General features: G+C 43.6%; 120 protein-coding genes, 1 other RNA gene and 2 pseudogenes (1 of these 123 running past the window's edge). 48 read left to right on the forward strand and 75 right to left on the reverse strand.

Going from position 1 to position 115343, the window contains the following annotated elements; translation table 11 throughout:
- The 4 genes from L0B18_RS18665 to L0B18_RS18680 all read left to right on the forward strand — a co-directional run.
- A partial coding sequence (locus L0B18_RS18665) for a hypothetical protein (protein ID WP_234573464.1) occupies positions 1–394 on the forward strand: 394 nt, incomplete at its 5' end.
- 303 nt (positions 395–697) lie between these two features.
- Positions 698–1357, forward strand: a complete 660-nt coding sequence (locus L0B18_RS18670) for a nucleotide-binding protein (RefSeq protein ID WP_234573465.1) — start codon at positions 698–700, stop codon at positions 1355–1357.
- A complete protein-coding gene (locus L0B18_RS18675; RefSeq protein ID WP_234573466.1) occupies positions 1354–1671 on the forward strand; it encodes a hypothetical protein in 318 nt (105 codons plus the stop codon). The genes L0B18_RS18670 and L0B18_RS18675 overlap by 4 nt, the downstream gene beginning before the upstream one ends.
- Positions 1672–1682: 11 nt before the next feature.
- Complete coding sequence (locus L0B18_RS18680; protein ID WP_234573467.1) at positions 1683–1868, forward strand: hypothetical protein; 186 nt, start codon at positions 1683–1685, stop codon at positions 1866–1868.
- A gap of 112 nt (positions 1869–1980) precedes the next feature.
- Here the strand turns inward: L0B18_RS18680 and L0B18_RS18685 are convergent, their stop codons facing one another.
- The 7 genes from L0B18_RS18685 to L0B18_RS18715 form a co-directional block, all read right to left on the reverse strand.
- The gene (locus L0B18_RS18685; RefSeq protein WP_234573468.1) at positions 1981–2157 is read right to left on the reverse strand and encodes a helix-turn-helix domain-containing protein; all 177 of its coding nucleotides are present in this window, start codon (positions 2155–2157) and stop codon (positions 1981–1983) included.
- A gap of 22 nt (positions 2158–2179) precedes the next feature.
- Entirely contained in the window at positions 2180–2371 is a 192-nt protein-coding gene (locus L0B18_RS18690) for a hypothetical protein (RefSeq protein WP_234573469.1), read from the reverse strand.
- An 85-nt stretch (positions 2372–2456) separates the two neighbouring features.
- Positions 2457–3086 carry a JAB domain-containing protein gene (locus L0B18_RS18695; RefSeq protein WP_234573470.1) on the reverse strand — a complete coding sequence of 210 codons (630 nt, stop codon included), beginning with the start codon at positions 3084–3086 and terminating at the stop codon, positions 2457–2459.
- A 94-nt stretch (positions 3087–3180) separates the two neighbouring features.
- Positions 3181–3513: a single-stranded DNA-binding protein gene (locus L0B18_RS18700; RefSeq protein ID WP_234573471.1), complete on the reverse strand. Its 333-nt coding sequence runs from the start codon at positions 3511–3513 to the stop codon at positions 3181–3183.
- A 25-nt stretch (positions 3514–3538) separates the two neighbouring features.
- Positions 3539–3605: hammerhead ribozyme type II (locus L0B18_RS18705), an RNA gene on the reverse strand.
- Positions 3606–4451: 846 nt separating this feature from the next.
- The gene (locus L0B18_RS18710; RefSeq protein ID WP_234573472.1) at positions 4452–5567 is read right to left on the reverse strand and encodes a S8 family serine peptidase; all 1116 of its coding nucleotides are present in this window, start codon (positions 5565–5567) and stop codon (positions 4452–4454) included.
- A gap of 141 nt (positions 5568–5708) precedes the next feature.
- A complete protein-coding gene (locus tag L0B18_RS18715) occupies positions 5709–5933 on the reverse strand; it encodes a protease inhibitor I9 family protein (RefSeq protein WP_234573473.1) in 225 nt (74 codons plus the stop codon).
- 410 nt (positions 5934–6343) lie between these two features.
- On the opposite strand from L0B18_RS18715, the gene L0B18_RS18720 reads away from it, so the two are divergent.
- Positions 6344–7402 (forward strand): WD40/YVTN/BNR-like repeat-containing protein, encoded by a 1059-nt coding sequence (locus tag L0B18_RS18720; RefSeq protein ID WP_234573474.1) that lies wholly within the window; start codon positions 6344–6346, stop codon positions 7400–7402.
- A 133-nt stretch (positions 7403–7535) separates the two neighbouring features.
- Here L0B18_RS18720 and L0B18_RS18725 read toward each other — a convergent pair whose 3' ends face one another.
- The 26 genes from L0B18_RS18725 to L0B18_RS18840 all read right to left on the reverse strand — a co-directional run bounded on the left by L0B18_RS18725 (position 7536) and on the right by L0B18_RS18840 (position 31715).
- Positions 7536–7748, reverse strand: coding sequence for a hypothetical protein (locus tag L0B18_RS18725; RefSeq protein ID WP_234573475.1), 213 nt, complete (start codon positions 7746–7748; stop codon positions 7536–7538).
- Positions 7749–8119: 371 nt separating this feature from the next.
- Positions 8120–9637 carry a replicative DNA helicase gene (gene dnaB / locus L0B18_RS18730; protein ID WP_234573476.1) on the reverse strand — a complete coding sequence of 506 codons (1518 nt, stop codon included), beginning with the start codon at positions 9635–9637 and terminating at the stop codon, positions 8120–8122.
- Positions 9638–10219: 582 nt separating this feature from the next.
- On the reverse strand, positions 10220–11569 hold the full coding sequence (locus L0B18_RS18735) for a dihydrolipoyl dehydrogenase family protein (RefSeq protein WP_234573477.1): 1350 nt from the start codon (positions 11567–11569) through the stop codon (positions 10220–10222).
- Between the two features lies 1 nt (position 11570).
- On the reverse strand, positions 11571–11780 hold the full coding sequence (locus L0B18_RS19935) for a GDCCVxC domain-containing (seleno)protein (RefSeq protein ID WP_370647616.1): 210 nt from the start codon (positions 11778–11780) through the stop codon (positions 11571–11573).
- A gap of 16 nt (positions 11781–11796) precedes the next feature.
- Positions 11797–12399, reverse strand: a complete 603-nt coding sequence (gene merTP, locus L0B18_RS18740) for a mercuric transport protein MerTP (protein ID WP_234573478.1) — start codon at positions 12397–12399, stop codon at positions 11797–11799.
- Positions 12396–12776: an ArsR/SmtB family transcription factor gene (locus L0B18_RS18745; protein WP_234573479.1), complete on the reverse strand. Its 381-nt coding sequence runs from the start codon at positions 12774–12776 to the stop codon at positions 12396–12398. The genes merTP and L0B18_RS18745 overlap by 4 nt, the downstream gene beginning before the upstream one ends.
- A gap of 111 nt (positions 12777–12887) precedes the next feature.
- Positions 12888–13337 carry a MerR family transcriptional regulator gene (locus L0B18_RS18750; protein ID WP_234573480.1) on the reverse strand — a complete coding sequence of 150 codons (450 nt, stop codon included), beginning with the start codon at positions 13335–13337 and terminating at the stop codon, positions 12888–12890.
- Between the two features lie 397 nt (positions 13338–13734).
- Positions 13735–14043 (reverse strand): c-type cytochrome, encoded by a 309-nt coding sequence (locus L0B18_RS18755; RefSeq protein WP_234573586.1) that lies wholly within the window; start codon positions 14041–14043, stop codon positions 13735–13737.
- Between the two features lie 8 nt (positions 14044–14051).
- Complete coding sequence (locus L0B18_RS18760; RefSeq protein WP_234573481.1) at positions 14052–14231, reverse strand: P-II family nitrogen regulator; 180 nt, start codon at positions 14229–14231, stop codon at positions 14052–14054.
- A gap of 60 nt (positions 14232–14291) precedes the next feature.
- Positions 14292–17438, reverse strand: coding sequence for an efflux RND transporter permease subunit (locus L0B18_RS18765; RefSeq protein WP_234573482.1), 3147 nt, complete (start codon positions 17436–17438; stop codon positions 14292–14294).
- A 62-nt stretch (positions 17439–17500) separates the two neighbouring features.
- Positions 17501–18928: an efflux RND transporter periplasmic adaptor subunit gene (locus L0B18_RS18770; protein ID WP_234573483.1), complete on the reverse strand. Its 1428-nt coding sequence runs from the start codon at positions 18926–18928 to the stop codon at positions 17501–17503.
- A gap of 39 nt (positions 18929–18967) precedes the next feature.
- The gene (locus L0B18_RS18775) at positions 18968–20248 is read right to left on the reverse strand and encodes a TolC family protein (protein ID WP_234573484.1); all 1281 of its coding nucleotides are present in this window, start codon (positions 20246–20248) and stop codon (positions 18968–18970) included.
- A gap of 165 nt (positions 20249–20413) precedes the next feature.
- Positions 20414–20866 (reverse strand): nuclear transport factor 2 family protein, encoded by a 453-nt coding sequence (locus tag L0B18_RS18780; protein WP_234573485.1) that lies wholly within the window; start codon positions 20864–20866, stop codon positions 20414–20416.
- A gap of 12 nt (positions 20867–20878) precedes the next feature.
- A complete protein-coding gene (locus tag L0B18_RS18785) occupies positions 20879–21952 on the reverse strand; it encodes a DUF2231 domain-containing protein (RefSeq protein WP_234573486.1) in 1074 nt (357 codons plus the stop codon).
- A gap of 315 nt (positions 21953–22267) precedes the next feature.
- Entirely contained in the window at positions 22268–22435 is a 168-nt protein-coding gene (locus L0B18_RS18790; protein ID WP_234573487.1) for a hypothetical protein, read from the reverse strand.
- Between the two features lie 86 nt (positions 22436–22521).
- The gene (locus L0B18_RS19940; protein ID WP_370647618.1) at positions 22522–22716 is read right to left on the reverse strand and encodes a hypothetical protein; all 195 of its coding nucleotides are present in this window, start codon (positions 22714–22716) and stop codon (positions 22522–22524) included.
- 39 nt (positions 22717–22755) lie between these two features.
- Positions 22756–23784 carry an ion channel gene (locus tag L0B18_RS18795; RefSeq protein WP_234573488.1) on the reverse strand — a complete coding sequence of 343 codons (1029 nt, stop codon included), beginning with the start codon at positions 23782–23784 and terminating at the stop codon, positions 22756–22758.
- Positions 23785–23789: 5 nt separating this feature from the next.
- Positions 23790–24329, reverse strand: coding sequence for a DUF305 domain-containing protein (locus L0B18_RS18800; RefSeq protein ID WP_234573489.1), 540 nt, complete (start codon positions 24327–24329; stop codon positions 23790–23792).
- 19 nt (positions 24330–24348) lie between these two features.
- Positions 24349–25557, reverse strand: coding sequence for a permease (locus tag L0B18_RS18805; RefSeq protein WP_234573490.1), 1209 nt, complete (start codon positions 25555–25557; stop codon positions 24349–24351).
- An 8-nt stretch (positions 25558–25565) separates the two neighbouring features.
- A complete protein-coding gene (locus L0B18_RS18810; RefSeq protein WP_234573491.1) occupies positions 25566–26015 on the reverse strand; it encodes a hypothetical protein in 450 nt (149 codons plus the stop codon).
- Complete coding sequence (locus L0B18_RS18815; RefSeq protein ID WP_234573492.1) at positions 26015–27481, reverse strand: multicopper oxidase family protein; 1467 nt, start codon at positions 27479–27481, stop codon at positions 26015–26017. The genes L0B18_RS18810 and L0B18_RS18815 overlap by 1 nt, the downstream gene beginning before the upstream one ends.
- 6 nt (positions 27482–27487) lie before the next feature.
- Entirely contained in the window at positions 27488–27703 is a 216-nt protein-coding gene (locus tag L0B18_RS18820) for an SHOCT domain-containing protein (protein WP_234573493.1), read from the reverse strand.
- 52 nt (positions 27704–27755) lie between these two features.
- The gene (locus L0B18_RS18825; protein ID WP_370647619.1) at positions 27756–28520 is read right to left on the reverse strand and encodes a copper resistance protein B; all 765 of its coding nucleotides are present in this window, start codon (positions 28518–28520) and stop codon (positions 27756–27758) included.
- A 58-nt stretch (positions 28521–28578) separates the two neighbouring features.
- Complete coding sequence (locus L0B18_RS18830; protein ID WP_234573494.1) at positions 28579–30402, reverse strand: copper resistance system multicopper oxidase; 1824 nt, start codon at positions 30400–30402, stop codon at positions 28579–28581.
- A 126-nt stretch (positions 30403–30528) separates the two neighbouring features.
- Positions 30529–31092, reverse strand: a complete 564-nt coding sequence (locus tag L0B18_RS18835; protein WP_234573495.1) for a hypothetical protein — start codon at positions 31090–31092, stop codon at positions 30529–30531.
- Positions 31093–31142: 50 nt separating this feature from the next.
- On the reverse strand, positions 31143–31715 hold the full coding sequence (locus L0B18_RS18840; protein WP_234573496.1) for a hypothetical protein: 573 nt from the start codon (positions 31713–31715) through the stop codon (positions 31143–31145).
- 177 nt (positions 31716–31892) lie between these two features.
- Here L0B18_RS18840 and L0B18_RS18845 point away from each other — a divergent pair, with 177 nt between their 5' ends.
- Both L0B18_RS18845 and L0B18_RS18850 read left to right on the forward strand, forming a co-directional pair.
- The gene (locus L0B18_RS18845) at positions 31893–32615 is read left to right on the forward strand and encodes a response regulator transcription factor (RefSeq protein WP_234573497.1); all 723 of its coding nucleotides are present in this window, start codon (positions 31893–31895) and stop codon (positions 32613–32615) included.
- The gene (locus L0B18_RS18850) at positions 32605–34053 is read left to right on the forward strand and encodes a sensor histidine kinase (protein WP_234573498.1); all 1449 of its coding nucleotides are present in this window, start codon (positions 32605–32607) and stop codon (positions 34051–34053) included. The genes L0B18_RS18845 and L0B18_RS18850 overlap by 11 nt, the downstream gene beginning before the upstream one ends.
- On the opposite strand, the gene L0B18_RS18855 is transcribed toward L0B18_RS18850, so the two are convergent.
- The 9 genes from L0B18_RS18855 to L0B18_RS18895 all read right to left on the reverse strand — a co-directional run bounded on the left by L0B18_RS18855 (position 34054) and on the right by L0B18_RS18895 (position 42152).
- Positions 34054–34692 carry a class I SAM-dependent methyltransferase gene (locus tag L0B18_RS18855; RefSeq protein WP_234573499.1) on the reverse strand — a complete coding sequence of 213 codons (639 nt, stop codon included), beginning with the start codon at positions 34690–34692 and terminating at the stop codon, positions 34054–34056. It lies immediately after the preceding gene.
- A 257-nt stretch (positions 34693–34949) separates the two neighbouring features.
- Positions 34950–36239 (reverse strand): hypothetical protein, encoded by a 1290-nt coding sequence (locus tag L0B18_RS18860; RefSeq protein WP_234573500.1) that lies wholly within the window; start codon positions 36237–36239, stop codon positions 34950–34952.
- Between the two features lie 269 nt (positions 36240–36508).
- Positions 36509–37249 carry a hypothetical protein gene (locus tag L0B18_RS18865; protein WP_234573501.1) on the reverse strand — a complete coding sequence of 247 codons (741 nt, stop codon included), beginning with the start codon at positions 37247–37249 and terminating at the stop codon, positions 36509–36511.
- The gene (locus tag L0B18_RS18870; RefSeq protein WP_370647621.1) at positions 37246–38469 is read right to left on the reverse strand and encodes an MFS transporter; all 1224 of its coding nucleotides are present in this window, start codon (positions 38467–38469) and stop codon (positions 37246–37248) included. The genes L0B18_RS18865 and L0B18_RS18870 overlap by 4 nt, the downstream gene beginning before the upstream one ends.
- Positions 38470–38855: 386 nt before the next feature.
- Positions 38856–39611 carry a PPK2 family polyphosphate kinase gene (locus L0B18_RS18875; RefSeq protein ID WP_234573502.1) on the reverse strand — a complete coding sequence of 252 codons (756 nt, stop codon included), beginning with the start codon at positions 39609–39611 and terminating at the stop codon, positions 38856–38858.
- A 2-nt stretch (positions 39612–39613) separates the two neighbouring features.
- The gene (locus L0B18_RS18880; protein WP_234573503.1) at positions 39614–39949 is read right to left on the reverse strand and encodes a glutaredoxin family protein; all 336 of its coding nucleotides are present in this window, start codon (positions 39947–39949) and stop codon (positions 39614–39616) included.
- A 201-nt stretch (positions 39950–40150) separates the two neighbouring features.
- Positions 40151–40825, reverse strand: coding sequence for a methyltransferase family protein (locus L0B18_RS18885; protein ID WP_234573504.1), 675 nt, complete (start codon positions 40823–40825; stop codon positions 40151–40153).
- Positions 40826–40887: 62 nt separating this feature from the next.
- Positions 40888–41919 (reverse strand): type II glyceraldehyde-3-phosphate dehydrogenase, encoded by a 1032-nt coding sequence (locus tag L0B18_RS18890; protein ID WP_234573505.1) that lies wholly within the window; start codon positions 41917–41919, stop codon positions 40888–40890.
- Positions 41920–41936: 17 nt separating this feature from the next.
- Complete coding sequence (locus L0B18_RS18895; protein ID WP_234573506.1) at positions 41937–42152, reverse strand: SHOCT domain-containing protein; 216 nt, start codon at positions 42150–42152, stop codon at positions 41937–41939.
- A gap of 206 nt (positions 42153–42358) precedes the next feature.
- Between L0B18_RS18895 and L0B18_RS18900 the strand changes: the two genes are divergently transcribed.
- Positions 42359–42889: a hypothetical protein gene (locus L0B18_RS18900; RefSeq protein WP_234573507.1), complete on the forward strand. Its 531-nt coding sequence runs from the start codon at positions 42359–42361 to the stop codon at positions 42887–42889.
- A gap of 53 nt (positions 42890–42942) precedes the next feature.
- Here the strand turns inward: L0B18_RS18900 and L0B18_RS18905 are convergent, their stop codons facing one another.
- From L0B18_RS18905 to L0B18_RS18985, 17 genes are all read right to left on the reverse strand, one after another.
- Entirely contained in the window at positions 42943–43278 is a 336-nt protein-coding gene (locus L0B18_RS18905) for a glutaredoxin family protein (RefSeq protein ID WP_234573508.1), read from the reverse strand.
- Positions 43275–44132 carry a restriction endonuclease gene (locus L0B18_RS18910; RefSeq protein WP_234573509.1) on the reverse strand — a complete coding sequence of 286 codons (858 nt, stop codon included), beginning with the start codon at positions 44130–44132 and terminating at the stop codon, positions 43275–43277. The genes L0B18_RS18905 and L0B18_RS18910 overlap by 4 nt, the downstream gene beginning before the upstream one ends.
- Before the next feature lie 21 nt (positions 44133–44153).
- Positions 44154–44369, reverse strand: coding sequence for an SHOCT domain-containing protein (locus L0B18_RS18915; RefSeq protein ID WP_234573510.1), 216 nt, complete (start codon positions 44367–44369; stop codon positions 44154–44156).
- A gap of 107 nt (positions 44370–44476) precedes the next feature.
- Positions 44477–45556, reverse strand: a complete 1080-nt coding sequence (locus L0B18_RS18920; protein WP_234573511.1) for a site-2 protease family protein — start codon at positions 45554–45556, stop codon at positions 44477–44479.
- Positions 45557–46023: 467 nt separating this feature from the next.
- Positions 46024–47973: a heavy metal translocating P-type ATPase gene (locus tag L0B18_RS18925; RefSeq protein WP_234573512.1), complete on the reverse strand. Its 1950-nt coding sequence runs from the start codon at positions 47971–47973 to the stop codon at positions 46024–46026.
- A 12-nt stretch (positions 47974–47985) separates the two neighbouring features.
- A complete protein-coding gene (locus tag L0B18_RS18930) occupies positions 47986–48210 on the reverse strand; it encodes a heavy-metal-associated domain-containing protein (protein ID WP_234573513.1) in 225 nt (74 codons plus the stop codon).
- Between the two features lie 90 nt (positions 48211–48300).
- Positions 48301–48903, reverse strand: a complete 603-nt coding sequence (locus L0B18_RS18935; protein ID WP_234573514.1) for a DUF6448 family protein — start codon at positions 48901–48903, stop codon at positions 48301–48303.
- A gap of 166 nt (positions 48904–49069) precedes the next feature.
- Positions 49070–49819: a Crp/Fnr family transcriptional regulator gene (locus tag L0B18_RS18940; protein WP_234573515.1), complete on the reverse strand. Its 750-nt coding sequence runs from the start codon at positions 49817–49819 to the stop codon at positions 49070–49072.
- A gap of 27 nt (positions 49820–49846) precedes the next feature.
- Positions 49847–50368 (reverse strand): helix-turn-helix transcriptional regulator, encoded by a 522-nt coding sequence (locus L0B18_RS18945; protein ID WP_234573516.1) that lies wholly within the window; start codon positions 50366–50368, stop codon positions 49847–49849.
- A gap of 10 nt (positions 50369–50378) precedes the next feature.
- A complete protein-coding gene (locus tag L0B18_RS18950) occupies positions 50379–51113 on the reverse strand; it encodes a cytochrome b/b6 domain-containing protein (RefSeq protein WP_234573517.1) in 735 nt (244 codons plus the stop codon).
- Positions 51114–51295: 182 nt separating this feature from the next.
- A complete protein-coding gene (locus L0B18_RS18955) occupies positions 51296–51586 on the reverse strand; it encodes a DUF5676 family membrane protein (protein ID WP_234573518.1) in 291 nt (96 codons plus the stop codon).
- Between the two features lie 14 nt (positions 51587–51600).
- Positions 51601–51789, reverse strand: a complete 189-nt coding sequence (locus L0B18_RS18960; RefSeq protein WP_234573519.1) for a hypothetical protein — start codon at positions 51787–51789, stop codon at positions 51601–51603.
- Positions 51790–51804: 15 nt separating this feature from the next.
- The gene (locus L0B18_RS18965) at positions 51805–52020 is read right to left on the reverse strand and encodes a hypothetical protein (protein WP_234573520.1); all 216 of its coding nucleotides are present in this window, start codon (positions 52018–52020) and stop codon (positions 51805–51807) included.
- Between the two features lie 2 nt (positions 52021–52022).
- Positions 52023–52502, reverse strand: coding sequence for a hypothetical protein (locus L0B18_RS18970; RefSeq protein ID WP_234573521.1), 480 nt, complete (start codon positions 52500–52502; stop codon positions 52023–52025).
- 45 nt (positions 52503–52547) lie between these two features.
- The gene (locus tag L0B18_RS18975) at positions 52548–52934 is read right to left on the reverse strand and encodes a DUF302 domain-containing protein (protein WP_234573522.1); all 387 of its coding nucleotides are present in this window, start codon (positions 52932–52934) and stop codon (positions 52548–52550) included.
- A 91-nt stretch (positions 52935–53025) separates the two neighbouring features.
- Positions 53026–53370 (reverse strand): P-II family nitrogen regulator, encoded by a 345-nt coding sequence (locus L0B18_RS18980; RefSeq protein WP_234573523.1) that lies wholly within the window; start codon positions 53368–53370, stop codon positions 53026–53028.
- A 14-nt stretch (positions 53371–53384) separates the two neighbouring features.
- Positions 53385–55436, reverse strand: coding sequence for a heavy metal translocating P-type ATPase (locus L0B18_RS18985; protein WP_234573524.1), 2052 nt, complete (start codon positions 55434–55436; stop codon positions 53385–53387).
- 870 nt (positions 55437–56306) lie between these two features.
- Here L0B18_RS18985 and L0B18_RS18990 point away from each other — a divergent pair.
- Entirely contained in the window at positions 56307–56909 is a 603-nt protein-coding gene (locus L0B18_RS18990) for a recombinase family protein (protein WP_234573525.1), read from the forward strand.
- Between the two features lie 112 nt (positions 56910–57021).
- Here L0B18_RS18990 and L0B18_RS18995 read toward each other — a convergent pair whose 3' ends face one another.
- The 3 genes from L0B18_RS18995 to L0B18_RS19005 form a co-directional block, all read right to left on the reverse strand.
- Entirely contained in the window at positions 57022–57615 is a 594-nt protein-coding gene (locus tag L0B18_RS18995) for a P63C domain-containing protein (RefSeq protein WP_234573526.1), read from the reverse strand.
- Positions 57616–57620: 5 nt separating this feature from the next.
- The gene (locus L0B18_RS19000; protein ID WP_234573527.1) at positions 57621–58847 is read right to left on the reverse strand and encodes an ImmA/IrrE family metallo-endopeptidase; all 1227 of its coding nucleotides are present in this window, start codon (positions 58845–58847) and stop codon (positions 57621–57623) included.
- 225 nt (positions 58848–59072) lie between these two features.
- Positions 59073–59642, reverse strand: coding sequence for a hypothetical protein (locus tag L0B18_RS19005; RefSeq protein WP_234573528.1), 570 nt, complete (start codon positions 59640–59642; stop codon positions 59073–59075).
- 1373 nt (positions 59643–61015) lie between these two features.
- On the opposite strand from L0B18_RS19005, the gene L0B18_RS19010 reads away from it, so the two are divergent.
- The 3 genes from L0B18_RS19010 to L0B18_RS19020 all read left to right on the forward strand — a co-directional run bounded on the left by L0B18_RS19010 (position 61016) and on the right by L0B18_RS19020 (position 62493).
- Complete coding sequence (locus L0B18_RS19010) at positions 61016–61444, forward strand: META domain-containing protein (RefSeq protein ID WP_234573529.1); 429 nt, start codon at positions 61016–61018, stop codon at positions 61442–61444.
- A gap of 378 nt (positions 61445–61822) precedes the next feature.
- On the forward strand, positions 61823–62146 hold the full coding sequence (locus tag L0B18_RS19015; protein WP_234573530.1) for a DUF2281 domain-containing protein: 324 nt from the start codon (positions 61823–61825) through the stop codon (positions 62144–62146).
- Positions 62143–62493, forward strand: a complete 351-nt coding sequence (locus tag L0B18_RS19020) for a type II toxin-antitoxin system PemK/MazF family toxin (RefSeq protein WP_234573531.1) — start codon at positions 62143–62145, stop codon at positions 62491–62493. Before L0B18_RS19015 ends, L0B18_RS19020 begins: the two co-directional genes overlap by 4 nt.
- Positions 62494–62847: 354 nt before the next feature.
- On the opposite strand, the gene L0B18_RS19025 is transcribed toward L0B18_RS19020, so the two are convergent.
- A complete protein-coding gene (locus tag L0B18_RS19025) occupies positions 62848–63411 on the reverse strand; it encodes a helix-turn-helix transcriptional regulator (RefSeq protein WP_234573532.1) in 564 nt (187 codons plus the stop codon).
- A gap of 506 nt (positions 63412–63917) precedes the next feature.
- On the opposite strand from L0B18_RS19025, the gene L0B18_RS19030 reads away from it, so the two are divergent.
- The 14 genes and pseudogenes from L0B18_RS19030 (at position 63918) to L0B18_RS19090 (ending at position 83283) form a co-directional block, all read left to right on the forward strand.
- The gene (locus L0B18_RS19030; RefSeq protein ID WP_234573533.1) at positions 63918–64355 is read left to right on the forward strand and encodes a hypothetical protein; all 438 of its coding nucleotides are present in this window, start codon (positions 63918–63920) and stop codon (positions 64353–64355) included.
- 120 nt (positions 64356–64475) lie between these two features.
- Positions 64476–65846 (forward strand): TolC family protein, encoded by a 1371-nt coding sequence (locus tag L0B18_RS19035; RefSeq protein ID WP_234573534.1) that lies wholly within the window; start codon positions 64476–64478, stop codon positions 65844–65846.
- 34 nt (positions 65847–65880) lie between these two features.
- Positions 65881–67140 carry an efflux RND transporter periplasmic adaptor subunit gene (locus L0B18_RS19040; protein WP_234573535.1) on the forward strand — a complete coding sequence of 420 codons (1260 nt, stop codon included), beginning with the start codon at positions 65881–65883 and terminating at the stop codon, positions 67138–67140.
- Between the two features lie 42 nt (positions 67141–67182).
- Positions 67183–70287 (forward strand): efflux RND transporter permease subunit, encoded by a 3105-nt coding sequence (locus L0B18_RS19045; RefSeq protein WP_234573536.1) that lies wholly within the window; start codon positions 67183–67185, stop codon positions 70285–70287.
- Positions 70288–70354: 67 nt separating this feature from the next.
- Positions 70355–70675 carry a P-II family nitrogen regulator gene (locus L0B18_RS19050; protein ID WP_234573537.1) on the forward strand — a complete coding sequence of 107 codons (321 nt, stop codon included), beginning with the start codon at positions 70355–70357 and terminating at the stop codon, positions 70673–70675.
- Between the two features lie 22 nt (positions 70676–70697).
- Positions 70698–70907, forward strand: a complete 210-nt coding sequence (locus tag L0B18_RS19055; RefSeq protein WP_234573538.1) for a hypothetical protein — start codon at positions 70698–70700, stop codon at positions 70905–70907.
- Between the two features lie 15 nt (positions 70908–70922).
- Positions 70923–71366, forward strand: a pseudogene (locus L0B18_RS19060) (class I SAM-dependent methyltransferase); the annotation flags it as partial.
- A gap of 18 nt (positions 71367–71384) precedes the next feature.
- A complete protein-coding gene (locus tag L0B18_RS19065; RefSeq protein ID WP_234573540.1) occupies positions 71385–73880 on the forward strand; it encodes a heavy metal translocating P-type ATPase in 2496 nt (831 codons plus the stop codon).
- A gap of 30 nt (positions 73881–73910) precedes the next feature.
- Positions 73911–75125: a lipoprotein N-acyltransferase Lnb domain-containing protein gene (locus L0B18_RS19070; RefSeq protein WP_103664468.1), complete on the forward strand. Its 1215-nt coding sequence runs from the start codon at positions 73911–73913 to the stop codon at positions 75123–75125.
- 255 nt (positions 75126–75380) lie between these two features.
- Positions 75381–75638 (forward strand): annotated as a pseudogene (locus L0B18_RS19945) (Fur family transcriptional regulator); the annotation flags it as partial.
- Between the two features lie 764 nt (positions 75639–76402).
- Entirely contained in the window at positions 76403–80803 is a 4401-nt protein-coding gene (locus L0B18_RS19075; protein ID WP_234573541.1) for a CusA/CzcA family heavy metal efflux RND transporter, read from the forward strand.
- A 22-nt stretch (positions 80804–80825) separates the two neighbouring features.
- Positions 80826–82025 (forward strand): efflux RND transporter periplasmic adaptor subunit, encoded by a 1200-nt coding sequence (locus L0B18_RS19080; protein WP_103664465.1) that lies wholly within the window; start codon positions 80826–80828, stop codon positions 82023–82025.
- A 72-nt stretch (positions 82026–82097) separates the two neighbouring features.
- The gene (locus tag L0B18_RS19085) at positions 82098–82427 is read left to right on the forward strand and encodes a P-II family nitrogen regulator (protein WP_234573542.1); all 330 of its coding nucleotides are present in this window, start codon (positions 82098–82100) and stop codon (positions 82425–82427) included.
- 61 nt (positions 82428–82488) lie between these two features.
- Positions 82489–83283 (forward strand): cation diffusion facilitator family transporter, encoded by a 795-nt coding sequence (locus L0B18_RS19090; protein ID WP_234573543.1) that lies wholly within the window; start codon positions 82489–82491, stop codon positions 83281–83283.
- A gap of 19 nt (positions 83284–83302) precedes the next feature.
- Here the strand turns inward: L0B18_RS19090 and L0B18_RS19095 are convergent, their stop codons facing one another.
- Positions 83303–83677, reverse strand: a complete 375-nt coding sequence (locus L0B18_RS19095) for a thioredoxin domain-containing protein (protein WP_255695707.1) — start codon at positions 83675–83677, stop codon at positions 83303–83305.
- Between the two features lie 76 nt (positions 83678–83753).
- On the opposite strand from L0B18_RS19095, the gene L0B18_RS19100 reads away from it, so the two are divergent.
- From L0B18_RS19100 to L0B18_RS19120, 5 genes are all read left to right on the forward strand, one after another.
- A complete protein-coding gene (locus L0B18_RS19100) occupies positions 83754–83996 on the forward strand; it encodes a cation transporter dimerization domain-containing protein (protein WP_234573544.1) in 243 nt (80 codons plus the stop codon).
- Between the two features lie 248 nt (positions 83997–84244).
- Complete coding sequence (locus L0B18_RS19105) at positions 84245–85420, forward strand: di-heme oxidoredictase family protein (RefSeq protein WP_234573545.1); 1176 nt, start codon at positions 84245–84247, stop codon at positions 85418–85420.
- A gap of 42 nt (positions 85421–85462) precedes the next feature.
- A complete protein-coding gene (locus L0B18_RS19110) occupies positions 85463–85867 on the forward strand; it encodes a ubiquinol-cytochrome c reductase iron-sulfur subunit (protein WP_234573546.1) in 405 nt (134 codons plus the stop codon).
- Positions 85839–86738 (forward strand): hypothetical protein, encoded by a 900-nt coding sequence (locus L0B18_RS19115; protein ID WP_234573547.1) that lies wholly within the window; start codon positions 85839–85841, stop codon positions 86736–86738. Before L0B18_RS19110 ends, L0B18_RS19115 begins: the two co-directional genes overlap by 29 nt.
- 63 nt (positions 86739–86801) lie before the next feature.
- A complete protein-coding gene (locus tag L0B18_RS19120) occupies positions 86802–87089 on the forward strand; it encodes a hypothetical protein (RefSeq protein WP_234573548.1) in 288 nt (95 codons plus the stop codon).
- Between the two features lie 163 nt (positions 87090–87252).
- On the opposite strand, the gene L0B18_RS19125 is transcribed toward L0B18_RS19120, so the two are convergent.
- Positions 87253–88317, reverse strand: a complete 1065-nt coding sequence (locus L0B18_RS19125; protein WP_234573549.1) for a nucleotidyl transferase AbiEii/AbiGii toxin family protein — start codon at positions 88315–88317, stop codon at positions 87253–87255.
- 9 nt (positions 88318–88326) lie between these two features.
- The gene (locus tag L0B18_RS19130; protein WP_234573550.1) at positions 88327–89082 is read right to left on the reverse strand and encodes a DUF6577 family protein; all 756 of its coding nucleotides are present in this window, start codon (positions 89080–89082) and stop codon (positions 88327–88329) included.
- Between the two features lie 215 nt (positions 89083–89297).
- On the opposite strand from L0B18_RS19130, the gene L0B18_RS19135 reads away from it, so the two are divergent.
- The 17 genes from L0B18_RS19135 (at position 89298) to L0B18_RS19215 (ending at position 105012) form a co-directional block, all read left to right on the forward strand.
- Positions 89298–89900 carry a Crp/Fnr family transcriptional regulator gene (locus L0B18_RS19135; RefSeq protein WP_234573551.1) on the forward strand — a complete coding sequence of 201 codons (603 nt, stop codon included), beginning with the start codon at positions 89298–89300 and terminating at the stop codon, positions 89898–89900.
- Between the two features lie 104 nt (positions 89901–90004).
- A complete protein-coding gene (locus tag L0B18_RS19140) occupies positions 90005–90661 on the forward strand; it encodes an NADPH-dependent F420 reductase (RefSeq protein ID WP_441347330.1) in 657 nt (218 codons plus the stop codon).
- Positions 90662–90703: 42 nt separating this feature from the next.
- On the forward strand, positions 90704–91456 hold the full coding sequence (locus tag L0B18_RS19145; protein ID WP_234573553.1) for a hypothetical protein: 753 nt from the start codon (positions 90704–90706) through the stop codon (positions 91454–91456).
- 52 nt (positions 91457–91508) lie between these two features.
- Complete coding sequence (locus L0B18_RS19150) at positions 91509–92495, forward strand: NADPH:quinone reductase (protein WP_234573554.1); 987 nt, start codon at positions 91509–91511, stop codon at positions 92493–92495.
- A 140-nt stretch (positions 92496–92635) separates the two neighbouring features.
- Complete coding sequence (locus tag L0B18_RS19155; RefSeq protein ID WP_234573555.1) at positions 92636–93391, forward strand: hypothetical protein; 756 nt, start codon at positions 92636–92638, stop codon at positions 93389–93391.
- Positions 93392–93452: 61 nt separating this feature from the next.
- On the forward strand, positions 93453–94352 hold the full coding sequence (locus tag L0B18_RS19160) for a helix-turn-helix domain-containing protein (protein WP_234573556.1): 900 nt from the start codon (positions 93453–93455) through the stop codon (positions 94350–94352).
- Positions 94353–94461: 109 nt separating this feature from the next.
- Positions 94462–95445, forward strand: a complete 984-nt coding sequence (locus tag L0B18_RS19165) for an aldo/keto reductase (RefSeq protein WP_234573557.1) — start codon at positions 94462–94464, stop codon at positions 95443–95445.
- A 48-nt stretch (positions 95446–95493) separates the two neighbouring features.
- Positions 95494–96090, forward strand: coding sequence for a flavodoxin (locus L0B18_RS19170; RefSeq protein WP_234573558.1), 597 nt, complete (start codon positions 95494–95496; stop codon positions 96088–96090).
- A 57-nt stretch (positions 96091–96147) separates the two neighbouring features.
- Positions 96148–96612, forward strand: coding sequence for a nuclear transport factor 2 family protein (locus L0B18_RS19175; protein ID WP_234573559.1), 465 nt, complete (start codon positions 96148–96150; stop codon positions 96610–96612).
- A gap of 145 nt (positions 96613–96757) precedes the next feature.
- Positions 96758–97807, forward strand: a complete 1050-nt coding sequence (locus L0B18_RS19180; RefSeq protein ID WP_234573560.1) for an SMP-30/gluconolactonase/LRE family protein — start codon at positions 96758–96760, stop codon at positions 97805–97807.
- 167 nt (positions 97808–97974) lie between these two features.
- Positions 97975–99363, forward strand: coding sequence for a PQQ-dependent sugar dehydrogenase (locus L0B18_RS19185; protein WP_234573561.1), 1389 nt, complete (start codon positions 97975–97977; stop codon positions 99361–99363).
- An 18-nt stretch (positions 99364–99381) separates the two neighbouring features.
- Complete coding sequence (locus tag L0B18_RS19190; RefSeq protein WP_234573562.1) at positions 99382–100236, forward strand: aldo/keto reductase; 855 nt, start codon at positions 99382–99384, stop codon at positions 100234–100236.
- A gap of 72 nt (positions 100237–100308) precedes the next feature.
- Positions 100309–101475, forward strand: coding sequence for an aldo/keto reductase (locus L0B18_RS19195; protein ID WP_234573563.1), 1167 nt, complete (start codon positions 100309–100311; stop codon positions 101473–101475).
- Positions 101476–101525: 50 nt separating this feature from the next.
- The gene (locus L0B18_RS19200) at positions 101526–101981 is read left to right on the forward strand and encodes a nuclear transport factor 2 family protein (RefSeq protein ID WP_234573564.1); all 456 of its coding nucleotides are present in this window, start codon (positions 101526–101528) and stop codon (positions 101979–101981) included.
- Between the two features lie 60 nt (positions 101982–102041).
- Positions 102042–103697, forward strand: a complete 1656-nt coding sequence (locus L0B18_RS19205) for a carboxylesterase/lipase family protein (RefSeq protein ID WP_234573565.1) — start codon at positions 102042–102044, stop codon at positions 103695–103697.
- A gap of 20 nt (positions 103698–103717) precedes the next feature.
- Complete coding sequence (locus L0B18_RS19210) at positions 103718–104455, forward strand: carboxymuconolactone decarboxylase family protein (protein WP_234573566.1); 738 nt, start codon at positions 103718–103720, stop codon at positions 104453–104455.
- Positions 104456–104514: 59 nt separating this feature from the next.
- On the forward strand, positions 104515–105012 hold the full coding sequence (locus tag L0B18_RS19215; RefSeq protein ID WP_234573567.1) for a cupin domain-containing protein: 498 nt from the start codon (positions 104515–104517) through the stop codon (positions 105010–105012).
- Between the two features lie 354 nt (positions 105013–105366).
- On the opposite strand, the gene L0B18_RS19220 is transcribed toward L0B18_RS19215, so the two are convergent.
- The 9 genes in view from L0B18_RS19220 to L0B18_RS19260 are tightly spaced (at most 56 nt apart) and all read right to left on the reverse strand, a layout consistent with a single transcriptional unit that may run on beyond the window.
- A complete protein-coding gene (locus L0B18_RS19220; protein ID WP_234573568.1) occupies positions 105367–107454 on the reverse strand; it encodes a type IV secretory system conjugative DNA transfer family protein in 2088 nt (695 codons plus the stop codon).
- 36 nt (positions 107455–107490) lie between these two features.
- Positions 107491–108414: a hypothetical protein gene (locus L0B18_RS19225; RefSeq protein ID WP_234573569.1), complete on the reverse strand. Its 924-nt coding sequence runs from the start codon at positions 108412–108414 to the stop codon at positions 107491–107493.
- A gap of 56 nt (positions 108415–108470) precedes the next feature.
- On the reverse strand, positions 108471–109625 hold the full coding sequence (locus tag L0B18_RS19230) for a TrbI/VirB10 family protein (protein ID WP_234573570.1): 1155 nt from the start codon (positions 109623–109625) through the stop codon (positions 108471–108473).
- A 4-nt stretch (positions 109626–109629) separates the two neighbouring features.
- Positions 109630–110553, reverse strand: a complete 924-nt coding sequence (locus L0B18_RS19235) for a TrbG/VirB9 family P-type conjugative transfer protein (RefSeq protein ID WP_234573571.1) — start codon at positions 110551–110553, stop codon at positions 109630–109632.
- Positions 110550–111254, reverse strand: coding sequence for a type IV secretion system protein (locus tag L0B18_RS19240; protein WP_234573572.1), 705 nt, complete (start codon positions 111252–111254; stop codon positions 110550–110552). The genes L0B18_RS19235 and L0B18_RS19240 overlap by 4 nt, the downstream gene beginning before the upstream one ends.
- Positions 111251–112162 (reverse strand): type IV secretion system protein, encoded by a 912-nt coding sequence (locus L0B18_RS19245; protein ID WP_234573573.1) that lies wholly within the window; start codon positions 112160–112162, stop codon positions 111251–111253. The genes L0B18_RS19240 and L0B18_RS19245 overlap by 4 nt, the downstream gene beginning before the upstream one ends.
- The gene (locus tag L0B18_RS19250; RefSeq protein ID WP_234573574.1) at positions 112162–113220 is read right to left on the reverse strand and encodes a hypothetical protein; all 1059 of its coding nucleotides are present in this window, start codon (positions 113218–113220) and stop codon (positions 112162–112164) included. The genes L0B18_RS19245 and L0B18_RS19250 overlap by 1 nt, the downstream gene beginning before the upstream one ends.
- A 29-nt stretch (positions 113221–113249) precedes the next feature.
- Complete coding sequence (locus L0B18_RS19255) at positions 113250–113684, reverse strand: hypothetical protein (protein WP_234573575.1); 435 nt, start codon at positions 113682–113684, stop codon at positions 113250–113252.
- A gap of 8 nt (positions 113685–113692) precedes the next feature.
- Positions 113693–115343: the 3' portion of a TraG/VirB4 family ATPase gene (locus tag L0B18_RS19260; protein WP_234573576.1), read on the reverse strand. 893 nt of this gene lie beyond the right edge of the window; 1651 of the gene's 2544 nt are visible here — the last part of the coding sequence; its start codon lies beyond the right edge, outside the window; its stop codon occupies positions 113693–113695.

Here is a 115343-nt window from a genome sequence, read left to right on the forward strand (position 1 = left end):
TAAAATAACTCACATTCATTTCACTTTTAAAATCATTAATGATCAGATCGATTTTGATTTTGAAAGCGACTCAGGTGAAAAACCTTCCGATTGGCAGCCACGATTTAAACTATTGGAGAGATTAAAAAAAGCACAACTGAACCAATCGCAGACTCAAGCCATCATTGATTTTCTGATTAGTAATCCTGACCTGGAAAAGGCATTCTCAAGCTTTTTTAATCAAGAAATTGAGAATGTGATTGATACAGGCGCAACAGATCACCGGGGGAAGAAAATAGAGAATATCCAGGCGTGGGCATGGGTGAAAATTAAAAATGCAATTGAAAGCGAATCCTTAACTTCAAACGAAGAGCAGGCAAAAAAAGTTTTTACCCCCGTGATTGAAGAAAAGTAACCCTCTTAAATTTTGCTTCTAACGGCTTAAAAAATTTAGATGGCCCATACCATTAGTTTTTTCCGATCCTCTGCATTACCCTTAATTCTGACCGCACAATTAAACTTCAAGACCCTCAATCCATCCGCGACCAAAGACCCAACTACAAATATACTAAATACATTTTGTACAAATGATACAGGTTGTACAACGTGTATAACTTATAACAATACCATCAATGATATTGCTTATATCTATTATAAAAGTTATAATAGCATTATAAGATGTATTGATTGTATCAGATAAATAAATTATATAACAAAAATGATAGTGCTCATTGGCGGTGAAAAAGGCGGGACTGGCAAGACGACCATTGTGACAAACCTTGCTGCGTATCGATACTCCGTAAATTCAAAATCTCCCATTCTTATTGTTGATTCGGATCCGCAAGGATCCGCTTCAGATTGGGTTTATTATAGAAAAGAAACCGGTGTGAAAGGAATTGACTGTATTCAACTATTTGATAAGCGGATAGCATCAGAAGTGCCGGACCAGCATGAACGGTATGGGGATATTATCATCGATGCTGGTGGCAGAGATTCAAAAGAACTGCGATATGCGATGGGGATTGCAGACATTATGGTGGTACCAGTCGGTGCATCTCAATATGATCTGAATACGATGGAACAGATCGAACAGTTATTGATACAGATCCAAACCATGAATCCAAACCTGAAATGCTATGTTGTAATCAACAAGCTTCGAAATATTCCAAATCTTAAGGAAAAAGACGAGGCCATCGAATTCTTACAAGATTTTGAAGGAATAGAAATTTGCGATTTTCAAATCCATGAACGCATTGCATTTACTCGCAGCTCAAGTTCAGGGCTGGGCGTATCAGAAATGAAAGGAGATAAGGGTCAGGTTATTGACCCGAAAGCAATGCAGGAAATAGAAAAACTGCACGAGGTAATTTGGTCATGAGAAAAAGAAGTGAAAATCCCAGGAAAAATATCGATATCGATAAACTGGACGAGTTTGCATCCGGAGCCAGGGGGGGAGGGGCAAATGTAGAAAAATCGGCCGGGAAGAAACCCAAAAAGAAAAAGAAGAAAAAAGAACTCGACCGGTTTCATATGGCCATTGATCCGGCGATCAAAGAAGCGATACAGGCACTTGCCTGGTATGATCGCGTCTCACAACGTGAAATCGTAGAAGAAGCATTTCTAAAAGTATTTCCGCTAAAAAGCGACCAGGTAACCGAGGCTCTGGAAAAATACCGAAATCAAAATTCATAAATGATAACGCCATGGAACGTTCATACAAATCATTGGGCCATGAAAAAGAACTCGAGCCGCTAAAAAATTTAACAGCCGAAGAAGCTGCGCTAAAAGCAATAATCGATGCAGGAATTCCAGTGGAAGGGGAGACCCCGCAAGCGGTGTATAAACTGGTACTTGATCGGCTGAAAAAAAGTGAATCAATTATGGATTAAGCGTGGTTTAAGTTGATGCAACGTAAGGATAGTTGTAAATAAAATTTCACCACCAATTTAAAAGCTTGAATAATTATAACCGTGAATAAAATATTTGCTGATTAAATATCAATCAGCCATCAGCATCAAGGAGAAGTTTTAACGTTTGTTCATCCCGGGGAGTAATGGATCGTTTGCCATTTTCTTTTTCGCTAATCCGTGTTTTTGCAGAATATCCCATCTTTTCTGCCAGTTCGGTTTGAGTAAGATCCAGTTGTATTCTAATGGATCGAAATTCTTCTTTTGACATGGTCATAAATTTTCTCCAAAATTTAGATTAAGGGTTTTAAGTATCCCCGGCCAAAAGCCGGGGTCGACGTATTAATTTTATGGCTGCCCGGGTCGTTCGGGCGGCCATAAAATTTAGTGAATTCTGGTTCAGCTTTGATATAGGGTTTAAACTCAACATTCCGGAAGCTGTCCGGCCCGGAATATTCATTTACATCATCGAAAGTAAAGCTCATAAAAAGTACCGAATTTTGATTGCGGAAAATATTTCCAGCTCTTGACTGCATGAAAAAGTTCCCCGGAAGGGGAGGAGCTTCCTTTTTAAAGAAGCTCCTTGTTCCGAAAACTGATATACTGATCACCAGCAATAATGATGTGATCATCCACAGCAATTTGTACCAAATCAAGCGCATCTTTAATTTGACGGGTTATATTGATATCTGCTGCGGATTCTTTCATATATCCGGAGGGGTGATTATGGGAAAGAATCACGGATCTGGCTTCTCTTACGATTGCTTCTTTCACAACCTGTTTGATCTCAACCACGGTAGCGCTTGATGAGCCGGTTGATACGGTTAACTGGCTTTCAAGTATCTTGGCATTGTTTAAGAAAAGCACGATAAATTTTTCTTGTTTTAAGTCTCTAAAACGCGGAGACAAATAAGCTGCTGCTGATTCAGGAGATGTAATTTTAATCTCCTCCGATAAATTTTCAGTGTTGTATCTTCGGCCAACTTCAAAACAAAGATTCAGCCGTTCGGCCTCTTTCTTTTCAATTCCTGATTGAAAGGCAATGCTTTGAAAATGTTCTTTTCCGATTGCTCGTAAACTTCCAAAGTGATCTAAGACCTTTTTAGCAGATTCTTTATTGCTTGTAATCAGGCTTAAAAGCTCATGATTGGACAAGGATTCTGCTCCATAGGTTTTAAACTTTTCATAAATGGTTTCCATAACATCCGAATTTTTAATGATGGCTGTTGTCGCCAGCCGTTTTAAATGAAAGTGAAACCCAGGGAACGGGGGAACCCGTGCCCCGGGGTTATTGTTAATTAGCCGCTTTTTCAAGCAAGCGAATATTCAGGGCTTTGATCTCAGCAGAAACCTGCTCGTTGCCTTCTTTATCTTCCCATTTCCGATACTCAATCGGTCCCTCAAACATGGCCAAAGAACCTTTTTTCAGGTACTCCCCGGCGATTTCTGCGGTGCGTCCCCAGGCAACTACCCGGTGCCATTGGGTTTTTTGTTGGATTTCTCCGTTTTCGTCTTTCCATCGCTCCGATGTAGCAACAGAAAGAGTCGTAACAGGGGTGTCGTTTTGGGTATGTCGAACTTCGGGATCGGCCCCCAAATGGCCGATAATTTGCGCTTTATTATACATAACTTTGTAGGTTTCGTTAATGTTTGGCGGCCTGTCATCATCAGTGCCGGCAGGCCAGTTCCGGCAGACTCCGAAACCTCGGAGTTTCGACTTGTGCCCGGAGCCTTGCGGTCTGTCTTTCAGGCAAATACACGCTGGGGGTGAGGTGTTGTTACCTCCGGGACTTTCAATAAATCAAAGAACCCAATCAAGAATAACCCTCATCCTTAATCCACTAATAAGTTACGCAATGCGTAACATTTAAGCAAGGTTAATTTCCTGTAAATCCAAAAAACATAATGATTTAGGAATATTATAGTATTTCCTAAAAATTTTAAGAGAAGCTCATTATTTGAAAGAATACCCTCCTCTAAGAAAATGAGGGGGGATAAAAGGGGGGAGTTTGCCATCAAGAGAGACGCTATTGAGTTGCAATTGCCAAAACATTCAGGATTCCACCAAGGGCATACATTCCAATTATCGATTTGATAGCGTTCCACCACCTCCACAATCAACCCGTAAAAGCCAAAGTGTCCATCGGGGCGGGACAATGCAGTCCAAAGGCAACGGACAGGGAAAGTTTAACCAAAGCTACTGAACGTTATGCCCCGATAAGAGGGCCGGTCTAAGTGTGTACAAAGGACCCGGAACCCAACCCGGCCCGTGCAGAATACAACTGACCCAACCAAAGGAGAGTTCGAAACAAAAAATCAGGAGCAGATTAAGAAAGCGAACAAGCTTATTGATACTGTCGATGCCGCAATGGTATGTCAGGACTTACTTGACGAGTTGAATGATTTGTTTGAACATGAACATTACAAATTGCCAGAGTAACGGATTGGTAATCAAATGTTTGGTAAAAATAAAAACCTATCAGATTGTATGAATTGCTTCCCGATTTGACAGATTACAACCCCCAAACCTGATAGGTTTACGAAACAGATAGAAGAATAACTATTTTAAATACCCGCCAATAGCTCTTCCCCCTCTTCGAGACTTGTAGGAATAGTATCTCCTGAATCGTATTTAAAATATTTTGCTTGGGCCCAAGAACCCGCACCACATTCATTTACAGCCCGAATCCGATACGCGACCCAGTAGCTTGAGGGTTGCCAGGTTGTAGCTTGCAAATTCTGTGACATGGTCATGATATCCGTATACGAGGTGGATGAAGGCGCGGCCCACAAAGTCCAGCTCCCCTGCCAGTGTCTGCGCTGGATTTCATATCCCGTTGCCCCGCTGACAGAGTTCCAATTAAGCCTGGGGCTTTCTTTACTGGGATCAATTGGGCTTTGTACGACGCTGTGGTTGACGTTTGAGGGAATGCCTACTATTTCTGCTTTTGCAATAGGATCAGCAGGAGACTCAGGATCGCCTGAAGCTGTTCCATTCGAACCCAAACCAGATGGTCCACACCCCAGTAGGATACCAGCAACATGAGGAGTTGCTTGGGAAGTACCATCTGCCGTATATGTTCCACCATTTCTCCATAGTGACAAAACACTGACCCCTGGAGCTGCAAAATCGATTGGTGGACTTCCATAGTTAGAAAAAGATGCAAATTGATTGCTGGAATTAATGGCCGACATTGTCCAAACATTGTTGTGATTCATCCGACTGGGGGACCATAAATCTACATCTTCATCATAGTTATGGGCTAAAATAGTGAACATCAACCCGTCATCTGCAGCATCCTCTATTGCGTTCTCCAAAACAGAAAGAGCAATATCTATGTATGGATAGTTTGGATCACTTGCAAGATAAGTAGGCCAGCCTATACTCATGTTTACAACATCTCCTGAATTATAGTTATTACTGGCGTAGTTAACCCCGGCCGTAGCATCGCTTACAAAACAATATCCATCATCATCACACACTTTTAAGGCGATTACCTGAAGACCAGGTGCAACCCCTACAACATCTGAATTGTTATCTCTCGCAGCAATAATGCCTGCTACATGGGTACCGTGACCGTGATCGTCATCTGGACTTGATGTATATTGTACGAACGAGTCACTGTGGCTTGAATTCACATTGAGGTCGGAATGGTTGAGATCGATACCGGTGTCAAGCACCCAAGCACGATGATTTTGCGCTAATCCTTCAAATGACCCCCGTAAAGGCCCGCCAACTCTTGAGATCCCCCATGGTGTTACCTGACCTCCTTGTAGAGAAATGGTTGAATCCGGTTCAAAACCAGACCCAATGGCCTGATATTAGAAATCCGGTACTACGGTTTTTACCCTCGGGTCGCTTTCCAGCGCTTTCACCTGTTCGTCCGAAAGATATGCAGCAAAACCTTTGGATACATACAGGTATTCATGGATGAGTGAGTCACTATTTATCTTCAGGTCAGAAAAAACAGACTGTATCCTTTGCCGGGCTTCATTAGCTGCCTGCTGTGAAATACTTCTCTCTGCCTGATCTTTAAAAAGGACCATATAGCGACCTTCAGCTTTCTGAATTGATTGATTTGCCGCTTTAACTTGTTTCCCTGTAACTGATGGTCGACTGTTCAGGGTTTCGGTGTCATTTTGTATTAAACTTTCGTCCTCACATGCGAGAAGCGATGTGAGTGCAATTATTATTATGAAAAAAATTCGCAACGTTGAAATAAAGTATGAATTCATCGTTATCTTATTGTATTGTTGATTAGAGTAGATCTGACTCACATCTTTATTATTTGATGTAAGCACACACTACAGAATAGTTTGTTTGTAGCGTTGGTTACATACTCTTATTACACATAACCGACAAGGTAAACCTACTCAAGATGGTATATTTTTGAATTTTAAAGTAGGTATACCACTTATCTGATGTGTATATCGAACACACAACCAAAGGAATTTGTATGCATCGATTCATACTGACAATTAGCATAATCTGCTCCATTTTTCTACTTTCTTGTTCCACATCGCCAGAATTGGGTGATTTATCACCCGGATGGGATGCTCATGGGTTGGAAGAAGTGGCCGTTCACTCTATTCACGAACGTAACGGTAAACTTTATGCAGGTACGGATAGTGGAGTGTTTATTTCCAACGATGACGAGTACACCTCCTGGAGAGGGCCTGAACTGGATCTGCAGAATGTTAAGTATGCGTCGCTTGCGTTAGATGGTGATCAAAATATAATCGCTGCATTACGGTATCGGGACTATGACAAATTTGGTGCAGAGGATAACATGCTCTTCAGAAGTAGAGATGATGGAAGTACCTGGCGGCCTATTAATACACAAGCAGAGAATTGGACTGATGGTTTTTATATTTTTGATATTGTCCCACAAACTAGTGATAGTGAAGTATTATTTGGATATGTTGGTGCAATTTATTGCTCAAAAGATAGTGGGAAGAACTGGAGAGCGGTGTACACCGAAGGTGGATTCCCTTACTTTATTACGGTAAGTGAGAATTATCCAAACCACATTTGGACAGGAGGGACGTTACCGATCTTTTGGCCATATTTATCAAAATCAGATGATGGAGGTAAAACCTGGACTAAGCTTAATGATCAGGTTAGTTTTAAAGCTGAGGCTACGGCTCGGGCTGCTTCTGTCTCTCCTAGTGATCCTGATGTTGTTTTGGTGGGTTTCACCTCTAATGGTCCGGCCATTAGAAAAACGACAACCGGAGGCCAAACCTGGAAAACAGTATTGGAGGATTATCATGTGTATGCCCTGCAAAACGGACAAATGGGGGCTGGCCGGGTGTATGCTTCGGGTAAACATCCTTCTATGCAGCTTTCCGTGGTTGTATCCGACAATTACGGGGATGACTGGACTACATTTGTGAATGAGGATGGCCCAAACGAGATTAGGGTAAACGATATGGCCGTAGCAAACATTGATGGAGAAGAAATGGTTTTTTTAGGTACCAATCAGGGATTGTATAGCTTTCATTTGAATAAGTAAAATCCATCAAATTTTTTTGAAGCCTTAAGAAGACTTATCGCCTAATTTTATTTGTTAGTATCAATCAGTTTGCCTCTGAGAAGCGTTATAAAGTGCCTAATACTGTCAATAATGGCGATTCTTCTAGGGGAAATTAGGGAACGATCACAAAATCCTCATTAAGTCCATCGACAATGGCAAGATCTTTTATATCGAGCAGGGCTGTTAATTGTGCATCGGAACATTTCAACTCATCTTTTAGAATATCCGCATAGGAGTAATTCATGAAAATTCGGCTGTAGGACCCGGATTCGATAAAGTATTCCCGGATCGCAGATTGAAAACGGCTGAATTCTTTTTTGCTCATATTGTAAACCATTGGTTGCTTACCTGTATGAACCAAAAAATCGATATCCCTTACACTTTTTTTGAATTTTCTGACAAAGGAAAAAAGGCCGAAGCGATCAAGCAACGGCCGTTCTTTTTTTAGGGGTACAATGCACTTAAAATAAAAGCCAGGCACTAAGCAGGCAAGCGGGACAGTGACGATGCCACTGCGTTAGTAACTATCAGCAAGTGGTACAAACATTTGTATATTGCATTCTCTCTTGATGAATAGTAGGCTCTGCATGGTGAAAAGTGCAGGGCCTTTACTCTAAAGACCAGCGGTTTTATTGATGAGACACCCAGGATGACATCGATCCAGGTAAACAGTGCAAAATTAAAAAACTGTTCTTCTTAAAACGGTGCTTTGTCATCATCACCGCCAGGATCGTGAGTAGGAGGGGGGAGGGCAGATCCATCCTCAGACTCTTCGAGATAGCCGTCTACTCGGGGGGTTTTGTTAGTATCGATTCGTGAAAGGCGTTCGAACCGGGCATACTCTTTCACAAAATACATTCGCGTAGTACCCACTGGTCCGTTTCGCTGCTTGCCGATAATCAATTCCGCTAGCCCGTTTGTGGATTCGCCCTCTGCGGTGGTGGTGATTCCATAATACTCCGGCCGGTAGAGGAAACAGACAACGTCGGCATCCTGCTCAATGGAACCGGATTCCCGAAGGTCACTCAACTGGGGACGTTTATCACCGCCCCGCTGTTCCACTGCACGGCTCAACTGAGCAAGAGCAATAACCGGTACACTCAATTCTTTTGCAAGTGATTTTAAACCACGGGAGATCGTTGCAATTTCCTGCTCTCGGTTTCCGTAATCCTTGGAGCTGGCAGTCATAAGCTGGAGGTAATCAACCACAATCAAACCGATATCGTGCTCGCTTTTCAGTCGCCGGCATTTGGTTCGGAGTTCCATCAGGCTCAGGCTGGGAGTGTCGTCCACAAAAATATTGGCGGTAAACAACCGGCTGGCCGCGTCAATCAACCGTTTAAAATCTTCATCTTTCACACGGCCCGTCCGGGCATCCTGGGCGTTAATGCGTGCTTCCATTGTCAGGAATCGTTGAACCAACTGCTGGGATGACATCTCCAAACTAAAAATAGCTACGTTGGTTTGCATCTCCTCGTTTGAATGAAGAGCCGCATTCCGAGCGGCCGTCAATACAAACGCCGTTTTACCCATCGAGGGACGGGCTGCTATTATAATCAAATCGCCGTTTTGCCAACCAGAGGTGTATTTATCCACATCCAGTCCAGATGGAACACCAGTTACACCTTCCGGTTTCCCGCGAAGATCTTCAAGGTATCCAAGTGTGTCTTTTAAAATATCACCAATGGCCGTAGCATTGGCTCTGGTTTTATTATTGGAGAGATCAAAAATTCGTTGCTCGGCTTCATCCAGAACATCAAAGGCGTCAGAAGTGGTATCGTACGCTGTTTTGATAATTTCATTACAGTGCAGAATCAAATTTCGCTTAATCGATTTTTCCGTAATGATCTGCGCATGATAATCGATATTGGCCGCTGAGCTTACCGAACGGGTGAGGTCAGCTAGGTAACCAGTTCCGCCCACAACATCCAGGAGACTTTTGTCCCGCAGTTCATTTTCAACGGTTAGAAGATCGAGGGGATTATCCCGTTCGTAGAGTTCAAAAAGCGTTTCAAAAATGTGTTTATTGGCGGGTTTGTAAAAATCCTCGGGCCTCAACAGCTGAAGTGCGATCGTGGCTGCTTCCCGCTCAATCAGCATCGCCCCTAAAACGGCTTCTTCCACTTCCACAGCCTGGGGAGGAACACGTCCGCCATCTTCACGAAAGGACCGCGGATTGTTTTGGGAGGAACTGGAACCACTCTGGTTTGCCATAAGCAGATGGTTTTAAAAGGAAATAAAGAATACTCCAACGATAAATCACTGTTTTTGAAAGTAATAAAAGTGAAAGGAAATGTTTATTGAAATTTTAAACGAACACTTCGGCCAAGGGGTGGCGAATCGTAGACCAAAGTTGTTTTATTTCTGTTCATGATCGAAACGAGATGCATTAATGGCAATAGATTCTAAAAAATACTTCTCAATTTTAGCAGCAAAATAATTGTTGCACTTATCGCACACTATACCGGGAGGGAAAATGTATTCAATCTTGCTCAACCGGTAAAGGTTTATAACTACTCACGCACCGCTATTGAGACAGTTATAGCAAATGCGTGTATCATAAAATTTATGAGCAAAGCAGCCCGATTGAGGTGAACTCCTTGCGGGCCAGATTGAAGTACTCAGATTTTCTGTTCCCATCGATAGAAAATAAAATGCATCAGAAAAAAGGATTGTTTCAAGAGTTTACCGGACCCGCCGAATTGGAGGTTTTTGAAAGAGCTATTTTAGAACCTATAGAAAAAGAGCCATGCATGGTTGAAGAACTGGCCAATGAATTTCACAAGAGACAGGATATTAAATCATATACGGAATATCAGAAGTGTGGGAAGGGTAGGCATAGATCATTTTTTTAAGTACTGCTGCTTTCAGGTTCTGGTTCATGGCCATGGTAAACAGGTTGATGATTTCCTCAGACTTGTTACCTAACACGTGTGCACCTAAAATCTGTCCGTTTTCTTTGTTGATAATGGTTTTAAAAGCGACGTGCGACTCATTGGTTCGCTTGTAGGAATACCAACCATCGATCTCTTTAAAATTGACCTCAATATCATAATCTTGTTTCTGGGCCTGCTCCTCGGTGAACCCCACTGAAGCCAGTGGTGGCAGGGTAAATACTGTGGTTGGCTGGGCCGGATAATCCGCTTTTCGGTGGTTGCCTTCCAACAGGTTAGAGGAAACAATATGTGATTCAAATCCGGCAACCGGGGTTAAGGGCAGGCCATTGGTGTCTGCGGCATCTCCGGCCGCATACACTCTTGGATTACTGGAGCTCTGCAGATATTCATTCACGCTAACTCCGTTATTAGTTCGTTCTATATTTCCTTCTTTCAATTGCATATCGTCAATGTCTGGAACGCGACCCGCTCCGTGAACGACCAGATCCCCGGTAAATATTTTGGTAGTACCCTTTTGTGAAGCTTCTACTCTAAAAGAACCCCCATCCTTAATTATGGACTGCACGTCGGTATTCAGGTGGACCTTGATATTTAATGTACGGGCTTTTTTCAGAAGTATGTTAACCATGTCTTTATCAAAACCTTCCAATGGGCGCTTCCCACGGTGTACGATTTCCACTTCGGACCCGGCCATCGAAGCGATGAAGGCAAATTCAAATGAGATGTATCCACCACCCACAAAAACCAGCTTTTGGGGTAGATCATCGAGGTTAAGAAACTCAGTGCTCGTAGTAAGGTGTTCGAAGCCGTCAATAGGGAGGGGAGCAGGTTTGGCTCCGGCAGCTATTAAAAAGTTTTTGGCTGTCAGCCTTTCACCGTTTACTTCGATGGTTTCTTCATCAACAAAGGACGCTCGGCCGTGAAAAGGAGTAACACCTATCTTCTCCATGCCTTTTTCCCGACTTTCCGGGACTGGCTCGGTAAAGGTGCGCTTGAAGTCCATCAATTCCTGCCAATCGATAAGCGTGTTGCCCGAAATGCCATGATCCTTCATCCGGCGGTTCCAGTCGATCAGTTCGGCTGCCCCGACGATCACTTTTTTGGGATCGCAGCCGCGGCGCGCGCAAGTTCCGCCAAATGGACGGGAGTCAATCTGGGCGACACTCCATCCGGCTTTGGCGCATTTCCCGGCAGCCGTTGAGCCGCCTGATCCGGTTCCGATGACGATAAGATCAAAGTGTTTAGCCATATCAACAACAGGATTTATTCTTTTGGATGGGTGGACAGGGTGAGTCACCATATGAACAGAACACACAGCAGTCTCCTTTTTTGGGTTTCAATACTTCTCCGCATTTTGGACATTCCCAGAAAAACTGACAAGAATCTGTTAGCATAATTTCGGTCGTTTTATATCCACAATTTGAACAGGTGATGGTTGATTCTAAGGTTACGGTACTCATGGAGTGGTTAATTATTTCATTTTTCATTAACAGTAAACCCGGTTTTGTTGATAGCGGCTGTAATCGTTTCCCGGTTGGTTTTGCTCTTATCATATTTAACTGTGGCTTTGCGGGTGTCATATGAAGCATCCGCTTCGAGAACACCATCTACACTGCTTGCGGCATTTTTTACGGTAGCTTCACATCCCGTACAAGTCATCCCTTCAATATCCAGGGTAATGGTTTGCACTTGACTTTTCTGTACATAAACTACCTGTTGGTTTTGCTTCGGGAAGAACGCCTCCGAATAATATGGGAAAGCCAGTAGCAGGGCGGTCAGAACGGTTATGATGCTCAGAAAACCTTTGGTCTGCCAGAAAGAGGGGTTTTCCTCACAGGCACATTCCGGATCCCATCTCGGCTTGAGTTTTTGATACCAGGCGAAGCCTACCAAAAGCACTGTAATCCCAATCAGGAAGGGACGGAAGGGTTCAATCCACGAAAATGTAGAGGCTACACCACTTATTCCGGCAAGAAATGCAGCTACCGGTGTTACACAGCACAAAGATGCTAAAAAAGCCGCAAACAGGCCTGCGCCCATCCACTTCGTGTCAGAGTTGTTCTTTTGTTGATCGTTCACGCAGCTAACACCTCCAAGAGATTATTGTCTTTAATTTGATTGAAGTTTGGAGAAAGAATCTCGCTAAATTGAGGGTTCAACGAATAAAAAATGGTTTGCCCGTCCCTTTCAGTTTCTACCAGTCCGCCATCCTTGAGCTTGCGAAGGTGCTGGGAGACAGCAGGGACGCTCATGTCCAGGATATCACTTAGATCGCAGGGACAAAGCTTTTTTTCCTGGCTAAGCAGGTAAAGGATCTTCAGGCGTACGTCATTGGCAGTCAGCTTTAAAATATTGACCAGCCGATCAATCGATCCTTCCACTTTGTTTAAAGAATTTATACACCGATTTATTTGAGTAAGGTCGGCTACCTCTCGAATACATTCTTGTTTGCTCATCGTCGTACTTTAATTCCTTGTTAGGTCATTAAATTGCTATAACACTAATATAATTTATTTATTATTTAATTAAATGCTTAAATATAAGCTAAAATGAATTGTTAGATTCTATCATCTGATGTTTTTACCGGTGTTACTTTCTCCCTCAAGAGCTTCAAGAATCGGGCAGTCACCTTTCGGTCCGCTTCCTGCACAGGAATCAATCAGATCGGTCAGCGTTGATTTAATCCGCCGAAGATCGCTTATTTTTTCAACTACATCTCTGTATTTTTTTTGCGCTTCACTTCGGATTTCAGAACAGGTGGTTCCTTCATCCATTCTTAGCTCAAGCAGTTCTTTTATCTCTTTTAGTGTAAAACCTAACTCCTGGGCTCGCTTAATAAATTTGATTTGATCGATATGCCGTTGGGTAAAAATTCGATAACCAGATCGGCGTCGGTCTGGTTTGAGAATGAGGCTTCTTTTTTCATAATAACGTACCGTTTCCTTGTTAACATTAGCTCTTCGTGCAACTTCGCCAATCTTATAAGTGGCTCTGTCTTTACTTTTTTCTTCAGTCATAATCACACCTTCATTTCAGTAAAATGAAATTTCAATAAGAATATCCGGGAAACAAACCCGGATATGATTTCAATTCTTCTTTATCATTGTTTTGCCACAGCAGCACGTCGGGTTTTGAGTTCCCGAGCAATCGCTGGGCGCTCCTTGAGATACGGTGATTTCGCAACCGCAATTTTCATCTGGACATTGATAAATTTCTCCTTTTTTTAATGGCATAAAACTACCTCAATTTTATTATGATTATTAATTCACTATAAATATAAGCCCTGTACCATGGTCGAGAGTCAAGTATTTTAATAATTTTATTAGGATGTTTGAAAGTAACCGGGCTTGATCATTGCCTTGTTTCAGAAAATTAAATTACTTGAAAAAACTATTAGGCTAACATGCTGATATGCTACTGGGAGGCATTCATCTGTACCCAACGTTGATATGTTTGCTCATCCCAGAAGCTTTGAAAATAAGCGACTGCCGCAATAGCCTCCTCATCCGTTAACGTATCTTTAAATGCAGGCATGGTGCCACCCAATTTGATACCACCCTCTTCGATCTGTTGAATGAGAACGGAAAGAGGGTGATGCCATGCATGGGCCAATCCGTCTAACGGTGGGGCAGGGAAAGACCCGTCGGGATTTCGCTGTCTCCAATCCTCAACAATTCCTTGTGCCCTGGTACCATGACAACTTGCACAATGAGTCGAAAATATTTGTTTGCCTACCTCGAACTGTTTTTCTGAAAACCAACGTCCTTCTGTAACAGGTTCTTTTTGAGATCAGACATGCGACCGAGTCCCATTACTTCAAGAACTGTCATACAACAGTAGCCCTCAGCTTCAAGCCCGTCTACAACCTCTTCTGCTTTTCGTTTTCGGATAAATGCTTTTACTTCATTCATAATGGTTTTTGGTTAATAGACTGTCGGGTTTTTAAAACCTGACAGGTCTGGTTCAGATTTCTATTGAGTTTCAATTTGTTTCTCTTCTTCAGATGCTGAAGCGAGTTTTTTAACTTCTCGGCTTTTCCACAGGTAGTAGATCACCGGCAGTACAACCAAACTGAGGATGGTGGTCGATACCATTCCTCCGACCATAGGAGCAGCGATCCGTTTCATGACGGTGGCTCCTGTTCCAGCACCCCACATGATGGGAAGCAGGCCGCCGGTAATGGCACAGACGGTCATGAATATCGGACGAATACGCTGGGCCGATCCCTCAAAAATGGCTTGTTTCAGATCATCGAGGTTTTTCATCTTGTCATTATATTTTCGATGGTTATACGCATTATCAAGGTATGTGAGCATAATCACCCCGATTTCGGCGGCCACACCTGCAAGGGCGATGGCACCAACACCTACAGCCACACTCAAATTATAACCCAGGATATACAACAGCCAGAATGAACCCACCAGTGAGAAAGGCAGAGTTAACAGAACGATCATACTCTCCTGCAGATTTTTAAAGTTGAAGTAGAGCAGCAGAAAGATGATCAGCAGGGTGATTGGTACAACCACCTGCAGCCGTTTTTTGGCACGCTCCATATACTCATACTGTCCGCTCCAAGCCAAGCTGTAGCCGGATGGAAGGTCGAGGCGTTCCTCAACCGTTTGCCGGGCGTCATTCACATAGCTTCCGATATCGGAGGTTGTCAGGTCCACATAGATCCAGCTCGAATATCGAGCATTTTCCGTTTTAATAACCGGAGCTCCTTTTTGAACTTGCAAATCAGCAACATACTCAATCGGAATTTGAGCACCGGAAGGAGTGGGAATCAACACTCGGTCCAGATCCATCATGTTTTCACGAAGTTCCCGAGCGTATCGTACGTTTACAGGGTACCGCTCAAGCCCTTCCACCGTTTGCGTTACATTCATACCGCCAATGGCTGACTGGATGACATCCTGCACATCACCGGTTGTCAATCCATAACGTGCTGCTTCTTTCCTGTTGATGGTAAAGTCCAGGTAATTGCCGCCTGTCGTCTTATCAGCAAAGACGCTCAGGGTACCGGGAACGTCCCGCACCACCGAGGCAATGTCTTGGCTGAGATCGGAAAGTACCTGCAAATCCGGACCGGTTACTTTAATTCCAATAGGTGTCTTGATACCTGTCGAGAGCATATCAATCCGGGTTTTAATCGGCATCGTCCATGCATTTGTGAGCCCCGGTATCTTAATGGCAGCATCCATCTCCTGTTTCAACTTGTCCATGGTCATCCCTTCTCGCCACTCCTCTTCGGGTTTCAACTGGATGATGGTTTCGAACATCGAAAGTGGAGCGGGATCGGTAGAGGTTTGAGCCCGTCCGGATTTTCCAAATACGGTTTCAACTTCTGGGAAACTGGCTATAATTTTATCCGTCTGTTGCAAGAGTTCCTTGGCCTTGGTGATACTGATACCGGGATCGGTCGTTGGCATATAGAGCAGGTCTCCCTCTTCGATGGGAGGCATAAACTCGGATCCGAGCCTGTTCAGTGGAATAAAACTTAAGCCGAGGATGACGACAGCGGTAACAACCGTCGTCCATTTAAACCGGAGCACAAAATTAATCACCGGACGATAAATCCAAATTAAGAACCGGTTGACCGGATTTTTGTGCTCAGGTTGAATTTTGCCGCGAATGAGATAACCCATCAGAACCGGCACCAGTGTTACAGACAGTAAGGCTGCCGCTGCCATCGCATACGTCTTGGTAAATGCCAGCGGTTTAAACAACCGGCCTTCCTGTCCCTGCAGGGCAAAGATTGGCAGGAATGACACTGTAATGATAAGCAGTGAGAAAAACAGAGCCGGCCCGACTTCTTTTGAGGCGTCTACAATAATTCGCCAGTGATCTTTCTTCCCCCGATCTTTTTCCAGATGTTTATGGGCGTTCTCCACCATAACGATTGCAGCGTCCACCATGGCTCCAATGGCAATGGCAATCCCGCTCAGCGACATAATATTGGCATTGATACCCTGGAAGTACATCACCAGGAAGGCAGCCAGAATACCGATTGGCAAACTGATAATAGCGACCAGGGAACTACGGAAATGCAAAAGGAATATCATCACAATGATTGCAACGACAATACTTTCCTCCAGGAGTTTATGCTCCAGGAATTCAATGGCTCGCTTGATCAGACTGGAACGGTCGTAGGCTGTTTTGATGGTGACTCCCTCCGGGAGACCACTTTCAAGCTCTTTCAGTTTAGCCTTTACATTGTCGATGGTCTGCAGCGCATTTTCACCAAAACGCATAATGACCACGCCGCCAACCGTTTCTCCCTCTCCATTCCACTCGGCTACACCGCGTCGCAGATCCGGACCGAGATGTACATTGGCAACGTTTCTAACGAGAATAGGTGTGCCATTACCGTCGGTTCCAATGGGCACATTTTCAACATCGGCAACGTTTTGAATATAGCCCTTGCCGCGTACCATAAATTCGGTTTCGCTCATCTCGACAAGCCTGCCGCCAACATCGTTATTGCTGCGCTTTATGGCCATCTTCACTTTAGAAAGAGGAACATTGTACGCCAACAGTTTATCAGGATCCACTTCTACCTGGTATTGTTTTACGTGTCCGCCGACACTGGCAACTTCAGCTACTCCTTCCACGCTCAGCAGTTCATATTTCAGGAACCAGTCCTGGATGGAGCGCAATTCCTGGAGATTGTGTTGATCGCCTCCGTCCAGAACATATTCATAAACCCAGCCGACACCCGTTGCATCCGGCCCAAGTGTAGGGGTGACTCCCTCGGGCAGGTTGCTTGTGGCCGTGTTGAGATATTCCAGCACGCGGCTTCGTGCCCAATACATATCAGTATTATCCTCAAAAATGATATAGATAAACGAAAGCCCGAAGAAGGAGTACCCTCTTACAACTTTCGATTTGGGCACTGACATCATCGTTGTTGTCAGGGGATAGGTGACTTGGTCTTCTACGACCTGTGGTGCCTGACCGGGATATTTTGTAAATACAATCACTTGAACATCACTCAAATCTGGGATAGCGTCCACCGGGGTTTGATACATCACATACGTTCCGCCTGCCAGTACCAGGATACTGGCAATAATCACCATAAAGCGGTTGTTAACGGACAGTTCAATTATTTTTTGCAGCATTTTCTAATTCTCCAAAATCGGTTTATGGTTTTTTTCTCTTTGATTATTCTGTCTGATATTTATTACATGTCCATTTCTGAGTGATCCATCGTTTCCGGTTCAGCTTCAGTTTCATGATTCATTTCCTCTGTGGGCATATCCATCTCTTCCATTTCCGGATCTGTTTCGCTGCCATCTTTCTGTTGCAGCATCTTTTGAATGGCTTCCTGGAGCCTGCTCTCGCTGTCGAACAGGAATTGCGCAGAGGTAACGATCTGTTCACCAGGCATTAATCCGGATAGAACTTCAACTTCATTATTGCGCTCTCCTCCTTCCATACCTAAGTTGACTTCCCGCGGCTCAAAGGACCCTTCTCCCTTTGCTACAAAAACGATATCCCGTTCACCGGTTCGAATGATCGCTTCATTAGGAATCACAATAACATTCTGCTTTGGCCTTGTTTGAATTTGAACATTGGCAAACATACCCGGTTTCAGTTCCAGATTCGGATTTTCAAATTCCAGCCGTACCTGAACGGTTCTCGTTTTTTGGTCTAGGTCGGGATAGATATAAGCAACGGTTCCTTCGTAGGTTTTTCCAGGCTGGTACGAAAGCTCCATTATTGAGGGTTGTCCTTCGCGAATCCACGGCACTTCGTAGTCGTACACACTGGTCTGTACCCAGACTGTAGAGAGATCTGCGATCTTATAGGCTGGTGTACCGGCCTTGATAAATTCTCCATCCACCGCATTCTTATGAATCACAACACCTGTTGCCGGGGCTTTCAATGTAATTGCTTTTTTCACTTCCCCGGTCTGTTCCAGCCGCTCTATTTCCGATTCGGGGATATCCCAGTATTCCAGTCGTTTGCGAGTAGCATCAAGCAGGCTGTTTCCACCATCGCGAATGGTTTGAAAGTTGCTTGCCCCGACCTTGTCTCGTGTCTTTAATGCCAATAAATATTCACGCTGAGTTGTGACCAATTCCGGCGAATAGATGCTAAAAAGCGGCTGACCCCGCTCCACCATTTTACCTGTATAATCAACGAACAACTCTTCAATCCATCCGGAAATTTTAGTGTTTACGGTATATAGTTTCTGTTCGTCATACTCCACCTTACCCACAGCGCTTACTGTTGTTGAAAGTGATTTTTGAACAACCGGTTGGGTACGCACATTCATATTTTGCATCACAACTGGATTGATTTTTACCATGCCTTCGGAGCTGGCTGCCTCATCGGCATAAACCGGCACCAGGTCCATGCCCATCCTGGATTGACCAGGTTGATCATAAATCTCACTGGGATTCATAGGCGCCTGCCAGTACAATACTTCTCTTTCCCCCTGCTTTTGAACCCCGTCAGCAGAACCTGTGGTTTGGTTCATCTCCATCGAATCGGAGCTTTGATCCATCTCGGTTGAAGAAGAGCCGGATTGTGTACCAAGCCAATACCCACCCAGGGTAAAAATGGTGATACCGGCCAGGATTAGAATTATATTTTTCGCGTTCATTTTTATTGTCCTCATTTATCTTTTTTGATTTAAAAATGGTTAGAGTTCACTACCGGTTAGTGCTTCGAGATCAGCTACAGATTTGTGGTAGTCGGCCACGATGCGGTAATAATCCAGCCGCAGGTTAAAGAGAGTCAGTTCGCTGTCGAGCAGGGAAAGAAAATCTACTTTGTCAGTTTGATATCCGGCTAATGATGATTCAAGAGACTCCTCGGCCTGTGGAAGTATGCCTGTTTCATACAGGTCGATCAGTCTCCTGTTTTTTTCAAGGTCCGTCAGCGACTGTTGGAGCATCTGTTCAATTGAGTTTTCCACATCCTGATACCGGTATTCCATGGAGGTCCGGGTAATTTGCATCTCCTGTACTTTTTTATCCTGTTTTTTATTGAAGTAGAGAGGAATGCGGACATTGAACATCCCCGAAACAAAATCATAGCCTTTCATTCCGTTTTGGAGTTCATCCCGTTGGGTATAAGCCAAACCAATGGAAAAGTCAGGATACCGGCCCTTCAAAGCCAGGTCCACTTTTTGGTCACTTCTTTGGACGACCGTTCTCCATGCTTCCAATAACGGACTGCTGGTATCTGCTAACTCAACCAGGGAATTCAGGTCCGTTGTCAAATTATTTATTCCCGGGTCAACAGGCCGTCCAAGCGGTGCATCTGCCGGTTCATTGATGAGTGCGTTAATACGTGCCTGGAGGGATTCTCTCTGCTGGCGGAGTTTCAGTTCCTTGTCAATCATTTTGGAGAGAGCTACCTGGGCTCGCATCACATCCTGCTGCAATCCGTTGCCCACGCTGTAGCGAGTTTCGGCAATCTCCACAAATTCACTTAACAGGTCCTGGTTATTTTCAACCGTAGCAATTGCCTGATATACATAAAAGAGGTCGAAATAACTTTGCTTGGTTTTTTTGACCAGTTGATTTTGAAGTTCCTGGTATTGCTGTAAGCTGATATCTGAATCACTTTGGGCGATCTTGCCTTTAAGACCAAGCTTGCCCGGAAACGGAAACATCTGCATCAATGTGATCTGTTTTCCCGTCATCGGTTCCTGGTCGAGGGCAAAACTGTTCACAGGCAGGTTCATCATATTGAGTCCCAAAGTTGGATCGGGCAGTGCCTCTTGTTGGGATATTCGGGTTTTGCTGGCTTCCCAGCTTTCATAGGAAGAATGGAGTTCCGGGTTTTGCGTCAACACTTTTTGGATGAGTTGATCAAGTATCAAAACCGATTCCTGATTTTGAGCCTGAATAGTAATGGGGAGAAGCAAAAGCAGGTACAGGCCTGCTAACATTCGTCGGGTAATCATCTTTTTCATCTTTCGATCCGAACCTGTTATTAAGTTAAAAGGAAGTTATTATCTTATTTATAGGCAAGCTAACACCTGAACCCTTAAATGAACCTTAAAACGTCAGATTACTTTCAAAAAAGTGCCATGCTATTCAGCAGGGCTTGAAAAGATGGATGAAAGAGACTTTGTAAATTAACCCCCTGGGCTTGAAGACCAGTGCAGTGCGGTGATTTTCCAATTCTCATCAACCTTTTGGAGAACAACCAATTCCAGACCGTTCAAATCGATATCGCGGTCATTGAAATTTCCCCAAAAGTGTGATTGGGTTGATATCCAGGCAACATTCCCCTCCATTGAGATGGTTTGAGAATCAATTTTACGATCGATAGCGCTTAAGAACCTGCCATCAGAATGGAAATGGTGGGAGAGGTATTCATGTTTTGTTTCGATGTTTCCTCCTTCCAGGATTTGTACTGAATCCGACAAAAGCTTTTTTGCTGCTTCGCTGTCATTTGCAATAATCGCCAAATGAAAGGCCTCAAGGGTTTCGATCACTGCTTCTTCCGGAGATGATTGTTGCCCATAAGAAATGTAAACACCAGTTAGCAACATGAGGGTTGTAAGAATGAAAATTTTACCATTCATAGATATTTGTATTTAGTGATCGGTAAGTTGAGTTAACGAAATCTGATCGATAAGTACAGATCCGTTTCCATTTAACTGGAGTCCGATGCTCCCGGCTTCTGGTGCATCACCGTGCCCGTGGACGGCCATTTCCCTGTTGATATAGGCCCGAAAGTGAGTACCGTTACCCACGGTACGAATAAACAGCATGCCCGTGGCTGAGTAGGATTCTTCGGCAAATACTTCGCGATTGCCACCACTGACTCGGCCCTGGGAAATGGTTCCATCGGAAGAAAGCGTAACAAAATCGTAGTTATTAACATCCTGAACATGATTTACAAGGGAAATCTCGCCATTGAAATCGGACAGGTCGAGGTAATAATCCACCTGTATGTTTTGATACGAGTTTTTTTGCACAAAGAAATTGGAAGAGGAGGCTGCAGAGATGCGAAGTAAGTGGTTTTCACCGTTGGTTGCAATGGTTGGTTGAAGGTCAGAAGCAGTTCCTTCTAACCATTGAAATCGGGTAAGAAGTGTACTTAGACCATTAGGACCTATTTCCCATGACCAGCCATTTTCATTGACCATGAATGTTGATCCGGCTTCATCCAGACTATCCGTGGGGATTGAAGTCGTCTCCTGTTGATTCATCAATTGTCCGGTACCGGCTCCGTATCCAAAGACCATTTTAGCGCCATGGTCGCCGGTTTCATAAAGAAAAAATACACCTGGCAATACAAGCACAAATAGGCCAATCCTAATAAGTTTTTGATCCATCTTTTTGTACCAATGGACAAAAATGCGAAGCAAGGAATAAATTCCAAAGAACCAAACTGTCCACCACGCCCAATCGGCGTGTTCATTCAAGACGGATTGTGCTCCGGATGGCAAGAAAACGCTATCGGCTGCCAGTGTCCCCGTGTAGTAAGCAATGATGGCTGAAATAGCACCGACTCCATAAAGAATGGTTGTTTTTAAGTCATCCCACCATTTATCCGGCAGAAAGAAGTTCAAAAAGTCCATCAATACGGCCAGTAAAATGATGGCTATTGGAAAGTGAACAAGCATCGGATGTATGTTGGGTGCCCATTGGGGGATGAGTTCCATAATCAAAGCTTTGATTTTTTAATTTAAGAGAAAAATTTGCGCCGAAAATAACTTAGGCAACCACCTAATCGAAAGAATTTAATGATATAACCTTAAATTAAGCTTAAACCAAGTGGCTGATAACATATCACGCTATAGTTTATAGTATGGGCTTTGACATAAGCGGGTGGTGCGATGAAATAGGAAGGAGTTACATATCAAGTTCAAGCACTGAAGCTTTTATTAAATAGCTGCCTCCATTTCCGGTTTGTGGATTCCCGCCAGAGGTGTCCTTTCCTATGTCTGTTGGACTGTCATCTGTTTAGCGATCTACCATTAGTTGTTCCGCTCAGGGCCTACAAACAGGAGATCAAGTCTTTTCTTGAGCCTCAACCAGTCCTCTTTGCGGTAGTCAATATGGCACTCCTGCAATTTTTCTCGGAAAAGTTCTTCAAGGGCATTATCGGCTTCATTATCATGTTCAAACATGTCAACCACCTTCATGGTCTATGTTTAGTAACTATTCCGTTTTAAAAAAGTATATCCCAGATCTATTCAGAATTATACACGCTTAATATAAAAATGGTATCTTAAATTAAGCTTAAACCGCAAGACATTCGATTGCACATATCTGGTACAAACGATGATGGCCGATTCGGATTCGACCCCACGTAAAAAGGCAGTGGCCTCTTCAGTCCACCATTTTTTTCTTTTGGCAGGAAGAACGAGATAAAGTCAAAAAAGATAGCCGTAGCTAAAAGTGCAATGGGAAAATGCACAACCATTGGGTGTATATTCGGGGATGAGTTCCATAATGTTGTGATTTAGTTTTTATTGGTTTGTTTTTTATTCTGGCCTTGTTTGTAAATATCTTTCCAACTCCAGCCACTGCTTTGTAGTAATCCAGACAGGAGTATTCGTCTTTTGTTGGTTCTGTTTTCCTTAAACAGCTCGTTATCTATAGATATCCCCGATTGTTTTAAATGCTGAAAATCAGGTTTACATTCTATCTCAAGGTCTGGTGTTTTGATGAAATGATTTTGAATGGTATGTAGAAATTTGTCAATGGCATTGCGAAGAGGACGCAAATCCTCATCTATTAATGTTTCGTTTTTAACTCGTGTTTCGAGAAGGGTTATAGCTTCATCAAGATTTGTGAGATTAACTGAAAGTGATTCATCACGCGGGATACTATAAAAGTAATGAACACCGGGGTGGGCATAATGATTTTGACTGTGTTTATTGATCATCTGCTGAAGATCAGGGGCTAATCTGGTTAACCGTTTAAAGTTTGTTCCGTTATAGCTGTTGGAAAGAATCTCTTCTGGTGTTTCACCTAAATTGGAAATAAACAGACTCAGTTCCCGCTTATGAATAACCGCTGAAGTGAGGTTCATCAGGTAAGTCATTGCTGTAGTAATAAAGATGAACCCGGCAAACGAGAAGGCAGCGACTATAACCTGCCAACTTTTGCCATTTGGTATATATTGCCCATTGCCCAACGTAGATAAAACATATCCGCTGAAGTAGAATTTATTGGCAGCACTGGCTGCTGTTTGAGATGGAGCGTGAAGAACTGAGCTTGGGTCGCTCATTAATAATAGAAACAGGCCCAACCAAAGAAGTCCAATCCATGCAATTACCAATGCCAGAATATGGGTCATGCCGGAAAATTTAAATAAGACACGACTATCAGTTTTTCTATTCACCCATAGAAATATAGCTGCGATTGACGTGGATATAGTCCTAGATAATATCCCCGCACCATTAAATGAAACGGTCGTGTAAAAGAAATCACCGGCGATTGCTATAATTAAAAGAACGCCAAGCGCGAGATACATTTCAGATGCCATATATACTATTCCAGAGTTCCCATAAAGTCGGGTACCGGCCGGTCCTCTGCCACCGCTTGAGTGGTGGCGAATCCGTTTTCGCGGATATCATCGATCAGCCACTCCATCTCTTTAATTTCCCTTCTTTGTGCCTTAATAATTTCGTCGGCGAGTTCGCGAACTCTTGGATCAACAATTTTAGCGCGTTCACTGGTGAGAATCGCAATAGAGTGGTGTGGGATCATCCCCTCCATGTAGTCAACGCCGTCAACGGTTGCCTGACTTCGCACCAGCCAAAGTGAACCGAGAAGCATAAGAGCGCCCAGTGAGAAAAGGGCGATATTTGCCTTACTGCTTTTGTACATCTGCAGCATGAAGGCCAGCATGATGATGATCATACTGCCGCCCATAATCAACGTCATATACATCCGGGTTTCACTGAACCACGCATGATCCAGAAGCTGGTACGAATTCAGATACATCAAAAAGAACATGGCAACGATTGCCGTTGCGATCATTGCAATAAATCGTGAATAACTGCCAGATTTTGAGTTGTTATTTTCCATTATGTTTGTTGGTTTTGGTTTAGGATAAGAGTTGTGTGTAAGCGAATGCCGCCAGGCCGAGCACATTGATGATGATGAAGATCGTAACAGCTACTTTTTTGATTTTACCGCCACCCTCCATCTCCATCATCTTCATGCTGTGATTTTTGAGATAGGCTTTGTTCTGCCAGATCAGCCAGCCGGCAATCCAGACGAAGACCAGGTTCATCCAGAAGGTGTAATCGATCTTGAACTGGGTAATATTTGATACGGTGCGGCGGCTTTCAGGTACAATATCAAGCAGAGTGAAAAGGCCGTTAAGAATCAGTGCTGTAAAAACAATGCTCACGAACATTACGCCGGCGATATAGAGAGCCACTCTCCAGCCGTAGTATTTAGCGTTGATGTGAACCAGCGGCGGTACCATCAGGTCGGAGTAGATAAATCCCATGATTCCGGCAAAAAGAACACCGTTGCTGTTTAGGACGGTGGCAAGAGGAATGTTTCCCATCGACCCGATAAACGTCAGCGCGGCCACGAATGGAGCAATCATGGCATTTTCGATGGCGACAAGCCAGCCCGGAACACCTTCTGCGCCAACGAGAAACAGGGTGGTCCAGAACGATTCTGGCACAAGAACAGCCACGAACCCGGCGATGGTGAATCCGATCAAAATATCTTCCCAGGCCATCTTCCAGTCGTTTACGAACTTATGGCCAACCAGCCGCCATCCCTCTTTGCTCTTGATCCGCTTTTTCCAGTCGAAATCTTCTTCCAGATCATCTCCCTCGCTCTCTACCTTATCCCGGGCTGCTTCAAGCCAGCTTTTTGGATAGGTTAATTTGATGAGAACCGAACTGATGGCTATCAGGATCAGGCCGCCTACGATTTCGGCCGCCAGAAACTGCCATCCCAAAAAGATGAGAATCAGGATTCCCAGTTCAATGACCAGGTTCGTGGATGCAAACATGAAAGCCACCCCGGCAATGAAATGAGCTCCTTTTTTGATAAGTGCGCGGGCTGCTGCCAAAGCTGCAAAAGAACAAGAAGAAGAGGCTGCGCCAAAAAAAGTAGACAGTGAAATGCTTTTGATATCAGCCTCGCCCATGTGTTGTGTGAGTTTGCCTTTTGGTACAAAAGCCTGGATCATACCGGAAACAAAGTAACCCAACACAAATGCCCACCCCGATTTCCAGAAAAACCCCAAGGCTGTTTTGGCTGATTCGCCGTAAAGATTAATGAATTCCATATTGAGTGTTATTTTGACTGATGAGTTGACATTTTTTTGCTCTTTTCAGCAAGATAAATGCTGAGTGCCGGTAAAAAGGTGATCTGAAAAATCGGAGACAGGCCCACTTGATAATTCAACAATTCAATGACCGCCATGTTCGAAGAATATTCCCACAGATCCAGTGCTTTTGCCATCCACTCCAGGAAAATGCTAATTGGAAAACTAACGCCTATCAAGAGTGCATAATCTTTGAAGTTTACGGGTTTAAATTGCCTGGAAGGGATCAGCGCTAAAGCCAGCTTCCAGAGCCCCAGAACAATAAGAATGTCACCGAAAATTGCTGCCCACATCCAGATTGTTGCTTTCCAAAAGGGCCAATCCCACATATCATACAAAAACAGGCATTGCGTAAACTCCCAAAGCGTATGCAGAAGGAAAGCCCAGAAAATGATATGCAGGGGTCGGTTTTGTTTCATTAAACAATCTCGAGATTCGCCATCATTCCTGCATCTTCGTGTTCGAGATTATGGCAGTGAAATACATAGAGGCCCTCTTCAGCACTGAAGGTCATAATAACCCGGACTCGTTCCCCCGGCATGACCAGAACGGTATCTTTCCACCCGGTTTCGGTGGGCAGAAGGCCACGGCTTCCGCTACGGCTTAGTACTTTGAATTGCACCGCATGGATATGCATGGGATGAGGAACCGCGGAATTGTTGATGAACTCCCAAATCTCGGTATCTCCCTGGTTTATCTGCTCGTCTACACGGAGCATTTCAAACAGTCGACCATTGATGGTGTGGCCGGTCATCATCTCCATGTCGAGCTCAATTCTTCGGGTGCGTACTGCGCTTTCCTCAGCCGGGAAGTTGGACTCAGAGAGCTGTGGAGGCAAATCGACGGTTGATGATGAGCTACTGTCACAATTTATGCGAAATTCCATGAGTGGAAATTCAGAGCCCTGTTCCGGGCCTGCTCCGCCCATCATTTGAGACATATTCCCCATCATTCCACCGTTGGAAGGAACTGAGAATTCTTTGCTGACTAATTCAGCAGAGTTGCCGGAAAATCCATCAGAGAAATCCACCAGTATATCAGCACGTTCTCCGGGAGCTAGCAAAAGTTCCGTAGTTTGAACAGGCTGAGGCAGGAGTCCGCCATCGGTGCCGATGACGGTAAACGGAGTTCGGCTGCGGAAAGCGATGTTATAAATACGCGCATTTGAGCCGTTGATCAACCTCAGCCGGTAGGTGCGAGGATGAACTTCATGATATGGATTGGGCACGCCGTTGATCAACATATGATCCCCCAGGTAGCCGGTCATCATGCGTTCCGGCATAGAAGGGTCGTAATAGATATTGCCCGAGTCGTCGATTTTTCGATCCTGAATGACCAGCGGCAGTTCGTATTCTCCGGACGGCAAATTCAGGACTTCTTCCTCTTCATCCGTCACAATAAAAAATCCGGCTAATCCCCGGTATACCTGCGGACCGGTAATTCTGTGTGGATGGGGATGGTACCAATAGGTGCCGGCCCGCTGATTGATCTGGAAGTCGTAAGAATAACTGCCATCGGAAATGACATCCTTTGGATGGCCGTCCATCTCAGGCGGCACGATCATTCCGTGCCAGTGGATAATACTTTCCTGGCCAATATCATTTTGGAATTGGATCTGGAAATGCTCTCCGCGTCTCTTGCGGATCGTTGGGCCGGGCAGACTTTCGTTAAACCGCAGGCCGTCTAAGGAATATTTGCCTGCAATCATAAGGTTACTAGGAGCTGCCTGAAGTATGTCACTATCCAATCCTCCGGGCAGCTGAAGCGGATTTTGGTACAAATCAGAACTGCTTATTCCGTCATTCACGCAAGAGGTTATCACAGATGGAGTTAACATATAACCTGCACCGGCTCCGGCAGTTTTTAAAAATGTTTTTCGGTCCATACCCTTTTATTTAAGCAACTCTTTTTTTCGCCTCTTGAATTCTTCCTCATCAATTTCACCATCGGCATACCTACGTTTCAGAATGTCCATGGGTGTCTCTTTACTTTGCCGGTTTTGATTGGTGTTCATCAGAGACCGAACAACAATGATTACCAGTGCGATAATTAAAAACCACCAGAAAAACATCATCCAGCCCCCTCCAAAGAATTGAAAGTCATGCATTGGATTCTCTTGTTTTGTGTTTCTGTTAAATAGTTACTCATGATAATATTTTCTAAAACCACATACGAACCCCGCCTATAAGTCCGAATACACTTGCTTCTCCTCCTTCAAGTCGTGTAAAATCGGCGGTTTGACCCAGTTTGCGGTTCCAGGAGATACCGATATAGGGCGCAAATTCACGCTCGATTTCATATCGTAACCGAAAGCCTAGCTGCACATTGTTAAAGCCGGAACCGATGCCCCACTTTTCTACCTCCTGCACGGCCAAACTGGTTTCAAGCCGTGGTTGTCCCCAAAGACGCTGGGTGATGGGAAAATCGTATTCCGCTTCCAGGCTGGCCGATATATCACCGGCATCGCTGACAAAAAGGGCACCGTCCACTTCAAACAGGTAGGGGGCTAGTCCCTGCAGGCCAATTACGGCAAATCCTCTCGACTGGCTGTCATCGGCGTTGTAGGCCACATCATACCGGATACCTGCTTGCGCGTCGAAGTAAGGGCCGACTGCCCGGCTGTACAAGCCTTGGAACTCCATTTCACCCTCGGTTTCAGCCGTCAGCGCTTCGCCTTCGGCTTTAAACCAGAACTTGTTCAAGTCCTTGCCGATATAGCCCTGGGCGTCGAGCACCAGTGGGTTTAATCCGCTATTCATATTGTACTCAAACCGGTCGGCCATAAAAAAGACATAGGTGTGGTTGTCCATCATGATGTCATTGCTGAATGGCGGGGCTTTTTGTGCCAGGACGGAACTTTGGGTGAATACAATGATTGCAAACATAGTAAGAATAAAGATTGCTGTGCGGTTTATCATGGTCATTGTTATGGAAATTTGTATATCAGATAAAATTTGTTCGTAAAGGTTTGGTTAGACTTATTTATGCATAATCTTGTCCATAAATATTGCCGTCTTCATCGGCTACCTGTACCACGCGGAACATGCCCCGCTCCATGTGGTAGAGAATGTGACAGTGAAAGGCCCACCGGCCTTTATCTCTCGGTGTAACAAGGGCAGATATGCGCTGTGCAGGCTGCAACAGCAATGTATGCTTGCGCGGGTTATAAATACCATTGCCGTTCTCCATCTCCATCCACATGCCGTGCAGGTGAATGGGGTGCTCCATCATGGTGTCGTTGACCAGCGTCAGCCGCAGGCGTTCGTTGTGTTCGAATTCGATGGGTCCCTTCACCTCGTGAAACTGCTTCCCGTCGAACGACCACATGTAGCGCTCCATATTGCCGGTCAGGTGCAGTTCAACTTCACGTTCGGCCGGCCTTTCGTCGATATTTGGCTCCAGGCTTTTAAGATCGTTATAAACCAGCACATTGCGCCCATCGTTGCCCAAGCCAATGCCAGGTTCGCCCATCCGGTTGAACTGATTTTGTGCGATGGCTGCCGCGCCCGGTCCGTGTTTGTCAGGACCGTGCTTGACGGGCGTTTCTTTCATGGCGGACATGTTCATGTCGCTATGATCCATGTTCCCGTGATCCATATCCCCATGATCCATCTCCATCATGCTGTCACCTTCCATGTCCATTCCGTCCATGTCCATCATCATACCCATATCTCTATGGCTGCGTTTGGGCCGGGGACGAAGTTCAGGTACTGCCGCCATCATGTCTTTGCGGGGCGCTATAGTACCGCGGGCATAACCGCTGCGGTCCAGCGATTCGGCAAAGATGGTATATGGCTTTTCATCTTTTGGTTCGACGATCACATCATACGTTTCTGCAATACCAATGCGAAATTCCTCGATAGAGACGGGTTTCACGTTTTGGCCATCGGCCTGTACCACGGTCATATCAAGGCCGGGAATGCGCACATCAAACGCGGTGGTTCCTGCAGAGGCGTTAATAAAGCGCAGGCGCACCTTTTCTCCTTTCTTAAACAGGGGGTTCCAGTTCGATTCCGGGCCGTGACCGTTCATCAAGAAAGTATATGTGGCCCCGGTAATGTCGAGTAGGTCAGTGGCACTCATGCGCATTTGACCCCATGAGAGGTAATCTTTTATGGTACTTCCAAAACCTTTCTTCTTTACATCATTAAGGAATTCGCCTACATCTCGGCGCTGGTAATTATAGTACCCCTCCATCTTGACATTTTTTTCGAGCACGTTGTATGGATTTTCAAAGGTCCAGTCGGAGAGTACCACCGGATACTCGCGGTCATACTCTACCGGATCTTCGCTGGCCGGATCAATAATCATGGGTCCGTAGTGGCCGAGCTGCTCTTGCAGGCCAGAGTGACTGTGATACCAATAAGTCCCGCTTTGCCGGACTGGGTACCGGTATTCAAAGGTTGTTCCCGGTTTAATACCGTCAAAGCTGACCCCCGGGACACCATCCATCTGGAACGGCAGCAGGATGCCATGCCAGTGAATGGATGTTGGCTCATCTAATTCGTTGGTAACACGAAGCAACACGTCCTGTCCTTCTTTCAGGCGAATAAGAGGGGCAGGGACGCTGCCGTTAATGCCAATGGCTTCTCCTCGCTTTCCATCGACCATATGTGGCATTTTGCCAATGGTCAGATCGATGACATTATCGGGTCCTTGGGGGGTTAAAACATCTCGTTTCTCACTGCCGAAGCCCGCCAAGGCGTAGCCCGGCAAAATAGAACTTACGCCTGCAATGGCAGCCATCGAGGCGGAATAGCGCAGAAAGGTGCGGCGGGTGATACCGTTAGTTTTATTTTCACTCATTTGACCGTTTAAATTCTTGTTTTTAATACTTAAGAGTTTGTTTGAAAAATTCAGATAAAACTTACAAAACAAACCTTAAATCAAGCTTAAATGCAGCAAGACAAGAATTTTTAGACGGTATATATTTTAGTCAGCCATCATCCAGATCATAAATCCGGTCATAATGACTCCGCCGGCAATCCATGGGAGGGGGGTAAAACCATTGTATGCAGCAGTGGGTTCAGAAACCTGCCGGAAATCTGAAATAATCAAAGGTGAAGAAGGCTGTTTATGGCCGCCAAACTGTATTTTGAAGGCGATTTCATATCGTCCCGATTCATGGAAGCTGTAAGGGAATATCCAAGCTCCCGGGCCGCTCAAGGTTGGGCCGGGTACAATTGTGGCAGTGGAGAGAGTAGAGCCGTTGGTCCCCGTTTTTTTTATTTCCAGGATTGTTGATTCTATGGGAGAACCGGCCGTGTCCTGAGAGATCGTTTCCAGTTCAAAACGAACCTGCTGGCCTGCTGTAATAGAAGGGAATGTTGCCCGAATCGTCTGATTTTCTGTTTGGTGTTCTTTAATCAGAGTTGACTGATTTTCAGCAGGCTGGCTGCGGTTATTATTGTAATGTCCGCCCCATCCCATAGTCATACATCCGCTAACTGACAGAAGTATGATTAGAGAAAGTAAAAGAGGAAGTCGGGTTTTCATGGTAGTCGGCCGCTATAAATTCTCAACGTTATCTTACTTATTTATTTGATTTAATTATGTCCTCCACCCATCATTCCTCCGTGACCTCGACCACCTTCTTCCCAATGATCGTTCATGCCATTGCCGTTCATATCCACGAAACCGGGCCCATGCCATGTTGGGCTGCCGTTCTGGGCCAGGTCACAAATTCCATCCTGGTTTTCATCAACAAAGTCATGTTCTCCCCAATGGGTTTCTTCCTCCATATAGTCATTCACATGATTATCATTTTCATCATGGAACCGCATTCCTTCATGTCGCTGGTGCATCGGAAGGGATTCATCCCAATAGTCACAGATACCATTGTTGTTTTCGTCAATGAAACCGGGCCCATGCCACGTTGGGCTTCCATCCTGGGCATAGTCACAAATACCATCATTGTTTTCATCAACAAAGGAGTGTCCGGGATCAGAAGAATTAGTAGTGGTAGTGCTGGAAGCTTTCCCAAATCCGTCATCGTGAGTTGTTTGCTCTACAAAATCGTTAATATCATTTGAGTTTTCGTCTATATACATTGGAAATATCGATTCAATCTCTTCAACTTCAGGTTCAGTAGAGGATTTGCATCCAGAAAGTATTAACATCGTGAAGAGGGTTAAGGAAAGCAGTGTAGAGATTTTCATATTGTAGATTTTTAATCATTAAGCTCTCATTATAAGATATCATATCAACCTTAAATCAAGCTTAAAACATTATTGAGATGTGAACCTTATCTTAGGCTAAAGTAGATTTGATTAATCGATAATGAATTGTCAGCTATTATGTGGATCTTATTGGTTGAAGACGAAAAACAACTTGCAAACTCCTTAAAACGCGGACTCGAAGAGGAGGGACATGTGGTAGAGATGACCCACGATGGGGAGGAAGGAGAACTGCACGGTTTTGCCAATGATTACGATATGGTGATACTGGACTGGCGGTTACCACATCGCGACGGTAAACAAATTTTGGAAAGCTGGCGAAAAGAGGGCCGATCTTTCCCGGTATTAATGCTCACGGCACTGGGAGATCTGGATCACAAAGTGTCTGGTTTGGATGCGGGAGCCGATGATTATATGGGCAAACCCTTCTCTTTTGATGAACTTTTGGCCAGAATTCGTGCGCTTGGACGTCGTTCTTCAGAAATGACACAAACTGAAATCCTTTCAGTAGGCCCAATTGAACTGGATGCCCGTAAACACAAAGTACAAATTTGCGGGTATGAACTTATGTTAAGGCCAAAGGAATTTATTCTTTTAGAGCTCTTCCTCAACAATCCAGAAAATGTTTTTTCAAAAACACAAATTGCCGAAAGGGTCTGGGGGTCCGCTTATTATGTAAGTGATAACACTATCGAAGCCACTCTCTCCACACTTCGTCAAAAACTGGCTGAATCATTCAAAGAATGTGATGAGATTTTATTAAAAGATACATCAAAAATTGTCGAAACAATTCGTGGAGCGGGGTATCGCTTAAATAGCCGTTTAATTAAGATTGAAGAGTAAAATAGTGGCAGGCATTACAACCTATTTCGACAGATTCTCGATTTCCAAAAGGCTTGCTTTTTGGTATGGATTAAGCCTCTTCATCATGCTTAGTTTGTTTGGTTATTTTTTGTACGAGAGCTTCCACCAGTCCATCCATCATAACTATGATCGTCACCTTCGGTTTGAGGCCGAGCAGCTTCTCTCCTATATCCATACCAGCAACGATTCACTCTCGATTGACCTGACCGGCTACAGCAGGAACGCCGCACTTGAAAGCGGAATCGAATATGGAACCTATGTTCGGCTCTATAACGAGGAAGACAGCCTGATCTATGAAAGCCCCAACTTATTAGGGGTAAAACAGCCGTTAGACACAGAAATACCGGATACGCACGTGGAATATTCCTTCAGCAGCCAATGGCAGGACCTTCCCGCCCGCACTCTTTTTTATCCGATCATGAATGAGAATAATGAGTTCTGCGGCTGGCTGGAGGTCACCGGTTTTGAGTGGACGCTGCACGAAGAACTGAGTCGCTTCAGACAGTACTTATTGGTTCTCATTGCTATAAGCGTGGTTTTTTCAATTATGGGAGGGTATTGGCTCTCCAGAAGAGCGTTGTCACCAGTGGCTTCCATTAATGAAGCGGCGAAGTCTATTACAGCTACTGATCTGGATAAACGAATACCGGTTAACTACCAGGTTAAAGATGAGTTAACCGACCTGGCTGAGACCTTCAATATCATGCTGAACCGCCTTCAAAAAGGTTTTGAGCGTGAAAAAAGATTCACTTCAGATGCGGCACACGAACTTATGACGCCGCTTTCATCCATGCGCAGTGATGCAGAGATCATGCTCCGTAAACCGCGATCCAAACAGGATTACCAGGAAACCATTGAGCGCATGTTGACGGAAGTAAGAAAGATGAGCGAAATGGTTCACCTTCTGCTGCAACTTTCAAGAGTTGAGTCGGTACATCGCCCGAAGCCGGATATTGTGAACATCAGCCGCATCACTGAAGCGGTCGTTATTAAACATCAAGAAAAAATGGAAGCCAGGAATCTTGACATTAAAACGCAGATTGATTCAGATTTGCAGGTACGTGCACATGAAGCTTATCTCGAAGAGGTACTCAATAATCTGCTTCAAAATGCGATAAAATACACACCGCAGGGCGGAGAGATAAAATTAGAACTGCAGCAAAGCAGCGGTAAAGCGGTTATCCACTTGAGTGACACTGGAATTGGTTTTGACGAAGAGACCAGAAAACACTTGTTTGAGAGGTTTTTCCGTTCGAACGAATCGAACGTTCAGGAACAATCAGGAAGTGGTTTGGGATTACCACTTGTCAAAGCAATCGTTGAATTATATAACGGCCGGATTCGCGCGTACAGTGAAGGAGTTGGAAAAGGAAGTACGTTTGTTATTGAATTACCTCTGGTCGAAACAAACACATAATCAGTATGGTTTTTCTGCTTCTATCATTCTAAAAATACCACTCGGTTCTAAATCCTTTACATCCACTACATTCCATCCGGCATTTTCAACATTCGCGACCGTTTCCCTGGCTATATGGACTCCGATAAGCCAGTGAATGAGATTATCCAGTTTATCCATCACAGAAGCTAAACCAGAATTTCGGCTACGCATGTGCTCCAGAAGATGAAGCTTTCCACTGGGCTTTGTAACCCGAAGGGCTTCTTTCAGACCTAAAACCGGATCGGGAACGGAACAGAATGCAAATGTTGCCATCACTTCATCGAAGGAATCATTATCGAATTCCAGGTTTTGAGTATCCATCTCTTTAAAAACAACATGTTGCCCCTCTTGCTTTGTAAGTTTTTTCCTGGCACGCTTTAACATTCCGGGCGACAGATCAATGGCAGTAATTTGCAGATGCTCTGAATAGTATGGCAGGTTCTTGCCGGTTCCGACTCCGATTTCAAGCACCTTTTGCCCTTTTACTTGGTCCCAAATCATTTTGCGCCATCTGTTGTACCATATTCGCTCAATCGGCCATTCCATGAAGTCATACACAACCGATGTGGCGTTATAGCGTTTTCGGGTATGTTCGGTTTGTTGGGCATTATTTTTCATACTATAGTTATGAAGTTTTATGTTCTCCCGCTATTTAAAAAAAGAAAATGGCAAACTTGCTATCGGCTTGATAAGTGTAAAAGGGAATGTTCTCGAGAGTATCTTGTCCGCTGAGGTATTAAGGAAATTACAAAGACAGAGAGTGCTTCCAGATTAAAGTTTAGCAGTAGGTTGGATTCAGACAGTTTCATAATTTTTGTGAAGATATGGCGCAGTTTATCACTGCGCCATAAATGATTGGGATTACAAGCTATTTTTTAAAAACTGATGACAGCTTCCATCATTACGCCGTTAAATTCAGCACCGTCATAAGGCGAACCGGCATAACCTTCTCCGTCATAGTTCTGAGTTACATACTCCAGCTTGGCCAGCACGTTTTTGGTGAGGAACCAGCCGCCGCCAATGTTGAAGCGATCGATTTCAATGTCACCACTGGTCATTTCGCCATCCACCAGGTTATAACGTCCACCAATATAGAGGTCTTCACCGGCACCAAATCGATACAACAGTTCGGCTCCATACTGGTTAAAGTTGCGTCGGTCATCGGCAGATTTGATTTTGCCGGACGCATTTTCATAGACCCCGTAGAATTCCAGACCCTGGTATTTGATGAAGGGGTTGATCATGAAGGCCGTCATTTCGCCTGGGGCTGCGGGCTGGCCGAAGCCCGGAGTAAAGCTTGGGGCAAAGCGGCCCGCGCGGAAGTTGCCCGGGGTTATAACATCGTAATATCGTGAACCGGCCCGGTCACCTGAATAGATGTAAATAGAAGCCGACTGTGAAATATTAAGGATGGAACCGGTCAGCCGCACGCGCAGATCGTCATTTACTTGTTTGTCGTAGCCGAGTTTTCCATAAACGGTGGCTTTGGTTTTAAAGTCATCCTCGGCGGCGTCTGTCACACTTTGGTTCAGTTTGCCGTTGCTTACTCCGAACATAGCCAGCAGGCCTTCATTGTAGTAATACACCTCGCCGGCCACTTCAGTGGTAAACGAATCCATAATGTAGTTGCCTACAAAGGGGTTGAAAATGGCTTGGGCATTGTCGGATCTTCGGAAGTGATTGTCGCCATAGTTTAATTCCATGTGGCCCACTTTAAAGCGTACTTTGTCCATCAGTCCGGAGAGGAAGTCTTCACTGATAAAATCCAGCCGGTCCACTTGCAGGTAGCCTCCTTTAACATACGCTTCATTATGGTTTTGCGATGATAGATAAGTACGCAGGTGCATACGCACGCCGCTGGCCAGAGCCACATCCAGATCCAGGTTGGAAGTGGCCAAGTTAAAATTCGATTCTAAATCGGATAGATTGCCTGCTGTATTATCGTGTCGCAGCCCCTGGAACTGTAGCGTATTTGCCCCTCCGACCCGAATGTTTATACCATTAAATTCTATATCCGTTTCAAAAGGAGCCTCGAACTGATTAAGTCCCCGCTGATCGGGATATGTGAAATATTGCAGGTCTCGCGTAAATTGCCCAAAAACATTTCCCACACTCAAAAAGAATGCGATGATCCCAAAAGTGATATGTTTGATGCTTAGTTTCATAATGATGTCAGTTAATGATGTTATTATTTTTTTTCCTGATGTATCCTGTATTCAAGTTCGTAGTGTTGGTTAGAATGACAGTTTATATACAAGTTCTTCCTTAATGATAGTGCCTCTATCCTTAAAACAAGCTTAAATCAGACAAAAAAGACTGTAAAATTTGATCTGAAAATGCGAAGATAGAAATTCAGGATAGCTGGATTTTGGCTGTTAATTCTGGGTAGTAAGAGGTGGAAAAACTTGATGTTTTTTTTCGCTAAAAGAAGTTTTCAAACCAGCTGTATCACAAAATAGCTGCCATCATCTCTGCTGATAAATTTTTGCCAGATAATGCCCTGGCTCTTGTCAAGAATCTCAATAACACGGTAACCGAATCCTTTCATCTTAATGCCCATTACATACACTCCAAGATCAACTTCTGAATTAATTTGATACTGCCAGGACTGTAGGGTATCGCTAGATACCACCTGTCGGTCTTTGATAGATATTTTGCTTTTTCCTCCCAGGAAACCCACTAATCCTTTATCAATATTCAAGGTAAATTCAATAGGTTCCATCTCCCAGCCGGGCTTGGGAGCTGTTGGGTAAAAAGCGTTCGTATCCAACAGGTTGACTTTGATTTCGCTGCCTTGTCCGTAATCTGTAAAGGGGAAAATATTTAACAGTACTTGCTGTTCATCCGGGCGGCAGGTATAGATTGTTTTTGTACTGTCCTGAGGCTCTCCTTTGGCATTATACGAATACAGTTCTACAGGAAGTTGGTAGATATTCTCTTTTTCCTCGATGGAGCCAATAATAAGTTTTTGAACAGATTGCAACTCACCTTGTTTGTTAAAATTACGCTTTTCATACCGGTTGCCGTCGATTTCAAAGAGCAGCATCTTTTGCGCTTGCTGTGCTGCAATAGTGCCGGGATATGTCGACAAAAATAAAAATCCCGTCATCATAAGAATAGCTACAAACCGTCTGTACTTTACATGTTGTTTACTTCTGGCTATTCTAAGATTCATTGATTCATTTTGATATTTAGAAACATCCGCAACATATAACCCGGTACCATCAACACCAAGATTGAAAACAAAAAATATGGCAAATGAATATTCAGCGAATACAGCCCAGCTCCCAGGAACGAACCAGCGGCAAGCCCCAAGCTGCTGATGGATGCCAGCAGTCCCATCCGCTCAACGACCCGGCTGTCACTTATTTTACTCGTCAGCGAAGCCAGGCCCGGTGTAACCAACGCCATGCCCAACGCCAGAATGCTGACCACCATAATAATGAGGGCAAAAGCATTGGCAAACATCAAAAGGAAAAGAGCCAGCCCTACCAGCAGATATCCAACGGGCAATAGCCGCTCCTCTCCCCAGCGGTCGATCAGAGAGCCGGTTAGCCCGATCTGACTGATACTCATCCCGAGTGCACAGGCCATAAAAATAAATCCCATTTCCAAAACGCTGTACCCCAGGATCTGCTGTGCGTGCAGGGCGTAGGTGGTTTCGAACATGGAGAGTGCTCCCTGTGCAATCAGGGCGTAAATGAGTATTGGGAGCATCTTTCCCTTCATAATGCTTAAAAAACCAATATTACTCTGTTGACAGCCACTGCTTCCACTCTGAGATGATACATCGGATAACCAGAATACCACAGCCACCAGAGCCAAGAGTGAAAACCCACCGGCAATCAAAAAGGGCACCGTATAGGCGTTTGCGGCCAGCAGCTTCCAGGACCATCCGTTAAACCAATCAACATCCATAAAGAAAGAACTCAGGACCGGACCGAAGATAACCCCAAGGCTGGCCCCTCCACCCGTCCACGCCAACACTTTGCCCCTGTCTTTAACCGGACTGAGATCCGTAACCCAGGAGTTGACCGTGGGCAATACCGAGGCCGAAAAAAGTCCTCCTGCCACCCGGAGTACATATAATAGAACTAAGTCATCTGTCCAGCCAAACAGGATCAGGGAGAAGGCATAGCCACCCATGCCCGCGGCCAGCACGGGGGACCGCCCGATGCGGTCGGACCACCGGCCCCAAAGAGGAGCAGCAATAAACTGCATCAGCGGGAAAATCCCGGTCATCAATCCTACATGGATAGCCGGGGAAAGATTGAACAGTTCATTCGAACGCGCTGATTGTTCCACCAAAAACGGAAGAATGGGCAGTGTCAGTCCGTAGCCGATCATTACCAGAAATAGACAGAAAAGCAGGATTCCAATTTCTTTTTTATTCATTTCAAACTTAAAGCTTCATTAAGCAATTAAAGAGTGATATTAACAAGTATAGAGTTGCTCCCCTTAAAGCCGACTTAAAAGAATCACATTATTACAATTTTCCCCGGTGATTCTGTCTGATTATTGCTTACTTTTTTAACTGATCTGGCAAAATAGTCTATATATCTATATACCAGCATGTTCAATTCAAAAGGGTTTGGTTTATGGTGTATTTAGTTACTTCATCTGCCTTTTCTGATTTGTCACCTATTAAGAGGCGTACATCTGAAATTAGTACAGGACCATTTTAACAATGGGCGTTTTTTTCTGTTTATACTTCAGATTGGAAATCTCCGGGGAGATGTGAAGACCAAGTCTGTCTTAAAGTAAAGTACTGCATAAACAGACTATCTTTCTTTGATGTGTGAAGGATAGGCCAGATTCAGTTGATCCAGTCTTTCAACTATCTTCTTGATCACCATAAAATTCCGGTACCATTTTTGGTCGGCAGGCACCACGTGCCAGTCGGCCGCCTCGCAGCATTGTTCAAAAACTTCCCGGTAGGCCTGCATGTAGTTGTCCCAATGGCTGTGGGCAACAAAATCGCCGGGATCGTATTTCCATCGTTTTCGCGGATCTTCCAGTCGTTGATTGAGCCGCTTTATCTGCTCTTCTTTGGAAATATGGAGATAAAATTTAAGGACAACCGTGTTGTTCTCCTCTTTCAGCAGGTGCTCGAATGCGTTGATAGAGTCATAACGCTTTCGAAGCTGTTCTACAGGCACCAGGTTTTTAACATGCGACACAATAATATCCTCGTAGTGCGAACGGTTAAAAATATGGATCATTCCTTTGGGCGGCACGTGTTTGTGAATGCGCCAAAGAAAATCATACTGCTGTTCTTCCTTCGAAGGAACCTTCCATGATTTAACATGGCACCCGGCAGGGTTAACTCCCGAAAATACATTTCTGACCGTTCCGTCTTTGCCGGAAGCATCCACTCCCTGGAAAATTGCCAGCAGGGCATGTTGACCATCGGCATAAAACACATTTTGCAACTCGGTCAATCTTTTTTTGAGGGCCTTGGTTTCCTTTTTTATTTTAGATTTGTTGACAGAATCAGGTGGTTGTGAAGAAAGAGTATAAAACGGCTCAGGTTTCATGATTAATGATCTCCGGGTGATTTTGTACCATAGTATATTTGATCAACCTGTTGTCTCCAGCGGATCAGATCAAGAGTTTCATCAACTTTTGACAAAGACGGTTTTTCGTAATAGGTGCCGTTGATATCGAGAATAGGCAAGATCAGGGGATTGCCAAGTCCAGCCACCAGTTCTTTTTCTTTTTTGGAATCGAATCGTAGATCGAAAAATGTAAACGACCATTTCTCTTCCCTAAGCAGATTGACCAGTTTGCGGAGGTAGTCGCACCACTCCTTGCAATATATAATTATTGTGGTTTCGTTTTTTTTATCAGGGCTACTATCTGTTTGGTTATTCATGGATTAGATATGTTTTGTATTAAAAAATTTCGTTTTGAATAAAATCCAGGATAAAGCCGGTCAAGCGCTATCCCGTTGGAGGGATGGGGATCATATTGAAGGTTATAATCTGTTAAGTACCACATCCTATTCGCTTTACACCTGTCAGTCAAAACTATGTTATTTGTTGTATTTTGAATCCATTCTCTCGAATTGAATCGATTAGTCTGGGTTGTCTGAAGAACCGCTGGGTGACCGTTGCAGAAACTGTTTCCATTTGCCTTTCACCGGAAGGAAGGCCGGGACGTTCTGCTTGTACTGGAGATACTCTTCTCCAAACTCCTCGATCACTTTCTTCTCTTCCCTTTTGGCAAGCAGGACATAAGCGATAACGATGACCGGGAACAGGCCAACGGAAAATATAGTCGGCCAGTGAATGACCCCCTCTCCAAAAAGCCCGATAAACAACCCGGTGTATTGGGGATGCCTGACCAGGCTGTACAGTCCGTCGGTGGCCAGCCTGTTTTCCTGTTTGGCGTGATACAGCTGCCGCCAGCCCTGGATAAAAATGCCAAATCCACCAAAAAGAAGGATATAACCCACGATCATCGAGATCATCATACCCGCTTCACCAACGCCCACTAAAGTAGACCAAAGGTTGGCGTTTAGATCACCACTACCACTATCCAATCCCAGGAACCGGACCATCAGATAAATGGTAAGCGGGAAGCCGTACATCTCTGCATACAGTGCGATGATGAAGCCCTGAATCAATCCGGCTCCCATCCATTCCCGCCATGTTTTGGGTGCCAGATATTTGTATAAAAGCCAGGACGCAATAACGATCACAAAAAGCGCTATAATCCAGGCACCTGAATGTTCAAATCCTCTTTCCATGTAACAATTCCGTATTGTTTGAAATTTTTACTAAGCCCTCTTAATAATGAAACCAAACCTTACTAAATGAACCGTTGCGTAACGCCCAGCGAACGGTTTGTTTTATCAATCGATTTTTTGGGGTCCGATTCGATGCCGGTCAGCGCTCGGATGGCGTCGATGGTTTCAGGAATCACAATCGCCTGGTTATCGACCAGGTAGGCGTAGTATAGCTCGTCACCTTCCACTTTGAGCATATCCTCCCAGATGGCCACTTCGTACATATCCCCATGGGGACGACCCAGATCCAGCATAAGTTCCTTGACGGCATTATTGGCCGAAAGATCATCGCTCATATTGATAAATGCGGTTCGCATTGAGGTACTAAAAGCCTTCAGCACGTCCTCCTTAGATACTTCTTTGGTCAATTGCACGGTCCAGTAATGCATATGGGAAAGTGTTTGGGGTACTTTTACGGCGGCAGTTACCACATCCAGTTCGGGATCTACGCTCTGGGCATCCGGGCCCTGGTGACTGGGAATTTCCGGTTCAGGAACCATTGTATTCATGATACCGTTTTTGTGGCTTTCCCATGGGTCGGTGGCTCGGCGCAACAGCGTGCCACGTGCTTTATTCAGTAATCCCGCTCGTTTTAATGCGCTGAGGGTCCGTACGATAGAGGTGGTGTTGCAGGAGACCACGCGGGTACTTTCCCGATTTAAAGCAGAGGCATAATTATTTTCCGCGCTGAAGGAATGCCCGGTCGTCTCATGCTTTTCCCCGCCCTGCACGATAAACTTCACACCTGCCGTTTTATACCGTTCGGCATTTTGCGCGCCGAATTTTTTCGGAGCACAATCCACCACCACATCAGCGGCCTCCAGCAAATCATCCAGGCCTCCGGTCACCGAGATATTCTGATTGACCATCGCTTTGCGGCCTTCGTCCGTATTGGCAAATATCGGATACCCTTTGGCGGCTGCGGCTTTAATTCTCCAGTCGGCAGCTACATCACCGATGCCCACCAGTTCCATATCTTCTTGCAAGGTTACTGCTTCCGCCACCCGTTTTCCGATGACGCCATATCCGTTTACGGCTATTTTGATCTTTTCCATTGTTGTATTTTTTAATTTTACTTGTTTAGTTTTAAAACTTTCTTACGCTCCTCAAACTCTTCGCGTTCTATCTCTCCACGGGCAAACCTCTTAGTCAATATATCCATTGCGTCTTCCCGGTTATCACTATCGCGCCAATATGGAATCAAATCCAAAAAAACCAAAAGGAGTCCTATAGAGATCACAATCCACCAGATCCAATGCATGCCGAAAAAATGATGATTGTAAAACATGGTTTTGTAATTTTTATTTAACTGAAAATATCGTGTTCGGTTATTTAAGCTATTATTTATAAGATAGATGTAAGCGCCTTAAATAAAGCTTAAACCAAATAAAGAAGTTTATGTCTCTTGATACATTCAGATGTGAGATAACCATTGCGTATGTAGAATATACACTACACTAAAAGCACAAATCCATAATCAAGAAAGGGTATAAAATGACAGAATTAAAGCTCACTCAGTTTATTATTCCGGTGATAGTATTGCTCATTATTACAGCCTGTTATATCTATTATTCAAGAAAAGTCTCAGAGAAAAATGTCTTCAACAAACTCATATTAAAAATCAGCGGCCTGGCTTTTTTGCTTAACCTTGTGTGGGAGATTGCCCAGGGACCGCTTTATTCGGGCTACGTCTATGATTTAAATCATATTTCCTTTTGTGCATTGGCATCCGTAGCCGATATGTTGATGGTACTGCTTCTTTATTTTGCCTTTAGCCTGTTCTATAAAGATCCGTATTGGCCGGGCAGAGTGACCATCCATAACGTGATCTCTTTGGTTCTTATAGGTGGGATAGGGGCCATTTTGGGCGAACTCAGACATCTTGCCGCCGGGAGCTGGAGCTACTCTGATGCAATGCCGCTGCTACCTTACGTAGAAGTCGGCCTATCTCCCGTATTGCAATTTATGATTCTGCCGGCTTTGATTTTTTATCTTACCAGCTTATCCATAAGAAAAGTCCAATGAGGTTGATTACCCTTAAAAAAATCGGGATTCATTCATCTATCTGTCGATCCGTTTTAATAAGTATTGTCCCCGGATGGTTCTTTACCATAGTAAGTTTGGTCGACTTTTTGTCTCCAGTGGGTTAACTCAAGCTGATTTGTGACCTCTGCAAACGATGGTTTTTCATAATAGACACCATTGATCTCTAGTATGGGTAAAATCAGCGGATTACCCAGCTTTGATATCAACTCGTTAGCTTTTAATGTATCAAACCGAAGATCAATAAATGTGAAATTTTGTTGTTGCTCCCACAGAAGATTAACTACGTTTTTTAAATATTCACACCATTCCTTACAGTAAATAATGATGGTTGTACTTTTTTCTATGTGGTTATTATTGGAATCATTCATCTTTTCACTGAATTATTTTTAACATTACATATATCCATGGCTTCCTCAAAGACCTTGTTCATGGTATGATTATCAAGCCCAATACTCTTAAGAACTTGCTTGTCCTCACATATCTGCTTGCAGAAGACAACATTTTGTTCCAAAAGGAGCTTTTTCTTTTGATTGCTTAGGGTTGACAGGCTGGTAATCGGATGAAGATGTACATGGCTGATTAGGTCTTTTAGTCCGTTATTTTCCGGATAATCCCAGCTTAACAGTTTAAGGCCTGCACACTTGCCATACCGCAGGGCGTCTGTGGTGAAACGGGTGTTGGTAACTACCCAGCCCTGGTGTTGCTTATCTTCGTGACCGGGTTGGCTCCTCCAGTTTCTTTCCACATCCTTGAATCGTGATTGAATGTAAAGTGGGATTTTTACATTACATTTATGGCCTTTCCGGTTGTGAAATTTACACTCGATCATAAAATGTTCGTCGTCTTTTTCTGCGATAACATCAATTTCATGGGAGACGCAGTTCCCGTCAACAATAACTCTGGTATCAGTTTGATAACCGAGCCTGTTTAGAAGTTCTCCGATAAATTTTTCAAAAGGATAGCCGGAAGGCCCTAATTCCAGCAGGGCTTCTTTTAATTTATATCTGCCAGCCGAAGAATTTGAGTATTGGCTGAGTTGCTTAAAAGCTTCTTTATATATTTTTTCAGTCGTAATCCCTTCAAATAGAATCCGCTGGATAGAGTGAATAATCTTGTTTGTAATCTGTTGATTGGCACCTGCTTTTCTGAGAGAATGGCGAAGCTTATTCTCATCAAAAGGTTCACTTTCTCCGGACGCTTTCATTACGTTGAATGTTGCCATTTTTTTTAGGCCGTTTGTTGACTACTTACTTTGCTTTAGAATTTTTTTTCGCTCTTCAAACTCCTCGCGCTCAATTTCTCCTTTGGCGAATCTTATCTTTAAAATATCCATGGCATCTTCTTTCAGATCATTTTTAGGTCGAAAAGGTATAATATTGAAAGCAATCAGCAGAATAATTATGATTGAAATGACCCACCAGAGCCAGTGCATGCCTATAAGATGATGATCGTAGAACATCGTTCTGATGTTTAAATTGCTGTTGTTTAAAGTGTGTTAAAGCTGCTTACAAAATAGGAATGGGTATCTTAAAACAAGCTTAAAACGGAAACTTTAAGAAATTAATCTTACTGATTTAACAGAGCTTGCCGTTCCAAAAGGAGATTATTTAAATCTTTCTCAGTAACAACTCCTAATAGTTTGTCCTCTCGAATAACCGGATACAGTGATTGATGTTTTGGAGAACTATTTTCAATTAATTCTACCAGTAATGTTTCCGGATGCAAGGTAATTACATCTTCCTGGATCAGTTCTGCTGCGGGGTATTCTGTTTCACCGGCTTGCAAAGCATTGATGACAGACTTGAAAGATATCAACCCAATAAAAATATCCCCGTTGATTACAACCAATTCTGAAGATTGATTTTTTAGCATAACGGAAGCCGCGTGAGAAACAGTAGCACTCAAGGATACGCTTTGAAAGTTTCCGGTCATGATATCCTTTACCTTAATCTCTTTTAGGGATTCAGTCATGGAAACCTGTCGTGATTCTGCACCGGCTCCAAGAAATACAAAAATTCCAATAAATAATAGAAATGGATTGTAGAAGAGTCCAAACATGGTAAAGGCGATTGCCAGTAATTGACCGACTGAAGCTGCGATTTGAGTGGCTTTGGCTCGCTTCATCTTAAAAGCCAAAAGTGCCCGAAGCATCCGGCCTCCATCCATAGGAAAAGCGGGTATCAAATTGAACACTACAAGAATAATATTAATGATCAGAAGATCGGACAGGAAATTACTCCCAGTAACATGATGGCTGATATCTATTTGACCCTGGCCTGTAATCAATAACAGAGAAAATAACACAACTGCAATCACTACATTGACCGCCGGTCCGGCAGCGGCAACAACCAATTCTTGTTTAGGATCTTCGGGCATTCGTTCAAGCCTTGCCACCCCGCCAATGGGCAATAAATTGATGTCTTTTGTGTCAATTCCATACTTACGGGCTGCCAAAGCATGTCCAAATTCATGTAGTGTTACACAGGCAAACAGGAAGATCAGAAAAAAGAGGCCCATTAAAATTTCATTCAAACCGTGGCCTTGTCGCAAATGCATCCAGGACAGCCAGATGACCAGCAGGATAAAGGTCCAGTGAATAAAGACTTTAATTCCTGCCGGTTTACCGATGTATAAGGACCATTTCATGGTAGTATTCTTTTTATTGGTGGTTATTTATTGTATAAAAGCAGATGGTTATTTCAAGGTATTACCCGTTTGTGTATTGGTGCCTGGTAGTCCTATAGGTCGTTGGGTGATTTTTTTCACGTACTCTTAGCGGAATTTCCTGTAGTCCGGACTTCCCCAGCAGTTGATCGATCTTATCGATAAGATTGCGAAGTAGGTTTTTCAAAGTTTCCATATCAATAATTGAAGGTTGTAATTAGCGGATCTTATATTCTTTACATAACATGCGAAGGCATTGCTGAAATGAAGCTTAAACCGGAAAGAAATCTCACATTATTTTGCTTCCTGAGATCAAGTAATAAGTGCAACACAGGCTTCTATTTATCTGTCAAATCGTAACTTATGCCAGATGACGTGTTCGCACAAACTTGAGCAATACATCCCAAAAGCATAACCAAAAATGCTTACTAATTCGTTATGTATGTCCCTTAACCCCATCGCAGCCGCATACCGTTTAGAATTACGGCCATCACCGACAGCTCATGAATCAACATACCGCCCGCCATATGCACCGACCCTGCCATTACACCCGCCAACAGTGCGGTCACTGTAATCAGAGCAATTACTACATTTTGATGTATATTGCGTAACGTCTTTTTTGAAAGACGAAGTGCCTCGGGTATTTTCATCAGGTCATTGGCCATCAGTGCAATATCAGCCGTTTCGATAGCCACATCGGTGCCGGCTGCTCCCATGGCAATGCCGATATCTGCGGTAGCCAACGCCGGGGCATCATTGATGCCGTCACCGATCATAGTCACTTGGTACCCTTGCTGTTGCATTTCAATGATGATATCGTTTTTGTCTTCCGGCAGAATGCCCGCATGCACCTCCGTGATCCCTGTCTCTTCGGCAATCGCTTCGGCCGTTGGCCGGGCATCACCAGTAAGCATCGCAATACGTTCAATGCCATTTTCACGCAGTTTTGATATCATTTTTGGAGCATCCGGGCGCATTTGATCAGCTATCCCAATAGCTCCAAGTAGTTTATTATTTCGTGCTACCAGAACCACGGTTCTTCCTTTATTCGTCAGACTCCGTATCTCTTTATTAATGTTTTCACTAATAGAGATCCTCTTTTGTTTCAGAAACTCAGCTTTCCCTACATAGATATGATCGTCGCCCAATACCGCCTCAATTCCTTGTCCGGTATAAGATTCAAACTCATCGGGTTCCGGAATTTGGCCCGATTTTTCCGCTTCCGTTATAATGGCCTCCGCCAGCGGATGCTCGGAGGCTGATTCGGCTATGGAAGCCCAATAGAGAAGTTCTTCACCTTCCAATGGCAGCGACTCATTATTTCGATCAGACAAAGAAACCGTATGAACTGCCGGAAACTCTTCCTGGCCACCACCGGCTACAGCAATGGCCCTTGAAAAATAAATAATCTCGATAACGCCCGGTTTTCCTTCTGTCAGGGTACCGGTTTTATCCAGTGCAATGGCGGTAACTTTACCTGCATTTTCCAAATATTCACCACCCTTGATAAGAATTCCTTTTTTCGCAGCATTGCCTATACCCGTTATGACGGAGATTGGGGTAGAAATCACCAGAGCCCCGGGGCAGCCGATCACCAGCAGCGTCAGCGCCAGCTCCAGGTCCCAGGTAAACAAGTAGGATACGATACTCAAGCCCACAATTCCGGGGGTATACCACCGGGCAAATCGTTCGATGAAACGTTGTGTAGGAGCTTTTTCTTCCTGGGCTTCCTCCACACGCCGGATAATTTTTGCCAACGTAGTGTCTGCACCCGCCTTGGTTGCCTTCACAAAAATACGACCGTTTTTATTGATGGTACCCGCATACACTTCCGATCCGGTCTGCTTTTCGGTCGGGATCGGCTCTCCGGTAATCGCACTTTCGTCTATCGACGTAGTACCGGATTCCACCAGGCCGTCAACCGGAATTTTTGATCCGGGTTTTACCAACACCCGCATACCTTCCTGAACCTGCCGGGCCGGAATTTCCTTCCGTTCTCCACCATCTATAACTATTGCAGTTTCCGGGGCCATATTAATCAGTTCTTTCAGGGTATTGCGGGTCTTGCTCATCGTTCGGGCTTCCAGCCAGCCGCCCAGCAGAAACAGAAAAGTAACGGCCGCAGCCTCCCAGAATACGCCGATGAAGATCCCGCCCGTGGCAGCGATGGCCACCAGCAGTTCTATATTAGTATGCCGGTTCCGCAGCCCCTGCCAGGCCCGGCGGGCGATCTCAAACCCGGCCGTCAGCGTGGCCAGCAACATCAGGACGTCAAACAGCCGGGGCAAAGCCCCAAAGAAATTTGCGGCCCATCCGGCTGCGATGAGCAGGCCGCTGACGATCAGTAGTGCTTTCTTCCGTGTTGTTGCATTACGCACTAGTTTTTGAAGTAATTTCATAGTCTTGTGGATTTAAAATGGAGAGATTTGAGCTTCGTAGCCTGAATGTCGGACGACTTCTATCAGTTTCTCTTCGGAGGCCCTATCGGGATCGTGTTCTACTTCGATGCGGCCGGTATTAAAATGGACCTTGGCATTGGATACGCCTTCTGTCTGATTCAGGTTCGATTCGATGTTGTTTACGCATGACGGGCAGCTTAGCTCATCGCTTCGCAATATTGTTTTTGTCGTTGTCATAATGAGTACCTCTATTCGATCTTAAGATTTATTTGCCTGTTGTTGAGTACCTGTCAGGTTTTAAAACTGACAGGTCTCTGGCAATATGTGTTACTCTCCTACGCCGTGGGCTGGTCCGGCTTGGATTTTTTGATACAGTTTGTGGACATATACGATATATTTTACATAAGCGTCTACCCACTCGCGGCCGGCTTCAACACTGTTATCCTTTTTGCTTTTGGCTTCCATAGCTTTGCTGTAAAGTTCCGAGGTTTTCTTCTGGATTTCGTTCGCCAGCATGTCGGTAACCGGGGCCAGTTCGCCTGAGACAAGTGCTTGTTCGGCTATCTGGATATCTTTGGAGCTTGGTTGGGCGGGTTTTAGACCGGTAAAGGGCATGCCTTCTGCCTCGCGGTGCAGTCGTACTGTCTCACTAATAAAATAGCGTACGGCAAGCTCTTGGGATTCATTACCCTTGGTATAAACTTCCAGGCTTTGCTCAAATGTGGATTTGAGTTCCTCGGCTTGCTGATCTGTTACCCAAATAAGCGCATGAGAGAGATCGCCGGTTTCAAGGGCCTTTCGGGCATCTGTTGCGACCGGACCGTTAACCCGATCGCAGTGGGCCTGACTGGTTGACGCAAAGCCAAGCATAAATACTAGCGTGAAAATTGATGCTAATGTGGTTTTTATATGTGATTCTAAGTATTTCATAATGAGTACCTTTTGTGTGGTTTGTCATTTAGATTCAATCAAAAGGTAACAGGCGGGTAACAGCACTAAAATGAGCTGGATCAAGCTAGTGCAAATAAATTTTGTAGAAAGGGGAGGGGACTAAATGAAAGGCAGCTTACGGAAGCAATAAATACACAGGGAGAGATCAATCTTCAGCCGAAATACGCAGCAGTTCCGGCTTGTCATTGATCGCAACCCACTGGCGACCGGAAGTAATGAGATCATCCTCTTGGAATTGACTCATAATCCGGCTGGTGGTTTCCGCAGATGTACCGACCATGTCAGCCAGGTCTTTGCGTGAAAGCGGGAGCTGTATAAGCAATCCTCGACTGTGCTTTTCACCAAACTTATTGACCAGTGTTACAAGGATATGAGCCAACCTCTTTTTTACCGGCAAAGTGGTCAGATGCTGTATCCTTTGCCTCGATTCATTAAGGCGGTCAGCCGTGATATCTAAAACCGACATAGCAACCGAGGGATACCGGTTCATGACTTCTTTAAAATCACTAATCCTGATCGAAAGGATACAAGCCGATGTTTGAGTTTCTGCTGTTTCATTATAGACATCCTTGCTGCCGGCCGTGGGATTTCCGAAAAAATCGCCCGGCTGCAGCATATCCAGCAGCACACCTTCTCCCTCCAGGGTGTGAGCCACCAATTTTACGTTTCCCGCGACGACCACCCGAAGCATGGTTGCAGAGTCACCCTGCCGGTAAATCGTTTCTCCTTTGGAATAGTGATTAGCCGTAAATTTTTTATTTACTTCGCGGAGCTGTTCTTCAGATAAATCTTGAAAAAACGGAACCATCCCCAGCTTCTCCAGGCGCAGGTCAACGCTACAGTGATGCCCTTCCAAGGACGGACTGTGAAGCGGAGTTTCCCTTTTTTTTGACATACGTTAAAAGTGGTTTAATCCAAAATATTAACTTGTTTCCTGCTTTTGGGGCAGCAGTAAATCCTCAAGGAAAAAGGCGGACAGCTCGGAACGTCCCGACAGCCCCGACTTGGAATAGATCGCATTGGTCTGTGCCCGAACAGTTGGGACACTGGTTCCTCTAACCTCAGCAATTACCTTGTTACTAAATCCTTTTAACAGTAAAAAAGAGACCTCTTTTTCTGCCTCAGTCAAGTCCCACCGATCCAGCTGGTTTTCTATTTCAATGCTCAGACCCTTCACATATTTTTTGGACACCTTCCTCCATTTCTGGGCCTCAGTCTGAAGATCTTTCGAAAACTGTTGCTCTCTAGCCAACGAGTGCTGCAATTTGAAGCGACCCCGGACCAAATAAAAAACGCCTGCCATCGCAACAAATCCTACGACAGCTTCAATTGAAATATGCCACAAGGCCACTCCTTCAAAATAGTCATTATAGATGTCTATGGATGCCAGAACCGCTATTACAAAAAGGATTGCGGCAATGACCCACCGTTCATTTCTATTCATTTATTATCGCTTAATCATTATTTTCATCTTCGTGGACTTCTCCTTCGTAAGTAGACTCATGTTCCTCCTCACCGAGTACCAGCTCTTGTCCGAATAAATCTATCGTTTGATTCGTACTGTCGTACTTGGAATACAAGTAGCCCGACCACATTAATGTAAGAATTAAAAATAGCATTCCGGCAAATCGCTTGCTATTGGTAATGCCTGTTTTTTCTGGTAGCGGTTGCTTTTTGCCATCGATCATGCTCGACCACAGCGAATCGCGATGTTTAAGATGATGGAATATAATACCGCCGACGTGGACGATAACCGTAATCAGAAATATATTAGCCAGGAGTTCATGCGTCTCTTCATAGAAATCGCTCTCTCCACCACTCGTCATCATCACACCAGTGATGGCTAATCCGGCAGCGCATATAAACATCACGAGAGCCGCATAGCTGGAGGCCGGATTGTGTCCCAGGTATCTTTTGGTCTTGGCGACAACAGCATCTTTTAGATATTGTATAAATTCAATTGGATTTAATTTAAAGGATGAAAAGCGGGCATAGGTGGTCCCGATAAATCCCCAAATAATTCTCAGAATTAATATAAAACCGATTGTCAGTCCTGCCAACATGTGGAGCGTAAAGACCGGATTTTCATCGTCTACTATTTCGGCAATTAGATAAGCTCCCAAAAAGAGGAAGGCGAAAAGCCAGTGGAAAATTCGCGTAGGCCAATCATAAACGGTAGTCTTTTTCATGGTTATACTCCATAAGGTGAAGGTTGGTTTCTGTCTTAATATTCCATATTCACCTTACTTACGCATCAAACAAATGATGTAGAAAACCACTCTTGATCATCATATTAAATTTTAATTCGAATATTCCTGAGCACCGAAGACGAAATTTATCAGCAACTTTAATTCATTGATCTGGTTTCAGCCTATTTCAGCTGCTCTTCTTCATCACCTATGCCAATATTATAGATTGCCGCTATCAAAGCACCAATCAACCAACTCAAAATGAATGTTTGAATAATGCCAAAAAATACGTCCATGGCAGGCACACTCATCCGAATGATTGGTTCTACGTCCAGTCCATGTAACAGGTTGTTAAAAAAGAAGATGGTGCCTTCTCTGCCAACTGTAACCATCAGTAAAATGCAGCCTATGTAAAGAATGGTGCCTGTTGCGCCAAATGCAAACCCCATTCTTTTAATGTTAAGTGTTTTCATGATCCCTCCTATATTTAATGTTGATGATCTTTATGTTTGGATCCTTTTTGGTGATGTCCGATCATCATAATGTGACAAGCAAACATCGCTATTATAAAAAGGAATAAAGTTATACTGCTGTTAAGCCCCAGCATCGGAGCTATAAACAGAAGCAGAAGCGGAATACCGCATCCGATAATCATCCATAGATTATGCTTGCTCATTTTTGAAATATTTAATTATTCGTTTTTTAATGAATGTTGAAGGTTCTTAAACTCCTCTTCGGTTATTTCTCCTGCATAAAATCGCCTGCGGTGAACTTCGATGGCTGCATTTCTGATTTCAAGCCGGTGCTTGCCGCGCAAGGCCAGGTACCAGACCAGAAGAAAAACCCCGGCCATTAAAATCCATAATACCGGGGCCCAATGGGTATTTAGTGTGTTTAACCAGTCCATGGTTAGTTGTGATGTTGCTGATGATTATTGCCGTTCATTCCATTTTTGTTCATCATTCCCTGGCCGTTCATCATATCACCCTGCATCATTTGCATGCACATCATGTGCATCTTCATCATAGACGAATCTTCCATCATGTTCATCATTTTCGAGTGATCCATATCTCCATCCATCATGGACTGCATCATCTTCATGTGGGCTTGCATGCGTTCTTTCATTTCAGGGTTATCCATCATTTTCTGCATGTTACCCATCATCATGGTGTTATCCATGTTCATGTTTTGCATCATAGACTGCATCATCTGCTTGCGCATTTCGGGATTCTGTGTCATATGCTCCATCATCATGGTTCGCATGGTGGAGTCTTGAATCATTTCCATCATCTGCTGCTTTTTCATTTGCATATCTTCGTTTTGTTGCTGTGCAAATGCTAATCCGGTGAAAAGAAAAAATGTGGTTAGAATAAGTGTTAAGCGTTTCATAATAATATCCTTTTGTTTGATTTAACTGTTTGTTGAATAATGTTCTTAGAGGTTGTCGATTACCTTGTCTAATTTATCTCTTACCTGGCCTGCAATAGGATGCAGATCATCATTGGTAACTGCTTGCATGGATGCAACAGGATTGACAGCCGAAACTTCTACGGTGCCGTCTTCATGCTCTTCGACAATAACATTACACGGCAGCATGACACCAATTTTATCTTCTGCCTGAAGTGCCTTATGGGCAAAGTTCGGATTACAGGCTCCGAGGATTTTATATTTTTTAAAATCCACATCCAATTTCTCTTTAAGCGTATTTTTTACATCTATTTCTGTAAGCACACCAAATCCTTCTTCCTTAAGAAGCCCGGTGACTTTTTCAATAGCCTGATCGTAGGAAAGGTCGACAGTTTTTGAAGTAAAGTATTTCATGATTGTTTTACGGATTAATTCGTTTGATTAATATTTATGTTCTGCTTAAACATACGTCCAAGATGCTTAAAGCAAGCTTAAATCCTGAAAATTAACCGCTCAACACTTCTCTTCCCACTTTACCATCCCTGATTCGTTCTGCATGTTCAATATCCATCACAAAAATATTGCCGTCCCCACGAGTACCTGTCGATGCTGTTTCTCTTATGACTTTTACAATGGAATCCACGTTTTCATCCAGTGCCACAATTTCCATTTTTACCACACGAGAATGCATGGCTGGAAAGAAAAAGGAGCCGTGTTCCTTGTTGGAATCGCTATATTGGCCTGTACCTTCACCCTTGAATACAGTTACGCAACAGTGACCAGATGAACGGAGTTTTTTATACACATCTTCAAGCAGTATGGGCCTGATGTAAGCTTTTACAAGTTTCATAAGTACCTCACTTTTTAGCGTTCGATTTTAAGGAATCGGGCATTAATAGCCACAATTACCGTACTTAGCGACATCAACACAGCACCCAGTGCCGGACTCAGAATAATTCCGTACGTGTATAAGACACCTGCTGCCAGAGGAATTGCAAATGCATTGTAGCCCGTTGCCCACCAGAGGTTCTGAACCATCTTTCGGTAGGTGGCTTTAGCCAATCCGATGAGTGAAGCCACGTCTTTCGGATTACTTTGGGTAAGAATGATATCTCCCGTTTCGACTGCCACATCCGAACCGGCTCCAATGGCAATACCAACATCAGCCTGTGCAAGGGCGGGAGCATCGTTAACGCCGTCGCCGGTCATGGCTACTTTAAGTCCACGGTTCTGAACTTCTTTGACTTTGGCGGCTTTTTCTTCTGGAAGTACTTCGGCAAAGAAATCGTCCAAACCCAGCTCTTTGGCAACATAAGCGGCAGTTTGTTTATTGTCACCAGTGAGCATGATACATTGAATTCCCATCGATTGCAGACTTTGGATAGCTGCTTTCGAATCTTCGCGAATGGTATCCCCCAGTGCAATAGCACCTTTCAGTTGATTGTCAATCAATACAAATACAACTGTTTTTCCCTGCCCCGAAAGTTGTTCGTATTCAGTGGTTGGCAGAGCAATGTTCTGTTCTCGAAGATAACCGGGACTAACCACTTTGATCTGTTTGCCATCTACCCGGCCTTCAATACCTTTTCCTGTGATGGAGTTGAACTCTTCTACTTTCATCAACCCGTCCGTGGCCTTGACGATACCCCTTGCAATAGGATGTTCAGAGTTTTGTTCAAGGGAACCGGCCAATTTCAGGATTTCATCCTTCTCATAGCCATTGAACGTAAGTACGTCGGTTACACCAAACTCTCCGTGTGTCAGTGTCCCTGTTTTGTCAAAAATGATGGCTCCAAGATTTCTGGCTTCTTCAAAAGCCGTGCGATTGCGAATTAAGAAACCATTTTGAGCCGCTAAACTTGTAGAGACTGCTACCACCAGAGGTACAGCCAGTCCTAAAGCATGGGGGCAAGCAATGACCATAACGGTAACCGTTCGCTCCAAAGCAAAAACAAAATCCTGTGTTGTAAAGGCAGTCCACGCAAAGAAGGTTACCGCCCCGGCCCCAAGTGCTACAATGGTCAACCAAAAAGCGGCTCGATTAGCTAAATCCTGTGTACGGGATTTACTCTCCTGAGCTTGCCGTACAAGATTGATAACCTGAGAGAGGAAGGAATCTTCCCCGGTTCGATTGACCTCGATGGTCAGCGACCCTTCACCATTGATAGAACCACCAATTACCTCATCCCCCTGTTTTTTGGAGACCGGCTTTGATTCCCCGGTCATCAGAGATTCATTAACTGAACTCTTTCCCTCAACAACCAAGCCATCAGCGGGGATCTTTTCACCTGGCTTAACAAGGACTTTTAATCCTTTTTCCAGCTCTTCAAGAGGAACATCCCGTGTGGATCCATCGTCCTGTACAACATGTGCTTCCGATGGCATCAGTTTGGCAAGTTCCTCCAGGGCACGAGAGGCACTCATCACAGATTTCATTTCTATGTAATGCCCGATAAGCATGATATCTACGAGTGTAGCCAGCTCCCAGAAAAAGACTTGTCCCTCAACGGCAAAAACGACCAACGTACTATATACATAAGCAGCCGTAATTGCGATGCCAATCAGGGTCATCATCCCTGGTTGTCGCTTTTTTAGCTCATTATAGAGTCCACTCAGAAAAGGCCAGCCACCATAAAAGAACACGATGCTTGAAAGCAAGAATGATATATAGCTGTCACCAGCAAATCGAAGCGAATCTCCAAGTCCAAGGAATTCCTGAATCATTGGTGACAAGATCAGAATAGGAATCGTAAGCGCAATTGAAATCCAAAACCGCTTCAGGAAGTCTTCGGCCATGTGGGCATGATGTTCGGCATGTCCCCCGGAGTGCTTATGCTCTTTCTGGTTGTGGTGTTGATGATCGTGCCCTTTTTTGTGTGAATGAGCATGACCGTTTTGATCGTGAGAATGTTCCATAATACCATTATTAATTTTTTTGAAACCAATTGGATAAATACCTTTCCAATTTGGTATTGATAGTATTATAGGAAAGAGGAGCTTAAATTAAGCTTAAATTTATGTTTCAATATAGTTTTCAGGGCAACTGCCAATGCGTAACAATGCATTGCTATAAAAATTTGCCAACTACAGAACAGTTTTTTACATGTTAGAAGTTGAGATGAGTAATGGGTTTGGATTCACTTGCGTGTCGGAGTCATGGTTTTGTTGTCAAGCTTCTTAAATATTATACAGAAATTGATTTTGGCCTGATTATGATCAAAATCCTCCTGTTTTCCATGTTTTTAGCAAACGGAGTAAAATCTGGCCTCTAAATTTCGCTTCTAAGCTCCGATCTTTTCACCTTTGGAGGGAAAACACTGTTAATTTTTGGGATTTAAGTTCTTAACAATCACTCAACCGGCCGAATCATTGTTGCTAAGCACGGCTAAAACCGAGAGTTTAAAATTGAATAGAAAACCGATCACACCTACAATCCCCAGAGGACTTCTTCTATATTAATTCCACCAAATAAACTATTTATAGCATCCTCTTTTGAACGAGTCGGTGGGACAAGTAGTCATTTATTTCGAAAAACATTTAAACTAAAAAAACCAAAAGCGGTACAATTAGCATCGCATCTTCAAAAGTGGAGACCAGAACAGCTTAACTTCACCGAAAGAATTCTTGAAAAAAATATGAATAATCAAATAATGTATTTAAGATAGGGTATACCCTAAATCAGTACATTAAACACTTCTTCGAATCAGCCTTTAACGTTCATATTTGCTTGCCTGAATACACAACCCTAAATTACACACAGCGATTTATAAATTTTGAGGTATTACCATGAAGGCAACTTATGTACGGGTATCCACTTTTGAACAAAATATATCCAGGCAGCTAAAAGATAAAGAAGGGGAGGTGTACTGGGACAAAGTCTCCGGAATGGTTGCATTCGAGGACCGGGAAAGTGCAAGCAGACTTTTAGCCGATGCCAGGAAAGGGAAGATTGATGAGGTAGAAGTCCATTCCATTGATCGGCTTGGCCGTGATGCCATCAATGTTCTTCAAACAATCAAAACATTTACTGAACTGGGTGTAAATGTTAAATCGAAGAAAGAAGGCTTAAATACTTTACTTGATAACGGTGATCAAAACCCGGTGGCGAAATTGTTGGTTTCTGTTTTAAGTACACTGGCTGAAATCGATTATAATAATAGGAGGGAGGCTCAACGAGAAGGGATAGAAAGGGCTAAAGCTGAAGGGAAATATAAGGGACGGGCAAACGGTACTGGTTTATCAGACCTTGACTTAGTTGAAAAACATTCAGATATAGTAAGAGAGTTAAATAGGGGAGAGTCCATTCGCAGAACGGCCAAGCTTACCGAGAAAAGTAAAAGTACGGTTCAGCGGGTCAAGAAAGTTATGGATAAGATGGAGATAGATTGACGGACAAATGGGTTACAGAGCGATCGACGCAACCTGTCGATCGCTCTGTAACCCCAAAAAAACTTCCCCAACTTCGACAGCACCTTAAATCATGAATATTACCAATACAAATTTAGAGTAGAAGTTTTAATTGATATGGCACATTATATAACTCGCAATATGCAATTCGAAAACTATTCCAATCATCATATTTTCTCATCAGGTTTGTAGCTTGGAAAATGAATTTTGACAACTCTTTTCTTGCGCCAGTAGTTAAAAATTGATGATGTTTATATTTACGAATACCTGGAATTATGAATGGATTGACAAGTCTAAGGAATGGTAAAACTTCTTTAGAAAACCGGTAGTAAATAATTTCATTCGTGTGGCGTCCAGCTTGCCAAGGCTTTTCAGAAATTATTCCATCATACTCCCAATTATTTAATCTGAACATCTCTTGGTAATATTCTTGGGTAAAAATTGTTTCATACCCGGCGGGGTTGTTTAATATCGTAGCATCAATACTTTCAGAATCCCATAAATTCCTTATCGTATCAAGAATTTTGCGCCTTTCATTTTCTGCGTCTAATTCTTTGTCAGAATACTTGTTTTTAACTTTTAAATCAGTTTTATCAATTATAAACCGTTCAAGTAACTCTCGATTCTTTTTTTCCTGTAATGCTTTAACTTTTTTTAAATCTTCTGAATTCAATTTGGAACTTTTCATATAAATTAATTATAGATTGCTTGTCTTATTTTTTTTATGTGGTTCCCGAATGAGGAATTTGTTCCAAAATCGTGCTGTAGCTTTGATTTTAATTTTTTTGTATCTGGATTTAATTTTTTTGCTCTACCCCAAGCATATTTATCGGTATCAGGAGCATCAAAAGCATAAAAAACATATACAAAGCTTGGGTCCACATTATTCGAGATTGCGAACTGTTTAATAAATTCTTGATTATTGATGTAAGGGCTTGCTTCTTGTGTTTTTTCTTTGGAAAAAAAGTATTCTCTTGCAAAATTATCCGCTTCTATTTCACTTTGAGAATGACTAAATAGACTTTTTTGGTCTTCCTGCGAAATATGATAACTTGAAATCATTATCTCTTCCCAGTCAAATAATACATGAGATAACTCGTGAACTAAGGCAAACCAAAGTGTTGGATAAAATCCCATATAATCAGTTAAAGCAATACAAGGTTTATTATTCACTTCAAATGTTGCTCCCCTAATATGCAAAGAAGGAAAGGAGGGTATAAATACAACCGTTACACCTAATTGAAATAAATGCTGAATAACGTTCACAAGCCCATTTTCTACATCCATTGACTGCCACCTGATTTCAGGAAAATAATCAATTAATTCTTCTCGGCTATAGTCATTGGGATTTCTAAGCTCAATGCAAGTCTGTTCAGCTAAGTACATCCAGTTTTTCACACTACAATTTCGCTTTGCTCTTTTTCCCGAACTAAAAGCAACATTCAAATCAGGTTCTGAATAATCAAAAATATTATCTAAGCCAAAGTAGCTACAAATTGACTGCACGATTTCATCATAGTCAGTGAGAGAGTTAATTAGCCCCACTTTTTTTAGCTCGGCCAAATTGAATTTTTCGTTGACGAATCCAACCATTTCATTTCTCTCCTTAATATCATTGCCAACATTGTGAACCTCTCTGATTTTTTCTAGATAAAGTGTTGCGACCTGCTCAATATCAATCCCTAAAAAATTTGACAATTTTATCAATTGAGTAGAATCCAATTTTTTTTGTTCACCTGAAAGAATACCATCCAATGTGCGGACGCTCATTCCCATAATGTTTAGTGCAGTTGTCTTAGGAATGTCCAAGCTTTCAAGCCTCTGTTCAAATAGTTCACTCAAAGTTTCTTTTACTTTAATGGACTTTGGCTCAAACAAACGCTTTAGAATATCATCACTGTCTGACTTATTCTTACCCATAGAATTATGCTGCTTTTAAGAATAATTGTTAAATTAATTTTTAACCAAGATATAAAAAAAATGCATCAATACATTTTTTATTTGGTTAACTTTAGAAATATAATTTAAAATCAATGACCGAATAAAAGCGCCTTGCTCAACTAATGAAGAAGAACGGTGAGGAATTTTTCTTTGTAAAGTAGGGTGAGAGAATTTGTAAAATAATCAAAAGTAGGATTCCTTCAACTATGATTCCTTGCGAATCTCAAAGGCATTTGAAACAACGATCACTGATTGCAAGGTGTTGTTGTCATATTTCTCCGTGTCCCACTCCGCATAGACCCGTTCCCAAACCCGATACGTTCCCTCAATCTCGCCTCCATTCCAAGATGCATTGTTTCTGGTGGAATCCCACGTTGAAGAGTGCAACTGAATGGTTGCTTTAAAGATTTTACCGGGTTCTACTTTGATCGGAGCACGAAGTATATCTTGACAAAAAGGGGAGTAGGCTGGGATCCATTCCTCATCGACAAGCTTTTGTAGATTCTCTGATGCAACTCCCAAGCAGGATCCGGGATTGAGTACCTGGTCTCCTTTATTAATATAGACAAAGGTAATTTCCAAAAAACCATCTTCATTAACCAGATAGACATCCTGTTCTGTTTCTATTGAAAAGTTTTTAATAGCTTCGGAAAACCTTTCCATTTCATTTGAATCGAAAAGAGAACAACCACCAATTAAATTACTGAGTAGTAGAAAAGTACTCAGCCAGATGATTTTGTAGAATAGTAAATTTGATGTTTTAAATTTATTCATACAGAGAATGATTTAACTATTCCCCCAAATAATAAATATTATCACTCTATAGGAGTGGAATCATAGCCGTAAAACAACTTTCCAGTTGTAGAGTTGCAGGAAATTATACTGGGCCTGCTTGATATGTAAGTTATTGAGAAAATTATCATTTATTTCAAGGGCCCCGGCATAACGATGTTGCCTAAAAACCGCTTTGATTGCATTAGACTCCTCTTGGTTTAAAAGATAGACGTTGATATCACCCTTCTTGTCCTCATAGTGGCCACCATACCCAGGTATTTCAAAGGCAATATCAGCCAGTATTTTATCATACGTTATTCGAGCTGTATCGCTTTTTTATATTCAATATAGGCATCCCTTGCGGCATCTTTATCCACAACAGCACGCATGCTCTTGTCTTGATTTGAAGTGTCGCTTTGTTGAGTTACAAGGTCTCTTTCGCAACTAACAATATAACTTAACATTAGTAGTAAAAAGTGACCATAAAATATTTTTAGTCATAATTTGCCTCTCTATTTATCAAACAATGATTAGGTTATGAAATGGTAACCCATTGGAGGGGTTACTATAGTACTACACATAAAACAACCAAATACCTATGATGGTTTATAAAAAATTCATGTACATTAATTATACATATTTTAAAATTGATGCTTTTATGAATAAACTGCACCCGGGTAAAAGAATGGAACTTGAAAGATTTGAAAAGTAAATAGAGCGATTATTTTCAATTGCCATCAAATAGCAGGGCGGCCGTTATCAATGAAAGAAATTATTTATTGGAGGCCGGAATGGTATGATATTATACTACTTGAAGATGGTTAACCAAATTCAACCATTATGAAAAAAACCATATTTTAACTTGGTTATAGCTGCTTATCTGCCTAGTCGGCCTGTTTTTTAGGGAATCTGAGCGAAACTCGGCTTTTAAATTTCGTTTCTAAGCCTCGAGCTTGATTGCCTGAACGATAGACCATTACTAATTTTGGGACTTTTGCAAGGTTTTCAAATTTCCGGTTCATACCTATAGAAGAAGATTCGAAATAGATTATACAAAACCATATGAATCATCCATAAGCAGAGTACCGCAGGTGATGACAACACATCACGAAGCTAAGTAGGTATAGCTTTTGAGTTGTGTGTATCATTTATATGAACTCCCCGAAACCAATCGAATGCTCCATTGCTATTTTAAAGGCGAATTTATCGTCCGTTGGCCTGGTATGCGATTGGGCAAAAATCATGGAGTAAACATCTGTCAAGGGTAATTTCTAATATATCTTCATCAGATAAAAAAGCGTTAAATAAACAGTTATTGTAAATACATATATGTAATAATTAGCGTTAGCACTATCAAAACAATATTTATTCATATGCTGAGTTCATACAGACCAAAAATTATCACACTAATCATGGTAATTATCGCTCTTTTCATGGTTACATCGTGTAACGTCTTTGGGCCAGATACATCCTCTACTTTAGCAGAGACAAAATGGCGTCTGCAGGCCTTTGAAAAAGAAACCCCGCCCGGTGATCAAGAATACAGCCTCTCCTTCTCCGAAAACAAATTTGGTGGGTGGAATAACTGTAACCAATACTGGGGAGACTATGAAGCATTTACAGATGGTAGCCTCCGATTTGGCGATATCATTAGTACATATATGCAATGTGTTGACGGTTCAAAAGCCGAAAAATTTCATCGCTGGCTACAAACCGTTGACGCCTTTGAAATTGATGGAGATCGGCTGACTCTCTCCGCGAGAAAAGGTGATCTCATTTTTAAGCGTGTCGCAGAAGAGTAAAGAGAAGGTTGGTGTGTTGGAGTTAAAGGTTTGTTTTTGGGTCTTCTAAACTTTCGGGTGTAATAAATATTTATGGCTATCCACGCTGCATTATCCAGCAACCAAATACCGGCCAGAAAAACGATTAGACAAAACAGATACATACCAATTGTAGTAAGATGACTTGGCCGGTCGGTCCATAAAATATCTTCATCCGGAATGTTTACCATGGCATGTCCATTTATCGTTGAAGAACTGAACAGGGGAGAGTCCATACGCAGAACGGCCCGGCTTACCGAGAAAAGTAAAAGTACTGTACAGCGATTGAAAAAACGGTAAAAAAATGAAATAACCTTACTTAAGGTATACCTCCTGTCTTCGCTAAATATTCGTTACCAGTTGGCATCGTTTTTCTTTTCATGGTGGGGTTGTGTATATTTAAAAGGGTTATATTTTGTAAACCTAAAAAGCATTTTAAATGAATGGGTAGATAAAATGAGTGTTGCAGAAAAAATAAATAAACGCATTCGCAGCTTGCCAGAAGCCTCACAAACTGAAGTGTTGCACTTCGTCGAGTTCCTGCTTGACAGATCAACTCGCACTTCTGCGAGCCATGAGAATCAGGAATGGGCAATAGGATCGCTTTCATCGGCCATGCACGGGATCGAGACCGATAACGAACCTATCTATAGCGAATCCGATATAAAAGAGCATTTCTCGTGAGCAGGCCGGGCGATATCGTTTTATTCCGGTTCCCCCAAACTGATTTAACGAAAGGAAAACTGCGCCCCGCGCTGCTCATTCAAGCACTCCCCGGTCCATATGATGCCTGGCTCATTTCCATGATTTCTTCTCAAACCCACCAGTATATTGAAGGATTTGATGAGATTGTGGGAAAAGAGGATATGGATTTCCCGGTTTCGGGATTGAAACAGACCAGCGTGATTCGAATTGGTCGGTTGGCGGTGGTTCAGCACGATATGCTGGCCGGAGGCATCGGCCATATCGCTCCGGAGCGATTGCAACGCCTCAGAAAAAACCTTGCGCGCTGGCTTACCAATAACAATTGAACCCAAATGTCTCAAGCGCTTAAAAAGTCAACGAAATTCACTATTGCTTTGATATCTCCACTTAGAAACAAAATTTAACATCCACCCAGAAGACAATAGAAGAATAAACAGGGAGGGGGGAAGTACTCATATCTGTAAACATAGAATATTAGTTTCTAACTATTCTACTTTACATAATTTTAATTATATGACAACCTATATCTTCGTATCATAATTTACTATTATACTCATTAATCGAATTAAACTTTAATAAAATTAACCCTACAATCTAAATTTATCCAAAATACCTCTATGCGTTTCAAGTCTGTAAAACGCAACTTATGTTGAACTTAAATATTCAATATTTAGTCAATGCTAATTTCCCGGTTCGAAAACCACAAATTCACCGGTAAAATTCACCGGATAAAATACGCACTGAAGCGCTCCACAAACTTTGAATAAACTTTTTCCATCCGGCAGGTGTCGGCCGTACTCAATACGTTGGATCGTTGGCAACCCTAAGTGCGCCTGATCTGCGACTTCCTTTTGAGTCAACCCAAGCTGTTGTCTCCGTCCGGAAAAGAAATTACCAATCTTTGAACCAGCATCAGCCGCGTCAAAATCTGAGTCCTGAACGGAACCGCGATCGGCATTCCTGTTTTCAGCAATAGCCCAGGTTTTTTCTAACAGTTCTACAAAAGACTCATTTTCCGGTCTGTTGCGAAAAACCAGGGACAACCCCAACTCCGATACCAAGCTTAACAGTGTTTCACCTCCAGGTACAAACTTTCCGTACTCAATCCGCTGAACCGTACTTTTCCGGACGCCTGTTTTCTCGGCCAACTTCTGCTGGGTAAATCCAAGCTGTTGTCTCCGTCCGGAAAAAAACGATCCCGTTAATTGCTTCACAATTTTAAGCTCTTGTGGTGTGATGCTCATGCAAATCGATTAAAAATCTATAGAAATTAGGTGTGTCACCAAGATCGGGTTTCAAATTTCGCTTCTAAGGCTCTATCTCTTTCAATTCTGTCCGATGACATCCTTGAAATTTTGTGTTTCTTGGGTTGATCTAAAATACATCTTTTATGCTGTTAGAACAACTTGTTCATGTAGCAATTCTTGACCGACTCCTTTTCGATATCTCCAGTACCATTTATTTCCATTAAAGAGTTCTCGCTCCCCATATACCCTTTTCAGAGATTTTGCCATTTTATAGATAGGTCTTCCTTTCTTAATTGCTGTTACTTCTTTACGCCAGCGAATGATTCAGGAGATACAGATCCGTAACCATTCCTCCTAATATTACGGTGAATTCCAGATCAAATTGACCATTTACATAGTAATTTCACTTTGATGAGTAATTCCGTATTTTAATTCATTAAACTTTGAGCTTAACTTATCCAACAAGCAGGTCCTTGTTTAAGAAAACAGAACTCTTTAAAACCATGTATAAACTATCAGCACGATTGTTGCTGCTTGTTTTTGCTATACATGCACTTAGTGTGCACAGTCTGGCAGAATCGTTGGTATATTGCTTTGAGGAGAACGGTGACGTCAATATTGAATCAATTTCGGATTCTGGCATTTTCTTTAACAGTGAATCTGAGGTACATGAAGAAGAGAGTCACGGCCACGAACAAGAATCAGTCTTTCATGAGAATAGGGATGACCACAGAGATGTCCCCATTTCTTTACTCTGTGCCAAAGAAGACAAACTAAACCGATTTGACCAACAAAAAACGGTCACTGATCTTAAAAGAGCTGTTTTTGAAAAAAGTGAGATCAAAACGGCATCTCGCTCAATACAACAAATAGCTTTCTTACCTCCGATCATAGAAAACCCTATCATTTCAAACATACAGACAGTAGTACTTCTGAATTAGGCCGTTCCAGCCCTCCTTTACCTAATTCAAATTGAGAATGCATCCTACAGAGTTCACAGGATTATAATATCCCGTGCGCATTTCTCATCAATCTACAACAGCTAAAAGGCTGAATACTACATGTCAAAATTTATCAAAACGGTGCTGCTCATCGGCATGCTTGTGCTTGCTGCCGGTTGTGCCAGTGAAGAATCATTGATTGAACCACCCTCAGAAAGCACGCTCGGAGAACAAATTTACGAACAATCTTCTGCTTTAAATAAAAACTTAAATCGCTCAACCCAGACGGAATCGATAGCTATCTCAGATACGCTGATCTTTTCGGATGCCCTGGCGAAAGCGTTGGTCGAAAGCCCTGCCCTTCAAAGTTCGGCATGGCAAGTTCGTGTAAAAGAGGCCGAGCGAATACAGGCATCTCTGTTACCCAATCCGGAACTGGAAGCTGAGATGGAAAACTTTGGCGGAACGGGACCTTTTGAAGGATACGATTCCCGTGAGACCACTATCCGTCTCAGTCAAAAAATACTGCTGGGCGCTGACCGTATGAAACGCAAGCGAGTTGCAGGTTTAGATAGAAATCTTGCCGGCTGGGATTATGAAACCAAGCGGCTGGATATACTAACCGGCGTATCCAAGGCCTACATTTCTGCACTGGAAGCTCAAAAGCATTTGGAACAACAGCGGGAGCTTCTGGAGGTAGCCGAACAGTTCTATAATTCGGTTGTTGCCCAGGTGAAGGCCGGGAAAGTATCCCAATTGGAAGCAACCAAAGCCAACGTTGAACTCTCCAAAGTAAGGATTGAACTGCGACGTATACAACAGAAGCAGTCCTCTGCTTTTGCCGCCCTGGCTGCATTTTGGGGGAGCCGAAGTCCTGAATTTACTTGGCTTGAGGGGGCATTGGATACCACTGAGTCGATTCCTGAACTAACCGGTCTTATTCAGTATGTAGAGCGAAATCCCGATATCGCGCGCTGGGCGACTGAAATACAGCGACTGGAAGCGAATGTTTCCTATCAGCGTGCGAAAGGAATCCCGGATATTAAACTTGGTGCCGGGTACCGAAGGATGGAAGATCTCGATGCCGAAGCTGCCCTGGTGAGTGTATCGATTCCGCTGCCATTCTTCAATCGGAACCAGGGAAACGTAAAAGCGGCGCGGTATCAGCTCAACCAAGCCGAAACTCAACGTGAAGGCGTTTTTGCTGACGTCTATAGAAATTTATCACAAAGCTACCATCGACTGAACGCCTCCTACTACGAAGTTCAACAGTTGAAAAGTGAAGTTATCCCTGGTGCTGAAGAAGCGTATGAAGCTGCACAAATTGGATACAGTCAAGGCAAGTTTGATTTCCTGGAAGTACTGGATGCTCAACGAACCCTGTTTACAAGCCGAACCCGCTACATCGAATCTTTAGCAGAGTTTAATAAGGCTATTGCTGATGTAGAGCGGCTGATCGGTACGTCCCTTGAAGACATTTCTACCAACTAATTATTTGAATCCCATGAAACAGAGATTAAAAACAATGAAGATAATCAACGTAATCATTCCGGTGTCGATATTGCTTTTGAGTGGAGTCCTCATAAGCGGCTGCAGTTCTCAAAATGAAACCACACCACAAACCGAAAACCACGCTACGGCAGATGAACATGGCAGTGAAGAAACTCAACATACAGAGGTAGAAGGTGAACACTTGGAGGAACAGAGCGAAGGAACCGGTGAAGTTCATCTTTCTCAAGAGCAAATAGCTTCTCTCAGCATAAACGTAGACACCCTGAAAGCCGGGAGTGCAAGCTCCGTGATTCAACGGCCCGCCAGTGTGATGTACGATATGGATCGCATTGCAAAAGTGGGTCCGCGTATTGAGGCTAAAGTCGTTCAGGTAATGAAAGATCTCGGTGACTACGTGGAAGAAGGCGAGCCCATTGCTCAAATGAGCAGCGTTGGGCTCGGTAAGATCAAAGCCGATTATATTCGCCTCAGAGCAGCAATGAAGAAAGAAGAAGCCCACTTTAAGCGTGAGCAGAGTTTATACGAGCAGGATATCTCCAGTCAGGCTGAGCTGTTGCAGGCCGAATTGGAATATGAACAGGCCAAAGCTGAGCTTGATGCGGTCTCTGAAGCGTTGCGTTTGTACGGCTTGTCGCAAAATGACATCCAAAATATTAAGGCCGGGAGTGAAACTCCGCTTTCCTATTTCTACCTGAGCAGTCCGTTGAACGGAACGATTCAGGAGCGGAATCTTTCTCCCGGGCAAACCGTCAGCCCAAATGAAACACCGATTCACGTTGCCGACCTGTCTAAGGTTTGGGTAATGATAGATGGGTATGAGCAGGATATCCGCTATCTGGCTACCGGCCAAACGGTGGAACTTTCGGTACGAAGTATTCCTGTAATTACGTTCGAGGGAACTACTGATTGGATTTCGTACGAGCTGGAAAAAGAAACCCGAACCATGCCCGTACGTGCGCTTTTTGATAATCCTGATAGACAGCTCCGGGCCGGCATGTTTGGTACAGCACGTATCTATACCAATTCAGAGGAAACCGCTGCTGTAATTCCGGTGGATGCCGTTCAGCAAATCGAAGGTACCGACCGGGTATTTGTGCCCGGTGATGAGCCCGGAAGTTTCCGGCCGGTTGCCGTTACGCTTGGAAATGAACGAGATGGGTTTGTTGAGGTGATCTCCGGCTTAGATCCGGGGCAAACAGCTGTTGTTTCCGGGGCATTTGACCTGAAATCGGCTCTAACCGCCGCAACCCGAAGTGCAGATCATGGCCATTAATCAAATATGATCAATAAAATTATCACTCTGAATATTTGACTTATGCTTGAACAGATTATTGATAAAGTATTAAAGAACCGGCTGACCATTTTTATTTTGGTAGCCGCAGTAGCACTCTATGGCTACTTTTCATTTCGGGATGTCCCCATCGATTCGTTTCCCGATGTATCGCCCACACTTGTGCAGGTGTTTACGTCCAGTCCGGGTCTTTCTCCGGTAGATGTGGAAACGCAGATCAGTTACCCCATTGAGATCTCCATGTATGGATTGCCGAAACTGGACCGAGTGCAAAGTACCTCCATTTTCGGGCTTTCCAGAGTGAATATTTACTTTGAGGAAGGAACTGATATCTACTTTGCCCGGCGGCTGGTAAATGAACGATTGTCGCAGGCCAAAAATGAGATACCGGACGGACTTGGTGAACCTCAGCTTGGCCCCATCACCACCGGACTTGGAACGGTATTGATGTATGAGGTCAAGAATAAAGAGGGCTACGATCACTCCCTGATGGACATTCGTACCGCTCAGGATTGGATCGTAAAGCCACAGCTTCGAACGGTGCCAGGCGTAACCGGTGTATTGTCGATTGGCGGTGATGTTCGTCAGTTTCAGGTCAAAGCCGATATGAACGCCCTGGTTTCTCGCGGTCTTACGCTTGAAGATCTTGAAGGTGCCCTCAACAAAAACAATCGTACGGTGGGCGCTTCCTTTCTGGAACGCGGAGGAGAAGAATACCTGGTGCGTGGTTACGGCTGGATTCAACCCGACGAAGAAGGTCTCAAAGATCTTGAGAATATAATCGTATCGAATGAAGAGGGCACTCCGGTGTACGTGAAAGATGTAGCTGAAGTGGCATTTGGCTCCGAGATCAAGCGAGGAACCCTGGTTGCCAACGGAGAAGAATCGGTAGGTGGTTTTGTGTTGAAACTCATCGGAACCAACACGCAGGACTTGCTGGCCGAAATGGATAACAAAGTGGATGCCATCAATAGCGCCCTCCCCGAAGGTATGATGATGGAAACCTTTTATTCCCAGGGCGAACTGGTGGAAAAAGCCGTGGGTACGGTTACCAATGCCCTGTATATCGGGGCCATTCTGGTGCTCATCGTGCTGTACTTTTTTATGGGCGATATCCGGTCCACTTTGATCATCATTTCCACAGTCCCCATTGCGTTCTTGATCGCTTTCATTGGGATGAATTGGCTGGGTATATCGGCCAACCTGATGAGCCTTGGCGGACTGGCGATCAGTATTGGGATGATCGGTGACAGCGCCACAGTTATTGTAGAAAATACGTACAGGCTTCTTGAGGAGCGGAAAGAAGGAAATGTATCGCTGACCCGAATTGTGAGTGAGGCCGCGCGTGAAGTTATTCGACCGGTATTTTTCGCCACCAGCATTATCATCATTGTATTTCTGCCGCTCTTTTCGCTGGAAGGTGTGGAAGGAAAGATGTTCAAGCCGCTGGCCTATACCATAACATTTGCGTTGTTTGGGGCCATCTTTTTAGCACTGACTTACATTCCCATTATCTCCAGCTTCATCCTTCCCGAAAAAGGAATGGACAAGGAACCCTGGTTGGTACGTACGCTCAAAAAATGGAGTGAACCGCTGATAGAGAAGACCTCGAAATATCCCAAAATGGTATTTGGAGCCGCTCTTGTTTTGTTTGCCGGAAGCATGGCTATCTTTCCGTTTTTGGGAACCGAATTTCAGCCCACCTTGCGAGAAGGTACATACGCCGTTCGTTCGGTATTACCACCGGGGGCCAATCTTCCGACCACTACCGAATACTCCAAGCGGCTTCAGGAATCGATGCTAACCTTTCCTGAAGTGGAGAGCGTGTATTCGCGTGTTGGTCGCGCCGAAGTGGGCGGCGACCCGGAGCCGGTAAACGTCGTATTCAACGTGGTGAATTTGAAACCGTTGGACGCATGGGAATGGGGACGTGATTATGAAGAACTCCAGACCGCGATGGCCGAAAAACTATCCGAGGATCTACCCGGCGTATCTTCCAACTTCTCCCAGCCCATTCAGCTTCGTACCGATGAACTGCTAAGCGGCGTCCGGGCACAAGTAGTTGTGAGTTTGTATGGCGATGATCTGGATCTGCTGGCTGAAAAAGCAGGTGAAATTCAGACCATTGCTGAAGGTGTAGAAGGAGCTGTAGATGTCCGCGCGCAACAACAAGGCGGGAAGCCTCAAATCCTGGTTCGTCCGGATCGTGAGCAGTTGGCTCGGCTGGGAATAAGCATGGATGACTTCCTTAACACCGTAGAAACCGGGATCGGTGGATCGGTAGCCGGACAGGTATTCGAAGGCATTCGACGCTTCGATATCTTCGTTCGCCTTCAGGAATCTCAGCGAACCCACGTTGACCAGGTTCGTGATCTTCCCATCCGCACGGCAAAAGGAGCGCTGGTTCCGCTGTCGCAAATCGCCGATGTGGAAGTCTTTACCGGTCCAAAGCAGATTTCCCGAAATAAAGCCAGCCGCCGAACCTATGTGCAGCTCAATGTTCGAGGACGAGACATGGGAAGCGTAGTCAGCGAAATTCAGCAAAAGGTGGCTGAGCAGGTCGAACTACCGGCTGGATATTTCACCGAATACGGCGGACAGTTTGAAAATCAGCAGCGGGCCATGGCACGATTGTATGTAGTGGTTCCGATTACGCTGGGACTTATTTTCTTCATGCTGTTTTCCACTTTCAGCAGCTGGAAATACGCTGTACTCATCTTTCTGAATATTCCTTTTGCCACTATCGGGGGTATTGTGGCGCTCTGGGTGTCCGGCCTCTACTTGTCCGTACCGGCAGCCGTGGGCTTTATCGCCATCTTTGGTATCGCGGTACTCAATGGCGTGGTGTTGGTGTCCTACATCAACCAATTGCGGGAAGAAGGCCTTGAAACCCACAAAGCAGTTGTGAAAGCAGCCCTCTTACGCCTTCGTCCGGTACTGATGACGGCCTTAACCACCGGGCTCGGACTCATTCCACTGCTACTGGCCAACGATATCGGCTCGAATGTCCAGCGACCGTTGGCAGCCGTGGTCGTTGGTGGTCTGGTAACCTCGACCCTGCTAACACTGGTGGTATTGCCCACCATCTACAAGTGGTTCGCTGAACCGGTAGAACACGTAGAACTTTAAATTTAAAAAAACTCAAACCTCCAGGGTTTTTTGAAGCCCTGGAGGTTTAATCCCAAAGCAAATAATTATGAAAGAGATTAAAGCATTTATTCGTACGAACATGATCGATTACGTTATTGACGCCATTGGTAATTTACCTGATGCACCTGGTATTACCCTGAGCGATGTACGAGGCTGGGGCCATGTAAAAGGGGAAGAACGAGCCCAACTCATCAAGCGTACAAAGCTGGAAACCGTTGTCCCCACACATCGTGTGGAGGAAATCATTGATATTATCATAAAAAAAGGCAGAACAGGAAATCCCGGTGACGGAAAAATATTTATCTCTGGTGTGGAACGTGGAGTCCGCATACGAACCGGTGAAACGGATGATGATGTAATCAGATAAATTCTAAAATGAAACTGATATCATGAGTAACAGAATTTTTACAAAAGAAGAAATTCAGAAGATGTATGATGAATTAGCTTCATCCTATGATCTGTCAATACTCTTATTTAAAATAATTGGCTTCCGTGAGCAGACATATCGCAGAAAAGCCATCCATAATCTACACCTTGTTCCGGGCGATACGGTGATAGATTTAGGATGTGGAACCGGTTTAAATTTCAATATACTTTAAAGGAAAGTAGGGCCTGAAGGAAGAATCATTGGTGTTGATTTATCCACCAAAATGCTTGAACAGGCTAAAGATCGCATCAACAAAAAAGGTTGGAAAAATGTGGAGCTTGTTCAATCTGATATAGCTGAATTTCAAATTCCGGATGATGCAGATGGAGTTCTGTCAACGATGGCAATCACGATGTCGCCGGATTATGATATGATCATCCGGAGAATCGCTGATACTTTAAAAAAGGGTAAACGTATATCCATATTTGAACTACAAAAACCAGATGGATGGCCTGAGTGGCTGGTAAAATTAATGGTAAAATTACTAAGTCCTTATGGAACTCGGTACGAACATACACAACGCACCCCTTGTAATTCCATAAAAAAATACTTTAATGATTTATCAATTAAACACCATTATTTCGGCTCTGTTTGCATTGCATCTGGAGTAAGTCGGAAACAAATCATTTAATGGATAAACGTAATAACTATGAAAAAACTAACGCTTGATATACCTGTAATTCTACCTGATATCCCTGACCTAAAGGACAAATGTGTAAGCCGTCTTATTGGAACTCTTGAAGGACGGGATGGAGTGGATCGGGTACATATTAAAACAGATGAGAATGAAAAACCAAAGCTCTGTATTCACTTTGATCCCGAAACGATATCACTTAGAAAAATAAAAACCATTGCTCAACAGACCGGTGCGAAACTTCATGATTTATTTGGGCACATGTTAGTGAAAGTGAACGGTATTCGTCATTCCAGACACGCCCGATCAATTACTCGGCAACTCAGAGATGTGAATGGAGTTGTAGATGCTTACTCGAGCGCCACAGGCTGGATCAGGCTGGAATATAAAAAGGGTGATATTAGCAGGGAGAAGCTTACGAAAATAATTAGAGAGACTGGGTTAGATATTGAGAAGTTTTCCGAAGAACTTCAGGACGTAAAAGAAAATAATGAGGAGACAAATGGTAAAGGGAAAAAACCGGAGACAGATCATGAGCACTCACATAAAGAAGAAGATTCGCACGACCACGATCACGGTGGCATCTTTGGCGAAAAAACCGAGCTGATCTTCTCGCTGATATGCGGTAGCTTGCTCGGCATAGGATTCGGCCTCTCCTATGTGAGCACGTTGCCCGGCTGGGTCTCGCTTGCACTATATGTGAGCTCCTACTTCTTTGGTGGATTCTACCTGGTGCAGGAAGCTTACACCGAAGTAAAAGCCGGAAATTTCGAGATTGATTTCCTGATGCTGGTTGCCGCGATTGGAGCTGCAATCCTTGGGGAGTGGGCTGAGGGGGCGCTTCTGCTTTTCTTGTTCAGCCTTGGACATTCCCTGGAACACTATGCTATGGGTCGGGCACGAGATGCCATCAAAGGGCTTTCTGACCTTGCGCCAAAAACCGCTCTGCGAAAAAAAGATGGAACCACCGAAGAGGTACCTGTTGAGGAGTTGCAGGTTGGAGATGTTATTGTGATCAAACCGAACAGTAAAATTTCCGCCGACGGGGTAGTTATCAATGGCGAGAGCAGCGTCAACCAGGCACCCATCACCGGCGAAAGCGTGCCCGTAGACAAGATGGAATATGACGATCCTGAATCCATCGATGAAGATGCAGATTCTATTGACGATAAGCACCGCGTGTTTGCCGGCACCATCAATGGAAATGGAAGTCTGGAGGTAAAGGTGACAAAACTTTCCAAAGATTCCACACTTTCTCGCCTGATCAAGCTGGTTAACGAAGCCGAAGCTCAGAAGTCGCCGACCCAACAGTTCACCGACAAATTTGAAAAGTATTTTGTACCGTCCGTGTTAGTATTAGTGGTGATATTGAATTTTGCTTTTCTGGTTATAGATGAATCTTTTTCAGCAAGTTTTTATCGGGCCATGGCGGTTCTTGTGGCAGCAAGTCCCTGTGCACTGGCTATTTCTACGCCCAGCGCAGTGCTTAGCGGTGTAGGACGAGCCGCAAGAGGTGGAGTTCTGATAAAAGGCGGTCGCCCCCTTGAAAACCTTGGAATATTAAAGGCGTTAGCTTTTGATAAAACCGGAACCCTCACAGAAGGCGAGCCCAGACTTACTGATGTGATCACCTTTGGTGATACGGAGGAAAACGAGTTGTTAAAAGTAGCTGTAGCTGTAGAAAGTTTAAGTGATCACCCCCTCGCTGATGCCGTGGTGCGTGATGGAAAAGAGAAGTTAGGGGAAACTGATTTTCCCGAAGCCGAAGATCTTGAATCCATTACAGGGCGGGGAGTAAAAGCAACGATTAAAGATATAACAGTGTATATCGGGAATGCGGAGCTATTTGAAGAGGCCGATGGCATTAAACTCTCTGAAGACCTTAAACGAAGTGTAGAAGAATTGGAAGGAGAAGGGAAAACGACTATGATTGTTCGTCATGGTGATCGATATCTTGGTATGCTTGGGCTGATGGATACCCCACGAGAGGATGCCAAGGAGGTTATTCAAAAACTGCGGGACATGGGCTTGACACACCTGATCATGCTTACGGGCGACAATCAGCGGGTGGCCGATGCTGTTGCTAAAGAGATCGGTATCGACGACCCAAAAGGTAATTTACTGCCTGAAGACAAGGTGGAAGCTGTCAAAAAGCTTCGTGAAGAGGAAGGCGACGTAGCGATGGTAGGCGATGGCGTCAACGATGCTCCGGCCATGGCCAACAGCACAGTGGGCATTGCTATGGGAGCAGCCGGATCAGATGTGGCCCTTGAAACAGCCGATGTAGCTTTAATGGCCGACAAGATTTCCGTTCTTCCGTTTGCTATCGGACTGAGCCGCAAAACCAAATCGATCATCAAGCAGAACCTGTGGATCAGCCTGGGTATGGTGGCTCTGCTTGTGCCAGCTACGATTTTTGGCCTGAGCATGGGTTGGGCAGTCATCGGCCACGAAGGGTCAACAGTAGTTGTGGTATTTAATGCGTTGAGGTTGTTAGCTTACAAATCCTAACCTATTCAAAGATAAATTAGCTCGGCCAATATGTTGCACACTATAACTAAAGCAGTAAGCTTTTTCCTGATACTATTTATTGCAGCAACTTCTTCTGTAGACGCCGGGCAACCTAAACTTTCGCCGGAAGCTCAGGTCAGTCTCCTTACGACTTCTTCCGGTGCTGAATTGTACACTTTGTTTGGCCATACTGCCTTGCGCATTTACGACCCGGAAGCAGGTGTAGATCGCGCATATAATTATGGTACTTTTGATTTCAACGCTCCAGGGTTTTATTGGAAATTTGCCCTCGGCGATCTGCGATATTTTCTTTCGGTGAACAAGTTTGAGAATGCAAAAAAAGCATATTTGAATGACGGCCGCATTATTACTGAACAGCGATTAAATCTAACAGAGAATCAAACCAAACGCTTGTATGATTTTTTGGAGAATAACGCCCGGCCCGAAAATCGATATTATTCCTATGAGTTCTTCTATGATAACTGTACCACCCGGATCTATGAGGCTGTCAAGGCAGTAGCTGGGGATTCAATCCATTTTCAAGAGCCGCAAAATTCGGCAAAGAATAGTTTTCGGCAGTTTATTAATCCCTACGTGAAATCCGTTTCCTGGGTAAAATTTGGGATTAACTTGCTGTTGGGTACTCCCGCCGACCGCAACCCACCCGAGTCGGAAACGCTGTTCTTACCCGACCTGTTAAAAGAGGGATTTTCACACGCTCGGATACAGCAAGCTGATACAAGTCTTGCCTTGGTTTCAGAGCAGAGATTTTATGCTCCTCAGAAACGGTCTGTCATTAGTCCTGCGAGAGTAAGCCCCACTTTAAGCTTTTGGTTTTTGCTGATTACAAGCCTGCTTGCCGGGTTTTTCTATAGAACTAATCACACATTCTGGTTTTGGTTCGACCGTCTGTTATTCGGGATAATTGGGTTGATTGGAGTGTTGATCATTTTTTTGTGGTTTTTTTCTTCGTATCCCTCAACCAAATGGAATTGGAATATAGTGTGGTCTGCCCCGGCTTTGTCGGCCTTTATATTTTCTTTTATGGGCAGAAAACGACTTTCAGAAAATTATAAAGTGTTTTTGGTACTATATGCAGCTATTCTTCTGCTCTTTCTCCTAAGCTGGTCATTTATTCCTCAACAGATCCCCTCTGCAATTTTGCCTCTTCTTTTTTTGTTGGGATTTCGGAGTATTAAAAAGCAATCCGAATCAGTAAATCAGGAAATGGTCAATGTGTTATAGCTTGCCAATCTTTCACTTATTTAGAATTTTGGAAACGAAAGATAACTGCCCCGAACCCATATATTTATATCAAAATTACCAAATATGAGTTTCAAAGATTTTAGTGGTAGTTTATCATAGAATTGATATGATTTATACCGGCGATTCGCCCTTTGTATAAATATTACTTGTACACATTAATCAACGAATATTATTTCAATAAAGATGACTATTCATGAAAAAAGATTGCAGAGCAGAGATATACAACCGACCGCTATGCGCATGCGGATTCTTCTTTTCATGGCTGAAACAAAGTCGGTAATAAGCCTATCAGATCTTGAAGAAAAGTTTACCCATGCAGATCGAACAACGCTTTATCGTACCTTAAAAACATTCTTAGAACATGGTTTGGTGCATCAAATAAACGATGCAAGTGGGATAACTAAATATGCCCTTTGTTCTGAAAACTGTACCTGTTCGTACCCGGATGATGTGCACGTTCATTTTTATTGTTTATCCTGTGAACAAACATTTTGTTTTCCACATCTTGGCATTCCTAACTACGATCTGCCCGAAAATTTTACTCCATCCAACGGCAATTTTGTGATAACCGGGAGTTGTCCTTCCTGTTCTTCCTGATCTTTGCAATTGAGTTGCATTACAAATAATCCTTATTATCTGCATTCTACTTAATCACAATATTTCCCCTTAAAGAATTGTATTTTTTCAGAGCATACATACGTAATCTGAATGTTGCGACAATCGCATCTTTTCTTTTTTCATGGGCAGGGTTTTTCTTTTTTCTACCCTTAAGTGTTTCTGTATTAGCAAGTACTCATGATGTTTCCTCTACCTACAACTTAGATAAAGGCTGTTTTGAAATTGTATTACAACATTCAGAAGAGACTAATTCAGGGTACAAAACAGTTGAAAAAAAGCACCATCAATTTCAAAATCAGTGCTGCTATGATGATGCACTGTTAAGAAATGAGTGCCCGGACTGTAAGTTTATGTTTCCAATCATTCCTTATTTGTTTGGGAACTATGGTGAACCTGTTTTTCAAATTACGTTACCTGTATATCTAAAAGACAACTTATCCCCTCCAATAACTCTTAAAGTTATTAAAGTCACACAACTTCTGATTTAATACCTGCCTTTCTCTATTTAGCAGAAACAAATTCTGCCCCATCCATTTTTTTCAACGAGCTGTTTAACCTCTGGTCATTCTGTGGTTTCAGCCAAAGTATTTGAAAAAGATCGGCATCAAAGACTAATCTATATTCACTCAGCTGTAAACATGATCAACAAAATTATTGCCTTTTCGATTAAGAACAAGTTTATCATCGGCTTGTTTATCCTGTCTCTAATAGGAGTAGGATTATATTCTATGATGACCATTAATCTAGGTTCGGTTCCTGATATTACAAATAATCAGGTACAGGTGATTACGGTATCGGAAAATCTATCTACCGAAGACATTGAACAATTTGTAACCTATCCCGTGGAGCTTGCCATGGGTAACCTGCCGGGAGTAACTGAAATCCGTTCGGTATCCCGATTCGGGTTATCCGTGGTTACCATCGTTTTCGAAGATGATATGGGTACCTATTTACCCCGGCAACTGGTACAGGAAAAACTCAGTGAACTGGGCGAAACGATCCCCGAGAATTTTGGAAGTCCATCCATGGGGCCCATTTCAAGTGGATTAGGCCAAATTTACGAGTACTCCATTCAGGTGGACCCTGCATATGAAGATCAATATACGCCTGATGAATTGCGCACAATACAAGATTGGATTATTAAGCGCCAAATGGTGCTCCTGGAAGGGGTTATAGAGGTCAACTCCTTCGGTGGAGGCATCAAACAATATGAAGTAGCCATAAGTCCTGATAAACTAAATGCAATGGGAGTTAGTATTTCAGAAGTATATGAGGCAATGTCCAGGAATAATGTAAATACCGGCGGGGCCTATATCGAGAAAAACAAGATGGCTAATTTTATTCGTGGCGAAGGATTGATACGCAGCCTTGAAGATATAGAAAACATTGTAGTCAAGAACGAAAACGGACTACCCATCCTAATCAGAGATGTAGCAGAAGAGGTTACCTTTGGAACTCAAATTCGTTATGGAGCTTTTACTCAGGATGGTGAGGAAGCAGTAGGTGGCATTATTATGATGCTGAAAGGCTCAAACCCGAATGCAACCATTCAAAACGTTCAGGATAGAATTGCTGAAATTCAAAAGTCACTGCCTGAAGGTTTAAAGATTGAGCCTTTCCTTGATCGAAGTGCTCTTATTGAACGAACCACCAGTACAGTTACCACAAACCTGGTGGAAGGTGCATTGATTGTAGTTTTCGTTTTGGTAATACTCTTAGGAAGTTTACGCGGAGGGTTAATAACCGCCTCACTTATTCCGCTTTCCCTTCTTTTTGCTTTTATAATGATGAAGGCCACCGGGGTGTGGGCCAATCTAATGAGCCTTGGAGCCATCGACTTCGGTATTATTGTTGATGGAGCCGTAATTATAGTGGAAGGCACGGTTCATGAAATTGAAAAAAGGGTGAAATCCGGAAAACGTGCTTTTAGTAAAACACAGATGAATGAAATTGCCTACAAGGCAAGCAGCACCATGATGAATGCTGCCTTCTTTGGACAGTTGATCATCCTTATTGTATTTGCCCCTATCCTGTTTCTGGAAGGAGTAGAAGGTAAGATGTTCCGTCCTATGGCATTCACCTTTGGGTTTGCTGTATTAGGTGCTATTATTTTATGTCTTACCTATGTACCAATGGTCTCGGCACTGTTTATGAAACCCTCACAAAATAGAAAGGGATGGTTTGCCCGGTTCGAGCGAGGCCTCGATCGGGTCAGCAACAAACTTATATCCTTTATTCAGAAGGGCTACGATCCGGTTATCCAATGGTCGTTAAAGCGAAAACCTGTTGTGATTGTAGCTGCCATACTGCTTTTTGGCGGTGCGATGTTCACCTTTTCGAGAATGGGAGGTGAATTTATTCCACAACTGGATGAGGGAGATATTGCCATGCAAGCCCTATTCCGTCCGGGCAGTGGATTATCAGAGGCGATCGATCAATCCAAGAAAATTGAGACGACACTGCTGGAAGAATTTCCAGAGATAGAAACAGTAACAGCTCGAATTGGGGTAGCTGATATTCCCACTGATCCTATGCCCATGGACATTGCCGACATGTACATCATTCTGGACAAGAATAAAGAAAACTGGATCTCTGCCGAATCTAAAGAGGAGCTGATAGAAAAAATAAAGAGTAAACTCGATCAGACCATGATAGGTGTGAATTTCGTTTTTACCCAGCCGGTAGAGCTTAGGTTTAACGAACTTTTGGAAGGTGTACGAGAAGATATCGCCGTAAAGCTATACGGAGACGACATAGATGTATTGGCGGAGAAAGTTCAGGAAATGGCTCAAATTATTCAAACTATTCCAGGGGTGGGTGATGTGAGTCCCGAACGTACGGCTGGACTACCTCAAATGACCGTTAGGTATGACCGGCAAAAAGTGGCTCAATATGGACTGGATATCACGAAGCTCAATCAATACGTAAGTTCAGCTTTTGCCGGAGGAGTTGCTGGAGTTGTATTCGAAGGCGAAAGACGATTTGATCTTGTGATCCGCTTTGATGAAGCTCATCGTACTGGCATTGAGGATATTCGCAATCTGTATGTAGATCTGGAAAACGGTGCACAGGTGCCGGTTAAAGAAGTGGCGGATATCAGTTATCAGCCGGGGCCTATGCAGATCTCGCGAGATAACACCTTTCGCAGGAGCTATGTTGGTGTGAATACACGCGGGCGGGATGTGGAATCGGTGGTTTTGGATATTCAAGAAAAACTGGAGGCCGAATTGAATCTGCCGCCGGGTTATTACATTACTTATGGGGGTGAATTTGAGAATCTGCAACGGGCCAAGAACCGATTGGCTATTGTAGTGCCTATAGCCCTGTTTCTTATCTTTGTGCTACTGTACTTCGCACTAAAATCGTTCTCACAGTCGGTAATGATCTATCTGGCTATTCCCCTGGCTTCTATTGGAGGTGTCTTCTTCCTGGCTTTACGTGGAATGGACTTCAGTATTTCTGCCGGAGTTGGTTTCATTGTATTGTTCGGAGTGGCTGTGCTAAACGGCCTTGTGCTCGTCAGCCGGTTTAATTCATTAAAAATCGAAGGTGTTATGGATTTACAAGAACGAATTTTGACAGGTACCAAAGAGCGACTTCGCCCCATTTTATTGACCGCTACGGCGGCTATTATGGGTTTTCTTCCGATGGCGTTTTCAACAACAGCCGGTGCTGAAGTACAGCGGCCGCTGGCCACTGTTGTAATCGGCGGGTTGATTAGCGCCACGCTGCTTACGTTGGTCGTGCTGCCCATCCTTTATGCGTACATAGAAAAGCGTAAAATGAGAAAACACAAGCCGGGTAGTACTTCTATGGCCTCCGTTGTGTTGCTGATTATTGGTGGAAGCCTGCTGCTTTCTCCCGATTCTGTACAGGCTCAGGAACAGGTGCTGAATGATACCCTCCCGCAAATTGCGCTGGATCAGGCCGTTCAAAAAGCGATAGCAAATTATCCTTCTCTTGAGGCAGCCAGGCTTGGAATTGACAACAGGAAGGCTCTTCAAAAAACAGCCTGGGACTTTGGCGATACGAACCTCTTTACCGGAGGTGAAGAGTTCGGCAACGGTTCGGACGGTGTTACTACAAAATTTGGCATTCAGCAGCAGTTTGATCTGTTCGGTGTTTTACCAAGGCTAAATCATCGGAATGAACAAACAGAACTTGCCAGGCTGAACTATGAATTGTCTGAGTTAGAGCTCAGGCTCCGGGTAAAGCAGGACTGGTCAACGGTTTTCATCGCTAAACAACAATATGAGATCTATAATCGCCTGAACCAGCAATTCAGGGATATTGCTAGGGCTGCGGAAATAAAATTTGAAACGGAGGAAATTTCCCGGCTGGGATATCTTAATATCATGAATCAGGCCAACCAAATTACCATACAAACAGAACAAGCCTTCCGCGATTATGGGGCTGCTGTTCGAGCTTTTAACAAATGGTTTGAGGGGGACTCGTTATACACGGTTCAAAGTGTTTCAGCCGAACAGCTTGTTCAACCTTTACAGGTAGATTCTACATTCGACCATCCGCTGATTGCTTTATATCAACAAAAAATTGACGTGGCGGAAGCATCGATTAAAGAACAAAGAAGTCAGTTTTTACCAAGTTTTCAAGCCAGTTATGGCTGGCAGGAAATAGCTGGGCAAGGTGGCTTTAATTCCTATGAGATCGGGATCAGACTTCCGGTATTCTTCTGGTCTAAGGCCGGGAAAACTCAATCCGCCCGGATTGAACGAAATATTGCCCGTCAAAACCTAGACCAGGCTCAGAGAGAATTCAACAGTACCTATAACAGTATCCGGGAAAATTATCAGAAATGGTTGCGCTCGTGGGAATATTATCGACAGGAAGCACTCCCTCTTGCCAAAGAACAACAGCAAGGTGCCATCACCTCTTATGAAGAAGGAGCCATAGACTATGTGGCTTTCTTTCAAAGCATCAGAGATGCCATTCGCATTGAAATCGACTCATGGAATGCATTTGGCAATTATCTGAATAGCCATTTCCAATTAGAATACTACCTCAACAAAACTCAATAACAGATTTTAAATCAACAAAAAAATGAATAAATCTAATTTATATATAATTTTATTGGCTGTCCTTGCATCTGTTTTTACAGCCTGCGGCGAGATCAATAGCGATGAAAAAGAACAAGAAGCAACAGAACTTGCCGGTGTGGCTGAGGCAGAAGAAAACATGGTTCATCTGTCGGAACTGAAGTTCAACAGCCTTGGAATGAAACTGGATACTTTGTCCCTGCGCTTTCTCTCAGAGAGCGTAGAAGCAAATGGTCAGCTGGAAGTTCCCCCGCAGCATGAGGCAAGCGTAACTGCGGTTTTGGGAGGTAATATTGGTTCCATAGAAGTTATTGAGGGAGATCAGGTGTCAAAAAATCAGACTATTGCCTTCCTTTCCCATCCTAATTTAACCAAAGTCCAAACTGAATACGTACGGTTGTATCAGCGCATGTTGTATTTAGATCATGAATTTAAGCGACAAGCAAGGTTATATGATGAAAAGGTAGGCTCCGGCCAAACTTACCAACAAACTAAAGCCGAATACGAATCAGTTAAGGCGGAGGTCAAAGGTTATGAGGCTCAGCTGAATCAGCTTAACCTGGACGTTGAACAAATACAAGACGGCGATATTTATTCGTCGGTGCCGGTAGTAAGCCCTATTGATGGGTACATCGAAAAGGTTCAGATTCAAATCGGTCAGTACGTTGATCCCCAAACAATCATGTTTGAAATTGTGGATAACGAACATGTTCATGCCGATTTGATGGTCTTTGAAAAAGATGTGCACAAAGTTAAAAGGGGCCAATCCATCTCTTTTACTGTACAGTCAGTACCGGATCAAATACTTACAGCTACCATTTACTCTGTAGGCAAACAATTCGAACAAAATCCTAGGGCAGTGCATGTGCACGGCGAAATTGATCAGAAAGAAAACTTCCTGATTCCCGGGATGTATATCAACGGCACGATTCACACTTCAGAGACTAAAGCCTTTGCTTTGCCTGAGAATGCCATTGTTGAGGACGAGGGTAAAACCTACCTATTCACCGCAGAACAACAAGAGGAAAACGGAAATACCGAATGGTCTTTCACTCCGGTAGAAATTATGACCGGCATTGAGGAAGATGGTTGGGTTGAAGTGAAGTTGTTAGAACCATTGCCGGATGGAGCACGAGTAGCTTGGAACAATGCCTATTACCTGATCTCTGAAATGAAGAAAAGCCAGACTTCCGACGATGATTAACAAAAACTTTCCGGCAAAGCCATATTCATGTTTTTATGGCTTTGCCGGGGTTAATGCATAACACATAATATTATGAAAGAAATAAAAGCCTTTATAAAACCAAACAGAGTAGAAAATGTAGTTGCAGCACTCCAAGAAGCAGGACATGAAAGTGTTACGCTTTCCAAAGGAGAAGGTACCGGAGCATACAAACAGAAAGATGCGTCCCCATCGCTGGATTTTCACTTTACGGACAGTCCAGTCGTAAAATTAGAGCTGGTATGTCAATGCAAAGAATCCGATAACGTTGTTCAACTTATCTGCGCCAATGCCAAAACACCGGAACGCGGTGACGGCATCATTTACGTTACAGATATTCAAAAAGCGTTTAGGATTAAAACCTGTGAGCCTTTTGAGGGGTAAGGAACAGGTGATTCTTTGTCACAGTTAAGTTGAAGATGAAAATAATCCCATATATTCAACCATGAAAAAATCCACATTTAATATTCCACAAATGGACTGCTCAGCCGAAGAGCAAATGATTCGAATGAGCTTGGAAGAGTTTGAAGATATTAAATCTCTAAACTTTGATATCCCGAATCGTACATTAGAAGTGTATCACGAAAATAGGCTTAATGAGATTGAGAAAGCCCTTGACTCCCTGAGTTTGGGTTCTAAATTGAATTCAACAAAAGAGGCTCAAATGTCGCCTTTCGCTTCTGATGAGCAGCAACAAAAGAACATTCTATGGTGGGTTTTAGCGATCAACTTTCTCTTCTTTATCATTGAAATGACAGCCGGATGGATTATCAATTCTATGGGGCTGATTGCAGACTCACTAGATATGCTGGCAGATTCATCCGTATATGCGCTCAGCCTTTTTGCTGTTGGAGCAGCGGTAGCAAGAAAAAAGAAAGTAGCAAAAATTAGCGGCTATCTTCAGATGGGTCTGGCATCACTGGGATTTCTTGAAGTACTGCGGAGGTTTCTTGGAGTGGGTGAAATGCCCGACTTTCAGTGGATGATCATTATTGCTTCAACGGCTCTTGTTGCAAATGTTTTTACCTTATGGCTTATCAATAAAGCGAAAAGCAAAGAAGCACACATGCAGGCGAGTACAATTTTTACCTCCAATGATATTATTGTAAATGGTGGTGTAATTTTGGCCGGAATTCTTGTTTATGCACTGGATAGCAGGTGGCCGGATTTACTCATCGGAGCTGTTGTATTCAGCTTCGTGATGCGAGGTGCAGTAAGAATTCTAAAATTATCAAAATAGCAGGTGTTGTTGCTGATATTTACTCCAGGGCATTCGTAATCTTTGTTATGATACCTTGCTTATCATCATCTGTTGTGATTTTATCAAGAACTTCGTTGGTGTTGGCATCAAGCAACAGGACAAATCCGGTCATGCCTTCATTTTTCTCAAAAATTTCTGAAAGTCCTAACCTGGCTGCCATTAACTTTGATTGATGTGCCGTAAAATCATTGGTCATATCCATTTTGACGAAAAGCACCGGTTGTCCTTCAAACTCAGGTTTTGCTTCTTCCATTATTGGCTTTATTGCCTGGCAGGCTCCACACCAATCGGCATACATATACATAGCTATTACCCGAGGATCTTCATCTGAGTTAACCTGATTTGCGTTGAGAGTAAAAAAAGGATGTTGCAAATACTACAGCACTCATTTACATAAATAAGGGTGGGTCCGATAGACGATTCCGTTGTATTTCACACCTAAATAATCTTTGTCTTTAAGCCCTGATTTTGTTAGCCTAAGCGCCAACAAAATCGAATCCATCCACGATCTGCACATCTGGGCGATGAGTACGACCGAGAATGTGCTGTCGGTTCATATTATTTTAAAAACCGATACGTCTGATCAATTTTTAAGAGAGATTAAAGCGGAATTGAGAGAGCAGTTTAATATCCACCATTCAACCATTCAGGTAGAGGTGTCGGATTTGAACGACAGTTTGATAGATGAGTGATTGTTATATCCACTTCAAAGCTTGCCAATCTGTATTAAAATAAATTCCATGAGTAAGCGATACCTTCCTGCACATAGTTCTGGAGGGCAAAAGTCATAAGTTAAAATGTTCTTACGCATGATTCCAATACTTCATTGAGCCTTATTGCTTTCTTTAAATAAAATATTTAGTTTAATCTAAATTATTGTTTAGTCTAATAATATTGGAGCATTATGGAGATTACTTCTTGTGTCAAAATCATACTAGCAATGATGGTGTTGCTAATAATCGTTATTGCCTGTGAAGAAACACTGCCGCCGGCTCCTGAAGAAAATGAGTTGTTGGATGGTCCTGTAGAGGGATTGAGTACCGCAGAGCAAAGCCAGTTCCTGGCGGGCGATGTAGCTTTTAATGACGAAGTCTTTACTGTTGCAAAAGGACTTGGGCCGGTCTTTGTAGCCAACAGTTGCGGTAGCTGCCATGCGGGTGACGGTAAGGGACATCCATTTATTCGATTTACCAGGTTCGGACAAAGCGACAGTACAGGCAATCCGTTTGCCACTTTCGGGGATAAACGGAACCAGCTTCAGCATAAAGCTATTCCTGGATTTGAGCCTGAAAAATTACCTGCTGGAGCACCATTTTCTAATTTTCTTGCACCGGCGGTTACCGGCCTCGGCTTTCTTGATGCGGTGCCGGATGCTGATCTCTTAGCGCTGGCTGATCCAAACGATGCGGACGGAGATGGAATCAGTGGTAGGCCCCACTTTAACTTTGTACCGGATTATGTGGAATTACGCCCAAACAGTATTTCACGGAATGGTAAATACATCCATCGTTTTGGCAAGAAAGCTTTGACGTATGATCTCCTGCAACAAACTGCAGATGCGTATAACCAAGACATGGGCATCGTCTCTTTGTTTGAACCTATCGATCCATTCAGCGGCTTGGAACAAGATCCGGAAGTTGGTACGCAGACCGTAAATGACGTCGTTTTCTATCTTAAGACCTTAAAAGCACCCATTCCAAGAAATCAGGACGACCCAGACGTTATTGCCGGAAAACAGATTTTCGCCCAAATTTCATGTTCGTCCTGTCATACACCAACCCTGACAACAGGCTTTTCTCCAATAGAAGCTATTTCCAATAAGGTCTTTCATCCGTATACCGACCTGCTTTTGCACGATATGGGGCCTGAACTGGATGACGGATATACCGAAGGTTTTGCCACTACATCAGAATGGAGAACCCCACCTTTGTGGGGATTGGGACTTTCAGAGAATTCCCAGGGAGGGAGTATGTTTTTGTTACATGATGGCAGAGCCAAAAGTATTGATGAGGCGATTCGCCTGCACGGAGGCGAGGCTGAGAATTCCAGAAGTATGTACATAGAGCTTTCTGAAGATGAAAAAGATCAGTTGATCAAATTTCTTGAATCCTTATAAGCCATGGAAAGGAAAAAATTTATTAAACAGTGCTGCTGCACTTTGCTCGCTTTTCCCGCCGCATCGGTATTCCTGAGTTCGTGCGCATCCGTTTATTACTACGCAGGCACAACCCGAGAAGGAAATAAAATTACAGTCCCAACATCGGAGTTTATTCACCTTAAAAAAGGTGAAGAACAGGTGCGCCAATTTGTGCTATTCAAAATAAACGAAGGCGGATTTCCTGTCTGCCTGTACAGACTGGATGAAGGTAGCTACCTCGCTGCTTTGCTTGAATGCACCCATCGGGGCTGCGAATTGAATGTAGGTGGTGGACTATACACCTGTCCGTGCCACGGAAGTGAGTTTTCAATTGAAGGTAAAGTACTGGAAGGCCCCGCTGAGGAGGATCTTAAACTTTTTAAAACAGAATCTGATAATGAATTTATCTATGTCTATTTGTCTTAAAAGCCTGGTTGCTCTGATACTAAGTTTTGGAGTGATTGAAACAGGCATTGCGCAGAACACCGACTCAATTAATACCGCGGATACCACAGATGTGGTAGGTATGGAATTGAACATGGATGCAGCATATACCCGTCCTTTCTTAGGGATGGAGCAAAGGCCCGTTGCAATCGGAGGCTACCTTGAGGCGAACACTATATATAGTGGTGAGGATGGAATAAATGAGGGCCTCTCGTTCCAGGCAAGAAGGCTTACCATGTTTATGTCGGCATCGGTTTCAAGGCGGATCAAATTTTTATCCGAATTGGAGTTTGAGGAAGGCGGCCGGGAAATCAATATTGAATTTGCAGCCATGGATGTGGCTTTTCACCCAGCTTTGAATGTAAGAGGCGGCATAATCATGAATCCCATTGGTGCGTTCAACCAAAATCATGACGGGCCTAAATGGGAATTTGTAGAACGACCGGACGTCGCTGTCAACCTGCTGCCCGCAACATGGTCGAATCCCGGCTTTGGCTTATATGGTAAAATCAATCAGGGGAAATGGGTGCTCGGTTACGAAGCGTATCTTTCAAACGGTTTTGACGGAAGCATTATTGATAATGAAGAAAACCGGACATTCCTTCCTGCTGCCAAAGAAAACATTGAACGTTTTGAGGAGAGTAACAACGGGAATCCATTGTTCACAGGAAAAGTGGCTGTCAAAAACCGAAATATCGGTGAAATTGGCGTATCGTATATGGGGGGATTGTATAACACATATGAGGAAGATGGCCTTCAATTAGATCAAAAAAGGAGACTGGATGTTTTTGCTGTAGATATCAACACGACCATTCATACTATCGGAACGTACATCGTAGGAGAAGGCTCCTGAATTTTTGTCGATGTCCCCAAAACCTTTACTCAGCAATTCGGAAATCAGCAGCGGGGATTTTTTGTGGATGTCGTCCAGCCGGTTCTTCAAAAAAATATACTCGGCTGGGAGAGTGCTACTTTAAACATTACACTTCGGGTTGATCATGTTGACTGGAACCTCGAAGAATTTAATGAAACCGGTGAAGATATAGGCGATAAATTATGGGCAATTACCCCGGCAATCAGTTTTCGTCCGTCTACACAAACCGTTTTCAGACTTAACTACAGAAAACAATGGCAAACCGATTTATTAAATAATCCGCCTGCACTTTCTGCATCCTGGTTGTTTGGATTTAGCACATATTTTTAAAGTTTAATTCCAAGATGAAGAAAATGCATATCTATCTCTACATTCAAAAAAGTTGAAAATCCAGTGAATTAGTCGGAGCTCAGATGATGATTGTTGCCAGAATAGGGGCGGTAATTAATACGGCTACAGCACTTTTGGGAATCAGTGCCGAAAATTAGACCAGTCATTGTTTCGACATTTCATACATCTTGTACCAATAGAAAAAAGCCTCCGGGTCCGATTTCTTCAGTTTATTCACACGGGTATTGAATGGTTGCTCAATGACCCAATCCTTCATGTTAATGGAAGGATCGAACCGTTCAAAGGAGTCGGCGTCGTGCTTCAATAATGTTGCCAAATAGGCCGCTTTGCTTGCGTGGTTGATAGCTTTATCTATGTAGTAACTTTCAGAGAAAATGTATCCTGTAATGCGGTTAATGCCATCCTGCAAAAGCCTAAAATCTGCATCTCCATCCATACCCCTTGTACAAATGGAAAGAGAGGTCTGGTAAATATCCTCCAGCACCGCATCCATATCTTTTTCGTCAAAGTTTCGATATGCCAATTCAGTAACCGTAAATTTTCGAAATGTCTCTTTTACCGAATTTAAAATTTCTACTACATCGAAAAGAGTTCCAATATCATAGAGCTGCTTAATGATTTCCATGCTCTGATTGTCGCTGCCCTTCAGATAAGGAATACCTGTCGTTTTTGGGGCAAATGCAGTGAGTTTATCACCCAGCAAATTTTCAACCGTGGGAACTTCAACCAGCAGCGGTTCTCCCTGTTGCGGTAGAAAATCAGATTGTATAGGCAGCTTCACCACGTTTGAATAGTGAACGTCTTCATAGAGGATGTCAAGCAAAATGAATTCCTCTTCCTCCTTAACGTCCCTTTTTGGGGTATAAAACAGCTTATAGTGAGCCTTTTCAATGTTCGACCGTTTGCTTCTATCATCCAACTCAAATCGGGTAAATACGTTTTTGTCCGCAATAACCTGAAGCGTCTGTTCAATATCTGTTTCTTTGTCAGAAAGAATGATGTCAATATCAATGGAGAGTCTTTTTTCAGAATTGAAATACAGCATTAATGCCGTTCCGCCTTTGAAGACAAACGGAAGTTTCTGTTTCACCAAGCCTTCCAATAACAGGAGAGCATGAATGACTTTTTCCGTCAATAATGGATCTGCTTTAAATCTCTTTGCTGTTTGCAGTATCCATTCACCTGTAAGTTCTTTTGTGTTTATCATGGATTGATTCTAACTCTTTATTGCCAACAAACCGAGTTCGTCCAGGTACTCCGAAAGTTCTTCTTTTCGTTTTCTTCGATCGGCATATCGCAGCATCATTTTTTCATTGATGGTGTACCGGGAAAACGCCTCTTCAAAAATCCTACTTCTTTCCGCGCCCTGGTACGTATCAAAAAGATCCGTATCACAAAACAGATCCACCAGGATCTTTTCTAACGTAGGCGTTATCACTTCTTCATCTTCCTGCAGCGGACTTTCCGAAATCAAGGGTTTAATGATTATAGCGTCATTTCTGTCTGACACATAATTCTGAATGGTCTCTTTATCAGGATTCAGAAATACACTGGTGGTTTGTTCCTTCAAAAAATGAAACACAGATTCAGCAACCTCTCTTTCCGTTTCCACAAGTGTTACAAAATTGAACGGCTGATGCAGCATAAATTTATTTAGCAGTGAGGTATTCCAAACACAATACTCAATGTAGGGGAATTCATTTCGTACCTGCGTATAGATTGTTTTGAGCTCCTGTGAAATAACCGGAGTAAATGACTTACCTTCCCCAAGTTTAAAAACCCCCCGGCCAATTCTTTTTAAGATACCTCTGTTCACCAAGCTGTATACACGCCAATTGATGGTCGACTTTTTTGGGCTTTCTTCAAAATTTCGGTAAAAATCCATCAGATCCCTAGTCTGGAAATGATCCATATTCCTGAAGTGATCTCTTAACTCATCGATATGTAGATTGTAATCTGCGAAAGTAGGCACCTTTAAATTCAAATTGTTGGCACAATTTACCATTTAGTGCCATTAATTTGAAATTGTGGCTGTAATATTGGAAAGGATGGCTTTGCTTGGTTTTTTAAGGGCTTTAGAATATTATCCATCATCTTCGAAAGGATTCTCAAATCCGCTCAATCATATGTTATTGGTCTTGTAAAGTTCACCAAAGTCGGTACATTGTATTTTTGTTGGTCAATCCCATGAAAAATTCTCAAAAATCTATACGACCTTTGCTGGATTATTTTGATAGCCTCATTCCGCTATCTGAGGAAGAAAAAGAGTTAGTTGGAGCCAAATTCAGCCCTCATCTCTACTTAAAAAGACAGTTTGTCCTTCAGCATGGAAATGTTTGTAAAACTTTCAATTTTGTTGTCAGGGGCTGTTTGCGGCTCTATAAGGTTAGTGATGACGGTACTTATCATGTACTTCAATTTGCCAATGAGAACAGTTGGATTTTAGACCTGACCAGCTTTCACAAAAAGAAACAGGCTCTTTTTAACATTGATGCCCTTGAGGATACGCATGTCATGCGCATCAGCTATGATGATTTGATCGACCTCTATATAAAAGCCCCAAAATTCGACCGGATTTTTCGGGTTCTCCTGGAAAATCATTTTATGCAACAGCAGGAGCGCATGGCTCAACTGGTGAGTTTTACAGCCGAAGAACGTTATGAAGCTTTTCTTGAAACCTATCCCGATCTGCAAAATCGCCTGCCCCAGGTGCAAATTGCGGCGTACATCGGCGTTACCCCCGAATTCCTGAGCCGGATTCGCAGCCGTATGACCGAAAAAGAGAGTTGAGATCTTAAACCAGATCAAGACTATTTCTTAATCTATGTCATTTTTCCCCACTGAAGGCTGATTTAATTTGGTGTAAACCATTTAATCAACCTTCAAACGGAAAAATCATGTCAAACAATACATCAAAAGTAGCAGTCATCGGTACCGGTAACATTGGGAAAAATTTAGCCGCCAATCTTGTGAAAGGGAATCGTCCGGTAATTATTGCAAGCCGAAAAACTGAAGATGCTGAAGCGTTAGCCAACAATCTGGGGTTCCTGGCGACAGCAACAACGGTTAAAAGTGCAATCAAAGAGGCAGATATCATTATTATGGCCGTTTGGTTTGATACCATTAAAGAGCTTTTTAAAACGTACTCATCTGAGCTTCAGGGTAAAATCATTATTGATCCATCCAACCCGATTGCTCCTGATGGTGATGGCGGTTTTAAAAAGATTATCGGTGAAAATGAATCTTCAGGTGAGATTCTTGCAGGGCTTCTGCCAAAAGGTGCAACATTTGCTAAAGCGTTTGGCACACTTGGAGCCGGATCACTCGAATCGGAAGCTCACCGAACATCTGAAAAAGCCGTTCTTTTTTATGCAACCGACGACACCGGTATTAACGGAAAGATTGAGGAGCTGATTCGTGACAGTGGATTTGATGCCTATCGAGTTGGCGGCATCGATCAGTCCATCCGAATCGAAGTATTTGGGGATTTGCACGAGTTTGGAGCGTTGGGCAAAGCGATTACTTCTAATGAAGTTGCAGGAAAGATTTAAAGAAATATTCACTTAAAAGTTATCAATCCAAAGAATAAAATCATGAAAAAAATAATTGTATTACTAATCAGCTTTCTCGGTTTAATTTTTGTAGATGTCAGTGCACAAGATAAAGTTGTACTGCTTGATATATCCCATGAAGAGAAATCAGCGTACCTGAATGTCAGTCCTGATATCTTTACGGATTACCGGGATGTAGTGGAAAATCAGCTTAGAGCGACGTTCGTTATGAATGAAGATCAGGCGATTGACAGGAACATGCTTGAAGAAACAGATGTACTGATTTTGCTCTCCTCATTGAATGGTGAGACGCCCAAAAAAGATCGTTCAGCCAATGAAGTCAGTGCCATTGTCAGTTTTGTTGAAAACGGAGGTCGGCTGATCATCTTTACCGATGAAAACAAGCGAATAGATATCCATTCATTCGGTGCCAATGAAATTGTCCGGCCTTTCGGATTGGAATTTGGCGATGAATTGCCATATTCGGGAAATGCAGGAGCCGTTAGTTTTATCGGAGAATTTATTGATGGACGGTATGAACTTCCCTATAGCGGGAGCCGCGAATTGATTGGCGGGATTCCTATCAGTGTAATGAATGCCGAAGGTGCACATCTGCATGGCGCGTATGTCGAGCTTGATAATGGCGGAAAATTGGTCGCTTTTGGTGAAACGATGGTGGGGCTGTTTATTGGCGGGGTTAGCTTTGAGAGGCCCGATGGGGATACCATTGTTTGGAAAGGCGAAGATAATAAGCAATTTATGAAAGAGCTGATTGCCTGGACACTCAAGGATTGATTTGAACCATCAAAGGATGTATTGTCAATTTAAAACGTAAAACAGTCCTACAATGAAAGCAGCCTGGTACGAACGACAAGGTCCTGCCGATGAGGTGTTGATAGTTGGTGAACAACCGGTGCCCGAACCTAAACCAGGCGAGGTGCGAATTAAGCTTCGTTATTCCGGGATTAATCCTGGCGATATCAAAAAACGCCAGGATGCTTTTGATTATGGCATGCCCTACCCTCTTGTGATTCCCCATAGTGACGGTGCAGGTATTATAGACCGCGTCGGAGAGAACGTTGCCGAACCGCGTGTTGGAGAGCGCGTCTGGTGTTACGGGGCACAAAGCTACCGACCGTTTGGCACAGCCGCGGAGTATGTCGTTGTTCCATCAGATCAGGCCATATCTTTACCTGAAAATGTTTCTTTTGAACAGGGAGCCTGCCTGGGAATTCCCGGAATTACTGCTCATCGTGCTGTTCATATCGCAGGCGATGTTCAGGGAAAAACAGTGCTTGTGCAAGGTGGCAGAGGAGCCGTCGGTCAATGTGCTGTTGCTCTTGCAAAATTTGCAGGCGCAAACGTAATTGCTACCGTACGTTCAGAATACGACAAAACGATTGCAAGAAAGGCTGGAGCCGATGAAGTAATCCGAACTGATCACCTATCTCAGGATAAAATTATCAAATCGGTAAGAAATGCAGCATCGGGAGATATTCATCATATCATTGAAGTCGCTTTTGATAGTAATATTGAAATCGACAAAGATTTGATTTCCACGGGTGGATCGATTGCCGCTTATGCAACAGCTAATCCCGAACCGTCCATCCCATTCTGGCCGCTGCTTTTCAAGAATGTACGCTTGTATTTCCTTGGAAGTGACGACTTTCCAAAAGAAGCAAAAGTAGCGGCAACAAAAGAGATAAACCAAGCTCTGGTAAGCGGATGGAAAGGGTTAGAAATCGGTAATTTGTATGAATTGAACACCATTTCGGAAGCTCACAAGGCTATTGAAAATGGATTTAATAAAGGCCAAGTTATTCTCAAGGTGTAGGCATTTCAAATCTTGACAAAATGAGTATACTCTGTGTTAAAGATTGTTTGAATTTTGTAAGTGTTTGCTTGATTCTCATAATTGATTGATGAACCTCCTGTTTAACTTTATTTCGAAACCAATTGAAATGAAGTTTTAAAATGGTGAAAGGTAATCTGCAAACAACCCTGTTGATCATTCTGATATTGTGTTTGACAAAGCCGGGATTTTCACAAGATCATTCTAACGAAAAGCTGGACGTATCGGGCAGTGTAAGCGTAATGAACGATGGCATTTCTACAGTTCCTTCACTGGCGTTGGGAAAGCCGGCAATGATATACAATTTGTCGGTAGGGAAACGATTTCGGTTCGAACCGGAATTACGATTTTCGATGGAAGGCAAACCCTGGTCGTTCCTGTTTTGGTTTCGGTATGATGTTGTAAAGAATAACAAATTTTCGTTCAGAATCGGTGCGCATCCGGCCTATTCCTTTCGAACGGTACCAGCCCTGATTAATGATTCTGAACAATCACAGGAAGTTATTGAAGCCCGCCGATTTTTGGCAGGCGATTTGAATACAAGTTACGCTCTCAATGAGCGACTTAACATTGGAGTGTATTATTTAGGAGCTCACGGGTTTGAATCATCCGTACCGGATTATACACACTTTCTGAGTTTCTACAGCAGTATTCCGAATGTCTCTCTTTTTAGCGATCTGTACCTGAATCTCCGGCCGCAGTTGTATTATTTAAGAATTGATGAGATCGACGGGTTTTATGCCGCAACAAATATTGCGCTGGGCGTGATAAAATTTCCGGTTACCGTTTCAACCACCATCAACAAAGTGATTGATACGGAAATTGAAAACACAGACCCACTCTGGAATATCAGTTTAAATTACTCGTTTCGTTTTTAGTATTATGAAATGGAATGCATTTACAAAACTTACAATCTGGCACCACTTAATTGAATGTGATATGGAAAAATATGAACATACAGAAAGCTTTTACACTCAAAAATTTGGGTCAGTTTCTAAAAAAACTCAATTGGAGAACGAGCATTTTGACCTGTTTTCATTAGACGCCTTTACGGGCGATAATCCTGCCCCCATACCATACGATCAGAGAGACTATTACAAAATCATGCTGTTCAAAGGGAAAGCCAAAGTGTTATATGCTGATAAAGTGATTGAGGCAAAAAAACAGGTTCTAAGTTTTTCGAATCCGCTTATTCCTTGTAAATGGATTGATAAAAAGGATGTACAGGGTGGCGTGTTTTGTATTTTTGATAAAGAGTTTTTTCATCAATTTGCAGATTTCAGTGATTATTCAGTTTTTCAGCCAGGCGGAAATCACGTATTTGAGTTGTCAGATGAGCAGTTAGAAAAATCTATTGCACTTTTTGAACGGTTGTTTGAAGAGTTTGAGTCTGATTATAAACACAAATATGATGTGCTGCGAACCACTGTATTTGAGTTGATGCATCTTGCGATGAAGATAGAACCATCATCAAGCACTCAAAGCAAGGAGGTCAATGCATCTCAGCGAATCTCTTCGATGTTTTTGGAGCTCTTAGAGCGTCAATTCCCGATTAACGATTCTCATAAAAGCATCAATCTTCGTACAGCTTCCGATTTTGCCAAACAACTGAACGTTCATGTAAATCATTTAAACCGGGCGCTAAAAAAGACCACAAATAAAACCACGTCCGAACTTATCGCTGAGCGTTTGCTTCAAGAATCAAAGATTCTGCTGAAACACAGTCAGCAGGACATCTCAGAAATCGGGTACTCTTTAGGTTTCAGCGAAGCCACTCATTTCAGCAACTTCTTCAAAAAACATACGGAGATAAGCCCGTCTCAATTCAGGAATGTTTGAATTTCGTAAGTGATGGTTTGCTAATCGTAATTCATTGAGGGGTCGCAACATTATATTTGTTTTAGATGTTGAACATTGAATCTAAAACGGATTGATTATGATAGCGACCATGGAAACCCGCAAACTTGGAGAGAGCGGTTTAGAAGTTTCAAAAGTCGGACTCGGCTGCATGGGAATGAGTTACGGATACGGTCCGGCATCAGACAAACGGGAGATGATCAACCTGATCCGTACGGCTTTTGATCGGGGAGTCACATTCTTTGATACGGCCGAGGCATACGGTCCACACAAAAATGAAAAATTAGTCGGAGAAGCACTCTCGCCGATTCGTGACCAGGTAGTGATCGCTACAAAATTTGGCATCTATCATAACAATGGAAAACAGGTTTTAAACAGCAAGCCCGAGCAGATCCGTAAGTCTGCTGAAGGATCATTGAAAAGGCTCGGTGTAGAAAGGATCGATCTTTACTACCAGCATCGTGTTGATCCGGATGTACCTATCGAAGATGTGGCCGGAACCGTGAAAGATTTGATCAAAGAAGGAAAAGTGAATCACTTCGGTATGTCGGAAGCGGGCGTCCAAACCATTCGAAAAGCTCATGCCGTTCAACCGGTCACAGCCGTTCAAAGTGAATACTCCATGTGGTGGAGAAAACCGGAAGAAGAGCTGCTGCCAACTCTTGAAGAACTCGGAATTGGATTTGTACCGTTTAGTCCGCTCGGCAAGGGGTTTCTGACCGGTGAGATTGACGAACGTACAGAATTCAGTAAGAACGATTTTCGCAACATCGTCCCAAGGTTTAACAAGGAAAACCGAAAAGCAAACCAAGACCTTGTGAAGCTGTTGGGTGAAATTGCAAAACAGAAGAATGCCTCAAAAGCTCAAATCGCCATCGCTTGGGTGCTTGCTCAAAAACCGTGGATTGTCCCCATTCCGGGAACCACCAAGCTGCAACACCTCGAAAGTGACATTGAAGCAGCAGAAATTAATCTGAGTTCGAGTGATCTCAATCAAATCGAAACAGCCTTGTCAAAAATCGAGATTCAGGGTGCGCGATACCCGAAAGAGCTGGAAGAAAGAACGGGGAATTAATCGGCTCTTGAAGATCAAAAAATCAATATCAAAAAGCTCCTGAGGCTTATGAATAGATTTATCTTTTTTTGGATTCTGATTCTTTTACTTATGGTAAACCCTGTCAACGCACAGGTTGAGTCCGATTCAGAGGATGTACTAATCGTCTATCTGTCCCGTACCGGGAATACGGAGGCGGTAGCCGAAATTATCCGGGATGAAGTGGGCGGTGATATGGTTGAACTTGAATTGGAAACGCCTTATCCGGAGGATTATGATGCAATTGTGGCTCAAGTTGCCAGGGAAAATGAGACGGGATATTTACCTCCATTAAAAACTAAAATTGAGAATATTGGAAATTATAATACCGTTTTTGTTGGTTTTCCTACCTGGGGAATGCGACTGCCACCGCCGATGAAAAGTTTTTTGCATGAGTACGATCTGAGCGGAAAAACAGTGATCCCATTCAATACAAATGGAGGTTATGGTTTAGGAAGCAGTATTCGTCAAATTGAAGAACTTTGTCCGGATTCAAACATACTGGAAAGTTTTTCAGTCAGTGGTGGATTGGAGCGAGATGGAATCTACCTGGATATCAAAGGAGCTCGACGAGAAGAAGTTCGAGCAGAAGCAGTAGAATGGTTGGAGAATATTCAGATGCAATAGTTTATACAACAAGAAATAATTAACCATAGATCACACAACTCATAAATCACCAACACTATGAAATTGAATCAACGAATAACAGTACTCATTGGACTCTTTATAATATTCATTGGCTCGCCTGTCTTCGCACAAAATGCGGATATGGTGGAGGAAATTACAGCTCTTTCCCAACAGAAATGGCAGTGGATGGCCGACAAGAATGTAGATGAGCTCTCAAACTTATTTAATGAGGATGCACGTTTTGTCCACATGAGCGGATCCTGGGGAACAGACCGGGAACTCGAAATCATTGAAAGCGGAAGCATTTGGTACAAAAATGCAGATGTGCACCAGGTTGTGGTAGAAACGTTTGGCGACACCGTCATCCTTTGGAACCGCATAACCCTGGAGGCTGAGGTTCGGGGCAATGTCGTATCCAATGAGTTTACGGTTACGGAAGTCTATCAAAACCAGGCCGGTGATTGGAGCCTGTTGGACCTGACGTTTAGCAGCGTGCGGGATACTCATAGCATTGAAGAGTAGTGAGAGAATTTTGCAAAACTACCCCGTCAGACCGTTGTCTTTTCGGTCAGATGGGTTCATCGATACCTAATCTAACCATCTGACGGCAAAACCAGCCGTCTGATGGATTCAGCAGAGCCATCCACTAATAGAAATACAGATAATTATGATGAATAAAATGAAACACACAGTGGCAGATTTTAAAGAACTCAAAATACTTCGCTCGCTTATAGTATTAATAACGGCCCTTGGACTTTATGCTAATACGGCATCAGCCCAGGAATCGGAAACCTATTCGGTTGGAGATCCTCTGGGTCTCACTTCTAACGGTGAATTTCAACCGATTTCATCCAACGTAAGCGTATATGGCGCGATTCAATCTGCGGAAAGCTGTATCTATGATGCGGAACGAGAACTGATCGTCGTACCCAGTATGGGTGACCGGCAGAATGTTCAGGTAAACGATGCCTGGGTTTCGCTGATTAATTTCGACGGTTCGGTTCATACCACGAAGTGGATTGGCGTTCAGAACTCCAATCAGCGCAGCGATTTAAATCCGCCATTGGTTCTGAATGATCCCCTTGGAAGCGAAATTGCAGATGGCGTTCTCTATTTTGCTGATCGCGATGGCGGTACAAGCCGGGATGATCCATCAACAGCCGTCATTCGCCGGTTTGATCTGGAAACAGGCGAGCCGCTGGAAGATATTCGAATCGAAGAATCTCCCTGGATTAATGACATCACTGTAGCAGAAGACGGAACGATCTACACCACACAAACCGGTGATATTGGACCCGATGGTGATCCGCAATCCTGGAAAGTATGGGAAATTTCTCCGGAGGGTAGTATTTCTGAATTTGCTGTTGGTGATCCCATTAATGTCCCCAACGGCATTGCGATAGACACCGATGGTAATATTGTGGTAGTCAACTTTGGGAATCCCGATGTCCTCACTTTTTCACCTGATGGTGAGCTGCTGAAAACGGAACAAGCCGTTCAGGCGGGAGGCGATGGAATCGAAATCATGCCGGATGGCACGAAGTATATCAGCAGTGTACGACAGGGCGGAATTTCCAGAATCCGTCCGGGTGAGTCTGCCGAACTGATTGCAGAGAACATCCCAAGTGCGGCTTCTATTTGCTACGATTCAGACAACAACCAGCTTGTGGTTCCGATGACATCACAGAGTACGCTCGGGTTTATACCTTTAGATTAACGAAATAGCATATGCAATTTAAAAGCAGAAAGTTTGGAACCTGAATCTCCCCTTCTTAAAAATGAGGGGACTTTATCTCAGCTTTTCCACACTTAATTCTTGACTCAAATGATCATACAAAACCAACATTTCTTTCAGCGATACGATACTAAAACGACATAAATATTATGAATATCAATAAAAACATTTCAAACCCGATCAGAAGAAGATTTTCTGGCTTCACAAAGATCAATCATCTTTTTGCAGCTGTATCATTATTTGCGGTACTGCTCATTGCCGGCTGTGGCGGTCCTTCGGGCGACAGTAATCAAAATCTTGCAAGTGCAGAAATTGTATGCGATGAAGATAATGGGGGCATCACTCTGCCGGACGGATTTTGTGCAAGCGTTGTCGTTGATAGCCTCGGCCCTGCACGCCATATTGCCATAGGAGAGAATGGTGACATTTATGTAAAAACACGAAGTGAAGAGGGCGGAATTGCTGCCCTTCGTGATACAACAGGTGATTTCAAGGCTGATATTATTGAGCGATTCAGTGATATGACTCCCGTGAGAGGCGGAATTTTGTGGGAAACCGGAATGGCTATCCACGATGGGCATATCTGGGCTTCCAATACGGAGTCCGTCTATCGGTGGCCCATGCCTGAAGACGGATCGCTTGTTCCTGAAGGTGAGCCGGAGATCGTTGTTACCGGTTTCCCGGAACAGCAGTCTCACGATTCCAAATCGATTGCTTTTGATAATAATGGATATCTCTATGTAAATGTGGGTGCTCCATCCAATGCTTGTCAGCAAGAACCACGTACTCCCGGTTCTATGGGAGAAGATCCATGCCCGCAGCTGGAACGGCAAGCGGGTATTTGGCGCTTTCATGCTGACTCTTTGGGCCAGACACAGCAGGACGATGGCACACACTTCGCCACAGGTATTAGAAATGTCGTGGGCCTTGATTGGAATCATGAGGACAACGCCCTATACGTAATGCAGCACGGGCGGGATCAGCTCAATACACTTTGGCCGGATCTTTATACCGAAGAGGATAATGCCGAACTCCCTGCTGAAGAGATGTTCAGACTGACTGAAGGCGCAAATGCAGGATGGCCATATTGCTACTACGACTGGCGGCAGGAAGAAAAAGTTCTTAGTCCCGAATATGGTGGCGACGGACAGGAAGTCGGACGATGTTCAGAGTTTCTCGATCCGGTAGTAGCCTTTCCTGGTCACTGGGCGCCAAATGGGCTTCTGTTTTACACCGGTCAACACTTTCCAAGACACTATCAGGGCGGTGCTTTCATTGCCTTTCATGGTTCCTGGAACCGAGCTCCGTTGCCTCAAAGAGGATATAGGGTATCCTTTGTTCCTTTTGAAAATGGTTCTCCGGCGGGTGATTACGAGACCTTTGCTGATGGATTTGCCGGTGTAGATCCAATCCCCAACCCCGGTGCGGCAGAACACCGTCCGATGGGCCTCGCAATCGCACCGGACGGCGCCCTCTATATTTCTGACTCCGTAAAAGGACGAATCTGGCGGGTAGTTCACACAGGAGAAAGTAAATAAAAGGTTGACATATAGATTATGAAAAATGTAGTACTCAATAACGGCATTGAAATGCCGATTCTTGGATTTGGCGTGTACCAGATACAGGATCACGATGAATGCAAGCGATGCGTGCTGGATGCGATCGACGTGGGATATCGCGCCATCGATACGGCTGCATCCTATCAGAACGAAGAGGCTGTTGGAGATGCAATTCAGGAAAGCGGGATTGAGCGAGAAGATCTCTTTGTAACCTCTAAACTTTGGATTGAGGACGTTGGTTTCGAAGCTACTCAAAAAGCAGTTGAAACATCCCTGAACAAACTGCAAACAGACTATCTGGATCTCTACCTGATCCATCAACCGTTTGGGGATGTGCACGGTTCGTGGCGAGCGATGGAAGAATTGTATAAAGATGGAAAGTTAAAGGCGATTGGTGTCAGCAATTTTCACCCCGACCGCGTGATGGACCTGATCGTTTTCAATGATGTTGTTCCGGCCGTCAATCAGATTGAAACTCATCCTTTTTATCAGCGGCACGACGACCAACAGTTTTTGAAAGAGAACGGTATTCAGCATGAATCGTGGGCGCCTTTTGCTGAGGGTAAGAATAACACGTTCAGCAATGAGCTGTTAGTCTCCATCGGTGAGAAGTATGGCAAGTCTTCTGCGCAAGTCGTACTGAGATGGCTCATTCAAAGAAAAGTCGTGGTGATTCCGAAAACGGTTAAAAAAAATCGAATGAAAGAGAATTTCAATGTCTTCGATTTTGAACTTTCTGATGAGGATATGGAATCGATCCGATCGCTGGATACCGGGGAAAGCCAGTTCTTCAGCCACCGCGATCCGGAAATCATCAAGTGGTTTGCCAGCCGGTTAGAAGAACATGAATAGAATGAAGACAAAATTTTTAAAAATTTAAGAGAAGAGAGCAAAAACAATGAAGGAATACAAAAGGAGAATGTTATGAAAAAGAAAAATAAAATGAGCCGCCGTGATTTTATGCTGAGAACTGCACTGACCGGTTCTGGTTTGGCAGCGTTACCTTTGATGGGATTTGCATCAAAGAAAGAATCTGAAAAGAAAAATTCGGGCAGTTTATCAAGTCAAAAAGCATCCATAAACGACAAACGAAAACTCGCTTCGCTGGAGGTCTCCAGCATTGGGGTGGGCGTTCAGAATATGGCACGAAAATATACAACCACAACGCCCTACCGGCCGGAGATGATTAACGTACTCCGGACCGCTTTCGACCAGGGAGTTACCTTCTTCGATACCGCGGAAGCCTACGGACCTCATGAGTGTGAACGAATTCTCGGTGAGGCCACGGAATCTTTTCGGGATGATATAGTAATTGCCAGCAAGTTTGGCTGGAACATCGACCAGGAGACCGGAGAGCGGCGTCCCGGCCTCAACAGCCGCCCGGAGCATATTAAAGTTGTTGTTGAGGGAATGCTCAGACGTCTGCGAACGGACCGTATTGATCTCCTCTACCAGCACCGGGTCGATCCCGAAGTCCCAATTGAAGATGTGGCCGGGGCCGTGAAGGATCTGATGGATGAAGGCAAAGTTCTGCATTGGGGTTTGTCAGAGATGGGGCTCAACACACTTCGCCGTGCTCATGCCGAGGTTCCTGTTACTGCTGTTCAGAATGAATATTCTATGCTGTGGCGCGGGCCTGAAGAGAATGTGATTCCTACTTGTGAAGAACTTGGAATTGGTTTCGTGCCGTGGAGTCCGCTTGGAGTCCAGTTTTTAACCGGCTGGATTGGTGAAAATACCCGCTTTGCCCAGGGTGATATTCGTGGTGTGGAGCCTCGATTTTCACCGGAAAATCTTCCGCACAATCTTGCACTTGTTGACCTGATTGAAAAGTGGGCTGAACGGAAAGAGGCCGCTCCTGCCCAGATCGCGCTGGCATGGTTGTTGGCACAAAAGCCCTGGATCGTTCCAATTCCCGGGAGCACTAACAAGGACCATGTGATCCAGAATATCGGTGCAGCTTCGATTCAATTTTCATCAGATGAACTCTCTGAACTGAATTCATCTCTCTCAAAAATCGAGATTAGGGGACAGCGGCTTCCGGACGGAGTGCTACGATTCTCGGGCGTTGAGGCACCACCGAAAAACTGAAGGCTTACACAGACAGATCCATAGAAATCAAAAAATCAATAATCAAACCCATGAAACAAGTTATATACACCCTTTTATTATTTGTCGGGCTATCAACACAGGCGGTGGCACAGCAAAATGAAAACGTTACGAGTGCAGAACAGGAGATCATTAATCTATCCGAAGAGAAGTGGCAGTGGATGGCCGACAAAAATGTGGAGGCCCTGGCGGATCTCTTTCATGAAAAGGCGGAGTTTGTTCACATGGGTGGATCTTGGGGAACAGAAAGAGAGCTTGCTATTATCGAAAGCGGTGGGATTTGGTATAAAGAGGCAGATATCCACGAGGTATCCGTGAATATTATTGACAATACGGCCATTCTCTTGAACAGAATTACCCTGATAGCTGAGGTTGGCGGCAACGAAGTCACCAATCCATTCGAGGTCACCGAGGTGTATGTGAAACAGGACGATGACTGGAAATTAGGAGTTTTGTCATTCACAAGGCTCTCTCGTGGCAATGATTAGTGTTTTACACATGATTTATTAGATAACAGAATCAGGTTTTAAAATTAAAATTCAATCAAAATGAAAAAAATAATCGTTGGCTTATTCATCATTATGAGTTGCTATTTGATGGCTCATCAAACATCCGTGGTTGCACAGGAAGCTGATTCCAATGCCTCACCAACAGTTCAAACTGAAAGCGGTATTGTTCGCGGTGTGACGGAAGGAGACGTTTCAAGCTTCAAGGGGATTCCCTTTGCGGCTCCACCTGTTGGCGAATATCGCTGGCGTCCACCTCAACCTGTAGATTCCTGGGAAGGTGTGCGTGATGCAACCGAGTATGGTGCTAATTGTGCTCAGTCCGGATGGGGAGCTGCTCCCGGAACCATTGCGGAAGGCTCATCGGAAGATTGTCTCTTCCTGAATATCTGGAAACCTGCCGGAATTGAAGAGGGAGCGGATCTTCCCGTGATGGTATGGATCCACGGAGGTGCTTTTGTTGGCGGAAGCGGTGCGGGTGGCGCAACCACAGGAGAGGAATTCGCCAAACAGGACGTCATTTTGATGACTATCAACTATCGTCTTGGACGCCTCGGACATTTTGCATTCCCTGCATTGAGTGAGGAGCATCCCGAGGAGCCAAAAGGCAGCTACGCTTATATGGACCAGATTGCCGCCCTCGAATGGATACAGGAAAATATTGAAGCATTCGGTGGCGATCCGGATAATGTGACCATTTTTGGTTTTTCTGCCGGTGGCGTGTCGGTTCATTCGCTTTTGACCATACCGGATGCAAGAGGCCTTTTTCATAAAGTGATTAGTGAATCAGGCGGCGGTCGTGACGGTGTACTTACCGGCAGGCCGATCAACGAAGATAATGCCGATCCCCTCTACACAGTTTCTGCTGAAACTATCGGGATCAACTTTGCACGAAAAAAGGGGATTAATGGAACCGGTGAAGAAGCACTGGCAGAACTTCGTGCACTGAGTGTGGAAGAGATTGTGGATGGAGGCCAGGAAACCGATGGAGAGAATGGTCCGCGTACCTATTCAGGCCCGATTTTGGATGGGGAGCTGGTAGTGGAAACAGCTGAAAGTGCTTATGAAGCAGGCAGACAGGCAGACGTTCCGCTTATCATCGGGAATACAAGTGCCGAAGTAGGCGGTGGTTTTGTAAACAACAGCAGTTCAAAAGAAGAACTCTTTTCACTTTTTGGAGAACTGGAAGATCAGGCGAGAGCTGCTTACGATCCTGACGGCGACAAAGAATTCGCTGAGGTTATCACAAAGTTTAATACCGACTGGGTTTGGGGTGAGCCGGCCCGGATGACAGCAAGAACATTTGTTGCCGCAGACAACCCGGCTTATATGTATCTGTTCTCCTATGTTCCGGAAGCAATGCAGGAGCGAATGCGGTTTGGTGCCGGACACGGATCAGAAGTTGCCTATGTGTTTAACAACCTGGATGCCCGTTGGGGTGATATTGAGCCAACGACTGAAGAACAAGAGTTAGCGCAAGTGATGAACACCTATTGGGCAAACTTCGCCAAGACAGGTGATCCCAATGGCGAAGGGGTACCTGAATGGCCCGTTTACAATTCCCAAACTGAAGAGATACTCGACATTGAGTCCGGTGGCGAAACAGTCGGCAAGCCCGATCCCAGAGAAGAAAGGCTGGATGTGATTCAAAAGGCCATTGAGACATTAAGAGACCGTTTACACTCGCGCGGTATTTAACCCTCAAATAAACCAGTAAAATGAAAAAATTTAGCACACAACTACTTATCAGTTTAATTGTGGCTAGCAGTTGTCTTTCACTTGATCTGAAAGCGCAAAACTCAGAACAGAATCAGAGACTCAGCGAAAAGCAGCAAGCATTGATTCCGATTGCAGCCTATACGGCCATTGGTGACCTGCAACGTTTAAAACCTGCACTACATAACGGTTTGGATGCGGGTCTGACAGTCAATGAAATCAAAGAGTCCATAGTTCACTTGTACGCTTATGCCGGATTTCCCAGAAGCATTCGAAGTCTTCAAACCTTTATGGAGGTCTTGGAGGAGCGTGAGGCCGAGGGTATAAATGATGAACTGGGCCCAGAAGCTTCCCCAATCAATGATGACCGAAGCAAGTACGAACGGGGAGTGGAAACTTTGTATGAGCTGACCGGCTCAGACTGGGGAAAGCCGGAGTCGGGCTACGGAGCGTTTGCCCCTGCCATTGACAGATTCCTCAAAGAACATCTGTTTGCCGACCTGTTTGAGCGGGATGTATTAACCTACGCTCAACGAGAGCTGGTGGTCATTTCCATACTCAGCAGCCTCGATGGCGTGGAGCCGATGTTGGGAAGCCATTTCAATCTTTCCCTGAATGTCGGTTTAACTACCGGTCAGTTGCAGCATTTTGTAGATATCATCGAAACTACATTAGGTGAAGAGAAAGGAGAAATCGCTCAATCAGTACTGGATAACGTGCTGGAAAACAGATCTGAATAATTTTTAAAGCTAATATGCGAACATTAAACCCGAAATAACGAATTTAAAAAAGTTGATTAATGATGAATTGGATGAGAACATTCCTCTTGCCGCTTTTAACTATAACTATTTTATTCATTTCCTGTAGTAATGAACCGCAAACGGATACTGCTGACGGACCGAAAACAGAACCGGTGTTTCCAATAGGTCAAGAAATTTCGAGTGACAATTTCACCGGTACTGCATGGTTGAACATGATTGCAGAAAACGATGCGAACCTGAACACTCATATTGGCAACGTAACGTTTGCGCCCGGTGCAAGAACGAATTGGCACTCTCATCCGGGCGGACAAATTCTTCTCGCAACAGATGGCACCGGTTATTATCAGGAGAAAGGTTCATCCATACAAATCCTGCAAAAAGGGGATGTGATTCAATGTCCACCCAATGTTGAGCACTGGCACGGTGCTTCACCCGACAGCAAGTTTACTCATATTGCCATCGGCCCTAATCTTGACGAGGGTGGCGTAGTTTGGTTAAATCCTGTTACTGAGGAGGATTACAATAGCATTGACTAAAAAATCGACTGCTTTGTGAGAATAGTTGAATCTGTAATCAATCAACCAGAAGAGTTGCATGTGAACGAAATGCTATACCGGCCGACAGCTTCGGAATTATAGTTTAAATCTTTCGCGTCTACACGTTCCTCAACATTCAATTTCACAAGATTTAACAATATAATTCATTAGAACAGAGTTTAAAAATTTCTTATACGTTGATGATGGCGTATAAACTTTCTTGGGTTGGGAGAGTCAGCGAATAGATGTTATTGCCTTCTACTTTATGCTTTTAATTCATGTGGTTATGGTTAATGAAGCAAAAACGTTTGGTAATAGGATTTACAACTGACTGTTCTCAACCTTTTTCTTTCACTAAAACATGGATATATCCATATCATCGCCATGATCGTCCTCCTCCAGTTCATCGATATCCGGATTATCGACCGATAATTGAATATCATTGCTATCCTCGGCCGGCGGAAGATCTGGCCTGGCTTCTCCATGTATGAGAAGTCTTAATTTCCTCTCAAGACTAAGGTCGTCATTATCAATATCAAACCACACGGGAAGCGAACTTAACTTTGAAAACACTTGTGTTTGAGTGGGGGTGTAGTCCTTGAATTCAAGGTCTCTGTAGTATTGAATTTTCTTTGCGATAACAGGGTTTTCGCCGTTCGTTATGATGAACTGTAGATTCCTGGGAAATCGCTTCACTTCATCGGCATTATAAAGTCGCCGTTTTTGTTCGGATTTTGACGTTCCTTTGCCACCAGAATAGCGAAAACCTGTACTTTGATTTTTGGATTTAGAGACCGAAACAATGGTGGTATCCCCTAAGGTTCGGGAAATATATTCTGCGGTATCAATATCATTGACACCAAATACCTGGACAACATCTGCATTGGAAAAAAAGGATTGCCAGCTCTGTTTATAGAGGGGTTTTAACTGGCCAAGATCCTGAAAAATAATCCAGAACTGAAGCCCATAACCACCTGCGATAGAATAATTGTCTCTGACAATATTAAGCTTGCCCAAGTTGGTAAATTCATCCATTAAAAAGAGAATTTTTTCCTCACTGGCTTCCTGTAGCCGTGTTTTTCGTATATAAATCGCTCTTTGGATAAACATCGTGATCATGATCCGCGTCCATTTTGAATACGTGCGAAGCTCTTCCGGTGGGACGATCAAATAGATCGTGGCTTTCCCGATCGCAACCTCATCATACGAAAAATCACTATGGCTCATCACCGAAGAGAGTTCGGGAGAATGAAAAAGCTGGATTTCGCTTTTAAGCGTCTCCATAATTCCGATCAACATCTTTACCGAAACCCCCGCACTCAGAAAGTCATTGGCAAATTTTTTCACGTTCAACGGGACATCACTGACACTGATCTTTTCGATATAAGCCATCAGGTCTTCGGCCGGAATAGAAAAGAGGTGATTAACGGTAGACAGGTTTCTCAGGTCAGGATGGTAGTCGGGGTGATCCGGATTATTAAATTCAGGTGCCGTACAAATATAGATTAAAAAGCCAAGATAAAGGTTTTTAGCTCTGCGGGACCAAAACGGATCCCCTTTTATTTCTTCTGAAAAAATCGTATCCACCAAGGCATTACAGGGGCGAAACGCCTTTTGAAATGTGTTTGGAATGGCATCAAGCGGATTGAAATGATTGGTCCCATTTTCCTTGCCCCAAATAGATTCACGGAATGGATCGAGGCAGATTATCTTATGACCAAATTTGTTCTGTCGGTGCTCCGCTGTAAAATTACAATTCTCCCCTTTGGGATCAACAACGATGACACTGTTGGGATAGTGAAGGAGGTTGGGAATAATAGATCCCACCCCCTTCCCGCTTCGAGTAGGAGCAACGGTTACCAGGTGTTTCTCACCTTTAAACGTTAAAATATTGTTGCTTTTTTTATGCCGCCCAATAACGATTTCGCCCTCCCCTCCTATCTTGAATCCTGTATGAGTATAATGGTCTCCATACTGAACCTCTGCCGTTCCATGAACGCCTTTTTCGGCTGGTCCCCTCGGCCTGATCGTCCCCCAAATGACAATCATCATAGCAATCACATAGAGTGATCCCCAAATCAATAAATGCTCCGGAATAGAGGAAATCGAATATTCCTGGATATAATAAAACAGAAGCGATGGATCATACAGCTCTCCGTTTACACATAGCACAAATAGTCCTACCGAGAAAAATGAGATCGATGCGTTTCTCCAGAGTTTTTTCCACAAAAAATAGCCGCCGGTTAGTAATGAAACAGCCAACAACCAAAAGATAATCATGACTCCCGTCTTGCCTATCTGGATGTTAGGCCGAACGTCGCCAAATCCACTCATCACAAACTGATTGAAATACAACCAGCTCATTACAACAGACAAGAGGCCTGTAAGAAATACAAACCCAATAAGGTTGTTCTCGTGTTGTAATGTTTTCTTTTCGGCCATGGTGCTGGTTGCTTTAAAAATTATATGCGAATGACTTCAGCGGGTAACCTCCGGGTCGTTTGCAATTCGGGCAAAGGATCTATACGCGCTGTAGGTAATACTCATAACTGGCTTCGATAATGATTTCACATCTGTTATCTTGGAGGGCATGTGATCTGATGAAGACTGTATCCCCTTTTCAAACATTTTCTGAAACCCGATTACTTCACGAGCCGATTGCATACCCTTCATGGACTTTTTCTTTATCTTAAATCCTTCCTTCGCATATTTAACCTTTTCTCCGGCCCGCTGGGCTTTCATTTTTACATGATTTGCTTGATTTTTAAAAGATTTGCTCCCTCTAAACCCCCGGTATTTTTTTTCGAGCTTTGAAATTTCACTGGTCAGCTGTTGATGCTTACCGAGCAATTGATCTTTTTGCTTGATGAGATCTTCCTTCCGGGAAATGTTTCTTGTCTCTTTTGGGGCTGTTTGTATTCTTGCCATTTCGTAGCGAACACTCGAAAGTTCTGATTTAATCTCCTCTCTTTTCGATTTAAGCTCATTAATCGCCTCGTGAATGAAAAGATTCTGAACCTGCTTCTCCGCTTTGCCGTAATTGATCCCGCTGTTTCTGATATCAATATATTTTGTGAGATCTTCTCCGTAGAGTTGTTGAAGATTTATTTTGTTCAGTGAGGAATCAATTGAAGATGCATTCACTCGTTGAAATCCATCCGTAAAAAAAAGACCTTTTTTGCTATAGTCCAGCCACAAATCTCTGGCCGCGAGTTTTCCATCTAACTCACCGAAACTTTTAGCCGACAGCAACTCTTTTTGTATCTGAGATGCCTTTTCTTTTGGGCTTGCAAGATCCATTTGTGATGGGTCATAACCAAGGGACCTGGCTTTTTCCTCGAGTTGAGTATTGGTGGCAGGCCGGCTGGTTTGTTGTAGATTATCATCATCTTTTGAGGTCATGGTATGGTAGTAACATTGGCTTTGAATTAAGGTGTTACTATATACTGAAAAATTGGCTATTCGCCATACCATGCCTCGGTATAGGTATAAGGTTCTTCAAATGAAAGATCGTCTAAAAGATAAATGGTAAACGGAGTACCGGCTTCAATGACAATGGTTGGCTGACGATTCATGTTTCGTTGTAATACCATATTGGCCACCCGTTGAAAGTCCTCTGCAATTTGAACAGCAATTAATTCCCTGGCACTCATGGCACCAAACAAACCGGCCCTGTTTGGCGAAACAGCCAAAGACGCACCGGCACCGATGAGACTCAGCATGGCAGATTGACCAAAAATTCGCCAAAAATGTGTGTTGACCTCCCCGCCAAGCCCGCTCATACCTTGCAGATCATGGGTAGGGAAGGATGGTAACTGGATAGACCGTCCGTCCGGGAATAACAATCGCTGCCAGGACATCATCATTTTCCGTTGATCAAATGCAATTCCAGAATCGTACGTACCGACGATTCGTGTGCCTCTTGGTATAATCAGATGTTCTTGATTGATACTATCGTAAACGTCACGGTTTATCATACCAACAATGTTTCCTGGCAATGCAGATGATACCCCGGTTTGAAGAGTCGCCTCAATCATCGTTCCTTCCAAAAGAGTATAGGGGGTGGGTGGGTGATTAAATTCAACCGTTCCCTGGTTGTTTTGCTCTTCTGTAAATCGTAATGGTTCCTGGCCGGTTGAATTAGATTGACGTCTGTCAGCCGGGAAAGCAGATGAAACTGAACGACCGATCGCAGCCTGTTCCATGGATGGGTTTACATCGTCACTTACACGAACCTCTCCTCCAATTTTAATATCACTGGACAGCGCTTGTTCATAGAGTTCTTGCCGGCGGTCAGGTTGCTGCGGCCCTGGTTGTGATGTCCTTGCTGTAGGCTGGGATACCGGCCGGTCAAAAATACTTTGCGGATCCGGTGGATCGAAATCAAGTTCTTCTTCATCGGTTTGTAACCCGGCAGGTTCATTTTGTAAAAACCCGGGTTCTCCACTTTGTACAGGTGGTTGATACTCTCCAATCTTGCGTTGTGAGTTTCCGGACTGAAAAATATTAAATAAGATGGTCGCTAATAATATACCGCCAAGTGCCAAAGCACCAAGTAACAACAATCGTTTACTCGATTCATTAATTTTGTTTTTTTCTTCTTTCGGTCTCATAATTTCATTCGCTATCGTTAAGAGTTACAAGTAATTCACGATCCCGGGTAACCCGTCCAAAACCTAAAAACCCGCGCTTTTGAAATTGATACGTTAGTTTCGCCTGCTGAAACACCCGGTCAGTTCGGATGATTTTACTATCCGGGTCATACGAAAAGTTCATCTGCTGCTTATCCCCAAAACGATTTGTTAAAAAGACTCCCGGAAGTTCTTGTGATTCGATATCGAAATCACTTGGTAGTTGAATGAAAACATGACGGTTGTTGTCCCATATGGCCACTGGTTCCCATGGAAAACCGTATTTCCCTTCTTCATACTCATATCGTTCAAAGGCACTACTACTGTCCGGCCGGGTAAATGACGGCCCCCGGGATCGACTCCCCTGTTCTCGGCGGATCCTTTCCTGATCTTTTCTTATCTGTTCGTTGAGTTTCTCACTGGCTTCATCCGGATAGTAAAATGATATTCCTCTTGTAAAATGTGTATCCGGATTGGTCCCTGGATCCTTAATCTTCGGCGCCTCCAGGGTAATGTCATAGGTCCGTCGGTTTGTGGTAATCACAAAATTGGTCGATATATCATCGATAATTGGTTTTACAAAAAAAATAACTTTACTCATCTCACCTTCTCCCTGTAAAGAGTAGTCAATCTGCCACCGTGTTGCATCTCCTACAGCCTGACCGACAACCTCTTCCCCCTCTTCAAGTTCTATTCTTGAAATACGAAGTGGTGATGCGGTAACAATGGGTTCTGTATAGCCAAAGGGATATTCAATGACATCACTCTTTTCATTAATTGGGTATACAATGACCCCTTGCTCATTTACATGCATCGGTATTTCAGGTGATTCCTGGGCATGTACATTTGGACCAATGACCCAAAGAAATGCAGCCAATAATATTGCCAGTGGTTGTGATCGATGATTCATGGTGTTTCCTCGTTTAGGGTTGTTGGAGAGATCGCTCCCCAGTTCAGTTCGGTTATGTATAGTCCAAGAGGGTTTTTTAGGATCGTCTCTGATGACGATGGTGGGTGATTCTCAACTTCGATAAATGCTTCCCATTCTTGCGCCTCACGGGACCCACCCCGAAGGTTCGTGGTGGTTTCTACCCACTGAATCCTCCAATTTCCCGAATCGTCGGTTTGAAGGATCTGTGAGACTTCAATAGATCTTCGAAAATTTCTGGAGAGAACTCTCGGGTCGTTTTCTTCCTCACCATAGTAATCATTGAGTCTTCCGGCGACATTATTAGATACCATCGAAAACCCGTCCCGCAACTGCTCTTCGATATATTCTTCATCTCCGTGGACACTCCTCATAAGCCGGATCCATTTAAAGAGTTCGGCCCTGACCAGACGATCATGATTGGTATTCAATTTCTCTGCCGGTCCAAGAATGGTAACCTGGTCAAAGTCATCTACACTTACCAAATATGGAACATATCCAGCCTGAAAACTCCGGACTATAAATGCCCCGGTTACAAACAACAATGTAATTGCAGACAAGAAAAAGGCCCTTCGCCAATTCTCTTTCGATTTGGCAAGATTGTAGTAAGGATCGTCCTCCCGCCGGTCAGCTTGTGCGCGAAACAAACGGTTAGGTTCTGTTTTTTTGGTTGTTCGTTTCATAGTTCATCCATTCGGTTTAAAACTTTACCTAAGTCGAGGTTTTGATTTTCAGTGATGAATTGAGACATTTTTCCGGGTATTTTTGCTAGTACAAATATTGCCAGGAAAGAGAAAAACCCGATACTCAACAGGACGTGCCAACCAAAATCTTGCGAAGAGTATACATTCTGAACCATCATCATCAGAACACTCCAAAAAAAGTAGAAGATCATGTAAAACAGAAAGACCTTTACACCGAGATGAAATATGTAAGAGATGTATCGCTCCGAATATACCCGGGTGAACTTCATGGGTAAAAATCCTAAAAACAACGGGCTAAAAGTTAGAGCAATCAGCACTTCCATCGTGATATAGGCATATTGGATTGCCAGAACTACAAACCCGGCCAGCGCAAACAACAGGAAAAAGACTGAAAACGAAGCGGACAAACTTAATATGTTTACCCAGCTATAATTGGCTTGCAGGCTTTGATAGGCAGCATTAAAGAACCAAAGTCCGGCTGATATGATTTGAAATTCATTCAAATCCATCTCCGCTCCATAAATGGTAAATGCAATTTCCTGGAATCCTAAAACAAGTGCTTCCAGAAGCCAGAAAAACATAATAATGGCAAAAAGAAAAACGAGGGTAACGAGCTTTTTAAGAGATGTGTTAACCGGATCAATGCTTTTATCAGAAAATTTCAATCCGATTCCAAAAACCACCAGATCGAGTACTGCAAGAGCAAAAAAAATCGATACGCCAATATTAAACGCCCGGTTTCTCCAATCAAACGTGATCTGTTGCTGAAATTGATTCAATTCATTGTACCACTCAGGTGTTTGGGCAAAGCCACTCTCAGCAAAAATTATACACGCAGCTAATACGGCTGCAAATGCCCAAAAATATGTTCTGATTTTTGCGTTCATCAGTTTGACCCGGCCCAAGATGGAACGATTCTGCGAGTAGAAGTTGCCTGAGCTTGGTCAGACATAGTTTGTATCCCCTCATTTGTATGTTCGCGGTGGCGTTGTTGAAACCACTCTTCATCACGCTGTTGCTGTTTGCGCTCTACTTCCAGTTGTGCCATAAAAGCGGCCTGTCCGGCAAGAATGTGCTTGGCCTCGGTCAATTCCTGGGCATGAAGTGCAGTAATATATCCTTGCAATTGTTGCGCCTGGGCTGGAGTCAGATCTTCCCGTGATAATAAACCGGTTAATACATCCAGATACTCATGCGTTTGACCGGTCATCCGCTGATTTTCTCTTGCTGAAATTATCAGCTTATCTGCTTCCTGGATATTATAGTCGGCATACTGAGCGCGAATTTGACGCCAGTATTCTGGATTTTGTTCATATTCTTTGTGTCGATTCCAGGTATCATATAACAGCTGGTATTCATCAGCTAAATAATTTCGCAGATATCCAAGGTTTTCGCGGGCAATTTCAATTTTTCTGATGTTTTCACGTACATCTTGCTGGTTGTATTCAGCATTATCAATTTTTTCTCTTTCAGATTTACCTAAAACTGTAAGATAGATGTCTTGCAAAATGGAATGGCATTCTGCCTCTACCAAAGCCGTCATTTCAACTTTTGTTAATTCTTCAACGGCCTGTTTGGTGCCATCCCCACCACCAAATATTCCACCCAGTAAACCACCCACAAGGAGGCCCGTCCCGCCAGTCATGGCACCTAAGCCAAGCGACCCCGCAAGGCCAACAACATCATCAACCATGCCTCCAACCTGATTGACTCCCAAATCCCCTATGGAAAACACAGTGCCCAACAAACCATCAGATGATATTTGGCTTCGGAGGCTTTCCAACGATTTACACTCATCTGGCATATTCTGTCCAAATCCATCAATCCCGCCACTACCATACATAGGCAGATCGGCCGGTCCAAATTGCGCTTGGCTTGTCTGCGGGATGGACAGAAACCAAACAAGAACAAATAAAAATACATATAGCAATACTTGACGATTCATTGATGCCTCCAATTGTGATAATTGTGGTTTTAGTTTTCTGTAAAGTCATATTCAATTGAAAAAGAAGCATTCCCGACGGGCAGGTCTAATTTGGTTTCTTCCACAACTTCGCCGTCAACAATGATCTGTGCTACTATTTGACCTTTTCCTTCATCTAATGGATCAATACTTTGAATTCTTCTTGCGCGTAACTCCGCAAAAGGAGTCGGTGATTTTATGCTTGCAAGAAACATCTCACTTTCCCAAAGACCCTCTTGGCGCTCTATCCATCCCGATGAAACCCTGGCCTCATCTGGATCCTCATGAGAGAAATGTAAAATTTCTGCCCGGAAGCCTTCTGTAATTTCAACCCGATAGTAATACTCATGCTCAGTTTCATTTGTGTTGCTCCCTCCGCTGGGCCCATTACAGCTGACCAATACAATCAGAACCGTGATATAAAAAATGATGAACTCTCTTTTCATGACTGAACCTATTTATTGATAGTTGAAAAGTTGGTTTGCAAAAAATCAGCTTCTCCATTAACTCCTAATTGTCGAAGCCACTCCACAGGCCATGCTTCCCCGTGATTCTCCATGAGTGAGTTAATTGTTTTTCGTCGTTCGGTAACACTAAGCCCGGACGTTTCACCTAAAAACCCAAGTGAGAATTCATCCAACTTCAAATCCACTAATGCCGATCCTGCTGGTGTTGACAAATAGTACTCCCTCTTGGGTTTCGCGTGCTGGATAATCTCAATTTGGCTTTGGTTCAACCCAAACAACTCATAGATTTTCTGGTAGTGCGTGGCTGTAGCATTTGGATTTGCCAAAAAAACCTTTTCCGGGCATGAATCCTGGAAAAGTGTTGCATTTTCGAAATTCAGAATGTCTTGTGGAGATTGTGTAATCAATCCTACATGAGCATTTTTTTTGCGCAGCTCACGGAGCCACTGTTCAAGCCGGTCCGAAAATTTCTTTTCCCGAAACGCTTTCCAGGCTTCTTCTATAAAAATGAGTGTTGGCCGGTCTTTTTGCAGGCTTTTTTCAACCCGGAAAAAAAGATAGTCCAATACCGGCAATAGAATTTGATTGCTCATTTCCAATAGCTTTTCTTGTTCAAAAACCTGGTAAGAACTGTCTGATATCGGATCATCTGTCCCGTCAAAAACATCATATTTACCGGCCTGTGTATAGACCATTAATGCCTGACGAACCCGGCTATCCTGTACTTGAAATACAAACTCACTCATCGTTCGGCGTTCTGCCGGCAGGAGCATCATTGAATCAATCGAACGACTAATTTCTCGCTTTTGAGTTGCAGTGAGTTCAATCCCCTGCAACTGCGCCATCATTTCAATCCAGTCGTTGAACCAAACCGGATCATCTTCAAGGTGTTTGAAAGGCTGAAAACGAAGCCCGTCATCGCCGCCAATGTTGTAATGCGCTCCTCCACTTGCCCGGCAAAGAACTTCTCCGGAATTACCTTTATCAAAGAGGAATACCTGACTGCGATCCATCCGCCGCCATTGGGAAATTTCAAAGTTTATGTAGGTCGATTTTCCGCTCCCTGTCGGTCCCAAAATAAGCTTATGACCAACATCCCCGGAAATCGGTTGATGTTTGATAAACGGCTGCCCTTTTTTGATTCCGGTTGCTTGCTTTGTGGGTACATTTACAGCTACCCAATGAGCGGGAGCACCTTTCATATAAGCGGATGTATTTTTCTCTGGTCCTGTCCAAACTCCCCACAGAGGTATCATATCAGCAATGTTTTTGCAGCTCATAAAATAACGTCTAATATTTTCCGCGTGTCCCGGCAGTGTTCCTAATAATCCTCGCAGTGGCTGGATATCTTCCTTGACTGCTACACAGCCGAGTTTGCGAACTTTGCTTATAATTTTCTGCTCTTGTCCTTCAAGGATCTCTTCAGACTCGTTATAAACCACAAAGGTTGATGTAATTTGTGCGAAACTGTCTTTATTACTTTGCACATGGGAAATAGCCTCCCCTGCTTCAGCCATCATATTAAGCGCGTGCTTGTTTTCGTAAGCCTCTTTTACTTTTGTGTCGCCGCCATCATCGGCTCCAGAAACCAGTTCGGCCGGACTTTTTCGCCCCCACCTGTACATTTCACGGATCCGA

Source organism: Rhodohalobacter sp. 614A (genome assembly GCF_021462415.1).
In the GTDB taxonomy this organism is placed as follows: Bacteria; Bacteroidota; Rhodothermia; order Balneolales; family Balneolaceae; genus Rhodohalobacter.

Coding starts and splice junctions, on each gene's coding strand:
- L0B18_RS18670 (WP_234573465.1), top strand. CDS start 698: ATGATAGTGCTCATTGGCGGTGAAAAAGGCGGGACTGGCAAGACGACC.
- L0B18_RS18675 (WP_234573466.1), top strand. CDS start 1,354: ATGAGAAAAAGAAGTGAAAATCCCAGGAAAAATATCGATATCGATAAA.
- L0B18_RS18680 (WP_234573467.1), top strand. CDS start 1,683: ATGGAACGTTCATACAAATCATTGGGCCATGAAAAAGAACTCGAGCCG.
- L0B18_RS18685 (WP_234573468.1), bottom strand. CDS start 2,157: ATGTCAAAAGAAGAATTTCGATCCATTAGAATACAACTGGATCTTACT.
- L0B18_RS18690 (WP_234573469.1), bottom strand. CDS start 2,371: ATGAGCTTTACTTTCGATGATGTAAATGAATATTCCGGGCCGGACAGC.
- L0B18_RS18695 (WP_234573470.1), bottom strand. CDS start 3,086: ATGGAAACCATTTATGAAAAGTTTAAAACCTATGGAGCAGAATCCTTG.
- L0B18_RS18700 (WP_234573471.1), bottom strand. CDS start 3,513: ATGTATAATAAAGCGCAAATTATCGGCCATTTGGGGGCCGATCCCGAA.
- L0B18_RS18715 (WP_234573473.1), bottom strand. CDS start 5,933: ATGGTCCTTTTTAAAGATCAGGCAGAGAGAAGTATTTCACAGCAGGCA.
- L0B18_RS18720 (WP_234573474.1), top strand. CDS start 6,344: ATGCATCGATTCATACTGACAATTAGCATAATCTGCTCCATTTTTCTA.
- L0B18_RS18725 (WP_234573475.1), bottom strand. CDS start 7,748: ATGAGCAAAAAAGAATTCAGCCGTTTTCAATCTGCGATCCGGGAATAC.
- dnaB (WP_234573476.1), bottom strand. CDS start 9,637: ATGGCAAACCAGAGTGGTTCCAGTTCCTCCCAAAACAATCCGCGGTCC.
- L0B18_RS18735 (WP_234573477.1), bottom strand. CDS start 11,569: ATGGCTAAACACTTTGATCTTATCGTCATCGGAACCGGATCAGGCGGC.
- L0B18_RS19935 (WP_370647616.1), bottom strand. CDS start 11,780: ATGAGTACCGTAACCTTAGAATCAACCATCACCTGTTCAAATTGTGGA.
- L0B18_RS18745 (WP_234573479.1), bottom strand. CDS start 12,776: ATGAGCAAACAAGAATGTATTCGAGAGGTAGCCGACCTTACTCAAATA.
- L0B18_RS18750 (WP_234573480.1), bottom strand. CDS start 13,337: ATGACTGAAGAAAAAAGTAAAGACAGAGCCACTTATAAGATTGGCGAA.
- L0B18_RS18760 (WP_234573481.1), bottom strand. CDS start 14,231: ATGAATGAAGTAAAAGCATTTATCCGAAAACGAAAAGCAGAAGAGGTT.
- L0B18_RS18765 (WP_234573482.1), bottom strand. CDS start 17,438: ATGCTGCAAAAAATAATTGAACTGTCCGTTAACAACCGCTTTATGGTG.
- L0B18_RS18770 (WP_234573483.1), bottom strand. CDS start 18,928: ATGAACGCGAAAAATATAATTCTAATCCTGGCCGGTATCACCATTTTT.
- L0B18_RS18775 (WP_234573484.1), bottom strand. CDS start 20,248: ATGAAAAAGATGATTACCCGACGAATGTTAGCAGGCCTGTACCTGCTT.
- L0B18_RS18780 (WP_234573485.1), bottom strand. CDS start 20,866: ATGAATGGTAAAATTTTCATTCTTACAACCCTCATGTTGCTAACTGGT.
- L0B18_RS18785 (WP_234573486.1), bottom strand. CDS start 21,952: ATGGAACTCATCCCCCAATGGGCACCCAACATACATCCGATGCTTGTT.
- L0B18_RS18790 (WP_234573487.1), bottom strand. CDS start 22,435: ATGAAGGTGGTTGACATGTTTGAACATGATAATGAAGCCGATAATGCC.
- L0B18_RS19940 (WP_370647618.1), bottom strand. CDS start 22,716: ATGGTTGTGCATTTTCCCATTGCACTTTTAGCTACGGCTATCTTTTTT.
- L0B18_RS18795 (WP_234573488.1), bottom strand. CDS start 23,784: ATGGCATCTGAAATGTATCTCGCGCTTGGCGTTCTTTTAATTATAGCA.
- L0B18_RS18800 (WP_234573489.1), bottom strand. CDS start 24,329: ATGGAAAATAACAACTCAAAATCTGGCAGTTATTCACGATTTATTGCA.
- L0B18_RS18805 (WP_234573490.1), bottom strand. CDS start 25,557: ATGGAATTCATTAATCTTTACGGCGAATCAGCCAAAACAGCCTTGGGG.
- L0B18_RS18810 (WP_234573491.1), bottom strand. CDS start 26,015: ATGAAACAAAACCGACCCCTGCATATCATTTTCTGGGCTTTCCTTCTG.
- L0B18_RS18815 (WP_234573492.1), bottom strand. CDS start 27,481: ATGGACCGAAAAACATTTTTAAAAACTGCCGGAGCCGGTGCAGGTTAT.
- L0B18_RS18820 (WP_234573493.1), bottom strand. CDS start 27,703: ATGCATGACTTTCAATTCTTTGGAGGGGGCTGGATGATGTTTTTCTGG.
- L0B18_RS18825 (WP_370647619.1), bottom strand. CDS start 28,520: ATGACCATGATAAACCGCACAGCAATCTTTATTCTTACTATGTTTGCA.
- L0B18_RS18830 (WP_234573494.1), bottom strand. CDS start 30,402: ATGAGTGAAAATAAAACTAACGGTATCACCCGCCGCACCTTTCTGCGC.
- L0B18_RS18835 (WP_234573495.1), bottom strand. CDS start 31,092: ATGAAAACCCGACTTCCTCTTTTACTTTCTCTAATCATACTTCTGTCA.
- L0B18_RS18840 (WP_234573496.1), bottom strand. CDS start 31,715: ATGTTAATACTTTCTGGATGCAAATCCTCTACTGAACCTGAAGTTGAA.
- L0B18_RS18845 (WP_234573497.1), top strand. CDS start 31,893: ATGTGGATCTTATTGGTTGAAGACGAAAAACAACTTGCAAACTCCTTA.
- L0B18_RS18855 (WP_234573499.1), bottom strand. CDS start 34,692: ATGAAAAATAATGCCCAACAAACCGAACATACCCGAAAACGCTATAAC.
- L0B18_RS18860 (WP_234573500.1), bottom strand. CDS start 36,239: ATGAAACTAAGCATCAAACATATCACTTTTGGGATCATCGCATTCTTT.
- L0B18_RS18865 (WP_234573501.1), bottom strand. CDS start 37,249: ATGAATCTTAGAATAGCCAGAAGTAAACAACATGTAAAGTACAGACGG.
- L0B18_RS18870 (WP_370647621.1), bottom strand. CDS start 38,469: ATGAATAAAAAAGAAATTGGAATCCTGCTTTTCTGTCTATTTCTGGTA.
- L0B18_RS18875 (WP_234573502.1), bottom strand. CDS start 39,611: ATGAAACCTGAGCCGTTTTATACTCTTTCTTCACAACCACCTGATTCT.
- L0B18_RS18880 (WP_234573503.1), bottom strand. CDS start 39,949: ATGAATAACCAAACAGATAGTAGCCCTGATAAAAAAAACGAAACCACA.
- L0B18_RS18885 (WP_234573504.1), bottom strand. CDS start 40,825: ATGGAAAGAGGATTTGAACATTCAGGTGCCTGGATTATAGCGCTTTTT.
- L0B18_RS18890 (WP_234573505.1), bottom strand. CDS start 41,919: ATGGAAAAGATCAAAATAGCCGTAAACGGATATGGCGTCATCGGAAAA.
- L0B18_RS18895 (WP_234573506.1), bottom strand. CDS start 42,152: ATGTTTTACAATCATCATTTTTTCGGCATGCATTGGATCTGGTGGATT.
- L0B18_RS18900 (WP_234573507.1), top strand. CDS start 42,359: ATGACAGAATTAAAGCTCACTCAGTTTATTATTCCGGTGATAGTATTG.
- L0B18_RS18905 (WP_234573508.1), bottom strand. CDS start 43,278: ATGAATGATTCCAATAATAACCACATAGAAAAAAGTACAACCATCATT.
- L0B18_RS18910 (WP_234573509.1), bottom strand. CDS start 44,132: ATGGCAACATTCAACGTAATGAAAGCGTCCGGAGAAAGTGAACCTTTT.
- L0B18_RS18915 (WP_234573510.1), bottom strand. CDS start 44,369: ATGTTCTACGATCATCATCTTATAGGCATGCACTGGCTCTGGTGGGTC.
- L0B18_RS18920 (WP_234573511.1), bottom strand. CDS start 45,556: ATGAAATGGTCCTTATACATCGGTAAACCGGCAGGAATTAAAGTCTTT.
- L0B18_RS18925 (WP_234573512.1), bottom strand. CDS start 47,973: ATGAAATTACTTCAAAAACTAGTGCGTAATGCAACAACACGGAAGAAA.
- L0B18_RS18930 (WP_234573513.1), bottom strand. CDS start 48,210: ATGACAACGACAAAAACAATATTGCGAAGCGATGAGCTAAGCTGCCCG.
- L0B18_RS18935 (WP_234573514.1), bottom strand. CDS start 48,903: ATGAAATACTTAGAATCACATATAAAAACCACATTAGCATCAATTTTC.
- L0B18_RS18940 (WP_234573515.1), bottom strand. CDS start 49,819: ATGTCAAAAAAAAGGGAAACTCCGCTTCACAGTCCGTCCTTGGAAGGG.
- L0B18_RS18945 (WP_234573516.1), bottom strand. CDS start 50,368: ATGAATAGAAATGAACGGTGGGTCATTGCCGCAATCCTTTTTGTAATA.
- L0B18_RS18950 (WP_234573517.1), bottom strand. CDS start 51,113: ATGAAAAAGACTACCGTTTATGATTGGCCTACGCGAATTTTCCACTGG.
- L0B18_RS18955 (WP_234573518.1), bottom strand. CDS start 51,586: ATGAAAACACTTAACATTAAAAGAATGGGGTTTGCATTTGGCGCAACA.
- L0B18_RS18960 (WP_234573519.1), bottom strand. CDS start 51,789: ATGAGCAAGCATAATCTATGGATGATTATCGGATGCGGTATTCCGCTT.
- L0B18_RS18965 (WP_234573520.1), bottom strand. CDS start 52,020: ATGGACTGGTTAAACACACTAAATACCCATTGGGCCCCGGTATTATGG.
- L0B18_RS18970 (WP_234573521.1), bottom strand. CDS start 52,502: ATGAAACGCTTAACACTTATTCTAACCACATTTTTTCTTTTCACCGGA.
- L0B18_RS18975 (WP_234573522.1), bottom strand. CDS start 52,934: ATGAAATACTTTACTTCAAAAACTGTCGACCTTTCCTACGATCAGGCT.
- L0B18_RS18980 (WP_234573523.1), bottom strand. CDS start 53,370: ATGAAACTTGTAAAAGCTTACATCAGGCCCATACTGCTTGAAGATGTG.
- L0B18_RS18985 (WP_234573524.1), bottom strand. CDS start 55,436: ATGGAACATTCTCACGATCAAAACGGTCATGCTCATTCACACAAAAAA.
- L0B18_RS18990 (WP_234573525.1), top strand. CDS start 56,307: ATGAAGGCAACTTATGTACGGGTATCCACTTTTGAACAAAATATATCC.
- L0B18_RS18995 (WP_234573526.1), bottom strand. CDS start 57,615: ATGAAAAGTTCCAAATTGAATTCAGAAGATTTAAAAAAAGTTAAAGCA.
- L0B18_RS19000 (WP_234573527.1), bottom strand. CDS start 58,847: ATGGGTAAGAATAAGTCAGACAGTGATGATATTCTAAAGCGTTTGTTT.
- L0B18_RS19005 (WP_234573528.1), bottom strand. CDS start 59,642: ATGAATAAATTTAAAACATCAAATTTACTATTCTACAAAATCATCTGG.
- L0B18_RS19010 (WP_234573529.1), top strand. CDS start 61,016: ATGCTGAGTTCATACAGACCAAAAATTATCACACTAATCATGGTAATT.
- L0B18_RS19025 (WP_234573532.1), bottom strand. CDS start 63,411: ATGAGCATCACACCACAAGAGCTTAAAATTGTGAAGCAATTAACGGGA.
- L0B18_RS19030 (WP_234573533.1), top strand. CDS start 63,918: ATGTATAAACTATCAGCACGATTGTTGCTGCTTGTTTTTGCTATACAT.
- L0B18_RS19035 (WP_234573534.1), top strand. CDS start 64,476: ATGTCAAAATTTATCAAAACGGTGCTGCTCATCGGCATGCTTGTGCTT.
- L0B18_RS19040 (WP_234573535.1), top strand. CDS start 65,881: ATGAAGATAATCAACGTAATCATTCCGGTGTCGATATTGCTTTTGAGT.
- L0B18_RS19045 (WP_234573536.1), top strand. CDS start 67,183: ATGCTTGAACAGATTATTGATAAAGTATTAAAGAACCGGCTGACCATT.
- L0B18_RS19050 (WP_234573537.1), top strand. CDS start 70,355: ATGAAAGAGATTAAAGCATTTATTCGTACGAACATGATCGATTACGTT.
- L0B18_RS19055 (WP_234573538.1), top strand. CDS start 70,698: ATGAGTAACAGAATTTTTACAAAAGAAGAAATTCAGAAGATGTATGAT.
- L0B18_RS19065 (WP_234573540.1), top strand. CDS start 71,385: ATGAAAAAACTAACGCTTGATATACCTGTAATTCTACCTGATATCCCT.
- L0B18_RS19070 (WP_103664468.1), top strand. CDS start 73,911: ATGTTGCACACTATAACTAAAGCAGTAAGCTTTTTCCTGATACTATTT.
- L0B18_RS19075 (WP_234573541.1), top strand. CDS start 76,403: ATGATCAACAAAATTATTGCCTTTTCGATTAAGAACAAGTTTATCATC.
- L0B18_RS19080 (WP_103664465.1), top strand. CDS start 80,826: ATGAATAAATCTAATTTATATATAATTTTATTGGCTGTCCTTGCATCT.
- L0B18_RS19085 (WP_234573542.1), top strand. CDS start 82,098: ATGAAAGAAATAAAAGCCTTTATAAAACCAAACAGAGTAGAAAATGTA.
- L0B18_RS19090 (WP_234573543.1), top strand. CDS start 82,489: ATGAAAAAATCCACATTTAATATTCCACAAATGGACTGCTCAGCCGAA.
- L0B18_RS19105 (WP_234573545.1), top strand. CDS start 84,245: ATGATGGTGTTGCTAATAATCGTTATTGCCTGTGAAGAAACACTGCCG.
- L0B18_RS19115 (WP_234573547.1), top strand. CDS start 85,839: ATGAATTTATCTATGTCTATTTGTCTTAAAAGCCTGGTTGCTCTGATA.
- L0B18_RS19125 (WP_234573549.1), bottom strand. CDS start 88,317: ATGATAAACACAAAAGAACTTACAGGTGAATGGATACTGCAAACAGCA.
- L0B18_RS19135 (WP_234573551.1), top strand. CDS start 89,298: ATGAAAAATTCTCAAAAATCTATACGACCTTTGCTGGATTATTTTGAT.
- L0B18_RS19145 (WP_234573553.1), top strand. CDS start 90,704: ATGAAAAAAATAATTGTATTACTAATCAGCTTTCTCGGTTTAATTTTT.
- L0B18_RS19150 (WP_234573554.1), top strand. CDS start 91,509: ATGAAAGCAGCCTGGTACGAACGACAAGGTCCTGCCGATGAGGTGTTG.
- L0B18_RS19155 (WP_234573555.1), top strand. CDS start 92,636: ATGGTGAAAGGTAATCTGCAAACAACCCTGTTGATCATTCTGATATTG.
- L0B18_RS19160 (WP_234573556.1), top strand. CDS start 93,453: ATGGAAAAATATGAACATACAGAAAGCTTTTACACTCAAAAATTTGGG.
- L0B18_RS19165 (WP_234573557.1), top strand. CDS start 94,462: ATGGAAACCCGCAAACTTGGAGAGAGCGGTTTAGAAGTTTCAAAAGTC.
- L0B18_RS19170 (WP_234573558.1), top strand. CDS start 95,494: ATGAATAGATTTATCTTTTTTTGGATTCTGATTCTTTTACTTATGGTA.
- L0B18_RS19175 (WP_234573559.1), top strand. CDS start 96,148: ATGAAATTGAATCAACGAATAACAGTACTCATTGGACTCTTTATAATA.
- L0B18_RS19180 (WP_234573560.1), top strand. CDS start 96,758: ATGATGAATAAAATGAAACACACAGTGGCAGATTTTAAAGAACTCAAA.
- L0B18_RS19185 (WP_234573561.1), top strand. CDS start 97,975: ATGAATATCAATAAAAACATTTCAAACCCGATCAGAAGAAGATTTTCT.
- L0B18_RS19190 (WP_234573562.1), top strand. CDS start 99,382: ATGAAAAATGTAGTACTCAATAACGGCATTGAAATGCCGATTCTTGGA.
- L0B18_RS19195 (WP_234573563.1), top strand. CDS start 100,309: ATGAAAAAGAAAAATAAAATGAGCCGCCGTGATTTTATGCTGAGAACT.
- L0B18_RS19200 (WP_234573564.1), top strand. CDS start 101,526: ATGAAACAAGTTATATACACCCTTTTATTATTTGTCGGGCTATCAACA.
- L0B18_RS19205 (WP_234573565.1), top strand. CDS start 102,042: ATGAAAAAAATAATCGTTGGCTTATTCATCATTATGAGTTGCTATTTG.
- L0B18_RS19210 (WP_234573566.1), top strand. CDS start 103,718: ATGAAAAAATTTAGCACACAACTACTTATCAGTTTAATTGTGGCTAGC.
- L0B18_RS19215 (WP_234573567.1), top strand. CDS start 104,515: ATGATGAATTGGATGAGAACATTCCTCTTGCCGCTTTTAACTATAACT.
- L0B18_RS19220 (WP_234573568.1), bottom strand. CDS start 107,454: ATGGCCGAAAAGAAAACATTACAACACGAGAACAACCTTATTGGGTTT.
- L0B18_RS19225 (WP_234573569.1), bottom strand. CDS start 108,414: ATGACCTCAAAAGATGATGATAATCTACAACAAACCAGCCGGCCTGCC.
- L0B18_RS19230 (WP_234573570.1), bottom strand. CDS start 109,625: ATGAGACCGAAAGAAGAAAAAAACAAAATTAATGAATCGAGTAAACGA.
- L0B18_RS19235 (WP_234573571.1), bottom strand. CDS start 110,553: ATGAATCATCGATCACAACCACTGGCAATATTATTGGCTGCATTTCTT.
- L0B18_RS19240 (WP_234573572.1), bottom strand. CDS start 111,254: ATGAAACGAACAACCAAAAAAACAGAACCTAACCGTTTGTTTCGCGCA.
- L0B18_RS19245 (WP_234573573.1), bottom strand. CDS start 112,162: ATGAACGCAAAAATCAGAACATATTTTTGGGCATTTGCAGCCGTATTA.
- L0B18_RS19250 (WP_234573574.1), bottom strand. CDS start 113,220: ATGAATCGTCAAGTATTGCTATATGTATTTTTATTTGTTCTTGTTTGG.
- L0B18_RS19255 (WP_234573575.1), bottom strand. CDS start 113,684: ATGAAAAGAGAGTTCATCATTTTTTATATCACGGTTCTGATTGTATTG.